Annotated in this window: 110 protein-coding genes and 1 tRNA gene (2 of these 111 running past the window's edge); 58 read left to right on the top strand and 53 right to left on the bottom strand. The window is 62.8% G+C overall.

Annotated features, from left to right (window positions below; all coding sequences use genetic code 11):
* Positions 1 to 489, bottom strand: the beginning of a protein-coding gene (locus LC298_RS03295) for an efflux RND transporter periplasmic adaptor subunit (protein WP_223385518.1). The gene continues 723 nt to the left of window position 1, outside the view; the window shows 489 of its 1212 coding nt (coding positions 1–489); the start codon lies at positions 487 to 489; its stop codon lies off the left edge, out of view.
* 3 nt (positions 490 to 492) lie between these two features.
* Positions 493 to 2874 (bottom strand): ABC transporter permease, encoded by a 2382-nt coding sequence (locus LC298_RS03300; RefSeq protein ID WP_317851169.1) that lies wholly within the window; start codon positions 2872 to 2874, stop codon positions 493 to 495.
* A gap of 179 nt (positions 2875 to 3053) precedes the next feature.
* Between LC298_RS03300 and LC298_RS03305 the strand changes: the two genes are divergently transcribed.
* The 4 genes from LC298_RS03305 to LC298_RS03320 all read left to right on the top strand — a co-directional run bounded on the left by LC298_RS03305 (position 3054) and on the right by LC298_RS03320 (position 9775).
* Positions 3054 to 4442 (top strand): cytochrome P450, encoded by a 1389-nt coding sequence (locus tag LC298_RS03305; protein ID WP_131564705.1) that lies wholly within the window; start codon positions 3054 to 3056, stop codon positions 4440 to 4442.
* Between the two features lie 98 nt (positions 4443 to 4540).
* A complete protein-coding gene (locus LC298_RS03310) occupies positions 4541 to 6544 on the top strand; it encodes a hydantoinase/oxoprolinase N-terminal domain-containing protein (protein ID WP_131564703.1) in 2004 nt (667 codons plus the stop codon).
* Between the two features lie 140 nt (positions 6545 to 6684).
* Positions 6685 to 8856 (top strand): malate synthase G, encoded by a 2172-nt coding sequence (locus tag LC298_RS03315; protein ID WP_131564701.1) that lies wholly within the window; start codon positions 6685 to 6687, stop codon positions 8854 to 8856.
* Positions 8857 to 9091: 235 nt separating this feature from the next.
* Positions 9092 to 9775, top strand: a complete 684-nt coding sequence (locus LC298_RS03320) for a DUF1236 domain-containing protein (protein ID WP_131564699.1) — start codon at positions 9092 to 9094, stop codon at positions 9773 to 9775.
* Between the two features lie 57 nt (positions 9776 to 9832).
* Here the strand turns inward: LC298_RS03320 and LC298_RS03325 are convergent, their stop codons facing one another.
* Entirely contained in the window at positions 9833 to 10267 is a 435-nt protein-coding gene (locus tag LC298_RS03325; RefSeq protein ID WP_131564697.1) for a DsrE family protein, read from the bottom strand.
* A gap of 228 nt (positions 10268 to 10495) precedes the next feature.
* On the opposite strand from LC298_RS03325, the gene LC298_RS03330 reads away from it, so the two are divergent.
* The 3 genes from LC298_RS03330 to LC298_RS03335 all read left to right on the top strand — a co-directional run bounded on the left by LC298_RS03330 (position 10496) and on the right by LC298_RS03335 (position 12650).
* Entirely contained in the window at positions 10496 to 11572 is a 1077-nt protein-coding gene (locus LC298_RS03330; RefSeq protein WP_131564695.1) for a TRAP transporter substrate-binding protein, read from the top strand.
* A gap of 298 nt (positions 11573 to 11870) precedes the next feature.
* Complete coding sequence (locus LC298_RS17975) at positions 11871 to 11999, top strand: hypothetical protein (protein ID WP_263289010.1); 129 nt, start codon at positions 11871 to 11873, stop codon at positions 11997 to 11999.
* A gap of 6 nt (positions 12000 to 12005) precedes the next feature.
* Positions 12006 to 12650: a DUF1684 domain-containing protein gene (locus LC298_RS03335; protein WP_131564693.1), complete on the top strand. Its 645-nt coding sequence runs from the start codon at positions 12006 to 12008 to the stop codon at positions 12648 to 12650.
* On the opposite strand, the gene LC298_RS03340 is transcribed toward LC298_RS03335, so the two are convergent.
* Positions 12647 to 13150, bottom strand: coding sequence for a tetratricopeptide repeat protein (locus LC298_RS03340; RefSeq protein ID WP_131564691.1), 504 nt, complete (start codon positions 13148 to 13150; stop codon positions 12647 to 12649). The genes LC298_RS03335 and LC298_RS03340 overlap by 4 nt on opposite strands.
* Positions 13151 to 13245: 95 nt before the next feature.
* Between LC298_RS03340 and LC298_RS03345 the strand changes: the two genes are divergently transcribed.
* The 7 genes from LC298_RS03345 to LC298_RS03375 all read left to right on the top strand — a co-directional run bounded on the left by LC298_RS03345 (position 13246) and on the right by LC298_RS03375 (position 20007).
* Positions 13246 to 14583: a cytochrome-c peroxidase gene (locus LC298_RS03345; protein WP_131564689.1), complete on the top strand. Its 1338-nt coding sequence runs from the start codon at positions 13246 to 13248 to the stop codon at positions 14581 to 14583.
* A gap of 113 nt (positions 14584 to 14696) precedes the next feature.
* Positions 14697 to 15803 (top strand): Gfo/Idh/MocA family protein, encoded by a 1107-nt coding sequence (locus LC298_RS03350; protein WP_131564687.1) that lies wholly within the window; start codon positions 14697 to 14699, stop codon positions 15801 to 15803.
* Between the two features lie 21 nt (positions 15804 to 15824).
* Positions 15825 to 16766, top strand: coding sequence for a carbohydrate kinase family protein (locus LC298_RS03355; protein ID WP_131564685.1), 942 nt, complete (start codon positions 15825 to 15827; stop codon positions 16764 to 16766).
* Between the two features lie 84 nt (positions 16767 to 16850).
* Complete coding sequence (locus tag LC298_RS03360; RefSeq protein ID WP_131564683.1) at positions 16851 to 17540, top strand: glutathione S-transferase family protein; 690 nt, start codon at positions 16851 to 16853, stop codon at positions 17538 to 17540.
* A 49-nt stretch (positions 17541 to 17589) separates the two neighbouring features.
* Positions 17590 to 18747: a tRNA epoxyqueuosine(34) reductase QueG gene (gene queG, locus LC298_RS03365; protein WP_131564681.1), complete on the top strand. Its 1158-nt coding sequence runs from the start codon at positions 17590 to 17592 to the stop codon at positions 18745 to 18747.
* Positions 18740 to 19630, top strand: coding sequence for an SDR family oxidoreductase (locus LC298_RS03370; RefSeq protein WP_131564679.1), 891 nt, complete (start codon positions 18740 to 18742; stop codon positions 19628 to 19630). The genes queG and LC298_RS03370 overlap by 8 nt, the downstream gene beginning before the upstream one ends.
* A 50-nt stretch (positions 19631 to 19680) precedes the next feature.
* On the top strand, positions 19681 to 20007 hold the full coding sequence (locus LC298_RS03375; RefSeq protein WP_223385545.1) for a septal ring lytic transglycosylase RlpA family protein: 327 nt from the start codon (positions 19681 to 19683) through the stop codon (positions 20005 to 20007).
* Positions 20008 to 20019: 12 nt separating this feature from the next.
* Here LC298_RS03375 and LC298_RS03380 read toward each other — a convergent pair whose 3' ends face one another.
* Positions 20020 to 21945 carry a L,D-transpeptidase family protein gene (locus tag LC298_RS03380; protein ID WP_131564677.1) on the bottom strand — a complete coding sequence of 642 codons (1926 nt, stop codon included), beginning with the start codon at positions 21943 to 21945 and terminating at the stop codon, positions 20020 to 20022.
* A gap of 182 nt (positions 21946 to 22127) precedes the next feature.
* Between LC298_RS03380 and polA the strand changes: the two genes are divergently transcribed.
* Positions 22128 to 25043, top strand: a complete 2916-nt coding sequence (gene polA, locus LC298_RS03385) for a DNA polymerase I (RefSeq protein WP_131564675.1) — start codon at positions 22128 to 22130, stop codon at positions 25041 to 25043.
* Positions 25044 to 25045: 2 nt separating this feature from the next.
* Here the strand turns inward: polA and LC298_RS03390 are convergent, their stop codons facing one another.
* Positions 25046 to 25978 (bottom strand): LysR family transcriptional regulator, encoded by a 933-nt coding sequence (locus tag LC298_RS03390; protein ID WP_131564673.1) that lies wholly within the window; start codon positions 25976 to 25978, stop codon positions 25046 to 25048.
* A gap of 130 nt (positions 25979 to 26108) precedes the next feature.
* Here LC298_RS03390 and LC298_RS03395 point away from each other — a divergent pair, with 130 nt between their 5' ends.
* Positions 26109 to 26402, top strand: coding sequence for a hypothetical protein (locus LC298_RS03395; protein ID WP_131564671.1), 294 nt, complete (start codon positions 26109 to 26111; stop codon positions 26400 to 26402).
* A gap of 72 nt (positions 26403 to 26474) precedes the next feature.
* On the opposite strand, the gene LC298_RS03400 is transcribed toward LC298_RS03395, so the two are convergent.
* From LC298_RS03400 to LC298_RS03415, 4 genes are all read right to left on the bottom strand, one after another.
* Positions 26475 to 27356: a carbon-nitrogen hydrolase family protein gene (locus tag LC298_RS03400; protein ID WP_131564669.1), complete on the bottom strand. Its 882-nt coding sequence runs from the start codon at positions 27354 to 27356 to the stop codon at positions 26475 to 26477.
* Positions 27357 to 27421: 65 nt separating this feature from the next.
* A complete protein-coding gene (locus tag LC298_RS03405; RefSeq protein WP_131564667.1) occupies positions 27422 to 28405 on the bottom strand; it encodes a BMP family lipoprotein in 984 nt (327 codons plus the stop codon).
* A 197-nt stretch (positions 28406 to 28602) separates the two neighbouring features.
* A complete protein-coding gene (msrA, locus tag LC298_RS03410) occupies positions 28603 to 29253 on the bottom strand; it encodes a peptide-methionine (S)-S-oxide reductase MsrA (protein ID WP_131564665.1) in 651 nt (216 codons plus the stop codon).
* A gap of 31 nt (positions 29254 to 29284) precedes the next feature.
* Positions 29285 to 29608 (bottom strand): hypothetical protein, encoded by a 324-nt coding sequence (locus LC298_RS03415; protein ID WP_131564663.1) that lies wholly within the window; start codon positions 29606 to 29608, stop codon positions 29285 to 29287.
* A gap of 257 nt (positions 29609 to 29865) precedes the next feature.
* On the opposite strand from LC298_RS03415, the gene LC298_RS03420 reads away from it, so the two are divergent.
* Positions 29866 to 29955 (top strand) — tRNA-Ser (locus LC298_RS03420).
* Between the two features lie 30 nt (positions 29956 to 29985).
* Here the strand turns inward: LC298_RS03420 and LC298_RS03425 are convergent.
* Both LC298_RS03425 and LC298_RS03430 read right to left on the bottom strand, forming a co-directional pair.
* Positions 29986 to 31779 (bottom strand): SLC13 family permease, encoded by a 1794-nt coding sequence (locus tag LC298_RS03425; protein ID WP_223385519.1) that lies wholly within the window; start codon positions 31777 to 31779, stop codon positions 29986 to 29988.
* A gap of 18 nt (positions 31780 to 31797) precedes the next feature.
* Positions 31798 to 32010, bottom strand: a complete 213-nt coding sequence (locus tag LC298_RS03430; RefSeq protein ID WP_131564661.1) for a SlyX family protein — start codon at positions 32008 to 32010, stop codon at positions 31798 to 31800.
* Between the two features lie 283 nt (positions 32011 to 32293).
* Between LC298_RS03430 and LC298_RS03435 the strand changes: the two genes are divergently transcribed.
* The 8 genes from LC298_RS03435 (at position 32294) to deoA (ending at position 41897) form a co-directional block, all read left to right on the top strand.
* Entirely contained in the window at positions 32294 to 33832 is a 1539-nt protein-coding gene (locus tag LC298_RS03435) for an ABC transporter ATP-binding protein (protein ID WP_131564658.1), read from the top strand.
* A gap of 2 nt (positions 33833 to 33834) precedes the next feature.
* Entirely contained in the window at positions 33835 to 34977 is a 1143-nt protein-coding gene (locus LC298_RS03440) for an ABC transporter permease (RefSeq protein WP_131564656.1), read from the top strand.
* Positions 34978 to 35952, top strand: a complete 975-nt coding sequence (locus tag LC298_RS03445) for an ABC transporter permease (protein ID WP_131564654.1) — start codon at positions 34978 to 34980, stop codon at positions 35950 to 35952.
* A gap of 1 nt (position 35953) precedes the next feature.
* Positions 35954 to 36355, top strand: a complete 402-nt coding sequence (gene cdd, locus LC298_RS03450) for a cytidine deaminase (RefSeq protein ID WP_131564652.1) — start codon at positions 35954 to 35956, stop codon at positions 36353 to 36355.
* Complete coding sequence (locus tag LC298_RS03455) at positions 36352 to 37149, top strand: purine-nucleoside phosphorylase (RefSeq protein WP_131564650.1); 798 nt, start codon at positions 36352 to 36354, stop codon at positions 37147 to 37149. Before cdd ends, LC298_RS03455 begins: the two co-directional genes overlap by 4 nt.
* A 110-nt stretch (positions 37150 to 37259) precedes the next feature.
* Complete coding sequence (gene deoC, locus LC298_RS03460) at positions 37260 to 38171, top strand: deoxyribose-phosphate aldolase (protein WP_223385546.1); 912 nt, start codon at positions 37260 to 37262, stop codon at positions 38169 to 38171.
* Positions 38172 to 38181: 10 nt separating this feature from the next.
* Positions 38182 to 40572 carry an aldehyde dehydrogenase family protein gene (locus LC298_RS03465; protein ID WP_131564646.1) on the top strand — a complete coding sequence of 797 codons (2391 nt, stop codon included), beginning with the start codon at positions 38182 to 38184 and terminating at the stop codon, positions 40570 to 40572.
* 8 nt (positions 40573 to 40580) lie between these two features.
* Positions 40581 to 41897 (top strand): thymidine phosphorylase, encoded by a 1317-nt coding sequence (gene deoA / locus LC298_RS03470; RefSeq protein ID WP_131564644.1) that lies wholly within the window; start codon positions 40581 to 40583, stop codon positions 41895 to 41897.
* 19 nt (positions 41898 to 41916) lie between these two features.
* Here the strand turns inward: deoA and LC298_RS03475 are convergent, their stop codons facing one another.
* Both LC298_RS03475 and LC298_RS03480 read right to left on the bottom strand, forming a co-directional pair.
* Entirely contained in the window at positions 41917 to 42471 is a 555-nt protein-coding gene (locus tag LC298_RS03475; protein ID WP_131564642.1) for a retropepsin-like aspartic protease family protein, read from the bottom strand.
* Between the two features lie 117 nt (positions 42472 to 42588).
* The gene (locus LC298_RS03480; protein WP_131564640.1) at positions 42589 to 42849 is read right to left on the bottom strand and encodes a hypothetical protein; all 261 of its coding nucleotides are present in this window, start codon (positions 42847 to 42849) and stop codon (positions 42589 to 42591) included.
* A 235-nt stretch (positions 42850 to 43084) separates the two neighbouring features.
* Here LC298_RS03480 and LC298_RS03485 point away from each other — a divergent pair, with 235 nt between their 5' ends.
* Positions 43085 to 43309, top strand: coding sequence for a ribbon-helix-helix domain-containing protein (locus tag LC298_RS03485; RefSeq protein ID WP_131564638.1), 225 nt, complete (start codon positions 43085 to 43087; stop codon positions 43307 to 43309).
* A gap of 17 nt (positions 43310 to 43326) precedes the next feature.
* On the opposite strand, the gene upp is transcribed toward LC298_RS03485, so the two are convergent.
* Complete coding sequence (gene upp / locus LC298_RS03490) at positions 43327 to 43956, bottom strand: uracil phosphoribosyltransferase (RefSeq protein ID WP_131564636.1); 630 nt, start codon at positions 43954 to 43956, stop codon at positions 43327 to 43329.
* A 75-nt stretch (positions 43957 to 44031) separates the two neighbouring features.
* Entirely contained in the window at positions 44032 to 45012 is a 981-nt protein-coding gene (locus tag LC298_RS03495; RefSeq protein WP_131564634.1) for an adenosine deaminase, read from the bottom strand.
* Positions 45013 to 45155: 143 nt separating this feature from the next.
* Here LC298_RS03495 and ubiE point away from each other — a divergent pair, with 143 nt between their 5' ends.
* The 3 genes from ubiE to coaBC all read left to right on the top strand — a co-directional run bounded on the left by ubiE (position 45156) and on the right by coaBC (position 48905).
* On the top strand, positions 45156 to 45932 hold the full coding sequence (gene ubiE, locus LC298_RS03500; protein WP_131564632.1) for a bifunctional demethylmenaquinone methyltransferase/2-methoxy-6-polyprenyl-1,4-benzoquinol methylase UbiE: 777 nt from the start codon (positions 45156 to 45158) through the stop codon (positions 45930 to 45932).
* An 8-nt stretch (positions 45933 to 45940) separates the two neighbouring features.
* Positions 45941 to 47518, top strand: a complete 1578-nt coding sequence (gene ubiB, locus LC298_RS03505) for a 2-polyprenylphenol 6-hydroxylase (protein WP_131564631.1) — start codon at positions 45941 to 45943, stop codon at positions 47516 to 47518.
* Between the two features lie 139 nt (positions 47519 to 47657).
* Positions 47658 to 48905 (top strand): bifunctional phosphopantothenoylcysteine decarboxylase/phosphopantothenate--cysteine ligase CoaBC, encoded by a 1248-nt coding sequence (gene coaBC / locus LC298_RS03510; RefSeq protein ID WP_131564629.1) that lies wholly within the window; start codon positions 47658 to 47660, stop codon positions 48903 to 48905.
* Positions 48906 to 48932: 27 nt separating this feature from the next.
* On the opposite strand, the gene LC298_RS03515 is transcribed toward coaBC, so the two are convergent.
* Entirely contained in the window at positions 48933 to 49196 is a 264-nt protein-coding gene (locus tag LC298_RS03515) for a hypothetical protein (RefSeq protein WP_131564627.1), read from the bottom strand.
* Positions 49197 to 49380: 184 nt separating this feature from the next.
* Between LC298_RS03515 and LC298_RS03520 the strand changes: the two genes are divergently transcribed.
* Positions 49381 to 50298, top strand: a complete 918-nt coding sequence (locus LC298_RS03520) for a pirin family protein (RefSeq protein WP_131564626.1) — start codon at positions 49381 to 49383, stop codon at positions 50296 to 50298.
* A gap of 144 nt (positions 50299 to 50442) precedes the next feature.
* Positions 50443 to 51063 (top strand): hypothetical protein, encoded by a 621-nt coding sequence (locus LC298_RS03525; protein ID WP_131564624.1) that lies wholly within the window; start codon positions 50443 to 50445, stop codon positions 51061 to 51063.
* Here LC298_RS03525 and LC298_RS03530 read toward each other — a convergent pair.
* Positions 51060 to 52244, bottom strand: coding sequence for a BaiN/RdsA family NAD(P)/FAD-dependent oxidoreductase (locus LC298_RS03530; RefSeq protein ID WP_131564622.1), 1185 nt, complete (start codon positions 52242 to 52244; stop codon positions 51060 to 51062). The two genes, LC298_RS03525 and LC298_RS03530, sit on opposite strands and share 4 nt — an antisense overlap.
* 94 nt (positions 52245 to 52338) lie before the next feature.
* Positions 52339 to 52998 (bottom strand): peroxiredoxin, encoded by a 660-nt coding sequence (locus LC298_RS03535; protein ID WP_131564620.1) that lies wholly within the window; start codon positions 52996 to 52998, stop codon positions 52339 to 52341.
* A gap of 347 nt (positions 52999 to 53345) precedes the next feature.
* On the opposite strand from LC298_RS03535, the gene LC298_RS03540 reads away from it, so the two are divergent.
* Positions 53346 to 53828 carry a MarR family winged helix-turn-helix transcriptional regulator gene (locus LC298_RS03540; RefSeq protein WP_223385520.1) on the top strand — a complete coding sequence of 161 codons (483 nt, stop codon included), beginning with the start codon at positions 53346 to 53348 and terminating at the stop codon, positions 53826 to 53828.
* On the opposite strand, the gene LC298_RS03545 is transcribed toward LC298_RS03540, so the two are convergent.
* The gene (locus tag LC298_RS03545; RefSeq protein WP_131564616.1) at positions 53801 to 54106 is read right to left on the bottom strand and encodes a ribbon-helix-helix domain-containing protein; all 306 of its coding nucleotides are present in this window, start codon (positions 54104 to 54106) and stop codon (positions 53801 to 53803) included. The two genes, LC298_RS03540 and LC298_RS03545, sit on opposite strands and share 28 nt — an antisense overlap.
* A gap of 229 nt (positions 54107 to 54335) precedes the next feature.
* Between LC298_RS03545 and LC298_RS03550 the strand changes: the two genes are divergently transcribed.
* The 4 genes from LC298_RS03550 (at position 54336) to LC298_RS03565 (ending at position 57463) form a co-directional block, all read left to right on the top strand.
* A complete protein-coding gene (locus tag LC298_RS03550; RefSeq protein ID WP_131564614.1) occupies positions 54336 to 54731 on the top strand; it encodes a VOC family protein in 396 nt (131 codons plus the stop codon).
* 59 nt (positions 54732 to 54790) lie between these two features.
* Positions 54791 to 55333: a twin-arginine translocation signal domain-containing protein gene (locus LC298_RS03555; RefSeq protein WP_131564612.1), complete on the top strand. Its 543-nt coding sequence runs from the start codon at positions 54791 to 54793 to the stop codon at positions 55331 to 55333.
* A gap of 33 nt (positions 55334 to 55366) precedes the next feature.
* Positions 55367 to 56938 carry a GMC family oxidoreductase gene (locus LC298_RS03560; RefSeq protein ID WP_131564610.1) on the top strand — a complete coding sequence of 524 codons (1572 nt, stop codon included), beginning with the start codon at positions 55367 to 55369 and terminating at the stop codon, positions 56936 to 56938.
* Between the two features lie 120 nt (positions 56939 to 57058).
* Positions 57059 to 57463, top strand: coding sequence for a GFA family protein (locus LC298_RS03565; protein WP_131564608.1), 405 nt, complete (start codon positions 57059 to 57061; stop codon positions 57461 to 57463).
* Between the two features lie 3 nt (positions 57464 to 57466).
* On the opposite strand, the gene LC298_RS03570 is transcribed toward LC298_RS03565, so the two are convergent.
* Positions 57467 to 59059: a peptide chain release factor 3 gene (locus tag LC298_RS03570; protein ID WP_131564606.1), complete on the bottom strand. Its 1593-nt coding sequence runs from the start codon at positions 59057 to 59059 to the stop codon at positions 57467 to 57469.
* A gap of 97 nt (positions 59060 to 59156) precedes the next feature.
* Between LC298_RS03570 and dut the strand changes: the two genes are divergently transcribed.
* Together dut and LC298_RS03580 are read left to right on the top strand one after the other, a co-directional pair.
* On the top strand, positions 59157 to 59615 hold the full coding sequence (gene dut / locus LC298_RS03575; protein WP_428977520.1) for a dUTP diphosphatase: 459 nt from the start codon (positions 59157 to 59159) through the stop codon (positions 59613 to 59615).
* A 2-nt stretch (positions 59616 to 59617) separates the two neighbouring features.
* Entirely contained in the window at positions 59618 to 60235 is a 618-nt protein-coding gene (locus LC298_RS03580; protein ID WP_131564604.1) for a LysE family translocator, read from the top strand.
* Between the two features lie 820 nt (positions 60236 to 61055).
* Here LC298_RS03580 and LC298_RS03585 read toward each other — a convergent pair.
* The 8 genes from LC298_RS03585 to rph form a co-directional block, all read right to left on the bottom strand.
* Positions 61056 to 62588 carry a YifB family Mg chelatase-like AAA ATPase gene (locus tag LC298_RS03585; protein ID WP_131564602.1) on the bottom strand — a complete coding sequence of 511 codons (1533 nt, stop codon included), beginning with the start codon at positions 62586 to 62588 and terminating at the stop codon, positions 61056 to 61058.
* A 128-nt stretch (positions 62589 to 62716) separates the two neighbouring features.
* Positions 62717 to 63655 carry a glutathione synthase gene (gshB, locus tag LC298_RS03590; RefSeq protein ID WP_131564599.1) on the bottom strand — a complete coding sequence of 313 codons (939 nt, stop codon included), beginning with the start codon at positions 63653 to 63655 and terminating at the stop codon, positions 62717 to 62719.
* A 57-nt stretch (positions 63656 to 63712) separates the two neighbouring features.
* Complete coding sequence (locus LC298_RS03595) at positions 63713 to 64081, bottom strand: YraN family protein (RefSeq protein ID WP_131564597.1); 369 nt, start codon at positions 64079 to 64081, stop codon at positions 63713 to 63715.
* Positions 64071 to 64967, bottom strand: a complete 897-nt coding sequence (gene rsmI, locus LC298_RS03600; protein WP_131564595.1) for a 16S rRNA (cytidine(1402)-2'-O)-methyltransferase — start codon at positions 64965 to 64967, stop codon at positions 64071 to 64073. The genes LC298_RS03595 and rsmI overlap by 11 nt, the downstream gene beginning before the upstream one ends.
* Positions 64964 to 66166: a radical SAM family heme chaperone HemW gene (gene hemW / locus LC298_RS03605; RefSeq protein ID WP_131564593.1), complete on the bottom strand. Its 1203-nt coding sequence runs from the start codon at positions 66164 to 66166 to the stop codon at positions 64964 to 64966. Before hemW ends, rsmI begins: the two co-directional genes overlap by 4 nt.
* Entirely contained in the window at positions 66144 to 66794 is a 651-nt protein-coding gene (locus tag LC298_RS03610) for a non-canonical purine NTP pyrophosphatase (protein WP_263289011.1), read from the bottom strand. Before LC298_RS03610 ends, hemW begins: the two co-directional genes overlap by 23 nt.
* Positions 66791 to 67207: a VOC family protein gene (locus tag LC298_RS03615; RefSeq protein WP_131564591.1), complete on the bottom strand. Its 417-nt coding sequence runs from the start codon at positions 67205 to 67207 to the stop codon at positions 66791 to 66793. The genes LC298_RS03610 and LC298_RS03615 overlap by 4 nt, the downstream gene beginning before the upstream one ends.
* A gap of 3 nt (positions 67208 to 67210) precedes the next feature.
* Entirely contained in the window at positions 67211 to 67933 is a 723-nt protein-coding gene (gene rph, locus LC298_RS03620) for a ribonuclease PH (protein ID WP_131564589.1), read from the bottom strand.
* A gap of 154 nt (positions 67934 to 68087) precedes the next feature.
* On the opposite strand from rph, the gene hrcA reads away from it, so the two are divergent.
* Entirely contained in the window at positions 68088 to 69158 is a 1071-nt protein-coding gene (gene hrcA / locus LC298_RS03625; RefSeq protein ID WP_131564588.1) for a heat-inducible transcriptional repressor HrcA, read from the top strand.
* 74 nt (positions 69159 to 69232) lie between these two features.
* Positions 69233 to 69967: a nucleotide exchange factor GrpE gene (gene grpE, locus LC298_RS03630; protein ID WP_131564586.1), complete on the top strand. Its 735-nt coding sequence runs from the start codon at positions 69233 to 69235 to the stop codon at positions 69965 to 69967.
* A gap of 14 nt (positions 69968 to 69981) precedes the next feature.
* On the opposite strand, the gene LC298_RS03635 is transcribed toward grpE, so the two are convergent.
* Positions 69982 to 70980 carry an adenosine kinase gene (locus LC298_RS03635; protein WP_131564584.1) on the bottom strand — a complete coding sequence of 333 codons (999 nt, stop codon included), beginning with the start codon at positions 70978 to 70980 and terminating at the stop codon, positions 69982 to 69984.
* A gap of 118 nt (positions 70981 to 71098) precedes the next feature.
* Here LC298_RS03635 and LC298_RS03640 point away from each other — a divergent pair, with 118 nt between their 5' ends.
* Entirely contained in the window at positions 71099 to 71842 is a 744-nt protein-coding gene (locus tag LC298_RS03640; RefSeq protein WP_131564582.1) for a sulfate transporter family protein, read from the top strand.
* A 28-nt stretch (positions 71843 to 71870) separates the two neighbouring features.
* Here the strand turns inward: LC298_RS03640 and LC298_RS03645 are convergent, their stop codons facing one another.
* On the bottom strand, positions 71871 to 72608 hold the full coding sequence (locus LC298_RS03645; protein ID WP_131564580.1) for a class I SAM-dependent methyltransferase: 738 nt from the start codon (positions 72606 to 72608) through the stop codon (positions 71871 to 71873).
* A 48-nt stretch (positions 72609 to 72656) separates the two neighbouring features.
* Positions 72657 to 73412 (bottom strand): endonuclease III, encoded by a 756-nt coding sequence (gene nth, locus LC298_RS03650; protein WP_131564578.1) that lies wholly within the window; start codon positions 73410 to 73412, stop codon positions 72657 to 72659.
* 22 nt (positions 73413 to 73434) lie between these two features.
* On the opposite strand from nth, the gene LC298_RS03655 reads away from it, so the two are divergent.
* Together LC298_RS03655 and LC298_RS03660 are read left to right on the top strand one after the other, a co-directional pair.
* On the top strand, positions 73435 to 73929 hold the full coding sequence (locus tag LC298_RS03655) for a DUF2244 domain-containing protein (protein ID WP_131564576.1): 495 nt from the start codon (positions 73435 to 73437) through the stop codon (positions 73927 to 73929).
* A 66-nt stretch (positions 73930 to 73995) separates the two neighbouring features.
* A complete protein-coding gene (locus LC298_RS03660; protein ID WP_131564575.1) occupies positions 73996 to 74883 on the top strand; it encodes a bifunctional transcriptional activator/DNA repair enzyme AdaA in 888 nt (295 codons plus the stop codon).
* An 86-nt stretch (positions 74884 to 74969) separates the two neighbouring features.
* Here the strand turns inward: LC298_RS03660 and LC298_RS03665 are convergent, their stop codons facing one another.
* The 8 genes from LC298_RS03665 to LC298_RS03700 form a co-directional block, all read right to left on the bottom strand.
* Complete coding sequence (locus tag LC298_RS03665; RefSeq protein WP_131564573.1) at positions 74970 to 75401, bottom strand: GNAT family N-acetyltransferase; 432 nt, start codon at positions 75399 to 75401, stop codon at positions 74970 to 74972.
* Between the two features lie 72 nt (positions 75402 to 75473).
* A complete protein-coding gene (locus LC298_RS03670) occupies positions 75474 to 76115 on the bottom strand; it encodes a 2,3-bisphosphoglycerate-dependent phosphoglycerate mutase (RefSeq protein ID WP_131564571.1) in 642 nt (213 codons plus the stop codon).
* Between the two features lie 24 nt (positions 76116 to 76139).
* Positions 76140 to 76961: a 4-hydroxy-tetrahydrodipicolinate reductase gene (gene dapB / locus LC298_RS03675; protein ID WP_131564569.1), complete on the bottom strand. Its 822-nt coding sequence runs from the start codon at positions 76959 to 76961 to the stop codon at positions 76140 to 76142.
* Positions 76962 to 76966: 5 nt separating this feature from the next.
* On the bottom strand, positions 76967 to 78796 hold the full coding sequence (locus LC298_RS03680) for an ABC transporter ATP-binding protein (RefSeq protein WP_223385521.1): 1830 nt from the start codon (positions 78794 to 78796) through the stop codon (positions 76967 to 76969).
* A 68-nt stretch (positions 78797 to 78864) separates the two neighbouring features.
* Positions 78865 to 79896, bottom strand: coding sequence for a glucokinase (locus LC298_RS03685; RefSeq protein ID WP_131564567.1), 1032 nt, complete (start codon positions 79894 to 79896; stop codon positions 78865 to 78867).
* Positions 79889 to 80293 carry a methylglyoxal synthase gene (locus LC298_RS03690; RefSeq protein WP_131564565.1) on the bottom strand — a complete coding sequence of 135 codons (405 nt, stop codon included), beginning with the start codon at positions 80291 to 80293 and terminating at the stop codon, positions 79889 to 79891. The genes LC298_RS03685 and LC298_RS03690 overlap by 8 nt, the downstream gene beginning before the upstream one ends.
* 90 nt (positions 80294 to 80383) lie before the next feature.
* Positions 80384 to 81433, bottom strand: coding sequence for a penicillin-insensitive murein endopeptidase (gene mepA, locus LC298_RS03695; RefSeq protein WP_131564563.1), 1050 nt, complete (start codon positions 81431 to 81433; stop codon positions 80384 to 80386).
* 76 nt (positions 81434 to 81509) lie between these two features.
* Positions 81510 to 83330: a GtrA family protein gene (locus tag LC298_RS03700; RefSeq protein WP_131564561.1), complete on the bottom strand. Its 1821-nt coding sequence runs from the start codon at positions 83328 to 83330 to the stop codon at positions 81510 to 81512.
* A gap of 86 nt (positions 83331 to 83416) precedes the next feature.
* On the opposite strand from LC298_RS03700, the gene LC298_RS03705 reads away from it, so the two are divergent.
* Positions 83417 to 84481: a glycosyltransferase gene (locus tag LC298_RS03705; protein ID WP_131564559.1), complete on the top strand. Its 1065-nt coding sequence runs from the start codon at positions 83417 to 83419 to the stop codon at positions 84479 to 84481.
* Between the two features lie 29 nt (positions 84482 to 84510).
* Positions 84511 to 84891, top strand: a complete 381-nt coding sequence (locus tag LC298_RS03710) for a GtrA family protein (protein WP_131565811.1) — start codon at positions 84511 to 84513, stop codon at positions 84889 to 84891.
* A gap of 6 nt (positions 84892 to 84897) precedes the next feature.
* On the opposite strand, the gene LC298_RS03715 is transcribed toward LC298_RS03710, so the two are convergent.
* Complete coding sequence (locus LC298_RS03715) at positions 84898 to 85881, bottom strand: Gfo/Idh/MocA family protein (RefSeq protein ID WP_131565810.1); 984 nt, start codon at positions 85879 to 85881, stop codon at positions 84898 to 84900.
* Positions 85882 to 86017: 136 nt separating this feature from the next.
* Between LC298_RS03715 and LC298_RS03720 the strand changes: the two genes are divergently transcribed.
* Positions 86018 to 86635 carry a cell wall hydrolase gene (locus LC298_RS03720; protein ID WP_158284657.1) on the top strand — a complete coding sequence of 206 codons (618 nt, stop codon included), beginning with the start codon at positions 86018 to 86020 and terminating at the stop codon, positions 86633 to 86635.
* Here LC298_RS03720 and pheT read toward each other — a convergent pair.
* From pheT to rpmI, 5 genes are all read right to left on the bottom strand, one after another.
* Positions 86632 to 89037, bottom strand: coding sequence for a phenylalanine--tRNA ligase subunit beta (gene pheT / locus LC298_RS03725; RefSeq protein ID WP_131564555.1), 2406 nt, complete (start codon positions 89035 to 89037; stop codon positions 86632 to 86634). The genes LC298_RS03720 and pheT overlap by 4 nt on opposite strands.
* A 149-nt stretch (positions 89038 to 89186) precedes the next feature.
* Positions 89187 to 89801, bottom strand: a complete 615-nt coding sequence (locus LC298_RS03730; RefSeq protein ID WP_199223161.1) for a histidine phosphatase family protein — start codon at positions 89799 to 89801, stop codon at positions 89187 to 89189.
* The gene (gene pheS / locus LC298_RS03735) at positions 89798 to 90886 is read right to left on the bottom strand and encodes a phenylalanine--tRNA ligase subunit alpha (protein WP_131564553.1); all 1089 of its coding nucleotides are present in this window, start codon (positions 90884 to 90886) and stop codon (positions 89798 to 89800) included. Before pheS ends, LC298_RS03730 begins: the two co-directional genes overlap by 4 nt.
* A 124-nt stretch (positions 90887 to 91010) precedes the next feature.
* Complete coding sequence (rplT, locus tag LC298_RS03740; protein ID WP_131564551.1) at positions 91011 to 91412, bottom strand: 50S ribosomal protein L20; 402 nt, start codon at positions 91410 to 91412, stop codon at positions 91011 to 91013.
* Between the two features lie 31 nt (positions 91413 to 91443).
* The gene (gene rpmI, locus LC298_RS03745) at positions 91444 to 91644 is read right to left on the bottom strand and encodes a 50S ribosomal protein L35 (protein WP_131564550.1); all 201 of its coding nucleotides are present in this window, start codon (positions 91642 to 91644) and stop codon (positions 91444 to 91446) included.
* 228 nt (positions 91645 to 91872) lie between these two features.
* Here rpmI and LC298_RS03750 point away from each other — a divergent pair, with 228 nt between their 5' ends.
* Positions 91873 to 92496, top strand: a complete 624-nt coding sequence (locus tag LC298_RS03750; RefSeq protein WP_158284656.1) for a class I SAM-dependent DNA methyltransferase — start codon at positions 91873 to 91875, stop codon at positions 92494 to 92496.
* A 103-nt stretch (positions 92497 to 92599) separates the two neighbouring features.
* Positions 92600 to 93697 carry an alkene reductase gene (locus LC298_RS03755; protein ID WP_131564546.1) on the top strand — a complete coding sequence of 366 codons (1098 nt, stop codon included), beginning with the start codon at positions 92600 to 92602 and terminating at the stop codon, positions 93695 to 93697.
* A 73-nt stretch (positions 93698 to 93770) separates the two neighbouring features.
* Here the strand turns inward: LC298_RS03755 and infC are convergent, their stop codons facing one another.
* A complete protein-coding gene (gene infC, locus LC298_RS03760) occupies positions 93771 to 94307 on the bottom strand; it encodes a translation initiation factor IF-3 (protein ID WP_131564544.1) in 537 nt (178 codons plus the stop codon).
* A 182-nt stretch (positions 94308 to 94489) separates the two neighbouring features.
* Between infC and LC298_RS03765 the strand changes: the two genes are divergently transcribed.
* The 10 genes from LC298_RS03765 (at position 94490) to LC298_RS03810 (ending at position 103336) form a co-directional block, all read left to right on the top strand.
* Positions 94490 to 95266: an alpha/beta hydrolase gene (locus LC298_RS03765; protein WP_131564542.1), complete on the top strand. Its 777-nt coding sequence runs from the start codon at positions 94490 to 94492 to the stop codon at positions 95264 to 95266.
* On the top strand, positions 95266 to 96417 hold the full coding sequence (locus LC298_RS03770; protein WP_131564540.1) for a benzoate/H(+) symporter BenE family transporter: 1152 nt from the start codon (positions 95266 to 95268) through the stop codon (positions 96415 to 96417). Before LC298_RS03765 ends, LC298_RS03770 begins: the two co-directional genes overlap by 1 nt.
* 115 nt (positions 96418 to 96532) lie before the next feature.
* Positions 96533 to 96967 (top strand): DUF2852 domain-containing protein, encoded by a 435-nt coding sequence (locus tag LC298_RS03775; protein ID WP_131564538.1) that lies wholly within the window; start codon positions 96533 to 96535, stop codon positions 96965 to 96967.
* A 118-nt stretch (positions 96968 to 97085) separates the two neighbouring features.
* Positions 97086 to 97844 carry a M48 family metallopeptidase gene (locus tag LC298_RS03780; protein WP_131564536.1) on the top strand — a complete coding sequence of 253 codons (759 nt, stop codon included), beginning with the start codon at positions 97086 to 97088 and terminating at the stop codon, positions 97842 to 97844.
* A 74-nt stretch (positions 97845 to 97918) separates the two neighbouring features.
* A complete protein-coding gene (locus tag LC298_RS03785) occupies positions 97919 to 98602 on the top strand; it encodes a phosphoribosylanthranilate isomerase (RefSeq protein WP_131564534.1) in 684 nt (227 codons plus the stop codon).
* The gene (trpB, locus tag LC298_RS03790; protein ID WP_131564532.1) at positions 98586 to 99806 is read left to right on the top strand and encodes a tryptophan synthase subunit beta; all 1221 of its coding nucleotides are present in this window, start codon (positions 98586 to 98588) and stop codon (positions 99804 to 99806) included. Before LC298_RS03785 ends, trpB begins: the two co-directional genes overlap by 17 nt.
* Positions 99803 to 100048 carry a hypothetical protein gene (locus LC298_RS03795; RefSeq protein ID WP_131564530.1) on the top strand — a complete coding sequence of 82 codons (246 nt, stop codon included), beginning with the start codon at positions 99803 to 99805 and terminating at the stop codon, positions 100046 to 100048. The genes trpB and LC298_RS03795 overlap by 4 nt, the downstream gene beginning before the upstream one ends.
* A gap of 28 nt (positions 100049 to 100076) precedes the next feature.
* A complete protein-coding gene (gene trpA / locus LC298_RS03800; RefSeq protein ID WP_131564528.1) occupies positions 100077 to 100916 on the top strand; it encodes a tryptophan synthase subunit alpha in 840 nt (279 codons plus the stop codon).
* A 40-nt stretch (positions 100917 to 100956) separates the two neighbouring features.
* Complete coding sequence (accD, locus tag LC298_RS03805; RefSeq protein ID WP_131564526.1) at positions 100957 to 101925, top strand: acetyl-CoA carboxylase, carboxyltransferase subunit beta; 969 nt, start codon at positions 100957 to 100959, stop codon at positions 101923 to 101925.
* Between the two features lie 115 nt (positions 101926 to 102040).
* Complete coding sequence (locus LC298_RS03810; protein ID WP_131565806.1) at positions 102041 to 103336, top strand: bifunctional folylpolyglutamate synthase/dihydrofolate synthase; 1296 nt, start codon at positions 102041 to 102043, stop codon at positions 103334 to 103336.
* Positions 103337 to 103405: 69 nt separating this feature from the next.
* On the opposite strand, the gene trxA is transcribed toward LC298_RS03810, so the two are convergent.
* The 6 genes from trxA to LC298_RS03840 all read right to left on the bottom strand — a co-directional run.
* Complete coding sequence (gene trxA / locus LC298_RS03815; protein ID WP_131564524.1) at positions 103406 to 103729, bottom strand: thioredoxin; 324 nt, start codon at positions 103727 to 103729, stop codon at positions 103406 to 103408.
* A gap of 84 nt (positions 103730 to 103813) precedes the next feature.
* Positions 103814 to 107344, bottom strand: a complete 3531-nt coding sequence (addA, locus tag LC298_RS03820) for a double-strand break repair helicase AddA (RefSeq protein ID WP_158284655.1) — start codon at positions 107342 to 107344, stop codon at positions 103814 to 103816.
* Positions 107337 to 110459 carry a double-strand break repair protein AddB gene (gene addB / locus LC298_RS03825; protein ID WP_131564520.1) on the bottom strand — a complete coding sequence of 1041 codons (3123 nt, stop codon included), beginning with the start codon at positions 110457 to 110459 and terminating at the stop codon, positions 107337 to 107339. Before addB ends, addA begins: the two co-directional genes overlap by 8 nt.
* 66 nt (positions 110460 to 110525) lie before the next feature.
* Positions 110526 to 111248 carry a nucleotidyltransferase family protein gene (locus tag LC298_RS03830; RefSeq protein WP_223385522.1) on the bottom strand — a complete coding sequence of 241 codons (723 nt, stop codon included), beginning with the start codon at positions 111246 to 111248 and terminating at the stop codon, positions 110526 to 110528.
* Positions 111249 to 111265: 17 nt separating this feature from the next.
* Entirely contained in the window at positions 111266 to 112801 is a 1536-nt protein-coding gene (gene tsaE / locus LC298_RS03835) for a tRNA (adenosine(37)-N6)-threonylcarbamoyltransferase complex ATPase subunit type 1 TsaE (RefSeq protein ID WP_223385523.1), read from the bottom strand.
* Between the two features lie 30 nt (positions 112802 to 112831).
* Positions 112832 to 114553 carry the 3' portion of a sensor histidine kinase gene (locus tag LC298_RS03840; protein ID WP_223385524.1) on the bottom strand. 693 nt of this gene lie beyond the right edge of the window, so the window shows 1722 of its 2415 coding nt (coding positions 694–2415); its start codon lies off the right edge, out of view; it ends in the stop codon at positions 112832 to 112834.

Below are 114553 nucleotides of genomic sequence, written 5' to 3' on the forward strand. Positions count from 1 at the left end.
CCGAACACCCGCCTCCGCCTTGTCCAGCGCCTCACCCGATACGACCTTCCTGCCGGCAAGAGCTTCGGTCCGCGCAAGTTCGCGCTCGGCAAGATCGCGTTCGACTTCCAGTCGACTGATTTCATGCGCTGCAAGTTGCATGGCAGCATCCGCAGCGGTGAGCGCCGCCCGAAGCTGGGCCCGCGACCGTTCATCCACAAAAGCCGGCATGGTCGGCTTGATCGCCGCCACCACCGTCTCACCTTTCACGACCTCATCCCCCACCTTGCGCAGCGTTCTGACGACCTTCCCTGCGAACGGAGCCGACACCGTGTAGATGTTGCGGACCCGGGTCCGGGCCTCCTCTTCGACGGTTTCCGACATCGAGCCTGTTTGCACGCCGCCAAGGTCGACCAGCACCGACCGCGGCCGTACAAAGCCAAAGACGGCGGCAAGCACGAGGGCGATCGCGATAACCCAGATTATCTGTCGGCGTCGCATCGTCGGCATCGCTTACTCCCGGGTTTTCATGACCGCGATAAGGTCAAGTTTGTAGATTCGCTGCAACAGGAGCAGCGCCGAGCATACCGACGCGCCCAGAACTACCCCGCTCGAGATCGCATAGGTCTCGGGGTTGATGGCCAAAGGCATGCGCATGAGATCCGCATCGAGATCTTGCTTCATGATCCAGGCGATTGCGTACCCCAAAGCCCAGCCGACCGGCTGGGAGAGAACCACGAGGATCGCCAGTTCGGCGACGAGGACCCAGTAGACCTCTGCCCGGACAAAGCCGAGAATGCGGAGGCTCGCCAGTTCCCGGGCCCGTTCCGACAGTGTGATCTGGGCGGTGTTGTAGACGACGCCGAAGGCGATCACTGCCGCGAGCCCGGTGTATATCGTGGCCATGGCGGTCACGATGACAACGATGGCTTCTCGGAAGTTTTCGAGCGAAACGAGTTGCAGGGCGATGCCACCAATCGCCGGAATGGTTTTGATCGAATCGTAGAGCGCGCCAAGCCGGCTCCGGTCGACTCTGAGTTCCGCTTGATTGATCCTTGCACCTTCGCGCATCAGGCGTGACAGTGCACCAAGATCAATGGTCGCCTGCATCCCGAAGTAGTCCTCCACCAGGACCGTGACCGGAAGTCGTACGGTGCGGCGGCGTCCCTCCAGCAGATCGATCTCGACCGCATCGCCGATATCTACATCGAGACTCCTCGCAAGCCACTCCGATATGGCAAGCCCGTTCGTTGGCGGCGCTACACGGCGAAGCTGCGTGTCGATAATCTGTCGAAGGTCTGCATCCGCCGCACGGCCATACAGGAGAATCCTGCGTTCGTTCATGCCGTTTCGAATTCGAACCGGAACCGTTCTGACGCCCTCGCCAGCGAGCACGCCGGGCAGGCGCGTGACATCGTCGATTGCAGACGCCGCCTGGGTGTGAACAAAATTGACGGTGGCATCCTGCCGCTCCGCCCTGAAATATTTCACCTCGATCAGACGCTCCATCGAATTGCCGATGTACAGCGAGGCTATGAGCAACGCGGTGCTGGTCGATATGCCCAGCACCGTCAGTCCCGCCCTGAAGCGGTGATGCAACAGGTTCCGCACGGTCATCCGCATCAACGGCGAAAGCATCGCTTCGGGCAGCAATGCCGGGGCCGAACCGCGCCGGAATTTCGGGGGTGCGGCCGCATGCATCGCAACCGCCGGGGGCAGAGAAGTGACGTTCAGGATGGAACGCATGGCACCGATCACGCCGGCCACGACTGGAAGCCCCGCGGCCAGAAGGTAAAGATCCGGGGATGGCGCAAAGATTAGAAGCGGGAATTTGAAATACCCGGCATAGAGCTCGGTCACGTAGCTGCCGAGGTAGTTTCCGACACCCCAGCCTATCAGGATTCCCGCCGCGCACACGATCGCGACGAATTTCATATAGTGGAACGCAACCGTCCGGTCACGATAGCCGAGCGCTTTCATTAGCCCGATCTGGCCGCGCTCCAGCAGCACCATCCGTCCCAGCGTCAGATTCACAAGAAAAACCGCGACACCCAGAAAGATCGGCGGCAAGGTCCGGCTCATGCTTCTGAGCATGTCCAGTCCGTGGTCGAGAAATGCATGCGAAAACTGATCGCGGCGTCCGTAGGCGGCCTGCCCCCCATAGGCCTTCAAAAGCGTATCCAGCCTTTGGATGATTGCCTCCTGCGACGCACCGCGGGTGGTCGTCAGGCTCACCGATGAAAACGCGCCCTGCAGGCCGTATATCGCAGCAAGCGCGCGCTCGTTCATCCAGATAACGCCGAAACGGCGGTTGTCGGGCATGACATCGCCTGGCCCGGCCGCATAAACGAATTCCGGCGACAAGGCCATGCCGACGATTGTCAAACGGCGCTTCTGGCCATTGAGTATCGCGTGGAACTCAGAACCAAGCAAAAAATCATGCGCTTTGGCGAACGGCTCGTTGACGACGACCTCGTCCGCAGCGCCGGGTGCGGGCATCCGGCCGCGCCGCAGATAGGGGCGATTGAGCGATGGCGCCTTGCCGTCGGGTACCGAGATGAAACGCCCGGTCGCTGGCTCGGGCATTCCTTCGATCTCGAGCAGCGCTGTCTTGACGATGCGCGCTTCGGCAGCCGCGACGTCGGGAATCCGCGAAATTTTGCGCATGAGCGAATTCGGGACGCGCTCGACATGGGCAAATATATGCGCGAAGCGCTGCCGCTCATAATAGGCGATCCGTGTCTCCTCGAGGGAGCGGTTGGAACCCACGGCGATCAGGATGCTGGCAACGCCGCCAGCCATTACGAGGGCGATCGCCAAGGCTTGCGCCCAGAGGCGCACCAGATCCCTCAGCAGCTTGCGGTCAAGGGCGAGCATGGCACGAATGCTTGGCACCGGCACTCAGATTTCGCCTTGACTTGGCTCAATCGGAGATCCCTGCACACGTCTACGCCAGACAGCACGTGCAGACTTACTGGTGAACTCGCCGCAGTGTTGCCTTATATGTTACCGGTGGACGCGCGCGTGGCCTCGATCCATACTCTCTCAGGTTGCATACAGTGCAAGTTACAATCATGGATACACAGCCGCAGTCATTCGTTCCGCCTCATCCGACGCCGCGCACCCACATTCCGACACGTCTGGAAGTCATCCGCACGGTCATGCGCAACCCGCTCGAACTGTGGGGCGAGCCATCCTACACGCTGCCCTACATCACCGCGAAGTTTCTCAACGAGACGACGCTGATCTGCAACCATCCGGAGCTGATCCGCCACGTCCTGGTCGACAACAACAGGAATTACCGGATGGCGCGGGTGCGCCAGCTTATCCTGCGGCCGATCCTGCAGGACGGGTTGCTGACGGCGGAAGGCGATACGTGGAAGCGGTCGCGCAAGGCGATGGCGCCGGTGTTCACGCCGCGCCACATCCAGGGCTTCGCCGACATGATGAAAGCGCGGGTCGCGACGTTCCTGGAGCGTTACCGCGAGGGAGCGGGCCAGATTCACGATGTCGGCCACGACATGACCGAACTGACCTACGAGGTGCTGGCCACCACGCTGTTTTCCGACGAGATCGCCAGCGACGGGCACGATTTCGCCGACGACGTGGACAAGCTCCTGTCGACGATGGGCAAGGTGAGCCCGCTCGATCTCCTCAAGGCGCCGGAATGGCTGCCGCGATTCCAGCGAATCCGCGGCCGCACGGTTCTCCGGAAATTCCGGAAAGTGGTGCGCGATACGATGTCCGCACGGCGCGAGCGCATGGATACCGATCCGGACTCGGTGCCCAACGACTTCCTGAAACTGCTGCTCGATGCCGAGGGACCGGATGGGCTGACCGCCGACGAGGTCGAGGACAATCTCATAACCTTCATCGGTGCGGGCCACGAAACGACCGCCCGCGCGCTCGGCTGGACGCTCTATCTGCTCGCCAATGCGCCGCACGAACGGGCGCTGGTGGAAGACGAGATCGAGGCGGTGCTGGCCGACGATCCGCCTGCGGTCGAATGGCTCGACAAGATGCCCAAGACGCGCGCCGCATTCGAGGAGGCGATGCGGCTTTACCCGCCCGCGCCGTCCATCAACCGCGAGGCGATCGAGGACGAGACGTTCACCTTCAAGGATGGCTCGAAGGCGGAGATACGGAAAGGCACGACCGTGCTGGTGATGCCTTGGGTGCTGCATCGGCACCGGCTCTATTGGGAAAATCCGAATGCTTTCCAGCCGTCGCGCTTCTGGCCCGAGCACCGCGGCGAAATCGACCGGTTTCAATATCTGCCGTTCGGCGCCGGACCCCGCATCTGCATCGGCGCGACATTCGCGCTGCAGGAAGCGGTCATCGCACTGGCGCTTTTGCTGAAGCAATTCCGTTTCGAGCCGACTCCGGGCCTTGCGCCGTGGCCGGTGCAGAAACTTACCGTGCAGGCCCAGAACGGTCTGCCGATGCGGGTGATGAAGCGGTGATGCGCAACCATCCGAAACAAGAAACTAGCGTTTGCCGTACGGTTTCCATTCGGGCATGAGCAGGTCCAGGTAACCGTATTCGGGCAAACAGACACGTCATGACGCTTTCACTGGGGATCGATACCGGCGGTACCTACACCGACGCGGTTCTTCACGACGAGAACCGCGGTGTCGTCGCCAAGGCCAAGGCGCTAACGACGCGCCACGATCTGGCGATCGGCATCGGGGCCGCGATGGACGAGGTGCTCGCGCAAGGGGGCCTCGATGCGGGCGCGATCGGCCTCGTTTCGATCTCGACAACGCTTGCCACGAACGCGCTCGTCGAGGGTCAGGGCGGACGGATCGCATTGGTGATGATCGGATTCGGCGAATCCGACCTCGACAAGGCGGGCCTTCGCGCGGCGCTCGGCGGCGATCCCGTGATCTTCCTTCCCGGCGGTCACGACGCTCATGGGCGGGCGGCGGCGCTCAATCTGTCGGCCCTCGAAGCAAGGCTCGACGGACTTGCAAATGACGTCTCCGCCTTCGCCATTGCGGGCTATTTCGCCGTGCGCAACCCCGAACACGAGGTCGCCGTGCGCGACCTTATTCGCGCGCGGGCCGGATTGCCGGTCACTGCCAGCCATGAACTGTCGGCCAAGCTGGACGGCCCGCGCCGGGCGCTGACGACGGTTCTCAATGCGCGCCTGATATCGATGATCGACCGGCTGATCGACGCCGCAGAGAACCGGATGAGCGGTATGGGGATCGCCGCGCCGCTGATGGTGGTGCGCGGCGACGGATCGCTGGTCTCGGCGTCGTTCGCGCGGCTCCGGCCGATCGAGACTATCCTGTCGGGACCGGCAGCAAGCATCGTCGGCGCGAGGCATCTGGCCGGGGAGAACAACGCGATCGTCGCCGATATCGGCGGTACGACCACCGACATCGCGATCCTCGAGGGCGGCCTGCCGCGCATCGACCCGCAGGGGGCGACCGTCGGTGGATACCGAACCATGGTGGACGCGGTGGCGATGCGCACCTTCGGGCTCGGCGGCGACAGCGAAGTGTCGCTGCAGCCGGGCGTGCTCATCCCCGAGATCAAGCTCGGTCCGCGTCGGGTCGTGCCGCTATCCCTCATGGCAGACCTCGACGTATCCGTAATCGCTGAACTGCAGCGGCAGAGCCGGGTTTCAATCCCGGCGCGCAACGAGGGGCGATTCGCCATGCGCGCCGGAATCCCCGATCGGCTGGCAGCCGGCCTGTCGCGTTCGGAGGCCGATCTGTTTTCCCGCATCGACGAACGTGCGAGGCCGCTCGACACAGTGCTGACGTCGAACGCGGAACTGGCCACACTCGACCGCCTCGCCGCACGCGGGCTCGTGCTTCTCGCCGGTATCACGCCTTCCGACGCCCAGCATGTCACGGGCCGGTTCACGCACTGGAACCGCGAAGCGGCCGTGCTCGGGGCGACCTTGTTCGCACGCCGCAGAGACGGATATGGCAACTCGATCGCAACGGATCCGGAAGCGATCAGCAGGCGGGTGATCGACAGGCTCGTCCGGCTCTCAGCCGAGCGGGTGCTGGAAACGGCACTGAGCGAAGACGGACTGGATGGCGCCGCGTTGTCACTTTCGCCGCTCGCGCGCCGCGCCATCGACAGGCCGGACGGGATTGCGCAACTGATGCTTTCGTTCGACCGGCCGCTGATCGGACTCGGCGCGGGAGCAAGCGCGTACTATCCCCCCGCCGGCGACCTGCTCAACGCGACGACCGTGATCCCCGACCATGCCGATGTCGCCAACGCGATCGGCGCGGTCGTCGGACAGGTGCGGATCTCCGTCACGGCCGACGTTGCGGAACGAGAGGAGGGCGTGTTCGAAATCACCGGGGCAATGCTGGACGGACGTGCCGGGAAGATATTTCCCTCCGCGGATCAGGCGATGACGGCAGCGGGAGAGGCATGCCGCGCTGCCGCGACCGAGCAGGCCGCGCTGGCGGGCGCAGGCGAAGTGCAGGTGACGCTCAAGCGCGACATCCGGAGTGCGACCATAGAGGACCGGTCGCGCTTCATTTCGGCGACAGTGACCGCGACCGCCTCGGGACGTCCCGCTACAGCACCCTGACCTCCGGTCGGAGGGTGATCCGAACGCGGGCACCGGCGATCGTTTCCCGTCCGGAGAAGAACCTAATCGTTCTTGCCGCGTTGACAGGCAAAGAGGGTCCATGCTTTGCGCTCGGGCAAAACAAACGCGGAGACTGATGCATGGCCAATACCGTAGCGATTGACGGTCTGACGATCGACAAGGGCCTTCACGACTTCATTACGGACACCGCGATGCCGGGCACCGGTGTCGACGCCGAGGCATTCTGGAAAGACTTCGCGGCAATCGTGCACGATCTTGCGCCGAAGAACCGCGCGCTTCTTGCCAGGCGGGCCGAGCTGCAAGAGAAGATCGACGCCTGGTATCGGGAGAAGCGCGACGCCCATTATTCGATGAACGAATACAAGTCTTTCCTGACCGAGATCGGATATCTGGTGCCGGAAGGCGGTGACTTTTCCGTGTCGACTCAAGATGTCGATCCCGAAATCGCCAAGGTGGCGGGACCACAGCTGGTCGTGCCGATCATGAACGCCCGCTTCGCGCTCAACGCGGCAAATGCCCGGTGGGGCTCGCTCTATGACGCGCTTTACGGCACCGATGCGCTCGGCGATCTGCCCGAGGGCAAGGATTTCGACACGGCGCGTGGGGAACGGGTCATCGCGTGGGCGCGCAATTTCCTGAATGAAAGCGCGCCGCTGGCCGGCGCCGACTGGCGCGATGCGGCCGGCTTTTCCGTCGAAGGCGGAATCCTCGCCGTCGCGCTATCCAGCGGCCAGACGGTGGGCCTGGCCGATCCGTCGCAATTTGCCGGATACAAGGGTGAGATCTTTGCACCCAGAGCCGTCCTGCTGGAGAAAAACGGCCTGCATCTCGGCATCACCGTCGATCGCCAGCACCAGATCGGCAAGTCCGATCCCGCCGGTATCGCCGACATTGTGCTGGAGTCGGCGCTGACAACCATCATGGATTGCGAGGATTCGGTCGCCGCTGTCGATGCCGAAGACAAGACGCTGGTCTACCGCAACTGGCTCGGCCTGATGAAGGGCGATCTGGAGGAGAGCTTCCGGAAGGGCGGCGAGACCGTCACGCGCAAACTCAATTCCGACTGGACCTATAACGCGCCCGACGGATCGGAAGCGACCCTCAAGGGGCGCTCGCTGATGCTCATCCGCAACGTGGGGCACCTGATGACCAACCCCGCCGCGCACGACAGGGACGGAAACGAGGTTCCGGAAGGCATCATGGATGCGATGATGACCGCGCTGATCGCCCTGCATGACATCGGTCCGGAGGGTCGCCGCGCCAATTCGCAGGCCGGTTCGATGTATATCGTCAAGCCGAAAATGCACGGCCCCGAGGAAGTGGCATTCGCCGTCGAACTGTTCTGCCGCGTCGAGGATGCGCTGGGCATGGCGCGAAACACCATCAAGATGGGGATCATGGACGAGGAGCGGCGCACCACCGCCAATCTCAAGGAGTGCATTCGCGCCGCAAAGGAACGCGTCGTGTTCATCAATACCGGTTTCCTCGACCGCACCGGCGACGAAATCCACACGTCAATGGAAGCCGGCCCGATGATCCGCAAGGGCGACATGAAGGCCGCGGCATGGATCCAGGCGTATGAGAACTGGAATGTCGATATCGGACTGGAATGCGGCCTCGCCGGCCACGCGCAGATCGGCAAGGGAATGTGGGCGATGCCCGACATGATGGAAGCAATGCTGGAGCAGAAGATCGGCCATCCGAAGGCCGGGGCCAACACAGCCTGGGTGCCGTCCCCCACGGCGGCAACGCTGCACGCTACGCACTACCACAAGGTGAACGTGCACGCCGTTCAAAACGAGCTCAAGTCACGCGAGAGGGCAAAACTCGATGACATTCTCTCGGTGCCGGTTGCGCCGCGTCCGAACTGGACGCCTGACGACATCCAGCGCGAGCTCGACAACAATGCGCAGGGCATTCTCGGCTACGTGGTGCGCTGGGTCGGCCAGGGCGTCGGATGCTCCAAGGTTCCGGACATCAACGATGTCGGTCTGATGGAAGACCGCGCGACATTGCGTATTTCCTCGCAGCACATGGCCAACTGGCTGCACCACGGCGTGGTGAGCGAGGCGCAGATTGTGGAAACGATGAAACGGATGGCGAAGATCGTCGACCGGCAAAACGAGGGCGATCCGGCATACGAGCCGATGGCTGTCGATTTCGACGGCTCGATTCCCTTCCAGGCCGCCCTCGATCTGGTTCTCAAGGGCCGCGAACAGCCATCCGGCTATACCGAACCGGTGCTCCACAGGCGACGGCTCGAACTAAAGGCAAAAGACCGGTCGGCCTGAGCCCTCACCCGCCAGCCCTGCGAATGGTCCGGGGATAAGTCCGCGGACCTACTGATCGTGGATTTCAAGCGGCGAACGATGCCGGGCGGCCGAAGTGAGGGCGTGCAATTCAAGCCAACGAGTGTCACACACAACAAGTACATATTTCACAGAGTGTGATGATCCTTCTCGGGAACGTCTCTAGGCGCGCCTTCGTTTAGCGGGCCGAGGGACAAACACCAAAAGGAGACCTCTGATGAAAAAGCTTTTGATAGCAACGACTTCGACACTCGCTTTGTCGATGGCGGCTATGTCCGCCCATGCCCAGACCACCGCCTTGGACGCAAATGCAAAGGCTGAGGCAGAGACAAACTGCACAGTCGCATCGCCTTGTGAAAATGACGGTGAGAAGCTGGTTGGCGGAACCGCCGGAGCCGGCGTCGGAGCGGTCGCTGGTGCCGCGATCGGCGGGCCGGTTGGTGCCGTGATCGGCGGGTTCGCTGGCGCCATTATCGGGGCCGAAGCCGCCGTGCCGGACACGGTCGTGGAATATGTCGTCGCCAATCCCGTCGAGCCGGTCGTCCTCGATGCAGAGGTGCGCGAGGGCGTGATCATTCCGGAAACGGTGCAGATCCAGCAGGTGCCCGATAACCCGGAATACGGCTATGTCTACGTGGACGGCCGTCCGGTCATCGTGAAATACGATGCCCGTAAAGTGGTCTACTCCCCGGGATATGTCGTTCCGGACACAGTAGTGACCTATGTTCAGAAAAATCCGATCGATGCGGTGAACGTCGACGTGACGCTGGGCGCGACGCTCCCGACCGACATTGAGATCATTCCGGTGCCGGACACGCCCGCCTATGGCTATGTCTACACGGACGGCGGTCCGGTTTTGGTCCAGTCCAAGACGCGCACGGTTGTCTGGGTTGCCGGGTAATCCCGACCATTTTCATGCCAAGGCCGCCCGAAACGGGCGGCCTTTTTTCCAAATCAACTACGGCCTTACATAGCTCCAACCCTGCTCCTGAAGCTCCATCAGGCGTACCACTCCCGACTGAACCATGACGGTCTCCGGCAACAAGGGGACCTCCTTGCCGGCCTTCTTGCTCATCGCCGCATGGGTGTTTCCGCAGGCGGAGAATTGCATGTTCTCCATCTCGAGAGACATGGCCGAGATGCGGTCCTTCACCGGACTGTCCTCGGTGTACATCTTGAGGCCGGGCCCGTAGGCGACGATCTCGATCATCACCTCCTCGCCCTTCGCATCGTAATAAGCTTTGACGTTCTGGGCGTTGTTCAGGGCCAGATTCATCACCGCCGGATCATTCTGGTCAACATGGAGCGCAAGTTTGTGCGGTTCGGCCGCGAGCGCGCCGGACATAGTCATAAGCACCGCCGCAACGGCGGCCAATAAAACCCGAATTCTCATCTGGACTTCCTCCCTTTTGAACTCACGAGTCGTCGCATGCATACATGCGCTTTCGTCTATGTAAAGCGGCTTCGACGCTCGCGCACCTTACTGCAGACATTGTTTCCATATCTCTGAGCAGCCTGATACGGTCGAACGGCGAGCGTCGCGGAAACGTGAAGATTGGGCTAGGCGACGCACAGGATCTCGGCTATTCATACACTATTCATCTACTACGGGAGGAACGGGATGATCGGTTCAAACCTACTGAGAACGGCTTCGGCCGCAGCGCTTGGGTTCGCCATTCTTGCAGGTGGCGTCACCGCGGCATTCAGCGCCGAGATCACGCTGCGCGCCACGGCGAACTCGAACGAGAACGATGAGGACTATGACGGTCTCATCGTGTTCAAGGATTATGTCGAGAAGGCTTCAAACGGCGCGGTCGAGGTCGAACTGTTCATCGGCACGCAGCTTTGCTCGAAGGGGGACGAGTGCCTGCAGGGCATCGCCGATGGTTCGATCGACATCTATATCTCCACGTCCGGCGGCGCGGCGGGCGCGTTTCCCTATGTGCAGGTGCTGGACCTTCCCTATCTTCTTTCCGACGACCGCATTGCAGAGGAAGTGCTTTCGGAAGGTAGTTTCACGCGCGCTCTGCGCGAAAGGATCCTGGCGGATTCGGGCGGCAAGATCCGCCTTATGACGATCGGCAATACCGGCGGGTGGCGCAACTTCGCCAATACCCAGAAGCGCGTTCAGAAACCCGAGGATCTGGCCGGCCTCAAGATCCGCACGGTCGTTGCCGATCTGCCGCAGGAACTCGTCAAGGCGCTTGGCGCGTCGCCCACGCCCATCCCCTGGCCGGAACTCTTCACCTCGTTTCAGACTGGCGTAGTTGAAGGCTCCAAGAACGGCATCACCGACATCATGGGGATGAAGTTCACCGATGCCGGGCTGAAGTATCTGACGCTGGACGGCCACGCCTATATGGGCGCGCTCTGGTACATGAACAACGACCGCTTCATGGAGATGGACGAGAACATGCGCCGCGTCATCGTCGACGGTTTCGCGGCTCTTCAGCAGGCGACATTCGCCTCGCCGAAACGCAAGTCGATCCAGGCGTTCCAGGACTTTGCCGCCGCCGGCGGCGACCTTTACGTGCCGACGCCGGAGGAAAAGGAGGCCTTTAAGGAGGCTGCCGCGCCGGTCTATGACTGGTTCAAGGCCAACATCCGGGACGGCGAGGCGGTCTACGACGCCCTCGTCGAAGCTGCCGCAGCCGCTGACGAAAAGATCAGCGGCAGCGCAGCGCTGGACATCAAGTAGTCGTCAGTCGAGCGCAAGCGAACAGGCCGCCTCCGGGCGGCCTTTTTCGTTGCGCGAGCGGCTCCGTCTCTCCTCCCGCGTCGATTGAATTCGAAATCACGGCAAGTTTACGAACAATTGCGCGATCTTTTCCACTCCTGCCGCTAACATTCGGCCCGGGGCGCACATAGATGGGTCGGAACGACGAGCCCAGCGAGGACCGATGATGATGTTTTGCCCGGAACCGTGCGTAGCACACCACCCTCTCGCGCCTCGCGACGCAGGCGTCAAACCCGGACATCGCCCGCGGCTGTATGTGGTGCCAGAGAGGCTCAACCCGGACTTCCTTTTGCTTCAGGAGCGGGCCTCGGCCATCGCCGAGGCACTGGAGAGGGGCCGTCTCGACCTGGTCGACCAGATCGTCGCCAACACAGCGACCAACCGCTAGACCGGCATGGACAGCTTCGACACGGATCTTCCCGCATCCTACGCGCTTGCCGACTGGCGCCGGAGAATCGGCGATCTCTACCGCGATATCCGCGCGATAGATGACGCTGAGGCGGCTTGGCGGTTCTGGCGGCTGACGCGCATGGAGATGTTCCGGAGCCATCCGATGTCGCCAGTCTCCCCGGAGACTCGAGCCAAATTCGCGGCGATCCCGGTCTATGCCTACGATCCGGATCTGCGTTTTACAGTCGGGCTTCGCGACGCCGAGGGCGACGCGCTGGATTTCGACCTTGGCGCGGATGGCGAAATGCGCGCCACGCCCCTGGCCCTGACGGACGGGCTGAAGCCCGTGCTTGGTAGCGAATTGACTCTCTACTGGATCGGCGGATATGGCGGCGGGTTGTTCCTGCCGTTCAAAGATGCGACGGCGGGTACGGAGACCTATGGTGGCGGCCGCTATCTGCTCGACGCGATCAAGGGCGCCGATCTCGGCCCGGCCCGGGACGGAGGAGGCATCGTGCTCGACTTCAACTTCGCCTACAATCCGTCCTGTGCAGTCAATCCGGCCTATGTCTGCCCGTTGTCACCACCGGAGAACACGCTGCCAGAGGCAGTGCGCGGCGGCGAAAAGGATCCGGATTTTGCCAGTTAGCGGAACGGATAGAGCCAGACCTTGTAATCGTTGACCAGTGCGATCGCCGCGTCGACCTGTTCGGGGCTCATCTTCTTAACCACTTCCTCCTGGCTTACCGCCGCATCGGGATCGCCGCCGATCGCCGACAAGGTATACCAGAGATAGGCGCGGACAAGATCAGGCGCCGGAAGCCCGCGGCCGACCTCGTAGTACCAGCCGAGGCCCGACTGTGCGCCAGGATGGCCCTTCATCGAAGACCGCAGATACCATTCGAAGGCGCGGCGGTCGTCACGCTCGACGCCGAGCCCCATTGCATACATCACTCCGATCAGTTCCTCGGCGTCGGCATTGCCTGACCGTGCCAGCGGCTCCAGAGCCATGCGGGCTTCGGCAAAGCGGCTGGCCTCCATCATGTCGCGCGCCCGTTCCAGCGCAGAATTAGCGAAGGCCGGTGGCGTCAGCGCCAGAACCGCGGTCACAACAGGGGCAGCGAGCGAAAGCTTGAACGATCTTGTCATCGGGGCGACCGGTTGTCAGATTGGATCGTGCGGAAGACTGACAAGCCCGGCGTTCAAGTCAAGCTTCGCCGGCGCCCAAGGGATACACGGAGATCATGCAGCGCGCCCTCACGCCATTCGTCACGGCCGTCCTGCTCGCTCTCACGCCGATGGCGGCGGCGGAAACGACGGTGGCGTTGCCCGAGCCACTCGACCCGGGCGGGTTCCAGGCCTTCGACGAGAAACGCGCCGAACTGGGACGGCTGCTCTTCTATGACAAGGTGCTCTCCGGCAACCGCAATATTTCCTGCGGGACATGCCACAACCACGATCACGGATCGAGCGACGGCCTGTCGCTGGGCGTGGGCGAGGGCGGCATAGGCCTTGGTCCGGACCGACGGATACCGAAAGGTCGTGATCATCCGCTCAAGCGAGTGCCGCGCAACGCGAACGCCCTCTTTAATCTCGGCCATGAGGATTTCCGCGTGCTGTTTCATGATGGACGAGCGTCGCTGGAGGATGCCTATGGTAACGGCTTCAACACCCCTGCCGAGGAATGGCTGCCAAACGGGCTTACCTCGATAACCGCCGCGCAGGCGATGTTTCCGCTAACATCGACGGTGGAAATGGCCGGCAATGCCGACGAAAACGACATCGGCGCGGCGCGGCGCGAACGGATCGACCATGTTTGGCCCAAGATCGCACAACGGGTCGCGGCCATTCCCGAATACGTCGCGCGGTTCCGAAGAGCCTATGACAACATTGAAACCCCCGGCGACATTGAGATGATTCACATCGCCAATGCGATCGGTGATTTCATCATCGGAGAGTGGCGGAGTGACGACAGCCCGTTCGATCGCCATCTTCGCGGTGCGCAAAATGCGCTGACCGAGGTGCAGCTGGCAGGACTTGTGCTCTTTTACGGCAAAGCCGGCTGCGCGCGGTGCCATTCCGGACCGCTGCTGACGGATCAGAAATTTCATGCGCTGGCGCTCCCTCCCCTCGGCCCCGGTCGCACCCGCTCATTCGACCCGTTTCCCCGCGATGTCGGACGGATGGCGGAGACCGACCGTCTCGAGGATGCCTACCGTTTCCGCACGCCAAGCCTGCGCAACGTGGCCGAAACCGGACCGTATGGTCACAACGGGGCCTACGCCGATCTCGAAGGGATCGTGCGTCACCACCTCGATCCGCTGACGGCGCTCAACACATGGGACAGGAGCCAGACCGTGCTGCCGGCATCCGACCGGTTCGCGGCAACGGATTTCGTGATCTGGGAGGACACGCGCGAGATGGCCCGCCTGCGGGCGCGCGTCGACATCGAACCGATCGAGCTGACCGACCGCGAAGTCAACGCGCTCGTGGCCTTCCTCAAAGGACTCAGCGATCCGGCCGCGCTAAGGGGGCGTCTCGGAAAGCCCGAGGTGGTGCCTAGCGGCCTGCCTATCGACTAGCGGGAGCCGTGGGGACCACCCGATTCATTCATAATTGATATATCTCTACTTGCACGACGAACCGCACAGGGATAATGCGCTTGATCGAACAGGTCCGGGGGGACGAAGCGAGCATGTCATTGCGTTATGCTGTCATAGGCACCGGCATGATGGGGCAGGAGCACATCCGCAACATCGCTCTCTTGCCGGATACCGAGATCGTTGCGATTGCCGATCCGCACGAAGAAATGCGCTCGTCCGGAGCTCTGCTGGCGGCTCAAAGCGGTTTTTCCGGTGTTCATGTGTTCAGCGATCATCGCGAAATCCTTTCCTCGGGAATTGCCGACGCGATCGTCGTAGCCAGCCCGAACGACACCCACCGGGAGATGATGGACGGCCTGCTCGCGACACGGCTGCCGATCCTACTGGAAAAGCCGTCCTGCACGACAGCGGAGGATGCCTGGGCGATCGCCAGGAAGGCCAACGGTCGCGAAGCGCCCGTATGGGTGGCGATGGAGTACCGGTACATGCCGCCGGTCGCCCGGCTGGCGGAGGAGGTTCGGAAGGGCACGGCGGGCATCTTGAAAATGCTCTCAATCGTCGAGCACCGGTATCCCTTTCTGAGGAAGATCGACAACTGGAACCGGTTCTCGGCCCGCTCCGGGGGGACCATGATCGAGAAGTGCTGCCATTTCTTCGATCTCATGCGACTGATCACGGAAAGCGAGCCGGTCAGGGTTTTCGGATCGGGCGCACAGGATGTGAACCACCTCGACGAATCGCACCATGACGGCACGGCGGACGTGCTCGACAATGCCTTCGTGATCGTCGATTTCGCCAACGGCATGCGGGCATCGCTAGATCTCTGCATGTTCGCCGAGGGCTCGTACTTCCAGGAGCGGGTGTCGGTGGTCGGCGATGCCGGAAAAATCGAAACCGTCGTTCCGGGACCGGCTCGCTTCTGGCCGGGCGGGGCCGAACGCGCGTCCGAAATCATCATCTCACCGCGCGCCGACAAGACGCCGAAGCGGGAGGCGGTGCATGTCGACGAGCATCTGCTACGGGCGGGCGATCACCACGGAGGCACCTATTTCCAGCATCTCAAGTTCAACGCCATCGTCCGCGAGGGCGGCATGCCGGAGGTAAGCTTGCATGACGGCGCGATGGCGGTAGAAATGGGCGCGGCTGCCGAGCGGTCCATCCGCGAAGGCATAGTCGTCCACCTTGAGGACCGGGCTTGAGGAACTCCAGAAAGTTAGCGAATGTATTTATGCTGCGGCGATAGTCTTTTCGATCTCTTCTCCGGCCCATCGACCGATCCCCACGGAATAACCCTCGACGGACATGTCGGCGGCTCGCCGCTGAACGTCGCGCTCGGCCTTTCGCGCATGGGCAATCACTCGCGGTTCCTCACCCGCGTCTCCACCGACATGTTCGGGCGACGCATCGCCGCCTTCATGAAGGAGAACGGCATCGATGATAGTCCCTGCGTCGAGACATCCCAGAACACGACGCTGGCGGTGATCGGTCTGAAAGACGACAACAGCGCCGATTACGTTTTCTACACGAGCGATACCGCCGACTGTTCAGTGACGGTCGACGATCTGCCGACGACGCTCGATCCGGACATCCGCGTGGTTCATTTCGGCTCCTATTCCACCGTAATCGAGCCCACGGCAACCGCTCTTGCCACTTTGGCGGTACAGGCCGCTGCGGACCGGTTCGTTTCCTACGATCCGAATTTGCGTATCATGGTGGAACCCGACGTCGACCTGTGGCGCGAACGGGTAACCGCGCTCTCCAAGGTTGCCGCATTCGTGAAGGCAAGCGACGAGGACGTGCTGCTGCTCCATCCCGGAAAGAAGCCCGACATTTTCGCCTCCGAGGCGATCTCGAATGGCGCTGACCTTGTCTGCATCACTTTGGGCAGCGGCGGAGCGCTTGCCTTCTCAGCCGACGGGCGCGAGATCCGGGTGCCGGGCGTCTCGGTAGACGTGGCCGATACGGTCGGCGCGGGCGATACGTTTCAAGCGGCGTGTCTGCACTGGCTCGGTGCCGAGGGTCTGGCCCACAAGGGTGAAGCACGCCGCGCAGATCTCGAGGCCATGGCGCGTTTCGCGGTCAACGCCGCCGCACTAACTTGCAGCCGGCGCGGCGCCGACCTGCCGACGCTCGCCGATATCCAAGCCTTCGCCACCTCGTGATGTCGAATTGCGCTGCCGCAGCGGTTCCATCCAGCCATGAAGCACACTAAGAACGATCCATAACAGGTTTCGGTTCTGATTCTCATGCTGCTGTTCCATCATCCGATGTCGGCGTCGTCCCGGTTCGTCCGCCTAGTCCTGAGCGAATATGGCGAGACGCCGGAATTGCAGCTGGAACAACCTTGGGACCGGCGTCCCGAATTCATGCAGATGAACCCTGCCGGCACTCTTCCCGTCATGACCGGCGAGGCAAATTCGGCAATCGTCGGGGCGTTCGCGATCTCCGAATATCTCGACGAAACGCGCGGACCGATAATGCGCGGGCGGAGGCTGATGCCCGACACGCCGCCGGGGCGGGCCGAGGTTCGCCGATTGATCGACTGGTTCCTAGTAAAGACCGAAGCCGACGTCACACGGGCTCTCGTGCGCGAACGGGTCTTCAAAGTACAGATGTCCCCCGCGCAAGGCGGCGGCGCCCCGGATTCCGCCGTGCTGCGCGCGGCCCGAGCCAATATACGGCAGCACATGCGCTATCTCGGCTGGCTCGCCCAAAGCCGCGACTGGCTCGCCGGAGACGGGCAGACATATGCCGATCTCGCAGCCGCCGCGACCGTCAGCGTGCTCGATTATCTCGGGGAGATCGACTGGAATGCGGAGCCTGCGGCGCGCGACTGGTATCAGCGAATGAAGTCCAGACCGTCCTTCCGCGACATACTTTCCGACCGCGTGCGCGGCCTGCCGCCTGTGTCGCATTACAGCGATCTGGACTTCTAGACGTTCGTGGCTGTTGCCCGAAGCCATCTCCCGTGTGCATGCTGACGAAATGAATGGGACCAAGGCAAAGGAGGCCCTGCTTGCCGATCTCCGCAGCGAGGGCTTTTCCGGCGCGAGCGTAACGGCACCGGGCGCCATTCCCCAAGTCCCGGCCCGGCTGCGTGCCTTCCTCGACGCGGGGCGGCACGGGACGATGGACTGGATGCCCGAGACCGAGGCGCGGCGCGGAGATCCAAGGATGCTTTGGCCGGAAGCGAGATCGGTCGTGATGGCCGCCTTCAACTATGCGCCGGAGCCCGGCAACGATCCGCTTGCGGCGGTCGGGCACAAGGACCGTGCGACGATTTCCGTCTATGCGCAAAACCGCGATTACCACGAGATCGTCAAGGGCAAGCTGAAACAGGCCGCGGGGCGTTTCGCGGCCAGGACGGGCGCACAGGTCAAGGTTTTCGTCGACACCGCCCCGTTGATGGAGAAGCCGCTTGCGGAAGCCGCGGGGCTCGGCTGGCAGGGCAAGCACACGAATCTCGTCAGCCGGAGGCTCGGGTCATGGTTCTTCCTCGGGTCCATCTTCACCGATCTCGAACTGCCCGCCGACGCGCCGGAAAGGGACCATTGCGGTTCCTGCAGGGCCTGTCTCGACACCTGCCCGACAGACGCTTTCCCGGCGCCATACCAGCTCGATGCACGGCGATGTATCTCGTACCTGACGATAGAGCACAAAGGCTCGATTCCGCACGAATTCCGAACGGCGATGGGTAACCGGATCTATGGCTGCGACGACTGTCTCGCTGTGTGTCCGTGGAACAAGTTCGCTCACGAGGCGCGGGAAGCCAAGCTGCGCGCCCGCGACGACCTGAAAAGCCCTAGCCTCGAGTCGCTGCTGCAACTCGATGATGCTTCTTTCCGGACGTATTTTTCCGGATCCCCGATCAAGCGGATCGGCCGCAACCGATTCCTCCGCAACGTGCTGATCGCCGCCGGCAACAGCGGCGACACGGCGCTCGTGGCCGAGGTCCGGCGGCTCCTGAGCGATGCCGATCCGATTGTGCGGGGCGCAGCGGTCTGGGCATATGGACGCTTGGCAGGGCCGGAAAGCTTGCAGGCGGCGCGTGACCGGCATCTGCAAAACGAATGCGACGAGGGCGTACGCGCGGAATGGCATGGAACCGGAACCGGCAAGGAAAGCGAAGTGACGCATGTCTGACATTCCTTTCCAGGCCTTCATTTTCGGTGCCGGGTTTTCCGGTCGAGCTTACGGCCGGCTGGTGGCGGAGAAAGATCTTCCCGTGGACGGCACGACGAGATCGGAAGAGAAAGCCGGAGCGCTATTGGAGGACGGAATCACGCCGCATGTCTTCGACGGCCAACTGACCCCCGAGATCGATACCGTGCTCATGGCGACCACGCATCTGGTCATCTCGATTGCACCGGAGGAGGGTGGCGACCCGGTATTGTCAGCGCTGGGCAGGCATCTTTCCGTCCTCCCCCGCCTCGAATGGATAGCCTATCTTTCTACTGTCGGCGTCTACGGCAACCATGACGGGGGCTGGGTCGACGAGGAAGCCGAATGTCGCCCCGTCTCCAAGCGCTCGATCCAGCGGATTGAGGCTGAAAATGCCTGGCGCGAGGCCGCCAGAATTGCAGAAAAACCGCTTGCCATTCTTCGGCTTTCCGGCATCTACGGGCCTGGGCGCAACGCCCTGACGAACCTGGCGGAGGGGCGGGCGCGCAGGCTGATCAAGCCCGGGCAGGTGTTCAACCGCATCCATGTGGACGACATCGCGCGGGCGCTGGTTTTCCTTGGCGACAGCCGAAAAGGCGGCGTTTTCAACATTACCGACGACGAACCGGCGCCGCCGCAGGATGTTGTCGAATACGCAGCTTCTTTAATGAAAGTTGATCCCCCGCCGGAACTCGACTTCGAGACCGCCACACTTTCGCCCATGGCGCGCTCCTTTTACGGGGAAAACAAGCGTGTCTCTAACGCGCGGGTGAAACAGGCCGGTTTCACCTTCACCCACAGCGATTTCCGGAGGGGTCTGGACAGGATGTGGGCGGACGGAAGCTGGCGCAAACTTTCGGGGTAAGACCATTGAAATCGATATTCTTCGGCACGGCCATCCCGGCCGCGACGGCAATTGCGTTCGCTATTTCCATCACTCAACCGGTCGGCGCACATGAAGTCGACCAATGCGGGAAGGCTTCGTGGTACGCGCTTCATTCGCAAACCGCCTCCGGCGAAATGATGAATCCGGCGGCTATGACCGCCGCGCACCGCAGCCTCCCGTTCGGAACGAAGGTGAAAGTCACGAACGAGCGGACCGGAAAATCCGTCGTCGTGCGGATCAATGACCGCGGTCCCTTCATCAAGGGCCGGATCATTGATCTGTCGAAAGCCGCCGCCGGCCATATCGGGATGGTGAAGTCGGGCCACGCGCCGGTGTGTATCGCCGGAGTCGCCTAAGTCCGCCAGTTCCTAGACATCCGTCTCGTCACGAACGCCGTTCACGGCGTCGAGAGCGCGCTCCAGATACATGTCGCGGTCATAGATATCCGGGAAATACTCCATCGTTCCGTCGGGGGTCGGCCAGGCGGTGAAGTAGGCGACAAAGACCGGAATCTTCTGCTCGAGGTTCTCGACCGACTCCGATCCGCCGATCCGGGACGAAATGTAGGCGGTGTCCTTGCCGAGCACGGCTGCCGCCATCTCGCGGGGCTGCTGCAATCTCACACAGCCGTGGCTGAGTGCACGCTCGTCGCGCTCGAACAGGTTCCGTGACGGGGTGTCGTGCATGTAAATCGCGTGTTTGTTGGGAAACAAGATCTTCAGATTGCCCAACGCGTTGTCGGGGCCCGGCTTTTGCCGGACGTTGTAGGGCACCGGTCCCGCATATTTCCACCAATCGATGTTGGCGGAGGCAATGCGCTTCCCGGACCTCGATGTGACGACATATCCATTGCGGTCGAGATAGGACGGGTCGCGGTGCAGTTTCGGCAGCATCTCGTTGACAATAATCGACTGCGGCACACCCCAGTAGGGATTGTAGACGACCATTTCGATCTCGTCGTGGAAGAAGCTGGTCTGGTTCGACTTCTTGCCGACGATGGTGCGCATCGACAGCGTATCCTGAAAGTTCTCGGAATAGGTCGCGCGGTAGGCCGGCTGGTTGATGAAGACGTGACGCGATCCGAATTTTTCCGGATGCCAGCGCAGCCGCTCAAGTGCCAATTCCACGCGCCGAATCTTTTGCGATTGGCTGACGTCGGATAGATAGCGCAGTGTGTTCTTGCCGATAATGCCGTCCGGTACGAGACCATTGTCGCGCTGGAAATCCTTAACGAGGGCCACGATGTTCTCGTCGAAGGCCAAACCGCCGAGATATTCGGCGAACGTGGCCGCATGTTTTGCACGGGTCTCGGGCGCCGCCTTGCGGTCAAGCGCTTTCATGATCGTGGGCAATTCTTCTTCAGTCTGGCCCGGCTTCACGAACGTACCCTCGGGGATGACGATTTCCTCGATGTCCATCGAGCGAAGTTTCGCCAGTTCGCCCTGCAGCATGCGGTAGGCAGGATGCTGCGGCTCAAGCGTCTTGAGATAGAGGACCGGATCGTCGGCCTTGGCCAACCGGCGTAGCGCCTCTTCCGGAGTCAGGCGTTTGCGCGGAAAGTCGTGATAGCCGCTCAGCTTGTTGGGATTGACCACGCCATCGCGCAGATCAAGGGCGTAGCGCACGGCGCGTGCCGTCAACTCGATTTCGAACTCCAGAAGCTCAGCGGCGCGGGCGGCCGGAGCATTCATCGAAAAGCCGTCGGGCGGAACGGCAATCCCGTATTGGGAAGCATCAAGTCCGTGGGCGTCCGCGTCGTCCAGGACGGCAGCGAGAGCCCGAGCCCCGGACGTCGCCGCCGTGCCGCGAGACCACAGGAACTTCGGATTTTCGGCGTAATGAGCCTTCAGCGCTGCAGCGATCTCCTTCTCGATCGACAACCGGGTTTCCGGCATGAGACGAAGCGCCTCCGCGAACCGGCGCATCTCAAATTCAAGGTTGGGCTCCAGTGCACCCGATGCGTCGGTCTCGGGCAAAAGCGATGCCATGGTGACAATGGAAAGCGGGGCTGCCTTATAAGAATAGTATTTCGGCCCCGAGATCTGCTGGATCTTGCGGGGTGCGGGCGCCTTTCGAGGCGTCGAAGGCACCCGGACCACGCGTTGAGACGGGAGCTGCCGCTTGCGGTAGCGGGGCCTCTCCGCCTGCTTATAGCGGGGCCGCTCCGCCCGATTCTTGTTGAACAGCAATTCGATCAGGGTTCCTTGAGCCAGAACCGGCGACGAAACCATGGGGGCGGACGTGAACGCGATGGCGGAAGCCAGCGCGAAACTCATAACGCGTGTAATTCTCACTATATGCTCCGCATTGCTCTGATATCGCCCCTGGCTGAACCATAACTGAGCGGGGATGGTTTATAAAGCGTTCCACGGCGCTGAAAAGTGAACACAGAGGCCGGCGGAAGGTTCCCGCCAGGGAAGATCGAGGCGCCTCCCGGCAATTGCCGCATCGAGCCAACTGCTCTAATCCATTCACCATGAAAAAAGGCGATCATCTGTTTCTGGTCGACGGCTCGGCCTACATCTTCCGCGCATTCCATGCCCTGCCGCCTCTGACTCGGAAGTCGGACGGACTTCCGGTCGGCGCGGTCGCCGGCTTCTGCAACATGCTCTGGAAGCTGCTACGCGAGGCCCGTGACACGGATGTCGGCGTAACACCGACGCATTTCGCGGTAATTTTTGACTACTCGTCCAAGACGTTCCGAAACGAACTCTTTTCCGAATACAAGGCAAACCGCAGCGAGCCGCCCGAGGACCTGATTCCGCAGTTCGGTCTGATACGCGATGCGACGCGGGCCTTCAATCTGCCGTGCATCGAATCCGAGGGTTACGAGGCCGACGACATCATGGCGACTTATGCGCGAATGGCAGAAGTGGCCGGTGCCGATACAACGATCATCTCTTCCGACAAGGACCTCATGCAACTCGTCACCGATCATGTGTCGATGTACGATTCGATGAAGGACCGGCAGATCGGCATTCCTGAAGTGGTCGAGAAATTCGGTGTCGCCCCCGAGAAGATGATCGATCTTCAGGCGCTGACCGGCGATTCCACCGACAATATTCCGGGTGTACCCGGCATCGGACCGAAGACCGCCGCGCAGTTGCTGCAGGATTTTGGCGATCTCGACACGCTTCTGGAGCGCGCCGCGGAGATCAAGCAGAACAAGCGACGTGAGAACCTCATCGAATTCGCTGACCAGGCGCGGCTTTCCCGCCAGCTCGTCACGTTGAAGACCGACACGCCGATCGAGATCGACCTCGACGGCCTGAGACTGGAGCCGCAGGACGGGCCCAAGCTGATCGCCTTCCTGAAGGCCATGGAATTCAATTCGCTGACGCGAAGAGTGGCCGAAGCGACAGGCACCGAAGCCGGAGAGGTCGATGCCGCGGCCGTTGAGATCAAGGCGGGAAGCGCTGCGCGGGGTCCCGATCTCGACAAGGGCCAGGCCAGCGACCCGGTACGTGTCGAGGCCAGTTCCGTTGCTGCGCTGACGCCAAAGGCCCTTGCCGCAAAGCGCGCGGAAGCGGCAGCCGGGGCGAACTTTGATTCAGATGCCTACGTATCCGTTCGCGACGTCGAAACCCTGGATCAATGGATCGCCGACGCTCGCGCGGCGGGTGTCCTCGCCTTCAGCTCCCAGACCAACTCACTCGACCCGAATCAGGCGGAGCTGACCGGGTTCTCGCTTTGCTCGACCGCTGGCAAGGCCGCCTATGTGCCGCTCGACCACAAATCGGGAAGCAGCGATCTGCTCGGCGGCGGGCTGGTGGAAGGACAGATTCCGCAGGGTGAGGCGCTCGGGCGCCTCAAGGCCCTTCTGGAGGATGATTCGATTCTCGTGATCGGTCAGGATGTCAAATATGACTGGCTTGTGATGCGGCGACACGGCGTCACCATATCGCGGCTCGACGACACCATGCTGATGTCCTACGTCCTCGACGCCGGAACCGGCGCGCAGGTCAGGGAGTCGCTTTGCGACCGGTGGCTGGGCCACGCACCGATCGCCTACAAGGATCTTGCCGGAACCGGCAAGAAGGCGCTGACCTTTGACATGATCGATATCGCCGCAGCGACCCGCTACGCCGCGGAAGACGCGGATATCACGCTCCGCCTCTGGCAGGTGCTGAAACCGCGGCTTGTCGCGAAGGGTCTGATTGCGGTCTACGAGCGGCTTGAGCGCCCCCTCGTTTCCGTCCTGGCGCGCATGGAGGCGCGGGGGATCTCCGTGGACCGGCAGATCCTCAGCCGCCTGTCGGGGGAGTTCGCCCAGAAGGCCGCGGCGATCGAGTCGGAAATATTTGATCTTGCCGGAGGAAGTTTTAACATCGGTTCGCCGAAGCAACTCGGAGAAATCCTGTTCGGAAGGATGGGCCTGCCGGGCGGCTCAAAGACAAAATCGGGGCAATGGTCGACTTCCGCCCAAGTTCTCGAGGATCTGGCCGCCGAAGGCCATGAGTTGCCGCGCAGGATTGTCGACTGGCGCCAGTTGACCAAGCTGAAATCAACTTACACCGACGCACTCCCGGGCTACATCAACCCGCAGACCAACCGTGTCCACACGTCTTATTCGCTCGCGGCAACGACAACCGGCCGGCTATCCTCCTCCGAGCCGAACCTGCAGAACATTCCGATCCGAACGGCCGAGGGCCGGCGCATCCGCACCGCCTTCATCGCCGGGAAGGGGAACAAACTGGTCTCGGCCGACTACAGCCAGATCGAATTGCGGGTTCTGGCGCATGTGGCCGACATTCCGCAGTTGCGGCAGGCCTTTGCCGACGGGATAGATATTCATGCAATGACCGCCTCGGAAATGTTCGGGGTTCCGGTCGACGGCATGCCAGCCGACGTCAGGCGGCGCGCAAAGGCGATCAATTTCGGGATCATTTACGGGATTTCGGCATTCGGTCTTGCCAACCAGCTTGCCATCTCCCGGTCGGAAGCCGGAGAATACATCAAGACCTATTTCGAGCGCTTTCCCGGCATCAGAGACTACATGGACGAGACCAAGGCCTATGCGCGCGAAAAGGGCTATGTCGAAACGATCTTCGGACGGCGCGCCCACTACCCGGACATACGGTCGTCCAACCCGCAGGTACGCGCCTTCAACGAGCGCGCCGCGATCAATGCGCCGATCCAGGGCTCGGCCGCCGATATCATTCGCCGCGCTATGATCCGAATCGAGAACAGGCTCGATGCATCAGGCCTAGCCGCCCAGATGCTGTTGCAGGTGCATGACGAACTGATCTTCGAGGCACCGGAGAGCGAGGTCGGCAGGACCATCGCGGTGGTTCGGGAGGCCATGGAAAATGCCGCCATGCCAGCCATCTCAATGAAAGTGCCACTGCATGTGGACGCGGCTGCCGCCGACAACTGGGACGAGGCGCATTAAATTCAGGCCGCTACGCTGCTGCAGTCGAGATCGCCGGCCTTCCAAGCCTCAAAGCACGACCGGACGTGGGCGACGACGGCCCGCACAACGCAGTCATCGGCCGTTCTCGTCATCATCCGTATCTGCGTCGTCCTGAGTTCGGGGAGACCCTGCGCATGGCCAAGCCGCACCAGCGGCGCCTCCACCAGCAGCGCGGGAACGGGAGCAATGGCCAAGTCGGCCTCGATGGCGGAAATCTGCACGTTGAAATTGCCACTCATATAGGCCACGCGATAGGCGATACCCGCCTGATCGAGGGCATCGGCCGCGCTGGCACGCCAGGCGCAACCGTGTTCCCACATCGCGAGCGGCAAGGGCTGGCGCGTATGGGCGGAGCCGCCGCGCACCCCGGCCCAGACCAGCGGTTCCTCAAGAACGATCTCCGTGTCACCGTCAAGCGGATTTTCCGGTAAGGCATTGATGACCGCCACGTCCAATGTTTCCGCCTGGAACCTTTCCTTCAGGCGCGCCGACGAATCGATTACGACATCCACCGTGACATTGGGGTGGCTGGCGGCGAACTTCTTCAAAATCTGCGGAATCAGCCGGTTGCCGTAATCGTCCGGGGCGCCGAAGCGGACCGTTCCGGCCATGTCGGGCGCGACGAAACGCGCCATCATTTCCTGGTTCAGGTTGAGAATGCGGCGCGCATAGGAAAGCAGAACCTCACCGTTCGCGGTCAGGGTCACGGAGCGTGAATCGCGGTCGAAGATGCTCGTCCCCAGCAGATCCTCCATTTTCTTGACCTGCATCGAGACCGCCGAAGGCGTGCGGAACACCCGTTGAGCGGCCTTGGAGAAGCTTCCCGTCTCGACGATGGCAACGAAGGTTCTCAGCAAATCGCTGTCGACAAGGAGGGAACCGGGCGCGGTTTCAATTTTTTGCGGCGCATTCATGGAGTGGCTCCATCATCAGTTTTGCTGACAGATAATATCAAATCTATTCGTTTGATTGAACCACTGAACGAGATCATTGTCCATCCCGAAGCCGAGGAAAACCACCACGGCACCGAGAAGGAGAACCGACATGACTTCGCTCGAATTTCACTCCAGTCAACGCCGTGCGCGAAGCCTGCTAACGGCTGCGCTGGCCGAAGCAGCAGTGGGCTGGGCACACCGTGCAATCCATGCAGTTGTCGAATGGCGGCGCCAGCGGCGGGATCGAGCGGCCTTCCAGCAACTTATCGGCAAGGAAGACTGGGTCTACCGGGACATGGGCATACATCGCGGGGATGTCGAATGGGCCTCGCACCTGCCGCTGCATATCAATGCCGCCCAAGAACTCGAAAAGCTGCGCGCCCGCTACAACATGGGCCGTTGATCGTCTCCCCCACACGAACTTCCAACGGCTCCAGCCGGCCGCCCCGTCCTCGATGCGGATTTGCGGCCGGCCTCATGCTCTCCAACTGACCTCGTAGAGTTCCGGCCGTCGATCATGCAGATTGCGGACAGAGCCGCGTGCGCGCGCCGCATCCAGCGCAGTCATGTCGAGATCGGCGACAACCATCATTTCGGCGTTTTCGGTCGCCTCGACGGCGATGCCATCGCGGGCGAAACCGAAGTCCGACGGAGTCAGAATGGCCGACTGGGCGTAGGCCATGTCGAGATTGGCTACATTGGCAACATTGCCGACGAGACCGGACGTCACCACGTAGCACTGGTTTTCCACGGTGCGCGCGTGGCAGCAGTAACGCACCCGCAAGTGGCCGTGCCGCGTATCCGTACAGTACGGAACGAAAAACAGCCTCGCGCCGCGATCGGTCAGCGCGCGGGCCATCTCCGGAAACTCGCTGTCATAGCAGATCATGACGCCGATCGGCCCGTACTCGGTCTCGATCGGTTCAGCGCTATCGCCACCGCCGATCTCCCAGACGGATTTCTCGTCCGGCGTGGGATGCAGCTTGTGACGTTCATGCACCGTTCCATCCCGCAGTGCGACCATCGAGATGTTGCGGATTGCTCCGCCCTCCATGGCCGTGGCGTGCGAGCCTCCGACGATGTTTATCGAATGGCCCCTCGCGAGGCTTGCCAGATGATCTCTCAGAGGCACACGGTATCCGGACAGCTTGGCGATCGCATGGGCTGGGGAGAGCATGACCTCCGTTCCGGAGAGAAGCTGCAGTGTGAAGTGCTCGGGAAAGCATACGAAATGGGCGCCGTAATCGGCGGCCGCCCGGACGAAATGGGCGACGCGATCGAAGAAATGCTGGGGTTCCGGCGTATGGCGAAGTGCGAACTGCACGGACGCGACGCGGATCTTGGTGTGCGCGATCATGTTGCCTCCAGAAAAAACCGCCGGCGTTTCCACCGGCGGCTTCAATATCACGATCCGTCAGAAGATCAGTAGGGACAGCTGTTGTCGCTCATGAAATCGTGCACTTCGATTTCGCCGTTGATGATCTTCGCCTTGGCGTCCTCCACCTTGGCTTTCATCTCGTCGCTGACGAGATCGGCATTGTGCTCGTCCATGGCGTAGTCGACGCCCCCCTCGGCAAGGCCGAGCACCTGGATGCCGGGTTCGAACGCGCCGTCCGCGCCCGCCTTGAAGGCGTTGTAGACGGCAACGTCGACGCGCTTCATCATCGAGGTCAGAACCTTGCCGGGCTGCAGGCCGTTTTGGTTGGAGTCGACCCCGATGCCGAGCTTGCCGGCATCCGCCGCCGCCTGAAGCACACCAACGCCGGTACCGCCGGCGGCGTGATAGACAACGTCGGCGCCCTGCGCAATCTGGGCCTTGGTGATCTCACCGCCCTTGACCGGGTCGTTCCAGGCTGCCGGCGTGTCACCGGTGAAGTTTTCGATGACGGTGGCGTCGGGATTGGCCGCCTTCACGCCGCCCACATAGCCGCACGCAAAGCGCGAGATCAGCGGGATCGACATGCCGCCGACGAAACCCACAGTGCCTGTCTCGGAGGCTTCCGCAGCCATGATGCCGACGAGGTAAGAACCTTCCTGTTCCTTGAAGACCACCGACTGGACATTCGGTGCATCGACGACCATGTCGATGATGGCGAACTGCGTGTCAGGGAACTCGGCCGCCACCTTCTCGATCGCCGGAGCGAACGAAAAGCCGGTGACGACAATCGGGGTGTCCCCGTCCTGCGCGAATTTGCGGAGCGCCTGCTCACGCTGCGCATCATTCTGGATCTCGAATTCGCGATAGGCGGTGCCGGTTTCCTCCTTGAATTTCTCGGCACCGTTATATGCCGCCTCGTTGAACGACTTGTCGAACTTTCCTCCCAGATCGTAGATGATGGCCGGATCCGCATATGCGGAAAAGGACATCGCAGTCGCGGCCATGAGGCCCAGAACAATACGTTTCATGCTCACCCACCCTGTAAGATGTTTCGGTTTCAACTCCCTCCGGTCCGACGGAAAAACTCCAGTCGAACCGGCCATTTAACGGCAGTCATCCCGCCGTTCCGGCGATACTCTTGCATGGCTCCACGGGAAAATCACGCCAAAAGTGCCCGGTCCGGACTGCATCGCAGAACAGGGTTACCCGGCGGCGGGCGGCGCTCTCAACCGCCCGGACAGGCAATGCCCGTGCCTTGAAGACCGCAATAACCGCCGGGATTTTTCGCCAGATATTGCTGATGATATTCCTCGGCGTAGTAGAAATCCGGCGCGAGCTCGACTTCAGTCGTTATTGCCGCCGAGCGGCCAGACGATCTCAGCGCCGCCTGATAAGCTTCGCGGCTGGCCCTTGCCGCTTCCAGTTGCGCGTCGGTCGTGGCGTAGATCGTAGAGCGATAGGTTGTGCCGATATCATTGCCCTGACGCATACCCTGTGTCGGATCATGCTCTTCCCAGAAGGTCTTCAACAGATCAGGGAGCCCAACTTTCGCAGGATCGAAAACCACCTTCACGACCTCGGCATGACCGGTCTGACCGGTGCAAGTCTCCTCATAAGTCGGATTCGGGGTAAAGCCGCCCGCATAGCCGACCGCCGTGACGTGAACTCCGTCCAACTGCCAAAAAAGCCTTTCGGCGCCCCAGAAACAGCCCATTCCGAAAAGGATCGTTTCCATCCCATCGGGATAAGGGCCCTTCAATTTCTCGCCATTGACGAAATGATGGGTCGCCGTGGGCAAGGGCTCGTCGCGGCCGCGCGACGCGCTGGCCGGATCCGGCATCTTCGTCTTGTCACTGAACAATCCCGCCAAGAACATCTTCGGCCTCCTTAACCGGAAGAGCGGAGCCTCAGCCCACCGCGCGGCGGAAACGCCTTCGCTCCGGCCGGCGTCCGATCGCGTAGAGCAGCACGGACAACACGGCGAATACTGCAAATGTGGGGATTTGCAGAATGCTTGCAAGAACACGATCGCTCACAAACGGGGGTACGTTCTGGGTGAGGAAGTTTCGCAAATTCTCCAGAGCCTGGGGGGCGGCCAATTCGAAGCTTTCGAGAAAGGTGGTGAAAACAAATGCCGAAACGCCGATCGAGCGGGTAGCGTCGATTACCGCGAACATGATCGCGATCGCGAATGCGAGGAAGGCGAGAATGCGAAAGAGAAAACGGATCATACTGGAATCCCGAAAATCGTTCTCAAGCGAGATGGGCCGCGCCGCTCTAGCGCTCGGGTCGTGATAACGTAATCACGAACACAATCTCAACGCTGGTCAAGCTCGGACGTTCCCTTGATCATCCGGGCAGATGAAATCGAACGCTTTTGAGTTGACGCAAAGCGGGACTGGCGATAGTCCGCGCACTGCAGTCGCGCAGCCAGTGTAATCGTCGTAGCGCTGGAGCCCGGTCCCGACCGCCGGGTGCGAACTGGAATGGTGAGGTGGCCGAGTGGTTGAAGGCGCACGCCTGGAACGCGTGTAGGCGGGAAACCGTCTCCAGGGTTCGAATCCCTGTCTCACCGCCATTCTCTGCGAAAGCGCGTGTCGGAGCGACCCTAGACCAGAGGCCAGAAGATCGGGATGACGACCATCGCCGATGCGAACGACGTCATGTCGAGCACGAGACCGAGGCGCAGAAAGTCCGCGAAACGATAACCGCCGGCATTGTAGACGAGTGTGTTGGTCTGGTAACCGATCGGGGTCATGAAGCTCGCGCTTGCCGCAATCATGACCGCGATCACAAACGGTCGGGGATCGAGACCCAGCGACTGGGCCAGACCGATCGCAACCGGGGTGACGATCACGGCGACTGCGTTGTTGGTAACGATTTCGGTCAAGATCGTGGAAAGAAGGTAAACGGCGGCGAGTGCAATCAATGGTGAGAGATCCGTCATCCAGGGTGAAACCCATCCGACGAGAACTCCAACCAGATCCGTCTTCTCCATGGCTACCCCGATTGCGAGCATGGCGAAAATGAGCCCGAGGATCCGCCAGTCGACCGCTTGCACCGCTTCGTCGACCTCGACACAGCGCAACACCAGCACAAGCACAGCCGCAATCAGCGCCAGTGATGCGATCGGCATGAAATTGAGCGCCGCGCCGACCACCACCGACGCGGTGATGAGAAGAGTCACCGGCGCCTTGGACCGGCGAAAACCACGCTCGGTCGGCTCGGCGACATTCACGAGGCTATTTTCCTCGGCGAAGCGCGCAATGTCCTCGGGGGCGCCCTCTACAAGCAGGGTGTCCCCGACACCGAGAGGCGTCGTCTCGAAACGGTCCGCCATATTCATTCCACCTCGGTGGAGCGCCATCGGATAAACGCCGTATCTGCGCCACAGGCGCAAGTGCCTAAGCGTTCGGTTGAGGATGCGAGCACCCGGCCCTATCAGCACCTCCACGACTTCCGAGGAGCGCGCAGCGGTTTGCTGAATGCGGTTGGCCGCGCCGAGCGTAAGTTCGCCCTCCTCCTTCATCGACAGGATCTCGGCGACGGGGGTACGTAAAACCACGATGTCGCCCGCCTTCAATACCGTCGTAGCCAGTTCCCGCCGAAGCGACATGTCGCCGCGAATGACGTCGACCAAGCGGCGGTCGGGGCGATTGAAGGCAGCGATACTGCGAACCGCAGTACCGACATGCGGGGAATTGTGGTCAATCACCGCCTGGACGATGAACTTTCGGTCCGACTGGACGTTGGAGATGCTGCTCGCAGTCTCGCGGTTGGGAAGCAAGCGGCGCCCCAGCAGAATGCCGACGATACCGGCCAAGGTCGCGACAATGCCGACAGGCGCGATTTCGAGGATATGGAACGGGGCGAGGCCGATTTCACGTGCGACACCGTCAACCAGAAGGTTCGTCGACGTGCCTATGAGCGTGCACGTGCCGCCCAAGATCGCCGCGTAGGACAGCGGGATCAGAACGCGCGAGGGCGCCTCTCCCATTTCGCGGGCCATGCTGGTAGCGACCGGGATCATCAGCATGACAAGCGGCGTATTGTTCATGAAGGCCGACGCGATCGCCACCGCCAAGAGAAACGCCGTGTATGTCACCATCGGCGAAGTGCGCGCGTGGCGGGTGACCTCGCGGGCGAAGCGCTCGATCGCGCCAGTGCGGATGAGAGCGGCCGACAGGACGAACATCGCCGCAATCGTTGCGGGCGCACTCGAGGACAGTACGCCCAACACCTCGGAAATGTCCAAAATTCCGGTAAGCAGGAGAATGGACACGCCCACTCCAGCCGTGATTTCCGGAGACCGCCACTCCATGACGAATGCGGCCAGCATGACGATTATGACTAGCGCCACGACAGCGGGCGCAATCATGGCGGTGTCAGGGAGAAAAGGCACGGCTTAGGCTTCTCCCGCTTACCAGTGGGGCGGCTTGGAGAGAGGAGCGCCGGCCCGGACATTGTCCTCGACTCTCTGGAACCGCTCGGCAAGCGCCTCAGCGATTCGTTCGAGGCGATTGATGTCCTTTCCCTGACGGATCACTATCTCGTTCAATTCCTCCAGGAGACGCGCCTGATGGGCCGCCAGAATCTCCAGTTCGTCCAGGCGATCCATCCCGTCCTTGTCCATTCCCTTCTCCCCAACAGAGACTGACGTACTCTAGCCGCCGCGCGGCCCGGCGGAAAGAGACATAAGGCGTGGCCGTAAGCAGTAGAAGGCATAGTTGTCGTCGTCCCGCCCGACAGCGGGAAACGTCATCCCATAGACGAGGCCTCGAAGAGCAAGATCTCGCGCGGCCGGGACCGTTATCCATAAGGCCCGTCGAAGCGCTAACGGAACCGCTTCCATTTGGCGATGAAGGGCTCTAGTTTCACCGGATTGTCCAGAACGCGCATGCAGATAATGGGTTGGCATGGCCGAGTACGCAATTGAACTCGAAGGCATAAACAAGAGCTTCGGTCCCGTTCGCGCCAACCGCGATATTGAGCTACGCGTCGAACGCGGCACGATCCACGGCATTATCGGGGAGAACGGCGCCGGAAAATCGACACTGATGTCGATCCTCTACGGCTTCTATCAGGCCGACAGCGGTAAGATCAAAGTCAACGGCGAGACCGTCACCATCAATACCCCCAACCATGCCATCGATCTCGGCATCGGTATGGTGCACCAGCACTTCATGCTGGTTGAGAACTTCACCGTCCTCGAAAACGTGATGCTGGGCGCGGAAGGTGCCCAACTCCTGCGGGGAGGAATCAGCCATGCGCGCGGTGAGCTTGAACGCCTCGAGCACGAATATTCGCTGGACGTCGATCCCGACGGGATTATTCAGGAACTACCGGTGGGACTGCAGCAGCGAGTCGAGATCCTCAAGGCGCTCTACCGCGGCGCGGAGATTCTCATTCTGGATGAACCTACAGGAGTGCTCACCCCGGCCGAGGCCGACCACCTGTTCCGCATCCTCAAGCAACTCAAGGAGCAGGGTAAGACGATCGTTCTGATCACCCACAAGCTGCGAGAAATCATGGCCGTGACCGACAACGTGTCGGTCATGCGCCAGGGAACGATGGTCGCGACGCGTCGGACGGCCGATACCTCCGTGGAGGAACTCGCTGAACTCATGGTCGGTCGGCGCGTGCTCCTGCGGGTCGAGAAAGGCGAGCCGACTGTCGGGGAGACAAAGCTTCGGGTCGAGAGCCTGACGGTCAAGGATTCGCGCGGCGTGACGATGGTGGACAACGTGTCGCTGGACGTGCGCGCAGGCGAAATCGTTGGCATCGCGGGAGTGGCGGGAAACGGACAAAGCCATCTGATCGAGGCCATCACCGGCATCCGCCGGGCCCAAACCGGTCGCGTGCTGCTCGACGGCGAACCTATCGGGGTGACCGGCGAAGCGGACCCCAACCTGCTTCGACACCGCGGGCTGGCCCATGTGCCTGAAGACCGTCACCACATGGGGCTGGTTCTTGCGTTCGAGGAAAACGAAAACGCGATCCTCGGTTATCACGACGACGACAAATATCTCTCCGGACCGATGCTGAACATCGCCGCGATACGTGCCGATGCAGAGAAAAAGATCACGAAGTACGACATCCGGCCGCCGAACCCCCGGCTGAAGACCGCCAATTTCTCGGGAGGTAATCAGCAAAAAATCGTTCTGGCGCGCGAAATGGAGCGTGACCCCATCGTGCTGATCGTCGGACAGCCGACGCGGGGTGTCGATGTGGGAGCAATCGAATTCATTCACAAGCGCATTATCGAGATGCGCGACCAGGGAAAGGCGGTTCTCCTGGTGTCGGTCGAACTGGACGAAATCCGATCGCTCTCTGACCGCATCCTCGTCATGTTCGCGGGGCGAATCGTCGGAGAACGCACTCCCGATGCGACCGAGGGAGAGCTGGGTCTCCTGATGGCGGGGGTCGAAGGGGACAAGGCGGAGGCCGCGGAGTAAAGATGGCGAAACCCTATGCGAAGCTTCCCGGCTGGGTGGACTACGGACTGATCCCGCTGGTCAATCTCGCGGTCGCGTTCGCGGTATCCGGTCTGGTCGTCCTGCTGGTCGGGGAAAACCCGCTCAGGGCGGCGGTGCTGATGGTCGAGGGAGCGTTTTCGACCGGAGACGGCATCGGCTACACGCTGTTCTACGCAACGAACTTCATCTTCACAGGCCTGTGCGTCGCCGTTGCATTCCATTGCGGCCTCTTCAATATCGGCGGCGAGGGCCAGGCCTATGTCGGCGGCCTCGGGGTCGCTATTGGGGCGCTCACCTTCGGGGCGGCGCTGCCATGGTGGATAAATCTGCCGATCGCAACGCTGCTTGCCGCGGCGATGGGGGCGTTATGGGCGCTGATTCCGGCCTACCTGCAGGCCAAGCGCGGCAGTCACATCGTGATAACCACGATCATGTTTAATTTCATCGCGGCGAGCCTGATGGTCTGGCTGCTTGTCGGAATGCTGAAGCCTGCCGGGCTGATGGCGCCAGAGACACGCCGGTTCGCCGACGGCGCGGTGCTGCCGCGACTCGACTGGCTGATCGAGATGTTCGGCTTCACCATCCGCTCGGCGCCGTTTAACATCACGTTCCTGCTGGCTCTCGCTTCCGCCTATGGTGTGTGGGTACTGATCTGGCGGACCCGTCTTGGCTACGAAATCAGAACGATGGGATTCAGTCCGACCGCAGCAAAATATGCCGGCATCAACCAGACGCGCATCATCGTCATTACCATGATGATCTCCGGGGCGCTGGCCGGCATGATGGCGCTCAACCCGGTCATGGGCGCGCAGAACCGCCTGCAGCTCGACTTCGTCACCGGTGCCGGTTTTGTCGGCATTGCCGTGGCGCTGATGGGCCGCTCGCACCCGGCCGGCATCATTCCGGCAGCGATCCTGTTCGGCATGCTCTATCAGGGAGGCGCGGAGATCGCGTTCGAAATGCCAGCGATCTCTCGCGACATGATTGTCATCATCCAGGGGCTTGTCATCCTGTTCGCCGGCGCGCTCGAGCACATGTTCCGACCGGCGATTTCCGCCTTTTTCGGCAGGATTGCCACGTCGGAGATGAAGGCCGCGCCCGCCACGACCGGAGAGACGCACTAAATGGATTATTTTTCGACGATTATTCTTGTTCTCGATTCGACCGTGCGGCTTTCGGTCCCGCTTCTGTTTGCGAGCCTCGCGGGGCTCTACTCGGAACGGTCGGGCGTTTTCGACATTGGACTGGAGGGAAAGATGCTCGCAGGGGCGTTCGCCGGCGGGGCAGCGGCAGCCGTCGTCGGTTCCGCATGGATCGGGCTCGCCGCTGCGGTGGCGATCTCAATCTTTTTTGCTCTCGTTCACGGCTTTGCATCCATCACCCACCGCGGCAACCAGATCGTCTCGGGAGTGGCGATCAACTTCATTGCAGCCGGATCCACCATCATTCTCGGACAGGCATGGTTCCGGCAGGGCGGGCGCACGCCGGCGCTTCCCAGCGACGGTAGCCGCTTCACCGAGATCAAGCTGCCGTTCGCCGACACCGTTCGCGACGTGCCGGTTTTCGGGCCGATCTATTCGGAGCTGATTTCCGGCCATTCCATCCTTGTCTACCTGGCCTTCCTGACAGTGCCCTTTACATGGTGGGTGCTTTTCCGCACCCGGTTTGGGCTGCGTCTCAGAGCGGTCGGCGAAAATCCGGCCGCAGTCGATACCGCTGGGATATCGGTCACATGGCTGCGCTACCGTGCGGTCATCCTCGCCGGCGTTCTGTGTGGCTTTGCCGGCGCATATCTGTCGGTTGCACAAAACGCCGGTTTCGTGAAGGACATGACCGCCGGCAAAGGTTTTATAGCGCTGGCCGCGTTGATCTTCGCAAAGTGGCGGCCGGTCAATGTGATGCTCGCCTGTTTGCTGTTCGGTTTTCTCGACGCGGTTGCGATCCGGTTTTCAGGCATACGCATTCCTGCCGTCGGCGAAGTGCCGCCACAGTTCATGCAGGCCCTGCCATATATTCTGACGGTCGTTCTTCTCGCCGGTTTCATCGGCAAGGCGATTCCGCCAAAGGCCGGCGGACAACCCTATGTGAAGGAACGGTGAATTGGCGGACCTCGATGCTCTCTATGCCGCGGCGCGCGCCGCGATGGCGAAATCTCACTCGCCCTATTCAGAGTTTCCGGTAGGCGCAGCCATCCTGACCGCCGACGGAACGATCTACAGCGGCGCCAATATCGAGGTGATCAGCTATCCCGAAGGCTGGTGCGCCGAAACGACGGCGCTGGCGCATTTTGTGATGGGCGGCGGCGGCGTCATTACCGATATCTGCGTCACCGCCGAGAGGAAAGCGTTGTGCACGCCGTGCGGCGGATGCCGGCAAAGGCTTGCCGAGTTCGCGCCGCCCGAGGCGCGGATCCACTTGACCGACGCCAACGGAATCGCCGAGACGGTCACCGTCCGCGAACTCTTTCCGCGCGGCTTCGAAGCAGAGGCACTCTCCACATGAAGCCGGCAAGCGATACGATCGTCGAGGCACTGAACGGCCTTGCGCCGCGGATCGCGCTGGTGCTGGGATCGGGACTGGGCGGACTGGTGGACGCGGTCGAAGACCCAGTCCGCATTCCCTATGGCGAGCTTGATGGTTTTCCGCCGAGCGGCGTCAGCGGGCATGCTGGCGAGGTGGTCGCCGGCAGGATCGGCGGCAAGCCGGTGCTTCTTCTGTCGGGCCGTGTGCATTACTATGAAAAGGGCAACGCGGCGGCGATGCGCCCCGTGCTGGAGGTACTGAAGGGTATCGGGATCGAGACGCTGATCCTCACCAATGCGGCGGGGTCGCTCAGGGAAGATCTGGAGCCCGGGTCAGTGATGTTAATCGAGGACCACATCAATTTTTCCGGCACCAACCCGCTGATCGGCGAGGAAAGGGACGCGCGCTTCGTCGGCATGACATCGGCCTATAACGCGGCCCTGCGCACCGCGATCGAGGTAGCAGCAGCCAAAGAGGAGATCGGCATCGACAAGGGCGTCTACATGTGGTTTTCCGGACCGTCCTTCGAGACGCCGGCGGAAATTCGCATGGCGCGGACGATGGGCGCGGACGCGGTCGGGATGTCGACCGTGCCGGAGGTCATCATCGGACGGTTCCTGGGGCTGAGATGTGCTGCCTGTTCCGTGATCACGAATTACGGTGCAGGCATGACCGGCGGGGAATTGTCGCATACAGAAACCAAGGACATGGCGCCGGTCGGCGGCAAGAAGTTGCAAGCGATCCTGACGCGCGCCATCGGAGATATGGCATGAGCAGGAATATTGCCGAAGCAGCGGCAACGCATCGCGAGGTCACGGGATCGCAACTCGTATCGCTGGCCTCCGCACACAAGAGAAACACCGGCACCGACTTCCTTCCCGCGATGTTCGAGAACATGTCGGTCAATCTCTCCGCGACGGAGAGACGCACGGCGACCCTGGCGACGCGGCGCACGGTCAAGAAGGACTGGCAGGCCGCGTGGCTGGTCAGGGCCATCGAATGCATCGACCTCACCACTCTTGCCGGCGACGACACGCCCGGCAAGGTCGAAAGACTCTGCGCCAAGGCGCGCAACCCCTTGCGCCCGGATCTGCTGAAGGCTCTCGGACTGGAAGACTACGGGCTGACGACCGGTGCCGTTTGCGTCTATCCGATGATGGTCGCCACGGCAGTCAAGGCGCTTGAGGGCTCCGGTGTTCCCGTGGCGTCGGTGGCGACGGGCTTTCCTGCCGGACTGACGCCGATGAAGGACCGACTGGCGGAGATCGCCTATGCCGTAGGTGAAGGCGCCGACGAGATCGATATCGTGATCTCACGCCGGCATGTTCTGACGGGCAACTGGGCCGCCCTTTATGAAGAGGTACGGGCGATGCGCGAGGCGTGCGGCGATGCGCATATGAAAGCGATTCTCTCGACCGGCGAACTGAAGACGCTGTCGAATGTCTACAAGGCCTCCATGGTCTCGATGATGGCAGGCTCGGATTTCGTGAAAACCTCGACCGGCATGGAGGCGGTGAACGCCACACTTCCCGTCAGCCTGACGATGGTGCGCTCGATCCGCGACTATCTCAGATTCACCGGCAATGTCTGCGGATTCAAGCCGGCCGGTGGCATCCGCACAGCAAAAGACGCGATTTCCTGGCTGATCCTGATGAAGGAAGAGCTCGGCGACGACTGGGTCAAACCGGACCTGTTCCGCTTCGGCGCAAGTTCGCTTCTCGGCGACATCGAGCGGCAAATCGAACACAACGTCACGGGCCGGTATTCGTCGGCGGACCGCCACGGAATGGCCTGAGGAGCGCTCCATGAACGAGATCAGAAACATTCTGAAAACGATGGAATACGGGCCCGCGCCGGAGGACGACAAGGACGTTCGAGCTTGGCTCGCAAACCATGAGCAGGGGTTCGGCCACTTCATCGGCGGCGCATTCACGCCGGCGAAGGGCAAAACCTTCACGGTCCACAACCCGGCGAACGGTGAAAAACTGGCGGAGGTTGCAATCGCCGACCCGGGCGATGTCGACAAGGCGGTCGGCGAAGCGACCAAGGCGCTCAAGAAATGGCAGGCGCTTTCCGGCAATCAGCGCGCGCGACACATCTACGCGCTGGCCCGCCACGTGCAGAAGCACTCGCGCTTTCTCGCCGTGCTGGAGACGTTGGACAACGGCAAGACGATCCGCGAGACGCGCGACATCGACATTCCGCTCGTCGCCCGACATTTCTATCATCATGCCGGATGGGCTGAACTTCGCGACACCATGTTTCCCGGCTACGAGCCGGCCGGCGTCTGCGGGCAGATCATACCATGGAACTTCCCGCTGTTGATGCTCTCCTGGAAGGTGGCGCCGGCGCTCGCGGCCGGCTGTACCGTGGTCCTGAAATCGGCCGAGCACACGCCGCTCACAGCCATCGCATTCGCCGAGATCTGCGCAGAGGCGGGTCTCCCGGCGGGCGTCTTCAATCTTGTCAACGGAGCCGGCGAAACCGGGGCCGCGCTCGCGGGTCACGACGGCATCGCCAAGCTGGCTTTTACCGGCTCCACGGAAGTCGGGCGCGTCCTTCGCCGCCAAACGGCGGGTTCAGGCAAGAAACTGTCGCTCGAACTCGGCGGAAAATCGCCCTTCATCGTATTCGACAACGCCGATATCGACGCCGCCGTCGAGGGGGTTGTCGACGCGATCTGGTTCAACCAGGGAGAAGTCTGCTGCGCCGGATCACGCGCGATCGTACAGGAAGGGATAGCCGACCTCTTCCACGAGAAACTGCGCGCACGCATGGAGAAACTTCGTCTCGGCAACCCGCTCGACAAGGCGATGGACATGGGCGCGGTGGTCGCGCCCGTACAAATCGAGCAGATCATCGCGAAAGTCGAAGCGGGCGTGGCCGAAGGTGCCCGGATGTGGCAGCCGAGTTGGGCGCAGACGGTGGCGGCCGGCGAGGGCTGTTTCTTTCCACCGACACTGTTCACTGATGTTTCGCCATCGTCCACGTTGGCCCAGGAGGAGATATTCGGGCCAGTGCTTGCGTCGATGACGTTCCGCACACCCGGGGAGGCGGTGCAACTCGCGAACAATTCGCGCTACGGACTTGCTGCCTCTATCTGGTCGCAGAATCTCGACGAGGCGTTCGACGCAGCGCGCACGGTGAAGTCGGGCGTGGTCTGGATCAACTCCACAAACCTGTTTGACGCCTCCGCCGGTTTCGGCGGTTACAAGGAAAGCGGCTTCGGGCGCGAGGGCGGCCGCGAAGGCATGATCGAGTATCTCGTCCCGGTCTGGCAGAAAAAAGCGAAACTATTGCCGCAAAGCGAGCCGATGCCTGCCCCAACACCTGCTCCGGGCGGCGATGGGACCGGTCTCGACCGCACGGTGAAAATGTATATCGGCGGCAAGCAGGCGCGACCTGATTCCGGGTACTCGTACCCGGTCACCGGCAAGAACGGAAAACATCTGGCGGAAGCCGGCCTCGGCAACCGCAAGGACATCCGCAACGCGGTGGAAGCGGCGCACAAGGCATCGGGATGGAGCGGCATGACCGGCCATGGGCGGGCGCAAGTGCTCTATTTCCTGGCGGAGAACCTTGAATTGCGCGCGAACGGGTTCGCCGCGCGACTGGTCGAAGCAGGCGCATCCGCGTCGTCGGCGAAGCGCGAGGTCGAGGCATCGGTGGCGCGGGCCATGCGTTACGCTGCATGGGCCGACAAATACGACGGAGCCGTCCGTGCGCCGGACAAGCGCCTGCTGACGCTCGCCCTCAACGAACCGTGGGACGTGATGGGCATCTCGTGCCCTGACGAGGCGCCCCTTCTCGGCTTTGTGTCACTGGTGATGCCGGCGATCGCGATGGGCAACCGGGTGGTGGTGACCCCTTCCCCGCGCCAGCCGCTTGCGGCCTGCGATCTTTACCAGGTGCTGGACACCTCGGACGTTCCGCCCGGCACCGTCAACATCATTACCGGCGACCGGAACATGCTCGCCGACACGATGGCCAAACACGATGACATTGCCGCCCTCTGGTATTTTGGCGATAGTGAGGGAACCGAACTGGTCGAACGTGAATCGGCCGGAAACCTGAAAGCGGTCTGGGCCAACGACGGCAAGGAGCGCGACTGGTCCGATCCCGCCCAGGGACAGGGCGAAGAGTTCCTTTTCCGCGCCGTACGGATCAAGACCATTTGGACACCGTTCGGCGTTTAGGAAATTTCATGCTGCCACAGGAAACCGTGCGCCGGAAGCGCGACGGAGAGACGTTATCGGCGGAGGCCATCGCTGAGTTCGTGGACGGTATCACTGATGGCTCGATCACCGACGCGCAAATCGCGGCATTCGGCATGGCGGTCTATTTCAGCGGTCTGTCGCGGGAGGAAACCATCGCGCTGACACTGGCGATGCGCGATTCGGGCGATGTGCTTTCGTGGCAGGGGATCGAACACCCGGTCGCGGACAAGCATTCTACGGGTGGTGTCGGGGACAATGTTTCGCTCATGCTGGCGCCCATCGCGGCGGCTTGCGGTCTGGCTGTGCCGATGATCTCCGGCCGCGGCCTCGGCCACACCGGCGGAACGCTCGACAAGATGGAAGCAATTCCAGGCTACACGACCCAACCGGACAATGCGCTGTTTCGAAGGGTTGTCGATGAGGTGGGCTGCGCCATCATCGGTCAGACCGCCAATCTTGCGCCAGCGGACAAGCGTTTCTATGGCGTGCGCGACGTCACGGCGACGGTGGAAAGCATCCCGCTCATCACCGCCTCGATCCTGTCGAAGAAGCTCGCCGCCGGATTGGGTTCGCTGGTGCTCGACGTCAAGTTCGGCGATGGCGCGTTCATGACCACATATGAAAAAGCGAAGGCGCTGGCGGAGACACTTGTGGATGTGGCGGATGGAGCGGGGACGCGGACAACCGCCTTGCTAACGGACATGAACCAGCCATTGGCATCGGCAGCAGGCAACGCCGTGGAAGTGCGCAATGCGGTGCAGTTTCTCACCGGAGCAAGCCGCGATTCCAGGCTCGAGACGGTTACGCTGGCGCTTGCCGCCGACATGCTCATGGTGTCCGGCCATGAAACGGACCACGGCGCGGCGCACGCGACAGTGAAGGCCGCGCTTGACAATGGACGGGCCGCCGACCTTTTCGCTCGAATGGTTCATGAGCTGGGCGGTCCGGCTGATTTCATCGAACGACACGATTCCCTGTTGCCGCAGGCTCCGCTGAACACACCCGTGGCGGCGGCTTCCAGCGGTTACGTCAGCGCTATCGAAGCACGCGATATCGGAATCGCAGTCGTGGAGATGGGAGGAGGAAGGCGAACCCGCGAGGACGAGATCGACCACAGTGTCGGGCTGTCAGCGCTTGTCCCGGTCGGAACCAGTGTCGGCAAGGGCGATCCGATCGCGATGATACACGCCCGCGACGAAACCTCATCGCAGGCCGCGCGAAATGCGGTTCTTCGCGCCTACACCATCTCTTCGGAAAAACCGGAAACGAGACATCCGGTGGCCGGCAGGATAGGGGAGGGATAACCGTGCGCGGAGCGATACATCACAGCTTCATTTCAAGCGTGCCATTGGCGAATTCGAAGTTGCGCAAGCGCCTCAAAAAACTCATTCCGATCAGCACAATATCAAGTGAATCGTCCTCAAGGATCATCGCCTCGACATTGCGGACCCGGATTGAGCCGAGCCGCACCTCGTCGAGCACGGCCATCGCCGCCCTCGCAGTGCCGTTGGCGGTGTTCACCTGGTAGACGAAATCGTTCGATGTGACATGAACGCCTGCCCGCCGGGCCGCCGAGCGGTTCAAGGCGATCGCCGTCGCCCCGGTATCGATCACACCGGTGACCCGGCTGGAGTTGAGGAGAAACTCACCGATATAGTGGCCGCGCCCATCGGCACGCAATCGTTCAGTGCCTGAAAGAAGCGGGCGCTCTCTCAAATTTTCTTGCACACGATCAGCACGATTGTCCTGGGGCACTTCGGGCTGGCTCGCGGCAACATTGGCCGCATTTTCCGCTACATCCGGGTTGTCGTGCAGAAACCGGACCGCCCCGAGCGCGGAGAGCGACACCGTAAAGACCAGGAAGAGATAGCGAAGCATGAAGATATGCTATCGACCTTCTCTAACCGCGCGCTTAAAGCACCGAGCCATCGACACGTTCAGTTAACAGTCGATGAACTATTTGATGAGTAATGTTTCACCGTGGAACGGACTAACCTAAAAACGATCGCCTCCAGCCGCCGATCCTTGGTGGCGCTCGACAAACAGTTGCTCCGCCGTCTCGCGCAATTTTTCCGCTGACATGTCTTCCTGAACGAGGTTTATCATGATCCTCGCTAGGCCGGCACGCATCTGCGCCTCATCGCCATTAGCTGTGCTGGCGCGACCCTTCAGGCTGCTCCAGACTTCTTCGAAGTCGGCCTTGATCCTCGTCATCTCGTCAGGCTCGACCACAAAGCCATGAAATTCGTTTCGCATGTCGAGTAACCTTTTCCCGGACAGGGGGCCCGTCCGAACATTCTTCGTCCCTACTGCCAAAAGTTAAGCAGGAATGAAGAATTTTAAATCCCGCAACCCCTCACATGGCAGCATTGGCGCCAATAGCTCATCAGCCTCCTATTGAGTCGGATGAGTAAAGGACATGGTTGACGTAAAGATAGCCCATCCGTACATACCAGCGTGACGCTCCCACGGTTATCGTGAAAGTTCTGCCATGAATGGTCTATCGCGCGAGACTCGTCTCCAGATCATGCTTGACGAGTCAGAGTTGTCTGCAATCGACGATTGGCGGTTCGCGCACCGGATGCCGAGCCGGGCCGCAGCAATCCGGCAGCTGTTGCGGCTCGGTCTCAACGCCGCACAGGGTCCTACCGACCCGAACATGCGGTCGCAGGACTTCGGACTGCTGGATAAGGCTCCCGGCCCGAAAGAGGAATAAATCGCGGAACGCCGGAACTACTTGGTGCCGTACATCCGGTCACCGGCATCGCCCAGACCGGGTACGATGTAGCCCTTTTCATTAAGTTTCTCGTCAATCGCTGCGGTGACGATGGGTATGTCCGGGTGGGCCTTCGTGAACTTCGCCACGCCTTCCGGCGCCGCCAGCAAACAGACAAACCGGATGTCCCTTGCACCACGTTCCTTCAACTTCTGGACGGCCGCTATCGCCGAGTTCGCCGTTGCCAGCATGGGGTCGACCACAACCGTCAGGCGGTCTGAAAGATCCTCCGGGGCCTTGAAATAATACTCGACCGGCTCGAGCGTCGCATGATCACGATAAAGTCCGATATGCGCGACACGTGCCGACGGCACGAGGTCGAGCATCCCTTCCAGCAGACCATTGCCGGCGCGCAGGACGGAGGCGAAGACCAGCTTCTTGCCTTCAAGTACAGGAGAATCCATCTCGGCCAAGGGCGTCTCAACGTGCTCCATGGTCAGCGGTAACTCGCGCGTGACCTCGTAGCAAAGCAGTAGCGAGATCTCCCGGAGAAGTCGGCGGAAACCGGCGGTCGATGTCTCCCTCTTACGCATGAAAGTGAGCTTGTGTTGCACAAGCGGATGATCAACGACGGTAACGCTGTCCATAGTGTCCTCTTTGAATGATGGCGCACCTTAACTGCGCGTCAGGCAGTAGAAAAGTCGCCTCCGGTGGAGGCGGATCTATCCCACGGGCATTTTGACACGCAGCCGCGCAAGCAGAGCCTCGCGCGTCGCCTCATCAACATAGGCTGCCTCGATCGAGGCGCGGGTGACGTTCAGGAGCGCGTCTTCACCCATACGGAAGTGTTCACCCGCAATCTCGTATTCACGGGCCAGGCTGGTGTAAAAAAAAGGCGGATCATCCGCGCTGAGCGTCACAGTCACTCCAGCGTCGCGCAATCGCGGAAACGGATGGGCGGCAAAGGACGGGAAAACGCCAAGCGCAATGTTCGAGCCCGGACAGACTTCGAGAATGATTTCTTCATCCGCCAACCGCTTGACGAGATCGGGGTCCTCAATTGCGCGGACACCGTGACCGATGCGTGTTGGACGCAGATGGTCGAGCGCGTCGCGAACGCTTTCGGCGCCGACCAATTCCCCCGCATGAACCGTGATACCAAGCCCGGCATCGCGGGCAATGTCGAAAGCACGAACAAAGTCGCTCGGGTGGTGCATTCGCTCGTCCCCGGCCATGCCGAACCCGGTGACAAGCGGATGGGGATTGTCGACGATATAACGCGCCGCCTCTTCAACCGCCTCCGGCCCCTTGTGGCGCAGGCCCGTCGCGATCATCCGCGATTCGATTCCGAGCGCGTTACGCGCCCGCTCCATGCCTTCGGCCAGACCGTAGATATAATCGGCGGGGTCGAGTCCCGCGGTCTCGGCGTGGTCGGTGGAGATGAAGAATTCCGAATAGATGGCGTCCTGCGCGGCGAGTTCGCGGAGATATGTCTCGGCGAGTAGCGCATAGTCATCGGCATCACGAAACAGCATCGAGGCGACGTCAAAGGCGCGCAGGAAGCTAGTGAAATCCGACCAAACGTAGCTTCCGTCGCGTATGATCGCGGAAACATCCTCCCCATATTTCCGGGCCTGTCCTTCTACCAGAGCCGGACTTGCCGCCCCCTCGATGTGACAATGGATTTCCGCCTTCAAGACCATCTGCGCCATTTTCCTTGCATGTTGGACTGCCTGCCCCAGATGCTCCGTGACACGATGGCACGGGTTGCGCAATGGCGCGCTTGTCCGGCATAGGCTAATACCGTCCGGCCCGAACCCCGGATGATGACAAACGGATAAGACAGATGTCGCAGTCGAGAACTACCGCCGGTAGCGCCATGAAGACGTCCTTCGGCTTCGAAAATGTAGGCGACGGCGAAAAGCAGCGTCGGGTCGACGACGTGTTTCACAAGGTCGCGGTACGCTACGACGTGATGAACGACCTGATGTCGGCGGGAATGCACCGGGTGTGGAAGGACGCCCTCGTCACAGCGCTCAATCCGTCGCGCAGCCGGCGCTGGCGCTCGCTGGACGTGGCCGGCGGTACCGGTGATGTCGCGTTCCGGATCGTCGAAGCGTCGCGCGGCAATGCCGAAGTGACCGTGCTCGACATCAACGGCTCGATGCTCGAGGTGGGCCGCAAGCGAGCGGAACAGAACGGTATCGGAAGAAATCTTGCCTTCGTCGAAGCCAACGCGGAGGCCCTGCCTTTCGACGACGGCACGTTCGACGCCTACACAATCGCGTTCGGCATCCGCAATGTTCCGGACATTCCCAAGGCGCTGGCGGAGGCGTATCGCGTGCTGAAGCGCGGTGGCCGATTTCTGTGTCTCGAATTCTCGGAAGTCGACATTCCACCGCTCGAGGCGTTCTACGAGGCGTGGTCCTTTAACGCGATCCCCCGCATCGGAGAGATGGTGACAGGCGACGGTGAGCCGTACCGGTACTTGGTCGAGTCTATCCGCAAGTTTCCCAATCAGGACAATTTTGCGGCCATGATTCGGGAGGCGGGTTTCGGTCGCGTCAGCTACAAGAACTACACCGGCGGAATCGCCGCGTTGCATTCGGGCTGGAAACTCTAGGCGCATCTATGGGGGTCGTTGTCGCGACATTCCGGTTGATCCGGGCCGGGTGGGTGCTCGCCCGCGAAGGTGTGATCGCTGCCATCCCGGCGGAGGGTCTCGTCGGTCCCGCGGCAGCCGCGCATCGGCTGGCGGGCGGTCTTGCCAGGCGCCGCAGCAAGAATCTCGATAGCGCGGAGCGAATGACGAAAGCGATCGCGAGGCTCGGGCCGTCCTATGCCAAGCTCGGCCAGTTCCTGGCGACCCGCCCGGACGTGATCGGGCTCGATCTCGCCCTCGATCTCGCGCACCTCCAGGACAGCATGGAGAGCTTTCCGACCGAGCAGGCCATGACCCGCATCGAAGATTCGCTCGGAAAGCCGCTGTCCGAACTGTTCGTTTCGATTGACGAGCCGGTTGCCGCGGCCTCGATTGCACAGGTGCACCCCGCGATCGTGCGGGATCCAGACGGAGCGGAGCGCAGGGTCGCTGTGAAGGTGATCCGGCCCGGTGTGCGGCGGCGTTTCATGCGCGATCTCGAAACCTTCTTTCTGTTCGCCCAGATGCAGGAACAGCGTTTTCCGGCGACCCGCCGGCTCCGTCCTGTTGCGATTGCCGAAACGCTGAAACAGACGACGCAGATCGAGATGGATTTGCGCCTTGAAGCCGCCGCGCTTGCCGAACTGGCGGAGAACGTTGCCGAGGACCCGGGCTTCCGGGTGCCTAAGGTCGACTGGGAGCGCACCGGCCGCAACGTGCTCACCATGGAATGGGTCGATGGCATCAGGATGTCCCACGTGGACGAATTGCGCGCCGCCGGACACAACCTCGAAAAGCTCGCCGATACGGTGGTGCAGAGCTTCCTGCGGCATGCCATGCGCGACGGGTTCTTTCATGCAGACATGCACCCAGGAAATCTCTTCGTAGACAGCAGGGGCGATATCGTCGCTGTCGATCTCGGCATTTCCGGGCGAATTGGGCTAAAGGAACGGCGGTTCCTTGCGGAGATTCTCTTCGGTTTCATACGCCGCGATTTCCGACGAGTCGCGCGCGTTCATTTCGAGGCCGGCTACGTGCCGGCCCATCACGACGTCGAGGCGTTCGCGCAGGCGATCAGGGCAATCGGGGAACCGATCCACGGGCAGCCTGCCGAAACCATTTCCATGGCGAACCTGCTGACGCTGCTGTTCGAGGTCACCGACATATTCGATATGCAGACGCGGCCGGAGCTGCTGCTGTTGCAGAAGACGATGGTCGTCGTCGAGGGCAATGCACGTGCGCTCAACCCCCGCTTCAACATGTGGAAGGCTGCCGAACCGGTGGTCGGCGACTGGATCGCCCGCAATCTCGGCCCCGGCGCGGTCATCACGGACGCAAAAACCGGCGTCGAGTCGCTCTACCGGCTTGCCAAGACGCTGCCCGACCTCGCCCAGAGAACGGAGCGGCTATCGCACGAGGTCGGTGAGATGGCGGAACACGGGCTCAAGCTCGAGCCCGAAACGGTAAGAGCGATTGGCAAAGCAGAAGCGAAGGAATCCCGTTCCGGGCGGGTCGCGCTCTGGATACTGGCAATCGCCGCGGTCTGGATCGCCTGGCAGCTCACCTGACCAGGTCGGCGGCAGGACCGCACATTCGGGTGAGGCGGTGCCGCTGATCGTACGGGACGATCGCATCGGGCTGCATGCTTTTCAAGGGCCGTGATTTCGGTCATACCGGCACCGGCCCGGCAATGGCGGATAGTTAAAGATGGATATTGCGCAAAGTTTATCCGGCAAACGGATCCTCCTGATTATCGGCGGCGGGATCGCGGCGTACAAAAGCCTCGACCTGATCCGTCGCCTGCGCGAGCGTGGCGCATCGGTTCGCCCGGTGATGACCAGGGCGGCGGCGGAGTTCATCACACCGCTTTCCGTGGGGGCGCTGGCCGCTGACAAGGTGTTTACCGATCTCTTCGACCGCGAGGACGAACAAGATGTCGGCCATATCCGGCTTTCCCGCGAGGCGGACCTCCTCCTGGTCGCGCCGGCAACCGCGGACCTAATGGCGAAGATGGCCAACGGACTGGCAAACGATCTCGCTTCAACCATCCTGATGGCTACGGACAAGCCTGTACTTGTCGCTCCGGCCATGAACCCCCGGATGTGGTTGCACCCGGCCACCGTGCGGAACCGCGAAACGCTTGATGGCGACGGGGTCCGTTTCGTCGGCCCCGGCAGCGGCGAAATGGCTGAAAGCAACGAGGCCGGTGAAGGACGGATGTCCGAGCCGATGGAAATCGTGAGGTCGATCGAGAGTATCCTTGCAAACGGAGCGCTTCCGCTAGCCGGAAAAAGGGTCATCGTGACCTCAGGGCCGACCCATGAACCCATTGATCCGGTCCGCTACATTGCCAACCGGTCATCAGGAAAGCAGGGGCACGCGATTGCGGGGGCACTTGCATCGCTCGGCGCCGACGTGCAACTGGTCAGTGGACCGGTTGCCATCAACGATCCGATCGGCGTAACCACCACGCATGTCGAAACGGCGCAGCAGATGCGCGATGCGGTCGAAGCGCTGCTACCGGCGGACGCGGCAATATTCGCCGCCGCTGTTGCTGACTGGCGCTCCGAGAAATCGTCCTGCGAGAAGATGAAGAAGGACGGTTCCTCCGGACCGCTGCAACTGGCACTGGTTGAAAACCCGGACATTCTTGCAGGTATCGGCCATCACTCCACCAAGCGACCACCGCTGGTGATCGGGTTTGCGGCCGAGACCGAAAAGGTGCTGGAGAATGCGCGGACAAAGCTCACAGGCAAGGGCGCCGACGCGATCGTCGCCAACGATGTCTCCACCGACAGCGGCATCGGCGGCAGCGGCGTCATGGGAGGTGACCGAAATCGCATCACGCTGATTACCGCCTCGGGCGCTGATACTTGGCCCGAGATGTCGAAAGCCGAGGTTGCAAGAAAGCTGGCCGCCTGGGTCGCCGACCAAACGGGCGAGCGGCCCAGATAAGCCGCCCTCGGCGGGAGGCCCACGCCGTCAGGCGCTCGACGCGCGACCCATGACGACACCACCATCGTCAGCATCGCCCGAGTTCTTCACCTGCGAAATTGCGGTGTTGATCGCGGCCATGCGCTTCTCTACCTGCGCCAACGAAGCAGAGCCATCATCGGCCTTCTCGCCGAGTTTAGTCTTCATGGCATTCAGGCGATCAAGTTTCTCCTGCTTCGAGAAGAACGTGTTCGCAGCTATCCCCTCGGGGGTCATGTCCTGTTCGGTGGCGAGGTCCGGTTTCTCGGTCATGTTTCACTCCTTGCGTGGGTAGGAGATTCAACGGCGGAAGCTCAACGCGGTTCCCTGATGGCGGCTGACACGCTTTTCGACGGCGGAGACTGATAGGTATTCGCTGAACAATGCGTCACCGGAGGCTGAATTGTGCAATCGGGCGGGGACGCACTATCTATCAGCCAACAAAGGAGCGAGCGTCATGTCCATTCGTCCCGTGAGACATCTTTCCGGCACCCAGACGACCATGGAGGGAGCCGGAGTAAAACTCGAGCGCGTCTTCGGTTTCGGCGATCCGTCCATGGCCGATCCATTTCTCCTGATGGACGATTTCCGCAACGATCGGCCCGAAGACTACATCAAGGGCTTTCCGTGGCACCCGCATCGGGGGATAGAGACCATCACCTATGTGCTGGAAGGCTCGGTCGATCATGCCGACAGTCTCGGCAATCAGGGCACTCTCGGGGCAGGGAGCGTGCAATGGATGACCGCGGGTTCCGGAATCATGCACCAGGAAATGCCCAAGGGCGATCCGTCGGGCCGAATGCACGGCTTCCAGCTCTGGGCCAATCTTCCTTCCAGCCTGAAGATGACCACACCGCGTTATCAGGACATCGGGTCGGGAGATATCCCCGAGGTGGTTGACGATGACGGCACCCGCGTTCGCGTGGTTGTCGGCGAGTTCTGGGGCAAGAAAGGTCCCGTGGACGGGGTCGCCGCCGACCCGCAATATCTGGACATCTCCGTGCCACCTGGCGTTCGGAAAGTGTTCAAGGTCGACACCTACCGCTCAGCCTTCGCCTACATCTTCCAGGGATCCGCCACATTCCGTGACGCATCACGGCCATTCGGAGTGCTGGTTGAAAAGGAGGTAAACGGCGAGGAACTTCATGTGCGCGACATGTCCGGCGACCGGACGCTGGTGGTCTTCGGCACTGGCGACGAGATCGTCGTCCAGGCGGGCGAGGAGGGGGTGCGGTTTCTGCTGGTCTCCGGCGCGCCGATCCGCGAGCCTGTAGCGTGGCACGGCCCGATCGTGATGAACACGCGCGAGGAACTCATCCAGGCGGTCAATGATTTGCGCAGCGGTAACTTCATCCGCGAGAATGCGGCCTCTTGAGGATAACTACCGGGGCCGGCTGACAGCCGGCGCCGGTCGCCCTGCGTCGACAACCAGAGTACCGCTGGATAGTCTTCCTGCGATCGGGACAGCGTGACGGCAAGGGCATTTCGCGGCCGCGCTTCGCCGGAAAGAGGCACGACAATGGAACTATCCCCTCTCCAAGATCTGCAAACCCGCTATTTTTCAATGCGAAAGGAGATAGAAGCCGAGCTGGAAGCCCAGCTCGCCGTTCAGCGAGAGCGTTTCCAGTACAGACTGCACCGCGGAAAGGTCCGGTTCGAGAGAGACATTCGCGAACTGCAGCGCCGATACCGCATCGGGGTGGTGAAATATATCGTCGGAGCCCGACTCGGCTTCATATTAACGGCACCCCTGATCTATGGGCTGATCGTGCCGTTGGTCATCCTCGATTGCTCCGTGACAATCTACCAGCACATTTGCTTCAGGATCTATCGAATCCCACTCTCGCGGCGCAGCGATCACCTCATCTTCGACCGGCATCATCTCGCTTATCTCAACGGAATAGAGAAGCTGAACTGCTTGTATTGCAGTTACGCGAACGGCCTGATCGCACATGTCCGAGAGGTCGCCGCGCGAACCGAGCAATTCTGGTGTCCCATCAAGCACTCTCGGCGTAGTGCCGACCCTCATGACCGCACCGAGGCATTCTTCGATTATGGAGATGCAGAGGCTTATCGAACGGGCCTGCAGAGTCTGCGCGACCGTTTGAGAGGTGGGCCGGGCGACGCCCCGGTGAGCTAGACCGCCTGCCCCGCGGCCCAGCCGGACGACCACGCCCACTGGAAGTTGTAACCGCCGAGCCAGCCGGTCACGTCGAGAGCCTCGCCGATGAAATGAAGGCCAGGGACGGATTTGGCTGCCATCGTCTTCTGATCGAGTCCGTCCGTATCGATCCCGCCGAGCGTGACCTCCGCAGTGCGGTATCCTTCCGAACCGGACGGCTTGACCTGCCAGCGATGCAAGGCCGCGGCCAAGTGCTGCAGTCCTGTATCGCCCTGGCCAGCGAGCGGCCCGGCGGCACCGGCATTGGCTGTCACGAACTGCGCCAGCACCTTCGGCATAGAACGGCCGATGACCGTCTGTGCTTCCTGTTTGCCGTTCGATTGGCGCGCCTCGCGCAACTCTGCAAACATGTCGGCGCCCGGAACGAGATCGATGCCGATCGCATCGCCTTCGCGCCAGAAATTCGAAACTTGCAGGATCGCCGGTCCGGAGAGGCCCCGGTGCGTGAACAGCAAGGCCTCGTCGAACGCAGTCTGGCCGTGACTCACCCGCGCTTGGGTGCTGACGCCGGTGAGCGGCTTGATCCGCTCCAGCAGGTGCGGCTCGAATGTCAACGGGACGAGCCCGGGCCGGGTTTCGGTGACCCGAAGCCCGAACTGCTCTGCGATCCGGTAGGCGAACCCGGATGCGCCGATTTTCGGAATCGATTTGCCGCCGGTCGCGATGACCAGCGACGAACACGTCACAGGGCCGGATGAAAGGCGGACAAAAAATCCGGCATCAGACCGGGTGATTTCCTCCGCAACGGTCGACAATTCCAGAACACCGCCGACCGCGGCAAGATCATCGGTGAGCATCATCACGATCTGGGTCGCCGAACCATCGCAAAATAATTGTCCGAGCGTCTTTTCGTGCCAGGCAATGCCGCGCGCCTCCACCCGTGACAGGAAGTCGGCGGCGGTAAACCGTTTCAGGGCCGAAATGCAAAAGTGCGGGTTTTCCGACAGGAAGTTTTTTGGCGATGCATGAATGTTGGTGAAGTTGCAGCGGCCGCCGCCGGAAATGCGGATCTTTTCTCCGGGCGCCCTGGCATGATCGACGACCAGCACCGACCGGCCACGCCGACCAGCTTCGCCAGCACAGAATAGTCCCGCGGCGCCGGCACCCAGGATCACAACATCGAATGAACGAGGAGTCATCCGTTCTCTCTAGACCGATTTTTCCGCATCGCCAGACCGAGCATAAAAAAACCGGCGGATTGCCCGCCGGTTCACTGTTCCACCGATGCCCCGCTCAGGCGGCCGGCTGCCTTGTCTTGCGCAGATAGGGCAACACCCGCTCGAAGCTGCCAAAGCGTTTCTCGGCCTCCTCGTCGGAAACCGCCGCAGTGACGATGACGTCCTCCCCCTGCTTCCAGTCGGCCGGCGTGGCAACCTGATGCTTTGCAGTCAGCTGCAACGAATCGATGGACCGCAGAATTTCAAAGAAGTTTCGGCCTGTGGTCATCGGGTAGGTGAGCACGAGCTTGATTTTCTTGTCCGGTCCAATGACATAGACCGACCGGACGGTTTGATTGTCGGCAGGTGTGCGGCCCTCGGACGTATCACCCGCCTCAGCCGGCAGCATGTCGTAGAGTTTCGCGACCTTGAGGTCCTTGTCGCCGATCATCGGATAATCGACCGCATGCCCTGTTGCTGCCTTGATGTCGTCCTTCCACTTTTCATGGCTCTCGACCGGATCGACAGAGATGCCGATGATCTTGACATTGCGTTTCTCGAACTCCGGGGCGATGCCGGCCATCGCGCCCAGTTCCGTCGTGCAGACGGGCGTGAAGTCCTTCGGATGGGAGAACATGACTGCCCAGCTGTCTCCGATCCAGTCGTGAAAATTGATCGGGCCTGCCGTCGTCTCGGCGGTGAAATCAGGCGCGGTGTCGTTGATGCGCAGACTCATGGGGACATTCCTTTCGCTCTCGAGGAGACCGCAGGGTTCTATCACAGCACTTGGGCAAAACCACGAAAACGCATTCCTGCGAATCGGTATCTGGCAGGTTGTCATGCCTAGATTTCGGCCCTTCGGAACAACCGCATTTCAGCGGGGACTTTCGCCGGAACAGGACGCTTGGCGGAACAACCGCCGCTTCTCGCCCGCCGAGTGAGGCTTTACAGCAATACCCTGAAATGAAACAACAGTTCGGCGCTTGCGGTCGCAGGCGAGACCGTCCAGGCGTGAAGCCGGCCAGGATCCGGCGGAACGATCGGGTAGGTCGCTGGAGACACGTATCATCGGAGCATCAAGTCGTGACCAGCCGCACCGACGACCCGGCTCTGCCGTTTGATTTCTTCAACGAAATCGGGATCATCTCGCAGCTATCTTCCACGATGTTCAAGAAGTGTCTGCCGTCCGGGGTTCACGTGGCGCACTTCGCGATTCTCAACCACATGGTCCGGCTGGGAGACGGGCGAACGCCCCACCAACTGGCGGCGGCGCTTCAGGTTACCAAGGCGACGATGACCCATTCGCTCGGTGTCCTTTCCGCGCGCGGCTTCGTGCGGATTGTTCCCCATCCTACCGACGGGCGCTCGAAACGTGTTTACCTGACAGCCAACGGCCGGGCCTTTCGCGAAGAAGCGATCGCTGCCGTAGTCAATGTGTTTGCCCATATTCTGCACACCGAGGATCTGCGAACGATAGATACCGTCCTGCCGGGCCTTCGTTCCATCCGGAAACTGCTGGACGCGAATCGCGAGCTTGCTCAGGCTGCCGCATCCGACAGCGCCTGAAGCTCCTCATCGGCCGGGCGGGCGCCTTGAAGATAGAGCGCGCAGGTTGTCCGCAGCATCGAGGCGAAATTCGGTACCGTCCCGTTGATCTCGATCGCCTCGTCATAGAGTTTTGAAATGAACTTCGGCGTCGACAGATTCTGGGATGCCGCTATTTCGTCCAGAAGGTTCCAAAACGCGAGCTCAAGCTGGATACTGGTGCTGTGTCCTGCAATACGGATCGAGCGGTTGAGGATTCGGTAGCCTTCTGGATCCTGGGCGGCGAATACGTTGCACATGTGGACCTCCCGTCATTGGTGACTTTCATGCCGTACAGATCGGCTTGTCGCCTTTGCGCGCCAATTATTCCCGAGAGAGGAAGGTCAGACAACACAGATTTTCGAATAGGTGCGGTAGCCCTTTTTCGAAAAGTGGTAGCGGACTGCCACCCCCTCGGCACGGAGCGAGTGCAGGATATCATTAACTGGGTCACAGCGATCATGACGCAAGCGCGTCAGGGAGGGGCACTTGGCGAAAGCCATTCACTCGATGATACGCGTGCTGGACGAGGATCGGTCAGTAGCGTTCTACACGGAAGCCTTCGGCCTCGCCGTCGCGACGCGCTTCGATTTCGACAGTTTCACGCTTGTTTACCTGCGCAATCCGGAAAACGATTTCGAGATCGAATTGACGATTAATAAGGGGCGCGAGGAGCCCTATGATCTTGGCGACGGCTATGGCCACATCGCGTTTTGCGTGGACGATCTCGACACAGAGCATGCGCGGTTTCAGGCGGCCGGATTCGAGCCGCGGAAGATCGTCGAGTTCGAGCGCGACGGCGCGCTTCTCGCGCGCTTCTTCTTCGTCGCCGATCCCGACGGATACCAAATCGAGATGCTGCAACGGCACGGCCGCTATACCTGAACTTTAATTGCCCCGGCCGCGCTCACGCGCCGGGGTTTTTCGTAGGGAGGAAAATCGAGATGGTGACTGTCTATCAAAATTCGCCGGGCATTTCGCGCCGCGATCTTCTCAGGCGGGCTGGAGGCGCCGGCGCAGCGGCGATGCTTGTGGTGAGCGGCGGGGCGGTGCTGAGCGTCAACCAGGCCTGGGGTCTGGAAGTGACGGCACTCAAGCCGGAAACCATGGCGACGCTCATCCAGATGGCGCGCGATATCTATCCGCACGATCACGTGCCCGACAAATACTACGCCATCGCGATGAAGAGCTATGATGCAGAGATGGCAGCCAAGGAGACTAGCAAGAAGGACATGATCGAGGCCGCAATCGCCGATCTCGATGCCAGAGCCGGGGACGGCGGCTATCTGGGGCTAGGCTGGGAGGACGATCGCGTGGCCGTGCTGAAGCAGATCGAGAGCACGGATTTCTTCAAGATGGTGCGCGGCGGTCTCGTCACCGGCCTCTATAACCAGAAAGAGGTTTGGCCGCTGTTCGGTTACGAGGGCGAGTCTTACTCCGAGGGCGGATACATCGACCGCGGTTTTGATGACATCGAGTGGCTGTGAAGCCCCGGACACAAGGGATTTTGGGAGGATATCATGGCAGCCCCTTATGATTTAAGCGACGAGAATGTAGTCGTCATTATCGGTTCCGGCGCAGGAGGCGGCACACTCGGCAACGAATTGGCGCAAAAGGGCGTCGACGTCGTCATTCTCGAAGCCGGCAAGCGCATCGAGTATGACGAGTTCATCAACGACGAATGGGAGTCATTTGGCCAGCTCGCTTGGCTGGACAATCGCACGACGTCCGGCGATTGGCGCGTGTCACGGGACTTTCCCAATCTGCCGGCTTGGATCGTGAAGGCAGTTGGCGGCACCACGACCCACTGGGCCGGCGCATCGCTCCGGTTCCAAGAGCACGAATTCAAGGCATTAACGAATTACGGCTCGGTGGAAGGGGCCAATCTGCTCGACTGGCCGCTCACCCTCGCCGATCTCGAGCCTTATTACGCCAAGGCGGAAGACAAGTTGGGCGTGACCCGAACCAACGGCATCCCAGGACTGCCCGGAAGCAATAATTTCAAGGTATTCGAGGCCGGGGCCAAGGCGCTGGGTTACGAGAAGGTGCACACGGGCCGTATGGCGATCAACTCTGAATACCGAGACGACCGCGATGCCTGCCAGCAGACCGGTTTCTGCTTCCAAGGCTGCAAATGGGGCGCCAAATGGTCTACGCTTTACACAGAAATCCCGAAAGGCGAAGCGACCGGAAGGCTGGAGGTGCGGCCGGAATCACACGTGCTAAAGATCGAGCACGGTGACGACGGGAAAGTAACGGGCGTGGTCTACGCCGACACGCAGGGCAATCTGCAGACCCAGAAGGCGCGCGTCGTCTGCGTTGCCGGCAACTCGATCGAGAGTCCGCGATTGCTGCTCAACTCGGCGTCGAACATGTTCCCCGACGGTTTGGCGAATTCTTCGGGTCAGGTCGGCAAGAACTACATGCGTCACACCACCGGGTCGGTCTATGCCGTGTTCGACAAGCCCGTGAATTTCTATCGCGGCACGACCATGGCCGGAATCATCCAGGACGAGGCAGGGCATGATCCGTCGCGCGGCTTCGTCGGCGGGTATGAACTGGAAACGCTGGCGCTCGGCCTTCCCTTCATGGCTGCGTTCCTGGATCCCGGGGGATGGGGCCGCGGGTTTACCACGGCGCTCGATGCCTATGACCGAATGGCCGGCATGTGGATCGTCGGCGAAGACATGCCGCAGGAAAAGAACCGGATCAGCCTCCATGGCGAGTTGAAAGACCAATACGGCATGCCCATCCCGGATGTCTATTTCGACGACCACCCCAATGATATCGCCATGCGCAATCATGCCTACAGGCAAGGCATGGCAATCTACGACGCTGTCGGCGCTACGCGGACGTTCCCGACGCCGCCTTATCCATCCACGCACAATCTTGGCACCAATCGGATGAGCGAAAAAGCGTCAGACGGCGTCGTGAACATGTGGGGTCAGAGCCACGACATCGACAACCTGTTCGTGTCAGACGGCAGCCAGTTCACCACCGGCGCCGCGGAAAATCCGACACTGACGATCGTCACGCTGGCGATCCGGCAGGCCGATTATCTCGCCGAGCAGCTTTCCCAAGGCAATCTGTAGAGCCGGCTGGGTTCTGTAACCCCAAAGGCGCGCTCCGGCGCGCTTTGTTCTTGCGCTCCACACCCCCATCGCAAAGCCTCTGCCCGACCTGCCATTTTTTAGTCCGCGGAGAGGAAAGTCGTGAAGATTACCGGACGCTGCCACTGCGAAAAGATTACCTATGAAGCGGATGTGGATCCGACCCTGGTCGGTATCTGTCATTGCACGGACTGCCAGAAACTGAGCGGATCGCCCTATCGGGTGACCGCGCCCACGAAGGCTTCGAACGTGCGCATTCTCAGCGGGGAACCCACGATCTATGTGAAGACCGCCCAAAGCGGCCGCGAGCGCCTGCAGGCATTTTGCGGCCGATGCGGTTCACAGCTCTACACGACGGGAGTCGGCGAAGCGGCGAAAATCGTCGGACTGCGCTGGGGGAGCATCGACCAGCGCGCGGAGCTGACCCCCAAACGGCAGGTCTGGCGCCGATCCGCGGCACCGTGGTGCCAGGACCTGAGCGCAGTGCCTGTACGGGACGACGACTGATCTTCAGGCCGCCTTGGCGCGGATCTGGTAATCCTTGATCTCATCGAACGTCATGCCCGGCGCGCGGTCGGCCTCGTAATTCAAAGAGAAGGCGTTTTCAGCGAGGAACACCGGGTCGCCGTCGAGGTCGCGAGCAATGGCCTGGCGGTGCTTCTGCATGAACGCCTCGAGCTGACCCCGCTCCTCGTGCGAAATCCAGCGGCATACGTTGAAGCGCGCGGCCTCGAAGTCGACGGGCAGACCGTATTCCTGCTTCAGGCGCTCCTTCAGAACGTCGAGCTGCAATGCGCCGACGACGCCGACGATTGCCGGCGATCCGTCTTCCGGAATGAACAGCTGGACAACGCCTTCCTCGGCCATCTGCTGCAGCGCTTCCCTCAGCTTCTTGGCCTTCATCGCATCGCCAAGACGAACGCGCCGGAGGATCTCCGGCGCGAAATTCGGCACCCCGCGAAACAGCAGGTCCTCGCCCTCCGTGAGCGTGTCGCCGATGCGCAGCGTCCCGTGGTTGGGAATACCGACCACGTCGCCGGCAACCGCGTTGTCGGCCAGCTGCCGCTGGTGCGCAAAGAAGAATTGCGGCGCCGAAAGGGTCATCGACTTTCCGGTGCGCACAAGCTTGGCCTTCATGCCGCGGTTGAGGCTGCCGGAACAGACACGGACAAAGGCGATGCGGTCGCGGTGATTGGGATCCATGTTGGCCTGGATCTTGAAGACGAAGGCCGTCAGCGCGGGTTCCGTCGCCTCGATCAGGCGCTTGTCGGATTCCTGCGCGCGCGGGCTCGGGGCAAAGTCGCCGAGCGCCTCGATCAGGTCGCGCACGCCGTAATTCTTCAGCGCCGACCCGAAATAGACCGGAGTCAGATGGCCTTCCAGAAACGCCTGACGGTCGAACGGCCGGCACGCCTCCTGGGCGAGCGTGGCTTCCTCGATGAAGGTCTCGCGCTCGTTCTCCGGCAGCAGGCCCGAGACGCCATCGGATTCCGGTCCGTTCACCGGAACCGGATCGATCTGCGAATCCTCGCGGCGAACCGTACCGGCGGCCATGTTCCATGTCCCGGCGAAGGTCTTGGCGCGTCCGATCGGCCAGGTGACCGGCGCGGTGTCGAGCGCCAGCTTCTGTTCGATCTCGTCGAGAATCTCGAACGGGTCGCGGCTCTCCCGGTCCATCTTGTTGACGAAGGTGACGATCGGAATGTCGCGCAGGCGGCAGACTTCGAACAGCTTGAGTGTGCGCGGCTCGATGCCCTTGGCGGCGTCGATCACCATGACGGCGGCGTCGACCGCCGTCAGCGTGCGGTAGGTGTCGTCGGAGAAATCCTCGTGGCCGGGCGTATCGAGCAGATTGAAGACGTTGCCGCCGTACTCGAAGGTCATCACCGAGGTGACGACGGAGATGCCGCGCTCGCGCTCGATCTTCATCCAGTCGGAGCGCGACTGGACGCGGTTGCGCTTGGCCTTGACCTCGCCGGCAAGCTGGATCGCGCCGCCGAACAGCAACAGTTTCTCGGTCAGCGTCGTCTTGCCCGCGTCCGGGTGTGAGATGATCGCAAATGTTCGGCGGCGCGCGACGTCGCCGGCTAACTGAGAGGCCATGAAGTGGGTTCCTGCGGAAGCGTTTGCGCCCGTATCTAGTCGGTGCGGACGGTTTTCGCAATTGACGTCCGGCGGATCGCCATTGCAAATGCGCTCCATGTCGCGTCTGTCCATTACACTCGTCCGCCTGCCCCATGGCAGCGGTATCGAACCGCCCGCCTACGCGTCTGAAGAAGCCGCGGGCATGGATTTGCGCGCCGCCGTGCCGGAAGACGCGCCGCTGGTGCTGGCACCCGGTGAGAGGACGCTGGCGCCGACCGGCTTCATCTTTGAAATTCCGTCCGGCTTCGAGGGTCAGGTCCGGCCGCGTTCCGGGCTCGCCTTCAAGCACGGCGTCACCTGCCTGAACACCCCGGGCACGATCGACGCGGACTATCGCGGCGAGGTTCAGGTGCTGCTGATCAATCACGGCGACGCGCCGTTCGAGATCACGCGCGGCATGCGGATCGCGCAGATGGTGATCGCGCCAGTGACGCAAATGGCCGTGCGGGAGGGCGATCTCGCATCCGAAACCACGCGCGGCAGCGGCGGTTTCGGGTCGACGGGAACGCACTGACCATGACGACCGCCGGGTTTCTCACCTATGCACTGGCACTCGCCGTGGCGGCGGCGATCCCCGGTCCCGGCGTGATCGCACTGGTGGCGCGGGCGCTGGGTTCCGGCTTCCGGCCGACGTTCCCGATGCTGCTTGGACTCGCGCTCGGCGACGTGATCTACCTCACCGCCGCGGTCCTCGGGCTTGCCTATATCGCCTCGGCCTTCGGAATGGTGTTCGTCGCGATAAAATATCTCGGCGCCGCCTATCTCGTCTGGCTGGCCGTGTCCTTCTGGCGGACAGGCGTCACGGCGGAAACGGTCGGTGCGCGGAAGGCCACGGGAGGTCTGGCGAGCTTCTCGGCCGGACTTCTGGTCACCCTCAGCAACCCGAAGACCATGGTTTTCTATCTTGCCTTGCTGCCAACACTGCTCGACCTGTCTGCGGTCACGGTTGGCGACATGGCTCTTCTCGTCGCACTGACATTCCTCGTGCTGCTTGCCGTTCTCGCCCCTTATGTCGCGATGGCGGGACGGGCGCGCCGGCTGCTGCAATCGCCCCGATCGCTTCGCGCGCTGAACAGGTTCGCGGCCACCTGCCTCGCCGGCGCGGCCGCTGTGATCGTGGCCCGCAGCGGCTGAGACGTAGTCGTATATCCCGCCCGTAAGCTCCTCATTGTTTGCCCTGCCCTTAAGCAGCCTCCGCTGCGCGTCGTTGCTGGCAGGGGCCCGAACCCCCGCTGGCGGGCCGAGTCGTCTGTCCCATCCTTAAGCTCCTGCCCCTTTTCTTTCGTAAGCGGCAAGCCGCTATCCGGTCCTCGCTGGCGGCCCGTTATCTGTCCCGCCCTTAAGCGTCGCTCCGCTTGCTGGCGGGGCCCTTGGGGCGTGCCTCTCCGTTGCCACGCCCTGTCTCCAGTCTGGCCATTGATACTTTCCTGCTGGCCATGACTCGCTGTCCCGGATCGGCTTCGCCAACCGGGGCGTCATGGCGGGATGGGAAGCGGGCGGTCGTCGTCACGCTTCTATGAATATGTTTGGTGCGATCGGATCGACCGCCCGCCGGCTGCTCACCCGCCTCCCGGCCACGGCTCGCGGTCCCGTGGGACCGGCCGAAAAGCTGAAGGCTAGGGCCCGGCCGTAAGCTCTTGCCAGGCGTGAACCGCACGCCCCAGCCGGCACCGCATCCCTCCGCCTGGCCATCCGGTCCATGAACCCGGCTTCCCGTGGAGGAACGTGCCACAAGTATGCGCCAAGCACGGAAGATGTTGATGGAAACCGGGCGGAAAAAATAAAATATCGAGACGGGACAACAGGTTAGAGAAAACCGGACAAAAACCTTATCAACGTGCCGCCGGACGGGAGATCGGATTTACGGCTTACCCGCTCTCCGGCCCTTCGGGCCTCCTCTCCCCCATATTGATGGGGGCGAGGAAAGACGAGAGATGGGCGCCGGCAAATGCGATCAGGCCGCGGCCGCCAGCCTTTCGCCGGCCATGCGGTAGGAGATCGCCTCGGCGATATGGATGCGGCCGGTCCGGTCCGCGCCGTCGAGATCGGCGAGCGTGCGGGCAACCTTCATGATTCGGTGATAGCCGCGCGCGGAAAACTTCATCGAATCGGCGGCGTCGCCCAGCAATTGCAGTCCGCCTGCATCGACATCGGCGATCTCCTCGATCAGGGCGGTCGGACAATGGGCGTTGGTGGTGACGCCGGGGACGCCGAGGGCGGCATAGCGGTCCGTCTGCCTCTTGCGGGCGGCGGCGACGCGGACGGCGACGCTCTCGCTCGATTCGCCGGGGCGCGAGCGGATGAGTTCCGACGGCATCACGGCGGGCACCTCGACGCGCAGATCGATCCGGTCCATCAGCGGGCCGGAAATGCGGGCCTGATAATCCGCCTGGCAGCGCGGCCCGCGGGCGCAAGTGTGGCCCGGCTCACCCGCCATGCCGCACCGGCACGGGTTCATCGCCGCGACAAGCTGGATGCGCGCCGGATAGGAAACGCGGTGGTTGGCCCGCGCGATGACGCATTCGCCTGTCTCGATCGGCTGGCGCAAGGAATCCAGCACTTGCGGCGTGAACTCGGGAAATTCGTCGAGAAACAGAACCCCGTTATGGGCGAGCGAAACCTCGCCCGGGCGGGCGCGGAACCCGCCGCCGACCATCGCCGCCATGGAGGCCGAATGGTGCGGCGCGCGAAACGGCCTGCGGTCGGACAGCTTTCCGCCCGCCAGTTCCCCGGCGATCGAGGCGACCATCGAGACGTCGAGCAGTTCGGCAGGCGACAGCGGCGGCAGGATCGAGGGCAGGCGCTGCGCCAGCATCGACTTGCCGGAGCCGGGCGGGCCGACCATCAGCAGATTGTGCCCACCGGCGGCGGCGACTTCCAGCGCGCGCTTGGCCGTCTCCTGGCCCTTGATGTCGGCGAGGTCGGGCAGCTTCGACGTCAATTCGCGGCGCACCGGCTGCGGGCGCGACAGCACCTGCGTCCCGCGGAAATGGTTGGCGAGCGAGATCAGGCTGGCGGGCGCGATGATGTCGACGTCCTCGCCCGCCCAGGCGGCTTCCGAACCGCATTCCTTCGGACAGATCAGGCCCTTTCCGGCGGCATTCGCCGCGATGGCTGCGGGCAATACGCCGGCGACCGGTGCGATGGTGCCGTCGAGCGAGAGTTCGCCGAGCACGACGTAGCCGGTTAGGGCGTCCGCCGGGACCGCGCCGAGCGCCGCCATCAGACCGAGCGCGATGGGGAGGTCGAAGTGGGAACCTTCCTTCGGCAGGTCGGCGGGCGCGAGATTGACGGTGACCTTCTTCGGCGGCATCGACAGGCCCGAGGCGTGCAGCGCCGACTGGACCCGCTCGCGGCTCTCGGCGACCGCCTTGTCGGGGAGCCCGACGATATGCATGTTGACCTTGCCCGGCGCGACCATGACCTGGACGTCGACCGGCACGGCCTCGATGCCCTGAAACGAAACCGTCGAAATCCGCGACACCATGAGCGAAGTCCCCGCTGACCGGCGGCGACAACCTGAGCGTTAGCCCGCCCGCCGGTTTCGCGTATTAAGACTCACACAGCGGAACATTGCAAGAACATTATCGCGAGCTGTGGATGGTATGTGGAGGCTTACCGCTTCCCTTCCACCGCATCCCAGAACAGCGCGGCGATGTCGGCGCCGCCGAATTTCTTCACCTCGCGAAGGCCGGTCGGCGAGGTGACGTTGATCTCGGTCATGTAGTCCCCGATGACGTCGATGCCGACGAGGATGAATCCGCGCTCGCGCAGAGACGGGCCGATCCGCTCGCAGATCTCCCGTTCGCGCTTCGTCAGTTCGGTCTTCACCGCCTTGCCGCCGACATGCATGTTGGAGCGGGTGTCGCTCTCGTCGGGGACGCGGTTGATCGCGCCGACCGCCTCGCCTTCGATCAGGATGATGCGCTTGTCGCCGGCGCGCACGTCGGAGAGATAGCGCTGCACGATCAGCGGCTCGCGGGTCATCTGCTCGAACATTTCGAGCAGGGAGGTCAGGTTGCGGTCGCCGTCGCGCAGGTGGAAGACGCCCGCGCCGCCATTGCCGTAGATCGGCTTGACGATGATGTCGCCAAATTCCTTCCGGAAATGGCGAATCTCGGCGATATCCTTGGTGATCATCGTCTCCGGCATCAGGTCGGCGAATTCGGTGACGAAGATCTTCTCCGGCGAATTGCGCACCCAGGCGGGATCGTTGACGACCAGCGTCTGCGGGTGAATGCGATCGAGGATATGGGTCGTCGTGATGTAGTTCATGTCGAAGGGCGGGTCCTGCCGCAGCAAGACGACATCCATCTCCGACAGATCGGTGCGCACCGCCTCACCGAGCGTGTAGTGATCGCCCTTGACGTCGCGGACCTGCATCGGCTCGACGCGGGCAGTCACCAGACCGTCGCGCTGGGTCAGCCGGTCGGGCGTGTAGTGGAACAGCTCGTGGCCGCGCGCTTGCGCCTCCAGGCACATGGCGAAGGTCGAATCGCCGGCAATCTGCACGGTTGAGATGTGGTCCATCTGGACGGCGACCTTGAGCGGCATGAACGTATTCCCGTTGGCTGGCGTGCGATAAGTGGCTGGTTCGGGGCGGAAAATCAATCAGGGGTGGATTGCCGGCACATGGACCGGCCAGCGCCGCGGCAGGATCGCCACCATGTCGAAGCGCAGCGACAGGCGGGCGTGATCCGGCTGGCGGCCGTGCCAGATGTCGGCGGCGGCCTCGATGCGGCGAAGCGCGGTCGGCGTGATCGCATCCATTGCCTCGATCAGCGTGCGCCGGGCCTTGACCTCGACGATGGCGACGAGATCGCCGCGCCGCGCGATCAGGTCGATCTCGCCGGCGGGCGTGCGGAACCGCGTCGCGATAATGCGAAAGCCCTTCAGGCGGAGCGCCCAGGCGGCAAGCGCCTCGCTGCGGTGGCCGAGCGCGTAAGCCGCGCGGCGCTTCCTGTCCGGCTTACGATCCATCGCCGTCCTTCAGTTCCAGAAGGCGGCGGTAGAGCTCGTTCTTCGGCAGACCGGTGGTCTCGGCGGCTTCGCGGGCGGCCTTCGACACCGGCATGGTCTCCAGCAGATCGGCGAGCAGGTTATCGAGCTTCTCCGGCGTCCATTCGGTCTCGCCGGAAGGCGCGGGCGCGACCAGGATGACGATCTCGCCCTTCACCGGGCCGGCCGCGAACTCGGCGCCGATGTCCTTCACAGCTCCCGTCCGGACGGTCTCGAAACGCTTGGTCAATTCGCGGGCGACGGTGACCGGGCGCTCCCCGCCCATCGTTTCGGCGATGGCGGCAAGGGTCGGGTTCAGCCGGACGGGCGCCTCGAAGAGGATAAGTGTGGAGGGAAGGCTTGCGAGTTCCGAAAGACGGGCGCGGCGCGCGGCGTCCTTCGCCGGCAAAAAGCCGATGAAGCGAAAATCATCGGAGGGCATTCCCGAGGCAGCCAGCGCGGCGAGAGGGGCGGATGCGCCCGGCAGCGGGATCACGCGATGGCCCGCCTCGCGCGCGGCCGTCACAAGGCGGAAGCCCGGATCGGATACGAGCGGCGTTCCGGCGTCCGACGCCAGCGCCACGGATTTTCCGGCGGCGAGCGCCTCCAGCAGACGCGCGCCGGCGACGTCGGCATTGTGCTCGTGATAGGCGACGGGCCTGCGGCGGATGTCGTAGCGCTCGAGCAGGCGGCGGGTGATGCGCGTGTCCTCGCAGGCCAGGATGTCGGCGGCGGCGAGGGTTTCGAGCGCGCGGATAGTGATGTCGCCGAGATTGCCGATCGGCGTAGCGACCACATACAGCGCCGGTTCGAGCGGCGGCGCGGTCAGCAGGTGACCGCCGACGAGGAAGGTCCGCTCGCCGCTCATGCCGCAAGCTCGGCGATCAGGGCGTTGAGGACCAGACGGCCGGACAGGGTCGCGCGGATGCGGCTGTTGGCGACCGGCTCGAGCAGCCCCTGTTCCTGAAGTTGGGCTATGCGGGAGGTATCGAGGGCGCGGCCGGTAAGCATTTCATGACGGGCCAGATCGACGCCCTCGACAAGCCGGAGACCCATCAGCAGCAACTCGTCTCCCTGCGCTCCGGCGCCGAGGGCCTCCTCCTCGACCACGCCGTGGCCGTGTTCGATGACCCGGGCCGCCCAGCTTTCCGGATGGCGTTCGGTTATGGTGACGCGCTTGCCGCCGTCGCCGACGAAGCGGCCATGGGCGCCCGGACCGATGCCGGCGTAATCGCCATAGCGCCAGTAGGTGAGGTTGTGGCGGGACTCGGAGCCGGGCACCGCGTGGTTGGAGACCTCGTAGGCCGGAAGCCCGATTTCGGCCGTCACCGCGTCGGTGAGTTCGAACAGGTCGGCGGCGCGGTCGGGGTCCGGCACCTCGAACTTGCCGGCGTCGTAAAGCGCCTTGAACGGCGTGCCGTCCTCGATGGTGAGCTGGTAGAGCGACATATGGTCGGCGGCATGTCGCGCAGCCTGACGCAACTCGGCTTCCCATTGCTCCGGCGTCTGGCCGGGGCGGGCGTAGATCAGGTCGAAGGACAGGCGCGGGAAGGTCTCGCGGGCAAGCGCGATGGCTTTCAGCGCTTCATCGGTGTCGTGCAGCCGCCCCAACCATTTCAGATCGGCGTCGTTGAGCGCCTGCACGCCGAGCGACAGGCGGTTGACGCCGGCGGCGCGGTATCCCCGGAATCGGCCGGCGTCAACCGAGGACGGATTGGCTTCCATGGTAATCTCGATACCATCAGGCAGGCCCCACAACCGGTCGACGGCCTCCAGCAGCGCCCCGACGGTCCCGGCTTGCATCAGCGAGGGCGTGCCGCCGCCGATGAAGACGCTGGTCACCTCGCGCGGACCGGTCCAGCCGCGCATCGTCTCCATCTCGCGCAGGAATGCCTCGACGAAACGGGACTGGTCGACCGGACGATGACGGACATGGGAGTTGAAGTCGCAGTAGGGGCACTTCGCCGCGCAGAACGGCCAGTGGATGTAAATGCCGAAACCCGGCGAGCCGTCGTCGCCGTTGAGCGGGCGCGGCGGGGCGCTGTCAATCGACGCCAAGGCACTCATGGGCAAATCTCTTGAAGGCGCGGGCGCGGTGCGACAGCGCCTCGGCGTCCCCGGGCTTCCACCCGTGTTTCTCCTCCGCCGTCATCTCGCCGAAGGTGATGTCGTAACCGTCGGGCCTGAAAACCGGGTCGTAGCCGAAGCCGAGCTTTCCGCGCGGGGGCCAGACCAATGTGCCTGCAACTTCGCCCCGAAAGAATTCGACGTGCTCGTCGGGCCATGCCATGCACAGAACCGAAACGAAACGCGCGCCGCGCTGTTCCGGCGTCGCGGCGCCCTTCCCGGCAAGCTTTTCCTCGACATTGCGCATCGCCATGGCGAAGTCCCGGCTGCCATCGGGCAGTTCCGCCCAGTCGGCGGTGTGCACACCCGGCGCGCCATCGAGCGCGTCGACGCAGATGCCGCTGTCGTCGGAGAGGGCAGGGAGACCGGTCGCCCGCGCCGCGGCGAGCGCCTTTGTCCTGGCATTTTCCTCGAAGGTCGTTCCCTCTTCCGCCGGCTCGGCAAGACCGAGTTCACCGGCCGATGTCACCTCGAAGCCGAACGGCCCGATGAGGTCGCGAATCTCGCGCAGTTTGCTGCCATTGTGGGTGGCGAGAACAAGCTTGCCCGGTTGAAGTTTGCGAATCATTCGAGGTCCCACAGTTTCGGTTCGGCGATCTCCAGGCTGTTGCCCGCCGGATCGCGGAAATAGATCGACCGGGCGCCGTTCGGCCAGCGGAAGTCGGCCTCTATGCCCACCCCCTCTTCCTCCAGATGCTGCCGCCAGGGCTCCATCTTGTCGGACTCAACCCGGAAACATGCATGGCCCGCCCCGCGCATTCCGTGCGCCGGGACCGGCAGGGCCGGATTGGATGGCGGGCGAACCGTCTCCGATGCGATGAACAGCAGCAAAATCCCGTCACCGCACCGGAAGAAAACGTGCCGCCCCTCCACCCGGACGATTTTCTCGAGTCCCAGCGTTCCGCCGTAGAAGCGTTCGGCGCTGTCGAGATCGCGCACATAGAGCGCGGTCTCCAGGATGCCGTCCGGGACAAGGGCCATCCGTCAGGCTCCGATCGCCTGCTTCTGCAGGTCGACGAGTTGCGCGATGGTATTGCGCGCATGTTCGAACAGCGCGTCGAACTGCTCGCGGCTGAACGGGGCGCCCTCGGCGGTTCCCTGAATCTCGACGATGCCGCCCTGGCCGGTCATGACGAAGTTGGCATCGGTCTCGGCGGCGGAATCCTCCGCGTAATCCAGATCGGTGACGGGGTTCCCGTCGAAGATGCCGCAGGACACCGCGGCGATGTGATCCTTCAGAATCCGCGTCTTCGACGCCATCTGGCGCTGGTGCATCCAGTCGAGGCAATCGTGCAGGGCGACCCAGCCGCCGGTGATTGCGGCCGTCCGGGTGCCGCCATCGGCCTGGATGACGTCGCAATCGATGGTGATCTGGCGCTCGCCGAGCGCTTCGAGATCGACGACCGCGCGCATCGAGCGGCCAATCAGGCGCTGGATTTCCAGCGTCCGGCCGCCCTGCTTGCCCGACGAGGCCTCGCGGCGCATCCGGTCGCCGGTCGAACGCGGCAGCATGCCGTACTCGGCTGTCACCCAGCCGCGCCCGCTGTTGCGCATCCATGGCGGCACGCGCTCTTCCAGACTGGCGGTGCACAGGACGTGCGTGTCGCCGAATTTGACCAGGCAGGAGCCTTCGGCGTGTTTGGAAACGCCGCGGTCGAAGCTGACGGTGCGCATCTGATCGGGCATTCGTCCTGAAGGACGTGGCATGGGAAACCTCTTGTCGCTTGAATGTCGCGCCCTTCTAGAGGAACGTCCCGGATATGCCTAGGGGACTCCGCCTCACTGATCAGGCTCGGATCCGATATTTGTTTGCGGCGAGCGCAATAATATATGAGTGGCATACCGGAGAACGACCGTGAACATGGCCAAGCCGACAGACCTCAATGCATCGCTGGACGAACGGTCGCGCGACATCTTCCGCCTGATCGTCGAGGGCTATCTCGACGAGGGCGAACCTCTCGGATCACGCACCTTGTCGAAGATGCTGCCCGTCTCGCTGTCGCCGGCCTCGGTGCGCAACGTCATGAGCGATCTCGAGGCGCTCGGCCTGATCTATTCGCCGCACGTGTCCGCAGGCCGGCTGCCGACCGAGCAGGGGCTGCGGTTCTTCGTCGACGCGTTCATGGATACGGGTGAAGTCGACGAGAACGAACGCAAACTGATCGAATCGCAGGTCAAGCGCGACAACGACTCACCGTCGCTCGACAAGCTTCTGACCGACGCCAGCCAGATGCTCTCCGGCCTTTCGCGCGGCGCGGGTCTGGTTCTGACCTCGAAGCGGGAAGGGGTGCTGAAACACATCGAGTTCATCCGGCTGGAAGAAGGCAAGGCGCTCGCCGTGCTCGTCTGGGGCAATGGCGATGTCGAAAACCGGGTCGTCGACATACCCGCCGGGACGACGACGGCGCAATTGTCGGAGGCGGCCAACTATCTCAATCATCACGCGCGCGACAAATCCCTCGGCGATGCGAAGCGCGTGATCGAGGAGCGCCGAGAGGCGCTGAAGACCGAGGTCGATACCGTGAGCGCCGACCTGATCGAACGCGGCCTGGCGTTCTGGTCGGGCAGTGAAGCCGGCCAGCCGGCCCAACTGATCGTACGCGGCCGGTCGAACCTGATCGAACGCGCGCAGGATCAGGAGCAGATCGACCGCCTGAAGCTTCTTTTCGACGAACTGGAGCGCAAGGACGAGATCATCCGCATGCTCGACCTGACGGAATCGGGATCGGGGGTGCGCATCTTCATCGGTTCGGAGAACCGGTTGTTTTCGCTTTCCGGATCGTCGCTTGTGGTCGCGCCCTATCGCGACGCCAACCGGCATGTCGTCGGGGCGATCGGCATCATCGGACCGACACGGCTTAACTATGCGCGCATCGTTCCGGTGGTCGACTATACCGCCCAACTGATCGGCAAGCTGATAGAGAAGAGCTAGGGCACCCTTGATTTTTGGAGCTCAAACCTCGATATCGCGGCAACAAAACTCCCGATCGAAACGGAAGACCCGAGATGGCTGACGACAAGAACGCGCCGGAAGAAAATGCGCGACCCAAGATCAATCCGAACGACCGCGAAGGTCTCAAGCGGGCCGCGGACGAACTCCTGAAGCAGGACCGCAAGGCCGGCCGGAAGTCGGCGTGGAGCGCCGAGACACCCGACGAGAGCGCCTACGAATATGACGATGTGGAGGGCGACGACGCCGAGACCATCGCCAACGAGATCACCGAGCTCCAGGCCGAAAACAACGACATGAAGGATCGCCTGCTGCGGCTCGCGGCCGACATGGAAAATCTTCGCCGGCGCACCGAGCGCGAGGTCAAGGACGCGCGCGCGTTCGCGATCTCGGGCTTTGCCCGTGACATGCTGGCGGTCGCCGACAATCTGCGCCGCGCGATCGAGGCGGTCACCGCCGAGCAGCGTGAAACCGCCGACGATACGCTGAAAAACCTGATCGAGGGTGTCGAACTCACCGAAAAATCCATGCATTCGGCGATGGAGCGGCACGGCGTTAAAAAGCTGGAGCCGGAGAACCAGAAGTTCGACCCGAACTTCCATCAGGCGATGTTCGAGGTGCCGAACCCGGAAGTTCCCAACAACACCGTGGTCCAGGTGGTGCAGGCAGGTTACCGGATCGGCGACCGGGTGCTGCGCCCGGCCATGGTCGGGGTCGCCAAGGGCGGGCCCAAGCAGAACGCCGAGACCGAACCTGGCGCGCCCAATCCGCAGGCTGAGAAGGACGCCTGACGGACGCTGTGTCCTCAGCCCCTGATCAGGCCGCCATCAATGGCGGCCTGGCGCAATGACACCTGCGGGCGCGGCCCGATCTGCTGGATGATGATCGCGGCGGCAAGCGAGCCGAGATTGGCGCAGTCCTCAAGGGAGCGCCCTGCGGTGTAGCCGTGCAGGAACCCTGCGGCGTAGAGATCGCCCGCGCCGGTCGTATCGACCAGGTCGTCGATCTCGTGTGCCGCGACACTCGCCGTCTCGCCCTTGCGCACGGCGATCGACCCCAGCTCCGAGCGTGTCACCACGCCGAGCGCGCAGTCCTCGCGGATCGCGGCGAGCGCTGTGTCGAAATCCGCCGTCTGATAAAGCGACTTCAGCTCGTCCTGATTGGCGAAGACGATATCGACGGTTCCCGAACGCATGAGGTCGAGAAACTCGTCGCGATAGCGATCCACACAGAACGGATCGGACAGCGTCATCGCCACTTCGCGGCCATGCGAGTGAGCGATTTCGGCGGACGCGCGAATCGCCTCCTTGGCGCGCGGCGGATCCCAGAGATAGCCCTCGAAATAGGTGACCTTCGAGGCGGCCACCTTGGCTTCCTCGACATCATCCGGGCCAAGCTCCACACACGCGCCGAGATAGGTGTTCATCGAACGCTCACCGTCCGGCGTGACGAAGATCATCGAGCGCGCGGTGGGCGGGTGACCGTTCAGCGGGCCGGTATCGAAGGCCACGCCCTGGGCGCGGATGTCGTGGCGGTAAATGCCTCCGAGATGATCCTGGCATACCTTGCCGAAGAACGCGGCGCTTCCGCCAAGGCTGGCGATGCCCGCGGCGGTGTTTCCGGCGCTGCCGCCGGAGGTTTCGATCGCCGGGCCCATGCGCTCGTAAAGAAGCTCGGCACGCTCGGCGTCGATCAGGTTCATCGCGCCCTTGATGATGCCGTTCTCGTGCAGAAAATCGTCTTCGGCGCGCGCGATGATGTCGACAATCGCGTTGCCGATACAAAGAACGTCAAATTCGGACATGAAACCCCCCGGGGATGCTGCTTCCGGGGGCGTTTAGCGGCTTGCACCGGGAATGAGAAGAGGCCGGCGCGATTTGCGGCATCTTGCCAACCGGCCTTTGCGTCGCCATGTGACGGGGATGATCTTCTCTTCTGCTTCCAAGGCCCTTCGCGCACTCGCCGATCCCGCCATGCGGGGCGTCCTGTGGAAAACCCTCGGGCTGACCATCCTGGCGCTGATCGCGCTGTGGTTCGCAATTGCCTCGGGCGTCACCGAGCTTGCGCTGCCATGGGTCAGCGACATGGTGGCCTTCAACTATTCGCTGCCCGAATGGACCGGATGGATCTCGCTTTTCACGGCGATTGCCGCCGGAATCGCTCTGGCTGCGGGCCTCGCCTTCCTCATCGGGCCGGCAAGCGCGCTGATCGCCGGCCTGTTTCTCGACGACGCAGCCGAACATCTGGAGAAGGCGGAGTACCCGTCGGATCCGCCGGGCAAGGCGCTGCCGATCGTCGAAGGCGTTTGGCTTTCGGTCAAATTCGCCGGCGTGGTCGTTCTCGGCAACCTGCTTGCGCTTGCCCTGCTGCTGGTGCCGGGGATCAACCTGATCGCCTTCTTCGTGGTCAACGGCTACCTGCTCGGCCGCGAATATTTCGAATTCGCCGCCAGACGGTTCGGGAGCGAGGAGACCGTTCGTGCGCTGCGCTCGAAATACTCGGGCACAATCTTCGGCGCCGGCCTTGTTCTGGCCGCCTTCCTGGCTGTTCCCGTCGTCAACCTGCTGACGCCGCTGTTCGGCGCGGCGATGATGGTGCATCTGCACAAAGCGATCGCCGCCAAAGAAGCGGCGCGCACACGACGGTCCGAGAGGGTCGCGGCCTGACCGAGTCGGCCATGACCTGCAACATCATTTAAACGAGGCCGCCTAAAGGAATAATCTCTCTGGCCCCCGGTTTAAAAGGGTTGCCATTCCAGTCGCCCATCCATCTGTCTGCATGCAGACCGGCGGCGGAGATGGCGGCTGCCACATCCTCCTTCGGTGAAAACCGGATTTGCGACGATGCCCGCCATGATCGGCCGGACCGGACCGCCGTATACAACGTCAGATATGTCACGATCTGATTATCGGGATTGAATGCAGCGTCAATCAACCGTTCGACCGGTCCCAGCACCGGATGGTCGATCACAGTGCGCGTTTGTTCCGGCGTCCAGTTGCGCCACTCCTCAAATTCCGGGTTCCGACTGTCGAAGACGAATGTACCTTCGGGCTCCAGATGAGCCGCAATCGTTTTGCACACTGACGCCTGATCCTCCGGCTCCAGGAGGCACTGAAATGCATGCCCCGTCATGACAATCAGATCGAACCGCTCCGCGAGTCGCACGCTGCGCGCATCCGCCTCGATCCACTGCACCCGATCGCTCCCTTGGCGACCTCTGGCCACATCAAGCATAGCCGCCGCCGGATCCACGCCGGTTGCCCGTCTGGTTCTGGAAAGCACGGTGGCAAGTTCGCCGGTCCCACACCCCAGATCGAGCACGGATGATGCGGTGCCCGCCAGTTTCAAGCAGAAGTCTTTATCCGAGTCCCAGCGATTGTCCTGGTCATAGAACTGAGCGAGTTCCGGGTCGCTGAAGAGCTTATCGGACATACCCAATCCCGGTCTTATTCAAATTCTGCACGCGCGAGGCAGGGCACATCACCCGATCATCTGCGCCGGCAATTCGACCAGCGGCGCGGGAATGTCGGTGGTCTTTTCCTTCGACTTGCAGATATCCGCGATCACGCACCGCTCGCATTCGGGCTTGCGCGCCTTGCAGACATAGCGGCCGTGCAGGATCAGCCAGTGATGGGCATGGTAGAGATATTCGCCGGGCACCACCCGCATCAGGATATCCTCGACCTCGTCCGGGGTTTTGCCCGGCGCCAGACCGATGCGGTTGCCGATCCTGAAGATATGGGTGTCGACAGCCATGGTCGGCACGCCGAAGGCCATGGACATGACGACATTGGCGGTCTTGCGGCCGACGCCCGGCAATGTCACCAGTTCCTCGCGGGTGCGCGGCACCTCGCCGCGAAAATCATCCACCAGCTTTTGCGACAGGGCGATCACGTTCTTGGCCTTGTTGCGCCACAGGCCGATCGTACGGATGTACTCCCCGACCTTCTCCTCGCCGAGCGCCAGCATCTTCTCCGGCGTGTCGGCGATCTCGAACAGCGCCTTCGTCGCCCTGTTGACCCCGGCATCGGTCGCCTGGGCCGACAGCGCCACGGCGACGACCAGCGTGAACGGGTTCACATGGGCGAGCTCGCCCCTCGGCTCAGGCCGCTGGATCGAAAAACGCCGGAAGATCTCGTGGATCTCGGCGCGGCTGTAACGGGTGCGCGGAAGCGACTTGCGGCGGGATTTCGATTTCGGGGGAGTGGCTGCGCTTTCGGACTTTGGCTTTTGCATCCCTCCCCTATATTCTGTGCCCATGAGCGAAACAACGCAAACGGCACGGGGTGAAGAGCGCCCTGTCTTCTCGGCGCTGCTAACGCCGCATCGCTCGCTTTCCAGGAACGGCTTCGTCCTCCTGATGATCTTGAGCTGCGGCGTTCTCTTCGTTCAGGGATTTTTCTTTTTCATCACCGGCGCATGGCCCGTGGCGACGTTTCTGGGACTCGATCTGGTTGCGCTCTTTCTCGCCTTCCAACTGAACTACCGCGCCGCCCGGGCCCGCGAGGAGGTGCGGGTTTCTCGCACCGAGCTGCTGATTCGCAAGGTGACGCCCGGCGGACGGGCAACCGACCATCTCTACAATCCGTTCTGGGCGCGGTTCCAGGTGGACCGGCACCGGGAAATCGGGATCACGGGGATGCAGGTGACCGGTGAGGGCAGATCGACCAGCGTCGGGCATTTCCTCAATCCAGACGATCGCGAAAGTTTCGCGACGGCGTTTTCGCACGCGCTGGCGACGGCGCGGCGCTAGACCAGCAAGATTCGGGTGGCGCGCGCCACCCGACCATGGTCAATTCTCCTTTCAGAGGACACCGTCATGACCATCGCAACGCAGCCGCACACCATCCTTCTCGATGAAGCCAAGCCCGGCCATGAATATGACGTCGTGCGCCGGGTGATCGAGGACATCAGCGAGAACTACCGCGATCAGCCGTCGCTCGAGGAACTTGCGGCCAATGCCGGCATGTCGCCGACCGCGCTGCAAAAACTGTTCACGCGCTGGGCCGGGCTGTCGCCGAAGGGATTCTTGCAGGCGGTGACGCTCGATCACGCGCGGCGGCTGCTCGCCAGCGACCTGCCGCTGCTCGAGACGGCCTACGAGGTCGGGTATTCCGGTCCCGGGCGGCTGCACGATCTGTTCGTCACGCACGAGGCGATGTCGCCCGGCGAGTTCAAGGCGCGCGGCGGCGGCCTTTCCATGCGATACGGGTTCCATATCTGCCCGTTCGGGCTGGCGCTTGTGATGGTCACCGATCGCGGGCTGGCGGGTCTGGCGTTCTGCGACCCCGGCTCGGAGCGCGAGGCGCTGGCCGACATGCAAGGCCGCTGGCCGAACGCGCATCATTTCGAGGACATGGGCGCGACGGCGCCATACGCGGCGCGGATCTTCGACCCCGCGAACTGGCGCTCCGACCAGCCGCTTCGCGTCGTGCTGATCGGAACCGATTTCCAGGTCAGCGTCTGGAACGCGCTTCTGAAGATTCCGATGGGGAAGGCCGTTGCCTATTCCGACATCGCATCGGACATCGGCAGGCCGAAGGCCTCGCGCGCCGTTGGCGCGGCGGTCGGCGCCAACCCGGTCTCCTTCGTGGTGCCGTGCCACCGGGCGGTGGGAAAATCCGGCGCACTGACCGGCTATCACTGGGGCCTGACGCGCAAGCGCGCCATTCTCGGCTGGGAAGCCGGGCAGCTGGCGACGCGCTGATACTCCGCTACCTCGCACATCATGAGCACTTCGAACGCAAGCGCGAAGCCGCCAGGCTGATCGGCTCCAATGCGACATCCGCCCAATCAGCGATCTCCATCAGCGGGGTGCCGCGAACCAGAACCCAGCCTGAAGTGGAAGAGCGGCAGCACCCTTCCGCTTGTCCCTGATCGTTCCTTTCCCACCTGTACCGCCCCCATGCGCTCGTAAAAGCGGCCGGCATTCGGATCGGCGAGAATGGTCAGTCGTTTTCCGCCACGTGTCCGCGCAAGTTCGGCCAGCGCCTGAAACAGCAGCCGGCCGACGCCCTTGCCCATGAAGGGCGGATCGACGAAAAAGACCGAAACGTCGAATTCGCCGCCACCTTCGTCGGTGATCCCCGCGACCCCGGCCAGCAGCCGTTCGCTCTCGGCGACAAGGATCAGCCCGGCTTCGATCCATTCGGGCCGGACGGTCAAATCCGGCATTGCTCTTGCGATGAAATCCGCATCATAGCCCCAATGGACCTTCGAACGCACGCAGAGCGCCGTCAGCGCATCACCTTCGTCCCGTCGGGCCGGACGGATAATCACCTCAGCCAGAACAAACCTTCAGTGCGCGCCGGACATGTCGCCGAGGACTTCCTTGGATGCGACGGTGGAGTCCGGGTTGAGCTTGTAGACCATCGGCACGCCGGTCGCGAGGTTGAGGCCGGTCACCTCCTGCGTGCTCAGCCGGTCCAGGATCATGACCATGGCGCGCAGCGAATTGCCGTGCGCGGCGACGAGAACCTTCTGGCCGCGAAGAACGCGCGGCAGGATGTCGGTCATGTAATAGGGCCAGACCCGGGCGCCGGTGTCCTTCAGGCTCTCGCCATCGTCGCCGGGCGGCGGCACATCGTAGGAGCGGCGCCAGATGTGGACCTGCTCCTCGCCCCATTTGGCGCGGGCGTCATCCTTGTTGAGGCCGGCCAGATCGCCATAGTTGCGCTCGTTCAGCGCCTGGTCGTGTATGGTCTCGAGATCGGACTGGCCGATGCCGTCGAGAATGATCTGGCAGGTCTTCTCGGCGCGCACCAGCACCGAGGTAAACGCGATATCGAATTTGATGCCGTAGTCCTTCAGCGCTTTCGCGCCGGTTTCGGCCTCCTCAATGCCGAGCTCGGTAAGATCCGGATCCTTCCAGCCGGTGAACAGGTTCTTCTTGTTCCATTCGCTTTGTCCGTGGCGGACCAGAACCATGGTTCCTGACATGAAAAGCTCCCTGCGTTGTTGGGTCTATGGCGTGGTTTCGAGACCAAGCACGTGGCGCATCGAATAGAGGCCGGGTTGGCGGCCATGCGCCCACAGCGCGGCTTTCACCGCACCCCGGGCGAAGATCATCCGATCCTCGGCGTGGTGCGCCAGAGTGACCCGCTCGCCCGGTCCCGCCATGATGACGGAGTGGTCGCCCACGACCGATCCGCCCCGCAACGTGGCGAATCCGATCGCCGAGGGATCGCGCGGGCCGGTATGGCCGTCGCGCACACGCACCGATTTTTCCTCGAGCGGGACCGACCGCCCCCTGGCAGCGGCCTCGCCCAGAAGCAGGGCCGTGCCGGATGGCGCGTCGACCTTGTGGCGGTGGTGCATTTCAAGCACCTCGATGTCCCAGTCGGCGGCATCGAGCGCGCGGGCCGCCTGTTCGACGAGTTCGGCGAGCAAGATGACGCCCATGCTCATGTTGCCGGATTTGACGATCGCGGTCTTCTGCGCGGCCTCGCCGATCGCCGCCTCGTCGTCGGCCGACAGACCGGTCGTGCCGATCACATGCACAATCCCGTTCGCAGCCGTGTATTCGGCGACCGCCAGCGTTGCGGACGGCGCGGTAAAGTCGAGCACGGCTTCGGCATTCGCGAAGGCCGCATCCATGGCGTCGGTCACCTTGACGCCGCTTTCCTCCAGACCAGCGAGAATGCCGCAATCGGCTCCGATCTGCGGCGAGCCTTCGCGTTCAAGCGCTCCCGACAACTCCGCATCGGCGCTTTCGCCGATCGCCCGGATGAGATTTCTGCCCATCCGGCCGCCCGCGCCCATGACGGCGATCCGTGTTCTTGCCATCGTCTCTACCCCACTTCCCTAATCGCCGCCTTCGCGTCGTCCGGCCCGTCCAGCAGATCGGGAGCCGTTTGGCCTTGCAGCGCATAGAAACGGGCATAGATTCCGTCCGGCCTGGAGACAAGCTCGCGATGAGTTCCCTCCTCGACCACGCGGCCCGCATCCATGACGATAATCTTGTCGGCGCTGACGACCGTCGACAGGCGGTGGGCGATGACGATCGTCGTGCGGTCCCGCATGATCTTGTCGAGGGCATCCTGGACGAGCTTTTCGGAATCGTTGTCAAGCGCCGATGTCGCCTCGTCCAACAGCAGGATCGGCGCGTTGCGCACGATGGCGCGGGCGATCGACAATCGCTGGCGCTGACCGCCGGAAAGGGTCACGCCGTTCTCGCCAACCGGCGTGTCATATCCCAGCGCCTGCTCGCGGATGAAACCGTCGGCATTGGCAAGCGCCGCCGCCTCCTCGATCTCGGCATCCGTCGCATCGGGGCGTCCGTAGCGGATGTTGTCGCGGATCGTCCCCTCGAAGAGGTAGGGCTGCTGCGATACATAGGCGATCGAGCCGCGCAGCGATGCCTTGGTGACTCCTCGAATGTCCTGGCCATCGATGGCGATGACGCCGCTGTCCGGATCGTAGAAGCGCTGGACCAGCCCGATGACGGTCGACTTTCCGGCGCCGGATACGCCGACGATGGCCGTTGTCTTGCCGGCCTCGGCGACGAGCGACAGGCGTGTGAGCACGGGCGCTCCGTCATCGTAGGAAAAATCGACCTTGTCGAAGACGATCTGCCCGCGATCGACGTGCAGATCAGAGGCGTCCGGCGCGTCGCGCTGTCTTGGCTCCAGATCGAGCAGCTCGTAGATCATGCGCGCATTGACCATGGCGCGTTCGAGATTGACCTGCAGCCGGGCGAGCCGCTTGGCCGGCTCGTAGGCGAGCATCAGAGCGGTGATGAAGGCAAACATCGCGCCCGGGGGCTGGTCGGCGGTGATCGCGCGGAACCCGCCATATCCGATGACCGAGGCGATCGCCAGACCGGCGAGGATTTCCGAAAGCGGCGTCACCCTTTCCGAAACACTGGCCAGTTTGTCGGCGCGTTCGCGGGCCCGCTCGATCATGTCGCCAATGCGCGCCCTGAGCTGGTCTTCCATTGTGAACGCCTTGACGACGGTGATGCCCTGCGACACCTCCTGCATCGTCCCGATCACGCTGGCGTTCAGAGTGACCGTTTCGCGCACCACGCCCCGCACGCGGCGCGACACATAGGTGACCGCCAGAATCAGCGGAGGCGCGACAAGGAAGGCGATCAGCGACAGGAACCAGTCCTGGGTGACCATCACGAACAGAAGTCCGACGAGGGCGACGAAATCTCGCGCGATCGACGTCATTGTAATCGACAACACGTCGCGCACGCCGGTCACGTTCTGATTGATGCGCGCGGCAAGCTGCCCGGAACGCTCGTCGGCGAAGAAGTTCACGCCCAGCGACAGAAGCTTGTTGAAGACCCTCTTCTGGTATCTCGCGACGATGTCGTTGCCGATCCGGGCCAGCATGATCGCCTGCAGGTAGCTGGCAATGCCGCGGATGAGAAAGGCCATGAATACGGCAATACAGATCAGGACGATTAGGTCGGAGCGCTGACGGTAGAATATCTCGTCTATCACGTCGCGCATGATCCATGCGGCAAACGCCGTCGTCACCGCGACGAGAACGAGGCAGACGATCGCGATCGCATAGGTGCCAAGATACTCGCGGCCGTTCTCGGATACGATCCTCTTCAGCACCGCGTAAACGGAGCTGGCCGTCAGCGTGGGTTTTCCTCGAATTCCGTCCAACGGTCTTTCCGCAACAGGTCCGCTTCGCAAGGGCTATTACCGGTCGTCGAACAGACGGGCAAGCGGGGTCAATCGGCGCGCCACCAGCGTCCTTCCACATCGACGCCAAACCGCGAGGGCGTGCGTGCATAGGCCGCGAGCCCCTCGAGGGGCGCCTGATCGTGCAGGATCACATAGACCGGAACCTGCTCCAGGAGATTGCGATGCGGCTCCTTGTTGTCAAAGGCTGCGCGAAAGCGCTTCTCGTCGAGCATGGGCAGGATCTTGTGGGTGATGCCGCCGGTCAGGTAGATGCCGCCGCGCGCCATGAAGATCAGGGCGAGATCACCCGATATCCGCGCCAGATATTCGAGGAAGAGATCTGCGGTCTCGACGGCAACCGGGTCGCTTCCGTCGAGTGCGGCGGCGGTGATCTCCTCGGGTTTCGAAAGGGCCGGCGATTTCGCGTCCGCCTTCGCGACCGCGCGATAGAGATTGACCAGTCCGCGTCCGCAAAGAATCTGCTCGCCGGAGACCCGGCCGCCGATCGTCTCGAGATGCGGGAAGACCTGGTAATCGCGCTCGGTGCGGGGACCGATATCGACATGGCCACCCTCCCCCGGAACGGGTATCCAGGTATTGGCGCCGTGCACGATACCGGCGACCCCAAGCCCTGTTCCGGGCCCGATCACCACCCGGTTCGAGCTTTCTATTTTCTCACCGCCGCCAACCGGCTTGAGAAACTCCCCGTCTAGCGCCACGACCGCCAGAGCCTGTGCCTCGTAATCGTTGAGCACGATCACATCTCCAAAACCCTGAGTCTCAATGAGCTGTTTCGGCCGCACGATCCAGTCGCAATTCGTCAGGTCTATCTCGTCGCCGTCGGTCGGCCCGGCCACCGCCAGAACGGCGGTCCTCGGCTGGATCGAGGTCTTGTCGAGGACGACCGACTGGATGGCTTCATCGAGCGTCGGGTAGTCCGCCGTCTTGATGGAGGGGAACCGCTTGGCCTCGGCATAGGAATCCGTGACGATCGCAAAGCGGGCATTGGTTCCGCCAATATCGGCGATCAGGATCGGAAAATGGAGGACTTTTGCCGTCCCTGAAGATACGTTAGCCATCGGCCGTTCCTTTTTCCCTGTCTCGCAAGAACGCCAGCAGCGCTTCAGCCGACTTGCGGTTTAACGCGAGTGCGATGTCGTACACAATGGCGAGACGCATGAGCGCCTTTACGTCGACGTCGTGCGGCATCGGCGTAAGCGGATCCACGAAAAATACGACCGCTTCGATGTCGCCCTCGGCAATCATTGCGCCTATCTGCTGGTCCCCGCCCAGAGGCCCGCTCTTGAGGCGCCGCAGCGTCAGTTGCGGACACGCTTCAACCAGCCGGCCCCCCGTTGTGCCTGTTGCGACCAGCTCATACCTGCCGAGTTCGGCGGCATGCCGGCGCACGAAGTCAACGAGATTATCCTTCTTCTGGTCATGGGCGACCAGCGCGATGCGCCGTTTTCCGCTCATTCCGACATTGCCCCGCATCGATGTAATTAAATCGTTTGAACCGCATAAGGCAAATGGTGCGCGGATAAAAGTCCGAATCGGGAATGCAGTTCAGTCCGGGCGAGGGGACGGCACCGGAATGATTACCGGCAAGCGCGAATCTGTCGCCGGGACAGCCGCAACAGGTATGGCCGATGCCCGCGCCAGGTCCGGCTTGTAGCCGGTATCGTAGGTGACGAGAGATTCGTCGGCAGGAGCCGCACCGCGCAGTACGGCCGAGCAGGCCTTCGGCAACTGAGCGAGCGTAATCTCGCGTTTCTTGGGCGGCTTTGCTCCCGGCTCCGGCTTTTTCGGAGCCCAGGGTTCCGAAGTGAACCACCAGTCGAGCGAGCCATCGCAGCCATTGCCGGGCGGCGTAGTATTCTGCGGGCGGCAATTCGCCGAATCGGAGGGACAACGGATGCGCACGTGAAAGTGATAGTGGTGCCCGTAATAGGGTCGTATCTTTCGCATCCAGGAATCATTGGCGCGGGATGCGCCGTACCGGTCGCACATCGCTTTCTTGATGCCGGGGTGGACGAAGATGCGCTCCACCTCGTCATAGGAGGCGGCGCGGGCGATCAGCCGGCCATGCGCCGGACTCCATATCTCCGGGTCGACGTGGAGGGAGTTGGCCTTGAGCATCGATACGGCGCTGACATTGGCGCGTTCGCTGACCGTCAGGCGGCGATCCGGCATCTTTGTCAGCCAGATGTCTGCATCGAGCCCGACCTGGTGCGAGGCGTGGCCCGACAACATCGGCCCGCCTCGCGGCTGCGAGATATCGCCGACCAGCAGACCCGGCCACCCGTCCTGAACGGCTTCGCGGGAGAGTTTCTGAAGCAGCGCGATCATATCCGGATGGCCCCAGCGGCGGTTGCGCTCCAAACGCATGGCCTGCCAGGTCGGCCCGTCAACGGGCATGGCGACCGCGCCCGCCACGCATCCCTTGGAGTAGAAGCCGTGGGCCGCGGGTGCGCTCACGGTCGGCAGGGGCGTGCGGCCGAACAGCTCCTTCGCCGCCGTCTGGGCCCGGGCTCCATGGGCCGAGACCGCAACGAGCGCGGCCCCCAGGACAAACATGCGGAGCCGCTTGTGGCCGGCCGACGGTCTGAAAGTCATTCTCATGCTCATCAAAGGGCCTCAGGTCATGTCCGTCAGAGCGTAAACCGGTTCGCCGCCCACTCAAAGAGGCCGGTTACCGGCGGACGCGGTAAACGGGCATCGGTGTGTTCCAGGTGCCGGGAACAGGTTCGAGCCAGGCGAGGTTCCGTTCATCCCGCAATCGCGCCTGAAAGCCGTCAGGAGAGGCATTGATGAACTCGAACCCGTCGGCAGCGTTCAAACAATCGGCGACATGGGTGACGCCGTGCCGCTCAAGGAGGGTCCGTGCTTCCTCCGGCGGCGCCAGCATCACTTGGATCAGCAGGAGATTTCCGCCGGTGTTGCGATGATAGGGCCCGGCAATAGCGCGATGGGGCGTGTAAAGGAGCAGGCTTGCACCGATGTCCGTCGCGCCGAGGACCACCCCGGCCGGCTCCTCCTGGAGTGTTTCATAGAGATCGGCGGTGTAGCAATAATCACGTGGAGACACGCTGGCGGCCTGCTGCTGCAGCGGGGGAGTGCCGGAAAACAGGGCCGCAGCATATGCTGCGCCCATCCACCAAACCAGATTGACGGATAGCAACCAGGCGCCGGCCAACGCCAGCGTTTGGGTCCTGGACCGTCTCGCCGGCATGCCGCTCCGGATATCCGCGATCCAGAAGCCAAGCGGTAGAATTGCGAAGGCCGTGGCGAAAACGAAGCCGCGCTGCTGCCATGCCGTCACGGCTATCCCCATCGCCAGGAAGGCGAGAAATACCGCCAGCGGACGGCGATCGCGCCCGGCTTTCCGGAGCGAAAAAAGCGTCACGACAACCGCGCAGACGGCGAGAGCGAAAAGCCCGGGAAGCGCGAACGGATCGGTCATCCAGAGTTTGCCGATTGAGCGCGTTTCAACAACGCCCTCCAGCCAGAACTCGTGCAGGCGCGGATCAAGCGAAGCGAGTGGATTTTCGAGACATTGGGGGAATGCGGCGGTGACGACCGCAAGCATCACCGCGCCGACGGCCAGAACGGCAAGTCCGCGCCAGAGCCCACCGCGCCGGATATATGTGGCGGCCGCCAACCCGGCACCGCCCAGCGTCGCTGCAACGAGATGAAACGCCGAAAAGGCGTCGCAGGTGTCATTTCGCCAGTTCCCGGGGCCAACGGTGGCCAGAAACACGGCGACGGTTGTCACCGCCAGCGACAGGCCGAATGCCCGCGCCTCGTCCTTGCCGGTGGAGCCGATGGTAAATCCTGTCGCCGCCAAGGCCCCGGCCAGCGCGACATAGGGCAAGGCCTCCATGCCTATCGCCAGCATCAGGACCGCCGTGGCCCCGGCGGCGGCGTTCGCCGCGACGGGCCGGCTGCCGGGCAACAGCAGCGCCAGCAACCATAGTGCGAGGGCGATCTGAATGTTGTGATGGTCCAACGCGCCGGACGCGAAGGCGCCCGTGGTCCACAGCGCGAACGCGCCGACGACAGCGACCGGAAGGAGTGCCGCGCGCCGGCCGGTCCGGACGCAGGCCGTTACAAGCGCAAGCATGGCGAGAAAAAAGGTCAGCGCCGGCCAGAGGATACGCGCCACCGCTTCCGCCTTTTCCAACGAGCCCGTGACCGCGGCTGCAGCTCGGACAATACCCGCTATCGGCGCATCGACGAGGCGCGACCAATGCATCGCCGTCCCCTCGGCAAGTCCCAGACGATACTGGGTCAGGTCGTACCAGGGCTGACCGCCGAGCAGATCGCGCACCTGCACGAGCCGCATCAGATCGTCGGAATTCGGGATACCGACATCAGCGGCGCGCAGGCCGACCGCAACGACAAAGAGCGTACCGCATGAGGCCAGCAGCGCCGGCTCGAACCAGCCTGCGCGGTCTCCTTCGCCGGCGCGCGACGGCGCGTGGGAAGACCGATCATCGGAAATCAGCGTCATCAGATACGATCCGCACCGAGAAAACGCGTTATACGTAAACTTAACCGGATCAAGAAAAGGTAAAGCAAACCGCTCGGGGACAATCCATGCCGGAATACGCGCCTTTCGAAACCCTCGATATCGCAGTCATTCTGCCGTGCTACAACGAGGCGCCCACGATCGGCGACGTGGTTCGGGGTTTCGGCGACGCGCTGCCCTCCGCGCGCATATACGTGTTCGACAACAACTCGTCCGACCACACGGCCATCGAGGCGCGCCGGGCAGGCGCGACCGTCGTGCAGGAACGCCGCCAGGGCAAGGGCCATGTCGTCCGCCGGATGTTCTCCGACATCGAGGCCGATCTTTACATCATGGCCGATGGCGACGGCACCTATTCCCCCGAGGACGCGCCGCAGCTCGTCGCGACGCTGCTGAGCGAGCGCGTCGACATGGTGGTCGGCGTACGCTCCGGAGTGCGCGAAGACGCAGGGCGCAGCGGCCACGCGTTCGGGAACCGCGCGTTCAACCGCCTTTACCGGTACATGTTCGGTACCGATTTCTCCGACATCCTGTCCGGCTACCGCGTGTTCACGCGGCGCTTCGTCAAGAGCTTCCCGGCAATCTCGTCCGGGTTCGAAATCGAGACGGAGATGTCGGTCCATGCCAGCCAGATGAAGCTTCCGGTGGCAGAGGTCGCGCTCGACTATGGGCGCCGCCCCGCGGGGTCGTCGTCGAAGCTGTCGACGGTGCGCGACGGCGTGCGCATCCTGTTCATGTTCGTGCGGATGATGAAGGAGACGCAGCCACTGCGCTTTTTCTCGTTGATCGCCGGGCTCCTGTTTGCGGCCAGCGTCTTCTTCATGATCCCGCCCGTCCTGGAGTATTTGACGACGGGTATTGTCAGCCGCGTGCCGACATGGATCGGCGCCGTCGGACTTCTGCTCCTCGCGACGCTGATGATGGTGACCGGCCTCATCCTCGATTCGGTCGCCGCCGGGCGCGTGGAACAAATGCGCATGGCTTATCTCAACCAGCCGGCACGCCGCGGCGAGATGCGAGCCGGCTCCCGTGAAAGGACACGGCGGACGGACAGGCCAGCGGCCACCCGCAAGGACGCGGAGGACAAAGCAAGTCGCGTCAAGGGAAGACGCGTCAAGGCCGGCGGTTCGTGAAGATGGCATTTGTCTTGCCGAAGCGCCTCATGCGGCGATTTTTCGGGTTTGCCGTCGCGGGCGGGACCGGTTTCGTGGTCGACGCGTCGGTGCTGACCGGCCTGATGGCGTTCACGCCGCTCGGCCCTTTCAGCGCGCGGATATTCGCCATCGGCGCGGCCATGTTCGCGACATGGATGATCAACCGCACGATGACGTTCGGCAAGAGCGACCGCCACGTCGTCAGGGAAGGCGCGCGCTACGGCGCCGTTGCGATCACGGGAGCCGTGCTGAATTATGCGATCTATTCCGGGCTGTTGCTGGCCGCACCGAACCTGTTCACGCCGCTTGGCGCGCTGGTTATCGCCGTCGCTTTCGTGACCGTCTTTTCCTATGTCGGCTATTCACGCTTCGTGTTTTCGCGCGGCTAGGACCGTTCAGATGCTCTCCCACCCGCCGCTCTTGCCGGCGCGATAGATCGCATCGATAACCCTCTGGTTCTTCACCGAGGATTCAAGCGTCATCACCTCGCCCTCGCCGCTGGCGGCGCGGACGAACGCCTCGACCTGCAGCCGGTACTGCCTGACGCCGGTGAAGCGGAAGATTTCGGTCCTGCCGTGCGGAGCATCGTGCAGGCGCACCTCGTCACCCTCATAGAGGTTCGAATTCCAGGGGGTCGACATTTCGATGAAACCCTTGTCGCCGTGAAAGGCGATGGTCTGCCGGTTGGCGAGCTGGGTGGAGATGTAGAACGTCAATTCGAACCCGCCGAAATCGGCGCGAACGCTGGCGTAACGGTCAATCCCGAAATCCGGATCGTAATCGACGGTTGCCTGAAGGCGGACCGGCTCCATGCCGGTCGCGAAGCGGGTCGTCACGGTCGGATAGACGCCAATGTCGGGAATAACCCCGCCGCCGAGCTCCGGCCTGTTGCGCATGTTCGCGGGGTCGACGTTGAAATAGGTGAATGCGCCGTCGACCTGGCGCAGCGTTCCAATGGCGCCATCGGCGATCAGGTCGCGCACCTTGTGGAGTTGCGGGTGATAGATGACCATGAAGGCCTCTGACACGGTGACGCCGTTGCGGTCGCGTGCTGCGATGACGTCATCGATCTGCCCCGCGTCCAGCGCGAGAGGCTTTTCAACGAGCACATGTTTTCCCGCGTCGGCTGACTTGATCGCCCACTCGACGTGAAGATCGGTGGTCAGCGGTATGTAGACGCCGTCCACCGTATCGGAGGCGAGCATCGCCTCGTAGGACCCGAATGCGTGCGGCGCGCCGAAGCGGCTGGCAACCTCATCCGCGCGGCTCCCATCGCGGCTGGCGACGGCGGAGAGTACGCCATTGGCGCTCTCGCAGATCGCCGGAATGACCTGCTCGCGGCCGATCTTCGCCGTCGAAAGAACTCCCCACCTGAACATATCCATTCCTTTCCGGTTGGTTGACGGATTGCCTTAACCGCCGGTGACCAGGCGCGTTCAAATGCGAACGCGCATCCCAAATCTATCTCAAAACCTCTGCCGCACACTTCTGTCACCTGTTGAGGGGCAGGCGGACATGAAGACATTTGCAACGATCTTCCTGACGATGAATACGCTTTTGGGGGCGTTTTCAACAGCGGCGCAGGCCGGGGATGCAAGACAAATCGCCCTGCACGTCAACTACATTGCGGCGCGGGCCTTCAGCGGATCCCTGGCGGTTCCGCCGGTCCCCAGGATCGGCGATAACCCGATCGAGCGGATCTGCATGACCGCCGCGCTCTATCACGAAGCGCGCGGGGAACCGCTGACCGGGCAACTGGCCGTGGCGCGGGTGATCCTGAACAGGGCGCGCAGCAGCGCCTATCCCGACAGCGTCTGCGGCGTGGTCTATCAGAACGCCCACTGGAAGAACCGCTGCCAGTTCTCGTTTGCCTGCGACGGACGCTCGGATTATCCCCGCAACGCGCGGTCCTTCAGAGCGCTGGACGCACTCTCGTCCGCAATCTTCGACAGCCGGCTCACCGACCGGCTGGTCGCATCCGATCCGCGCGAGATCAAGGCCGGCAATTTCGACCAGATCACGCATTACCACACGACCGCCGTCAGCCCGTCATGGGGCCGGAAAATCGGGCGGATCGGCCAGATCGGGGCGCATATCTTCTACCGCAGCGAACGCGTGGCGCGGAGCCTCTAACCCCGGAGCACGCCGCCCGCGGATTTGGCGACATTCTCGACGATTTTCGCCGACAATGCTTCGAGGTCCTCGTCCGTCAGCGTCCGCTCGACCGGCTGGATCGAAACTTCCAGGGCGATAGACTTCTTGCCTTCGCCCAGTGACGCGCCCTCGAACCGGTCGAAGATGTTGACGTTCGTGATCAGTTTCTTGTCGGCGCCGCTGACGGCGCGCAGGAGCGTTGCCGCCGGGACATCCCTGTCGACGACGAAGGCGTAATCGCGGCGCACCATCTGATAGGGCGAAATCTCGAGGCGCGGCCTGGTGCGCGTCGCCTTCCTCTTCGGCTCCGGTATGGCGTCCAGATAGACCTCGAAACCGGACAGCGCGCCCGACACGTCGAGTTTTTCGAGCGTTCGGGGATGGAACTCCCCGAACGTGCCGAGCACGACTTTCGGGCCCAGCTTGATCACGCCCGAGCGGCCGGGATGATACCAGCCGGGCGCGCTCGCCTCGATCTGCAGGTTCGCGACCGGCGCACCGCAGGCCTCCAGCACGGCGAGGGCGTCGGCCTTGGCGTCGAACACGCCGACCGCCTCAGCATTGCCGCTCCAGTGGCGGCCGGTTCCGCTCATCCGCGCCGTGCCCCGCCTGACGCCCGCCGCCACGCGGCGCTGACCCTCCGGCGTGTCATTCTCGTAGACCGCGGCAACCTCGAACAGGGCGACATCGCCGATGCCGCGGTCGGCATTGCGCTGTGCCGCCACCAGAAGGCCGGGCAGGGCGGAGGGCCGCATGTCGCTCATGTCGGCGGCGATCGGATTGGCCACCTTCAATGCCGGCGACCCGCCGCCGAACAGTTCGGCGTGCCCGGCCGGGATGAACGACCAGGAGACCGATTCCATCATGGCGCGCACGGCCAGCGCGCGCTTGGCGGCGCGGGTGCGGATCTGCAGCGTCGTCAGGATCTTGCCGTTGACGGCATTGTGGCTGGCGAGCGGCTGCGGATCGATATTGTCCTCGCCGTGAATGCGCATGACCTCCTCGACGAGATCGGCCTTGCCCTCGATGTCCGGTCGCCATGACGGAACCGCGACATCGGCGCGCTCGCCCTTCGCCGAAACCTCAAATCCGAGCCGGGTCAGGATGCCGGCCGACTCGTCCTTGTCGATGTCGACACTGGTCAGGCGCTTTACTTCGGAGAACGGGAAATCGACGATTTTCGGGACGTAGCCGTCAAAACCCACGATTTCCGGCTCGCTTGGGCTCCCGCCGCAGATGTCGAGAACCAGTTGCGTGGCCAGTTCCATCCCGCCGACCATGAATTCCGGATCAACACCGCGCTCGAAGCGGTAGCGCGCATCGGTGATGATGCCGAGGTCGCGGCCGGTCCGGGCGATGTTCATCGGGTTCCACAACGCCGATTCGATCAGCACGTCGGTTGTGTTTTCGTCGCAGCCCGAATGTTCGCCGCCCATGATCCCGGCAATCGACTCGACGCCGTTATTGTCGGCGATCACGCACATCTCCGGCGTCAGAGTGTATTCGCGCTCGTCCAGCGCCAGCACCGTCTCGCCTTCTCTTGCCCGGCGAACGACCAGATTGCCGGCGACCTTGGCGGCGTCGAAGACGTGCAGGGGACGGCCACGGTCGAACGTGACGTAATTGGTGATGTCGACCAGTGCGTTGATTGGCCGGAGTCCGATGGCGATCAGGCGCTGCTGCATCCATTTCGGCGACGAAGCATTGTTTACGCCGCTCACCAGACGCAGCGCAAACCCCGGACAGAGTTCCGGCGCCTCGATGGTCACCTTCACCGGGCATTCGCCGTTTCCGTTAGCCGGAGTCACATCCGGCGTCTTCAGCCTGCCGAGACCCGCCGCGGCGAGATCGCGCGCGATGCCCGAGACGCCGGTGCAATCCGGACGGTTCGGGGTGAGGTTGATCTCGATGACCGGATCGTCAAGACCGGCATAACTCGCGAAGGACGAACCCACGGGGGCGTCTTCCGGCAAATCGATGATGCCGGTGTGGGCGTCGGACATCTGCAATTCGCGTTCGGAACACATCATGCCGTGCGATTCGACGCCGCGGATCTTGCCGACCGAAAGGGTGACATCGATGCCCGGCACGTAGTCTCCCGGAGCGGCGAATGCGCCGACGAGCCCGGCGCGGGCGTTCGGCGCGCCGCAGACAACCTGCACCGGCTTCCCGTCGCCTCTGTCGACCGACAGGACCTTCAGCTTGTCGGCGTCGGGATGTTTTTCGGCGGCCAGGACCCTGGCGATGACGAACGGCCTGAACTGGGCCTTGTCGTCTACGTTTTCGACCTCGAGCCCGATATTCGTCAGCCGCTCGACAATGTCGTCAAGCGAGGCGTCGGTTTCCAGATGGTCTTTCAACCAGGAGAGCGTAAATTTCATCGGTCAAATGTCCATATCGTCCGTTTAGTACGGCCTTGTCAGCAAGGTTTTTTCAAACCTCACCAGATCGTCGTTCCCGTTCGGTTTTTCGCTGGGAAGGTAGGTGCTTTGGGCGGAGAGAGAATGTCGACCGCCACGGAGCCAATACGTCATGGCGCCACCCCATCGGCCGTTTCGCCCACCAATGGGAGCGGTTGCCATCCCTGCAGCAACGCGAAACTCTCGCGATCGAAGCGGAAGCTGTTCCCCTGCGCCTGTTGGTCAAGGTCCCTTGAAATCGGTTGGCCGGTCAACGCCGCAAGCGCCAGCGCGCCCACCCCGCCATGAGCGACGACAACGGCCCTGCCCCGAGGCGCGTGCTCGGCTACATTGCGGAGTGCTCCCATAATCCGAGCCTGCGCGTCGACCGCGCGCTCCCATCCCTCGATACTCAGTTCCGGGTGGGCAAAGAAGGCCTCAACCAGTTCCCAGAATCGCGGCGGAGCGACAAATCCGGTGGCAGAGCGATCATTTTCGCCAAGCGTTGCGTCCTCATGAACCGCCAGTTCGAGTCGGGCGCCGACGATTTCCGCACCTTCTCGGGCCTTGCGCTCCGCCGAACACCAGACCGAGGTTGCAGTCGAGACAATGTCCGTCTCCGCAAAAGCCCGCATGCGCGCGCGTCCGGCGGCTGACAACGGCCAGTCCGGTACCGGAATAGCTAGATCGATCAGCACCTCCGGGTGGCTCACATAGAGGATGTCGCCCAACGGCAGCTTCGTCACCCGCTCAGTCCTCCGAACAGCGTCGGCATGTCGAGTGGACGGAAGCCGTAATGGGTGAGCCAGCGCACATCGGCGTCGAAGAAGGCGCGCAGATCCGGCATGCCGTATTTCAGCATGGCAAGGCGGTCGATGCCGATGCCCCAGGCAAATCCCTGGAATTCGTCGGGGTCGAGCCCGCCGGAGCGCAGCACGTTCGGATGCACCATGCCGCAGCCGAGGATCTCCATCCAGTCCGATCCCTCGCCGAAGCGGATTTCGCCGGGCTTCGACCGGTCGCACTGGATGTCGACCTCCATCGACGGCTCGGTGAAGGGGAAGAAAGACGGCCGGAAGCGCATCTTCACGTCCTCGACCTCGAAGAATGCCTTGCAGAATTCCTGCAGCACCCACTTCATGTTGGCGACATTGGCGGTGCGGTCGATCACCAGACCCTCAAGCTGATGGAACATCGGCGTGTGGGTGGCGTCGGAATCGCTGCGATAGGTCTTGCCCGGAATGACGATGCGAATCGGCGGCTTTTGCGCCTCCATGGTGCGTATCTGCACCGGCGAAGTGTGGGTGCGCAGCACCTTGCGCTCGCCATTCCCGTCCGGCGCGAGGAAAAAGGTGTCATGCATCTCGCGCGCCGGATGGCCGTCCGGGAAGTTGAGCGCCGTGAAATTGTAATAATCGGTCTCGATGTCCGGCCCTTCGGCGATCGAGAATCCCATGTCCGCGAAGATCGCGGTGATCTCGTCAACAACCTGGGTCAGCGGATGAATGCGGCCGGTCTCGGCCGGCGACGGGCGCACCGGAAGGGTCACATCGACGGTCTCGGTGACCAGCCGTGCCTCGATCGCGGCGTCGCGCAGCTCTGCCTTGCGGGCGGCGATCGCCTCGGCGACCCGGTCGCGCAGGCCGTTGATCGCCGGTCCCATGACCTGGCGCTCCTCCGGCGTCATCCGGCCCAGCGTCTTGAGACGCTCGGAAACCGTGCCCTTCTTGCCGATCGCGCCGACCCGCACGGCCTCGATCGCCGCTTCGTCGGAAGCCGACGCAATGTCGGCCATCAGGTTTTCTTCCAGATGTTCCAGTTCCTGCAGCATGATCCGTTTCCGGTTGGCGCGATCCGGCGTGTACCTAGCCGCGCAAATTCAAAGGTTCAAAGAAAAACCCGCGTCTGGGCCGGCCAGCGCGGGTTTCTCATTTTTCCATCGAGAAGGCGCTGACTTAGCGGACAGCGCTCTCAAAAGCGTTCGGCGTGGTCTCTTTCAGATAGGCCAGCTGTTTCTTGGCCTGGGCGACCAGAGCACCGAATGCCTCGGGCTCGTGGATCGCCATGTCGGACATCACCTTGCGGTCGAGCTCAATGCCGGCCTTGGTCAGGCCGTCGATCAGGCGGCCATAGGTAAGGCCGTGCTCGCGGGCGGCGGCGTTGATGCGCTGGATCCACAACGAGCGGAAATTCCGCTTGCGCACCTTGCGGTCGCGATAGGCGTATTGTTTCGCCTTGTCGACGGCCTGCATCGCGGTGCGGATGGTGTTCTTGCGGCGGCCGTAATAACCCTCCGCCTGCTTCAGGACTTTCTTGTGCTTTGCGTGAGACGTCACGCCGCGTTTTACACGTGCCATGGGTTTTCTCCTTGGTTCCGGTCGTGACGGCCTAGCTGCCGTATGGCATCATTTTCTTGACGATCCTGGCATCCGGCTCGGCCAGCACCATGGTGCCGCGCGCGTCGCGGATGAACTTATTGGACCGCTTGATCATGCCGTGCTGCTTGCCGGCGGCGGCGACCTTCACCTTGCCCGTGGCGGTGATCTTGAAGCGCTTCTTGCAGGAAGACTTCGTCTTCATCTTGGGCATTTTGCTCTCCGTTTTCTTTTGCGCTCTATCGCCGCTTCAATGAGGAGACAGGGGACCGGCGCATGCACGCGGACCCGCGCGGTCTAGGTCATGTTCCTCAAGCGATGTGAGCTTTTTGGCATTCAGAACGGACACGGCATGCCCTGCCGGACCGTTCGAGACGCGGCTCTATAGACTCGCGGCGACCCAAATGCAAGCATTGCCGGGCACATGCGGGAGAGGGAACCCATGGGCAAGGACAAGAGATTCCTGGACAAGGCCTATTCGGTCAAGACGGACGCACAAACACGCTCGTTCTACGATCAATGGGCGGAAGTCTATGACGAGGAAGTGGCGGAGAACGCCTATCAGCAGCCAAGGCGCTGCGCGCAGGCGCTGGCGGGCCTGACTGCGCCTTCCGAGACGACGATTCTGGACGTCGGATGCGGATCGGGCCTATCCGGCATAGCGCTCGACGTCGCCGGGTTCCAGACCATCGATGGCTGCGATTTCTCGCCCGGCATGCTGGCAAAGGCCGGCAAGACCAATGTCTACCGGCGGCTGTTCGAGACCAATCTCAACGAGCCTCCGATGGACGCTCCGGACGGCCGTTATGACGCGGCGGCCTGCGTGGGCGTGTTCTCCTTCGGCCATGTGAAGGCCGAGGCGCTCGACGACATCCTGCGTGTGCTGAAGCCCGCCGGCGCGCTCGTGATCGGCCTCAACGACCACTTCTACGAGGAGGGCTCGCTGACGACACGGCTCGAATTGCTCGAGAGCGAGGGCCTCATGGAAATCCTAGACCGGGAACATGGCGAGCATATGCCCGGCACAGGCCTCAAGGGCTGGGTGATCACCGCGCGCAAACACTGAGCAGATCGAGCGTTGAGCAGATCGGAACGGTCCGTTCACCGCGAACATGGAACCACGCGGAAGGGCGTCCGTTGACGGGCGACTCCCAACAATCGAGGTTCACATGGCAAAGACCGACATCCTGCTCAAGCCCTCCAAGCTCGGCGACATTTCCGTTCCCAATCGCGTTTTCATGGCGCCGCTGACGCGCAACCGCGCGCATGACGACGGCACGCCCTGGGAAGAGGCCGCGACCTATTACGCGCAGCGCGCCAATGCGGGCCTGATCATCACCGAAGCGACCCAGATGCACCCGCTCGGCAAGGGCTACATCCAGACCCCGGGCATTCACGAGCCCAAACATGTCGAGGCCTGGAAGGAGATCACGCGCGCGGTTCACGCCGCCGGCGGGCGAATCTTCGTGCAATTATGGCATGTCGGCCGGATCCGGCACTCCTCGATCGAGCCCGAAGGCGAGGCGCCGGTCGCGCCGACCGCCGAGGCTGCCGAGGCGCAGACATTCACCAAGAAGGGCTTCGAGCCGACCTCCAAGCCGCGGGAACTGACCGTCGGCGAGATCGAGGCGCTCGTCGCCGACTACGCCAAGGCCGCCCGCAACGCCATGGAAGCCGGGTTCGACGGGGTCGAGGTGCATTGCGCCAATGGCTATCTGCTCAACCAGTTCCTTCATTCCGGCTCCAACAAGCGGGATGACGAGTACGGCGGATCGATCGAAAACCGCTGCCGGTTCCCGCTCGAGGCGGTCGACGCCGTCATCGCCGAGATCGGAGCCGGCCGGGTTGGCGTGCGCACCTCGCCGCTCGGCGAGGCGAACGACGTGCCGGAGGACGATCCGCGCGCGCTCTACACCTATTTCCACGGCGAACTGGCAAAGCGCGGTCTCGCCTATCTCCACGTGATGGAAAGCTTCCCCGGCAGCGACCGCTCGGAAGAGAAGCGCGCCGTCATCGAGGATGTGCGCAAGGCGTGGAACGGGTTCTATATCACCAATGGCGGATACGACGCCGAGCGGGCCGCGGAAGCGCTGGAGACCGGCCACGCCGATGCGGTGGCCTTCGGCCGGCCCTATATCTCCAACCCGGATCTCGCGGTCCGCATCGCGATGAATGTCGAGTGGGCGGAACCCAATCAGGAAACCTTCTACGGCGGCGGCGAGAAGGGCTATACCGACTACTCCGACGCCACGCTGAAGGCCGCCTGACAGCGGTCGCACAACAAAAAAGCCGGCGTCTGATCCGGACGCCGGCTCCTTCGCCTCGATCTCGACTATTCGCCTAGCGCGGCGCGAGGACCATCATCATCTGCCGGCCTTCGAGTTTCGGCTCGGCCTCGACCTTGGCGATCTCCTCGGTATCGCCCTTCACCTTCTGCAGCAGTTCATAGCCCAATTCCTGGTGGGCCATCTCGCGGCCGCGGAAGCGCAGCGTGACCTTGACCTTGTCGCCCTCTTCGAAGAACCGGTGAATCGCCCGCATCTTCACGTCGTAATCATGCGTGTCGATGTTCGGACGCATCTTGATTTCCTTGATCTCGACGGTCTTCTGACGCTTGCGGGCCGCTGCGGCCTTCTTCTGCTGCTCGTATTTGAGCTTGCCGAGGTCGACGATCTTGGCGACCGGCGGATTCGCGTTCGGAACGATGAGGACCAAGTCGAGACCCGCCTCTTCGGCAATCTGCAGCGCTTCTTCGGTGTCGGTGGGGCCGCGATTTTCCCCGTCGGCGTCAATCAGCTGAATACGGGGTTCGCGAATGTCGCGGTTGGCGGTTGGGCCAGTCTTCTGGACGGGTGGTGCTCGGAATGGACGGCGAATGGTCGTTGTCTCCTGGTCTGTTTCGGGCTCTGGTTCAGAGGGAACGCGCTATGTCGGCATTCCAACGGCGCTGTCAATAGCACGGCGTTGCGGAAAAATCACCACTGCCGCGCGACAAGGCTTCACAGAACGGGGCAAGCCGCGCAATACCCGTTGGAGCAATGCGCAAACGGGACGGAAAGATGGATCAACCCGAGAAAATAACGGTTTCTGGCGTGGAGATCGCCTACCGGAGGCGGCAGGGGGGCGAACCCGGCCTGATGTGGCTCGGCGGGTTCCGGTCCGACATGCTCGGCACCAAGGCCGAGACGCTTGACGAATTCGCCGCCGAGCGGGGATTTGCCTATGTGCGGCACGATTACTCCGGTCACGGGGAATCGGGCGGAGAGTTTGCCGAGGGCACGATCTCGCGCTGGCTTGCGGAAAGCATTGCGGTGTTTGAGCGCTGCACCTCCGGGAGGCAGATCCTGGTCGGATCGTCGATGGGCGGCTGGATCGCGCTGCGCATGGTACAGGAGCTGAACAGGGGAACGCCCGACGACCGGATTGCCGGACTGGTGCTGCTTGCCCCCGCGCCCGATTTCACCAGCGAATTGCACGAGCCGAAGCTGACCGACGCGCAGCGGGGCGACCTCGAAGCGAAGGGCTTCTATGAAGAGGAAAACGACTATTCCGACGAGCCTTACCTCTTCACCCGGGCGCTTTTCGAGGACGGGCTGAAGAACCGCGTCATGACGGAGACGCTCGACACGCATTGCCCGGTCCACATCCTGCAGGGGATGGCGGATCCCGACGTGCCGTTCGCCCATGCGCAGAAGCTGGTCGAGTTCCTGCCGAAGGACGACGTGACGCTGACGCTGATCAAGGATGGCGACCACCGGCTGTCGCGGCCGCAGGATCTGGCGCTCCTGAAACGAACCGTCGGCGCGATGGCATCGCGCGTCACAAACGAACGCTAGTGCGGTTCTCGGCCTTCTCCGCCGGGTTTGTCGCCAGTGTCGTCGGTTTCGGGGGCACGCTGGCGCTCATTCTCGCGGCGGCAGAGGCGGTCGGGGCGACGACGGTCCAGACCGCAAGCTGGGTGACGGCGATCAGTCTCGCCATCGCCATCGAGACGCTGTGGCTGTCGTGGCGCTTCCGCATGCCGATCGTCGCAGCATGGTCGGCGGCCGGGCTCGCGCTCGTGGGGGCAAGTCAGGGCTTCACGATCAACGACGCGGCCGGCGCCTTCCTGCTGGCGGGGCTGATGCTGCTCGCCACGGGCCTGTTCAAACCGCTCACCCGCCTTGTGGAGCATATCCCGCAAGCCGTTTCGGCGGGCATGCTGGGCGGAATCCTGTTGCCCTTCGTGCTGGCCGCCGTGAAGGCTTCCGGCCTTGAGCCGGCCTTCGTGCTGCCGCTCGTGCTGCTGTTCTTTGTCGTTCGGGTGTTCAGCCCCTCGGCGGCGGTGATCGTGGTTCTTGCGGCGGGCGTCCTGATCGCGACGCTGACCGGGCAGACGACGGGAACCCTGTCGTTGCGAATTTCGACCCTGACACTGGTGCGGCCGGACTTCTCGATGACGGGATTCTTCGGCCTGTCGCTGCCGCTTTATCTCGTCACCATGGCCTCGCAGAACCTTCCGGGTCTCGCCGTGCTGCGGGCCAGTGGCTACGCGCCGCCCGCCGGATATCCGGTTGCGGTGACGGGCGGGATCTCGGCGCTGACCTCGATTTTCGGGGCGAGCACCACCAATCTCTCCGCCATCACCGCCGCCATCTGCACCGGAGAGGATGCGCATCCCGATCCGGGCCGTCGCTGGCACACCGGGCTCTGGTATGCGGGCTGCTATTTCGTCTTCGCCCTGTTCGGCGCGTCCCTTGTCGCCATCGTCGCGGCGATGCCGGCCTCATTGATCATGCTGGTGACCGGTCTTGCTCTTCTTGCGCCGCTTGCCAATGCGACGACAATCGCGATGCGCGACGACCAGCACCGTGTTGCGGCGATCGCCACCTTCGCGGTAACGGCCTCGGGCATCGCCTTTTTCGGGGTCGGGGCGGCGTTCTGGGGTCTTCTGAGCGGCCTCGTGATAATTTTTTTGCCCCGTCTCGACTGGAGAAAACTCCAGTGAGTCGCGTTTCGGAGCCCGGAAGTCCGGGCTTTCCGACTTGCAAAGCGAAATCGCGATCCCCAACTCGATAGCAGACGGCGATCACCTTCGCCGGCACTTCGAGAAAGGGTAACGAATGACACAGACCGCTCTTATCCGCCCGGCGTGGACGCCAGCGACGATCGCACTGATGGTGCTCGGCTTCATGATCTTCTGGCCGCTCGGCCTGGCGATGCTGGCCTACATCATCTGGGGCGACAGGCTCGACGGCTTCAAGCGCGAGGCCAACGACGTGACAGACAGGATGTTCCGCGGCTGCCGCCGCGCCGCCCGCCACAGCCATCACGCCCCCACCGGCAACGTGGCCTTTGACGACTGGCGCGAGGGCGAACTGGAGCGCCTTACCAAGGAACGCCGGAAGCTGGACGAAATGCGCGCCGAATTCGACGATTACATGCGCGAACTGCGCCGCGCCAAGGACCAGGAAGAGTTCGACCGGTTCATGCGAAACCGAAAGACCGGCGGAAACAATCCGAACGGCGATGTGACCGACGTCACGGACCAAAGCTGAGTTCGAGCCTTAAACATGGTCTGACCTCCCACGGACCTCCAAGGCTCCGCCCGCGGCTCCCCCGGCCGCGGGCTCTTTTTTGTTCCCGCATTTCGCGAGAATCGGATAGATCGTCCTGATGGCTTTCCGCTTCGCCCGCAACCTCATGGCAGATCCTCCCGCCCCCGCCGTGCAGCGCCTTACGCACGATGTTGCCGGGCGGACATTGCCGCTGCGGATCGCCGAGAATCCGCGCGCACGCCGGCTGACATTGCGCATCAAGCCGGGCGCCAAGGGGCTAAGTGTGACAACGCCGGTCGGCATCTCGATGCTCGAGGTCGAGCGGTTCCTGCACCGCAATCGCGGCTGGCTTGAGGAGAAGCTCCGGGACGTGCCCGAGAAGCCGGTTGTCAGGCCGGGCATCAGGATTCCGGTTCGCGGGGTCAATCACGAGATTGTCCACGAACCGGGCCGCGGTGTCACCCGCACCGTCCGCGGCGAGGCCGGCGCGCAGCTCATCGTTCGCGGAGATCGCATTCATCTGCCGCGCCGAATCGCCGACTTCCTGAAGAAGGAGGCGCGCTCCGATATCGGGGCTCTGGTCGAGAAGCACTCGGCGGCGGTCGGCCGGAAAGCGAAGTCGATCCGGTTCAAGGATACCGTTTCGCGCTGGGGCTCGTGTTCCTCGGAAGGCAATCTGTCGTTTTCCTGGCGCATCATGATGGCGCCCAGGCCGGTCATCGACTACCTCGTCGCCCATGAGGTCGCCCATCTGGTACACATGAACCATTCGAAGGAATTCTGGGCGCTGTGCGAGGAACTTTGCCCGGACACCAAGCGCTGCAAGGCCTGGCTCAAGAAGAACGGCGGGGCGCTGCAGGCGATCGCGTTTTCCTGAATCCTGCATCGCGGTGGCGGATTGGGAGCGATAGCGCCCTCGACTCTTGGACGCCGCCGCGCTAACTCCGCCCCATGACACTCGACATCAAAATTTGCGGGCTGAAGACGGAGGAAGCGCTCGACGCGGCGCTCTCCGGCGGCGCGACGCATGTCGGCTTCATTTTCTTCGAAAAGAGTCCGCGCAATGTCGATGCGGACACAGCCGCGGCGCTTGCCGCAAAGGCGCGTCAGAAACTCGCGGTTCCCGTTGTGGTTACGGTCGATGCGGACGACGCGGCGCTTGCCGAGATCATCGCCACGGTCCAGCCGGGCATGCTGCAACTGCATGGCGACGAGCCTCCCGAGCGGGTAGCGGACGTGCGGGCGAAATTCGGTCTGCCGGTGATGAAGGCGCTGGCCATCCGCGATGCGGCAGATCTCGAGAAGATCGTGCCCTACCGGGGCATCGCGGACAGGTTCCTGTTCGACGCGAAGGCGCCGGCAGGATCGGAGCTTCCGGGCGGTAACGGCATCTCCTTCGACTGGCGGCTGCTGGACGCGGTTGACCGCGATGTGGATTACATGCTTTCCGGCGGGCTCGATCCGGAAAATGTCGCGGAAGCGGTTGTGATTTCGGGGGCGCGGGCGCTCGATGTGTCGTCGGGGGTGGAAAGCGCGCCGGGCGTCAAGGATAAAGGCAGGATTACCGCATTCCTGCGCGCGGCGCGGGCCGCAGACCCCCAGAACCGGGAGATTGAGCATGAACAAGCCGGTTGAACCGAATTCCTTCCGCACCGGCCCCGACGAACAGGGCATGTTCGGAATCTTCGGCGGACGCTTCGTCGCCGAAACGCTGATGCCGCTTATCCTCGACCTTCAGGAAAAGTGGGAAGAGGCGAAGAACGACCCCTCGTTCCGGGCCGAACTCGACTCGCTCAATGCCCATTACACCGGCCGCCCGTCGCCGCTCTACTTCGCCGAGCGCCTGACGGAGCATCTCGGCGGCGCGAAGATCTACTTCAAGCGCGACGAGCTCAATCACACCGGATCGCACAAGATCAACAACTGCCTCGGACAGATCCTTCTGGCGCGCCGGATGGGCAAGACGCGGATCATCGCCGAGACCGGCGCCGGCCAGCACGGCGTCGCTTCGGCCACCGTCGCTGCGCGTTTTGGCTATCCGTGCCATGTCTATATGGGCGCTACCGATGTCGAGCGGCAGGCGCCGAACGTGTTCCGCATGAAACTCCTCGGGGCCGAGGTGACGCCGGTCATGTCAGGCCATGGAACTCTGAAGGACGCCATGAACGAGGCGCTGCGCGACTGGGTGACCAACGTGGAGTCCACCTATTACCTGATCGGCACAGCCGCCGGGCCGCACCCCTATCCGGAAATGGTGCGCGACTTCCAGTCGGTGATCGGCAACGAGACGAAAGAGCAACTCATGGCAGCCGAAGGCCGTCTGCCGGACATGCTGGTTGCCGCGGTCGGCGGGGGATCGAACGCGATCGGCCTTTTCTATCCGTTCCTCGACGACAAGGATGTGCAGATCGTCGGAGTAGAAGCAGGCGGCAAGGGCCTCGAAGGCGAGGAGCATTGCGCGTCGCTGACCGCGGGCGCGCCGGGCGTGCTGCACGGCAACCGGACCTATCTGCTGCAGGATGGCGACGGCCAGATCAAGGAAGGCCACTCGATATCGGCCGGGCTGGACTATCCCGGCATCGGGCCGGAACATAGCTGGCTAAAGGAAACCGGCCGCGTCGAATACGTGCCGATCATGGACACCGAAGCGCTGGAGGCGTTCCAGCTGCTGTGCAGGGTCGAGGGCATCATACCGGCGCTCGAGCCATCCCACGCGCTGGCGGAAGTCGTCAAACGCGCGCCGAAAATGGGCAAGGATCAGACCATCGTCATGAATTTGTGCGGGCGCGGCGACAAGGACGTCTTCACCGTCGGCAAACATCTGGGTTTCGAGCTATGACCGTTTTCGAGATCTTCCGTTCGAAGCAGAATCCCCTGCATTACGTCGCCATCGTCGAGGGCGACAAACAGGAAAACGCGGTGGGCGTGCGCACGAGCCAGAATCTCGAATTTCTGACCCGCGTTCCGGACGATGGCGAGCCGCGGATCGCATTCGATCCGCGCGAGGCGAAGTCGCGAATCGCGAGGAACGGCTTTCACGCCTTCGCGGTCACGATCGAGTTTCGGGAACACGCGGATTGAGAGCCAATTTCATGCCGGGGAACCGACAATGACAGAGCGTATGGACAGACAGTTTGCGAGGCTGAGGGACGAAGGACGACCTGCGCTCGTTACCTTCGTGATGGGGGGCGATCCCGACTACGAGACCTCGCTTGCGATCCTCAAGCGGCTGCCCGCGGCGGGAGCGGACGTGATCGAGGTCGGCATGCCGTTTTCCGACCCGATGGCGGACGGCCCGGCTATCCAGGCGGCGGGGCTGCGGGCGCTGCGCGCCGGACAGTCGCTGGCAAAGACCATCGCGATGGTTGATGAATTCCGCAAGCACGATTCGGACACGCCGATCGTGATGATGGGCTATTACAATCCGATCTATGTCTATGGCGTCGAAAGGTTCCTTTCGGATGCGAAACAAGCCGGTGTGGATGGGCTGATCATCGTCGATCTGCCGCCGGAGATGGACGAGGAACTATGCGTTCCGGCGCTGAAGGCCGACCTCAATTTCGTCCGCCTTGCCACACCGACGACCGATGATGCAAGGCTTCCCGCCGTGCTCGCCAACACGTCGGGCTTTGTCTACTACGTCTCGATGACCGGGATCACCGGCGCCAGCATCGCCAATACGACCGCGGTCGGCGAAGCGGTCACCCGGATCAAGCGTCATACACAACTGCCGGTCTGCGTCGGCTTCGGCGTGAAGACGGCCGAGCAGGCGAGGGTGATCGGACGCGACGCGGACGGTGTTGTCGTCGGCACCGCAATCGTGCAGGCGATCGCCAATACGCTCGACGGCGACAACAAGGCGACGTCCGACACGGTCGAGGCCGTCGCCACGCTTGTCGGCGGACTCGCCGCAGGCGTTCGCGCCTCGCGCCTTGAAGCCGCCGAATAGACGGGCCACATTAGCCTTCACGACTTAACGGGACGCTCCCATGAACTGGATCACCAGCTACGTTCGCCCGCGACTGAACTCGATGCTCGGCCGCCGTGAGATGCCGGAAAACCTCTGGATCAAGTGTCCCGAGACCGGCGAGATGGTGTTCCACCGGGAACTGGAGGAAAACCAGTGGGTCATCCCGGCATCGGGATACCACATGAAGATTTCGGCCAAGGACCGACTGAAGCATTTCTTCGACGACGGCGAATTCGAGATCGTCACCAACCCCGCCGTCGCCGTCGATCCGCTCCGGTTCCGGGACCAGAAGAAATACGCCGACCGACTGCGCGAGAACAAGCAGAAGACCGGCCTCGATGATTCCATCGTCAATGCGCTGGGTTCGCTCGAGGGTCTTCCGATCGTCACCTGCCTGCATGATTTCAGCTTCATGGGCGGCTCGCTCGGCATCGCCGCCGGCGAGGCAATCATCAAGGGCTTCGAGACAGCAGTGGAGAAAAAGCGCCCGATGGTGCTGTTCGCCGCGTCCGGAGGCGCGCGCATGCAGGAGGGTATCCTGTCGCTGATGCAGTTGCCGCGCACCACGGTCGCGGTCGAGATGCTGAAGGAGGCAGGGCTTCCCTATATCGTCGTGCTGACCAACCCGACCACCGGCGGCGTGTCCGCCTCCTACGCCATGCTCGGCGACATCCATATCGCCGAACCCGGTGCGGTGATCGGCTTCGCCGGCGCCCGCGTGATCGAGCAGACGATCCGCGAGAAGCTTCCGGAAGGGTTCCAGCGGTCGGAATACCTGCTCGATCACGGCATGGTCGACATGGTCGTGCACCGCCACGAGCTGCGGCCGACGATCGGGCGGTTGCTGCGGATGATGATGAAGCAGCCCGCCCTGGCGGACACGGGCGCCGACGTCAAACCCGCGAACACATTGCCCGCCCCGTCAACCGGGGCCGATCCGGTCACCGGCGAGACCACCCCCGAAACCGCGACCGAACCGGCGCAATAATCATCGCTTCGGCATTCCGACAGGATCCATCGTGACCTCCCCGGCAGAACGCCAGACACCGCCCTTGCCGTCGGCCGAATCCGACAGCGCAGCGGCGCGCGAAATCGACCGGCTGATGGATCTGCATCCGAAGGGTTTCGACCTTTCGCTCGATCGCATCACCCGCCTTCTCGCCCGGCTGGACAATCCGCAGAAGCGGATGCCGCCCGTCATTCACATCGCCGGGACGAACGGCAAGGGATCGTGCGCGGCGCTGTGCCGCGCGCTGCTGGAGGCGTCGGGCCGCTCGGTTCACGTCCACACCTCGCCGCATCTCGTCCGCTGGCACGAGCGCTACCGGATCGGGCGCGCGCACGGGCCGGGCGAATTCGTCGATGACGCCGTTTTCGCCGACGCCATCCGGCGTGTGGCCGACGCCAATGGCGGCGAACAGATCACCGTCTTCGAAATCCTCACCGCCGTGATGTTCGTGCTGTTTTCGGAGCACTCGGCGGATGCGGCGATCGTCGAGGTCGGTCTTGGCGGCCGCTTCGACGCGACCAATGTCATCGACGATCCGGCCGTCAGCGTGATCATGCCGATCGGTCTCGATCACGAAGCCTATCTCGGCGACAGGATCGAGCTGATCGCCATGGAAAAGGCCGGAATCATGAAGCCCGGCCGGCCGGTGGTGATCGGCTTTCAGGACAATGACATCGCCCGCGAGGTGCTGGCCGACGCGGCCGGCCGCCTCGGTTGCCCCGCCGCCGTGTACGGACAGGATTTCTACGCCTACGAGGAACACGGGCGCATGGCGTTCCAGAGCGACATCGGCCTGATGGACCTGCCGATGCCCCGGCTGGCGGGCCGTCACCAGATATCCAACGCGGCGGCCGCCCTGGCGGCCGTATCGGCGGCGGGGTTCGACATTGCGCACGATGCCGCCGAGCAGGCGATGGAGAACGTGCAATGGCCGGCGCGCATGCAGCGCCTGACCGACGGCAACCTAGTCGCCCTGCTGCCGGAGGGGTCGGAGTTGTGGCTTGATGGCGGGCACAACCCGCATGCCGCACAAATGATTGCCGAGGCGCTGGCAAACATGCAGGACAGGGCGGAAAGACCGGTCTTCCTGGTGACGGGCATGATCGACACCAAGGACGCCCGCGGCTATTTCCGCGCCTTCGAAGGCATGGTGCGGCATGTCTTTACCGTTCCTGTCCCCGAGAGCGATGCGGGGATCGATCCAAAGACCCTTGCCGAGGATGCGCTGGAAGCCGGCCTTTCCGCCCAGCCTATGGAGAATGTCGCCGAAGTGCTGCGCCTGCTGGGAGAAGGCTGGAACCGGCTCGAGCCGGCGCCTCGCGTGCTGATCGGCGGATCGCTCTACCTCGCCGGCGGCGTGCTTCGCGACAACGGCACACCGCCTGTCTGATTTCCGCTCGCATCAACGAAAAAGCCCGGCGTTCGGGCCGGGCTCGTTTCACGGACAATCCGGAGCGGATCAGTTGGTCGCGTTCTTGATCCAGTCCATGAGCTTCGCTTTCGGGGCCGCTCCGACCATCTGGTCGGCGATTTCGCCGTTCTTGAACATCAGCAGCATGGGAATCGACCGGACGCCATACTGGACCGCAAGGTCCTGATTCTCGTCAACATTGACCTTGGCGATCTTCACGGCGCCGTTCATCTCGGTCGAAATCTCCTCGAGCGCGGGCGAGATCATCTTGCACGGACCGCACCATTCCGCCCAGAAATCCACGACCACCGGTGTATCGGAGCCGAGAACGTCTTCCTGGAAGTTGCTGCCGTCGATCTTTACGGTCGCCATGATGGGCACTCCTGTCTGTTTGTTCGCCTTAATCTGGGTATCACCGCGACTGTTTCAAGGCCAACATTCCCACCCGCGGCGTTCTCAGAGACTGTTGAAAACGGCGAGCGATTCGTCAAGCAACGCGCGCGGCAAGGCGATCATGCGGGGCGCGGCCGTATAGAGCAGAAAGGTCTCTACGGTCTTTTCGGGATAGAGCGGGGCGACCAGCCCCCGATAGAGTGCCATCTGGCGCAAATAGGTGTCCGGGACGTGTTCGGCGGCGGTGGGGGGCGCGGCATTGGTCTTGTAGTCGACGATGAGGACCCGGTCGCCATCGACGGCGATCCTGTCGATCACACCCGATACCGCACGCCGTTCGCCGCCAAGCGTCAGCGTTCCCATTACCGGCGCCTCAGCGGCCGAGTTTTTGCCGAATAACGCGGCGTGCGCGGGATCGTCGATAACCGAGAGCGCCTGGGAGACGACGTCTTCTATCTCGTCCCCCGACCAGCGGGTTTCGAGTCGGCGGCAATACTCGACCGCGCGGACGGGCCGTTCCTCCGGTTCGACGGAGGGTAGCATTTGCAGGAGGCGGTGTATGGCGAGGCCCCGCTTTATGGCGAAGGACGGCGAACCATCGACCGAATCAACGGTGAGCAGCGACGGCGTCTCTTCGGCTTGCGCGGTATCGCGCTCCTGCTCGACCGCAATGCCGGAGGCGCCGGAAGGCGACAAGGGGCGCGGCAGGGGCGGCTCGCGCTCGACCCGGTCCGAAAACCAGTCCGGAAGTGAAACGGTCTGTGACGTACCGGCCTTTTCGCTCGCTTCGGACATGACCGCAGGCGCCTTCGTCACCTGAAAGCGCAAGGCCTCGAAGTCCGAATAGGCGACCGTGCGTGAAAACGGAGCGAGTGCACGCTCAACCACCCCATGCCAGGTGTCGCCCTTGCCTCCGCGCTTGCCGGCATAGCCGGCCATGATGAGCCTGTCGGCGGCCCGCGTCATTCCCACATAGAGAAGACGGCGATACTCCTCCCCGGCTTTGCGGGCGACTTCCGCGCGCGCGGCTTCGGTCACGTCCGATTTCGGACCGCCGGAACAGTTCCAGAGGATGATCTCTTTGCCCTCATTCGCCTTCGCCTCGAGGAACCGGCTCTCGTTGCCGGCGCTGTGCGGTGGCGCGCCACGGTCGACAAGAAAGACGACCGGAGCCTCGAGCCCCTTCGCCCCGTGCACCGTCATAATGCGCACCTGTGCCTGCGCCGGGTCCATTTCGCGTTTGATCTCCGGACTCGCCGTTTCCAGCACCGAGACGAAGTTCTGCAGCGACGGCAGGCCGGCGCGTTCCTGCGCCAGAGCGAAGCGCATGAATTCATCGAGCATGTCGGGCGTTTCCGGGCCGAGGCGGCCGGTCAGTTTCTCGCGGCCGTTCTCCCCGGCAAGTATCGAGGCATAGAACTCGTATACCGGCAATGTTCGGCCACGCTCGCGCCATGCGTCGAGAACAGCGCATACCGCCCGCAATCTGCTGGAACCCTCTGCCTTGCGGCGCAGCGCCACGAACAGCGGCTCGCGGCCCCGATCGTAAGCAACCGCGAACAATGTTTCCTCATCGAGATCGAAAAGGGGGCTGCGCAGCACCGCCGCCAGCGACAGATCGTCCGCCGGCTGGAGAACGAATTTAGCGAGCGCCAGCAGATCGAGCACCGCGATGTGATCGGTCATCCGCAGACGATCCGCGCCGGCGACCGGAACCCCGTGGTTCTTCAGCGCGCGCGACAAGGTGCCTACAAAAGCATCGCGCGAACGGACGAGAACGAGGATGTCGCCGGCTGAAATCTTCTCTCCGGTTCCTTCGAGCCGTTCTCCGCTTGCGAGCCAGTCCGCAATCGTGGCCGCCACCCGTCCCGCGACGACGACCGAAGGAAGAGGGGGCGCGTCGACCGGCGCCGTCCAGTCCGTCGGCTCGTCGTCATCGCTGGCGCGTTCCATCGGCCAGATTTCGACCCGGCCGGGCTGGTCCGTGCGCAGCGATACGTGCCGCGTCGGACGCTCGTCCCGGGAGACGCCAGCACGATTGGTCTCATGCTCGAACACCGTGTCGACAGCAGTCAGCACATCCTGCGTGGAACGGAACGAGGTCTGCAGGGGCATGTTCTCGAACCCCTCAGGACCGAACACATGGCGCGCCTTCCGATAGACGGCTTCCCCCGCTTCGCCGAAGCTCGCCGGATCGGCGCCTTGAAACGAGTAGATCGACTGCTTCTCGTCCCCCACAGCAAACAGCGTCCGGCGCACGTCCCGCGCGGCCTGTCCGTCGAAGAACTCGTCGGTCAGCGAGCGGATCACCGCCCATTGGACCGGGCTGGTATCCTGCGCCTCGTCGACAAGGACATGGTCGATCCCCTGGTCCAGCTTGTAGCGAACCCAAGCGCCGACATCGGGGCGGAGCAGCAATGTCGCCGTCCGCTCGATCAGATCGTCGAAATCGAGATAGCCGCGCGCCCGTTTCAACCGCTCGTAGCCCTCCAGCAGGCGATCGACCACCGCCAATGCGGCGAGCGTGTTGTCGATCTGGGAAAGCAGAGCGATCCGGTCACGCGCTCTGCCGGCCGTTTCCAGGGCGGATTCATAAGCCAGCTCAAAATCAGGAACCGTCAGCACCGCCTTGTCATTGAAGAGCGTCCCTGTCGCTCGCTGCTTGCCCGCGGCGGTAAAAAAAAGCGCCAGGCATTGCGCGTATGCGCCGGGCGGATCGGTTTCGACGGCATCCAGGGCGGCAAGAAACCCCTCGGCGAAGTTCCGTCCCGTCTTGGCGCTGACCCCCGCCGATGCTTCCAGCACCTGGCGAACCACCGGCCGGCAGGCCGTCAGCGAAGAAAGAGCCCCTGCGATGATCCGCTCCGCGGTGTCATCGTCGTTGAACCCGAACGCATCCAAGTAATGTTCCCGCCGCGTCTCGGCCGGCCCGATCTCCCGCAACAGCGCGGTCAGTTTCGACCGGCTTTGAATGGCCTCGTCCAGCAATCCGTCGAGTCCGCTCTCTCCGGACAGCTCGATAACCGTGCGGAATGCCGCGGCGAGATCGCCCCCGGTATCGCCGTCGATATGCGCGAGCATCTCGGCGCGGGCCTGGCCCAGAAGCGCGTCGACCATCTCCGTATCGGGCTGCTCGAAATGGCCGGGAACATTGGCCTCCAGCGGGAAACGATGGAGGAGCGCGTCGCAGAAGGCGTGAATGGTCTGGATCTTCAGCCCGCCGGGCGTTTCCAGCGCGCGCGCAAAAAGGTTCCGCGCGAACGCGATGCGGTCGCTGTCCGGCGTCCGGTTTTCCAGTTCTTCGAGGGTTTTGCGCAGTTGCGCCTCGGGCATGGACACCCACTCGCCGAGCCGCCTGAACACCCGGTCCTTCATCTCGGCAGCGGCGGTCTTGGTGTAGGTGAGGCAGAGAATGCGGGACGGATCGGTTCCGGCGAGCAAGAGGCGGATCACGCGAGTCGCCAGAACGTATGTCTTGCCGGAGCCGGCGTTGGCGGACACCCACACAGACTTCACAGGATCGGCGGCCACCGCCTGGCGCGCGAGCGTGTCCCGGTCCGGGAGCGCTCGCGGCCGGCTCCTTGCGTCACTCATCGCCATCACCATCGCCCGCAGACCATTCGTGAAACCGCGCGAGATGGTCGTAGTCGCCCGCGCGCCCGCGCATCTTTTGCGGCATGCGGCGCGAAAGATATCCGTTGGCCGGCTTGCCGTAATAGGCGAGCATCCGGGTCAGTTTCTCCCAGGCTTCCTCGCTCAGCGCTTCGGGGTCGGCGTCTCCTGCTTCCTTGCTGCCCTTCAGCACGTCCTTCGCTTCGACGTCGCCCTTGGAGCCGACCTTGACGTATAGCATTCCGGAAATGCCGATGGCGCCGGCCTCTGCGAAGGCACTGCGGCGGAGCAACGCGCCTTCGAGCGGCAATTGCGGTGAAAGAAGCGCCTGGACCGCCTTTGCGGAAGGCTGGCTGCCGGTCTTGAAATCGATAATGTCGACCGTGCCGCCGTCCAGTATATCGAGCCGGTCAGCCCGGCCGCGCAGGCGAACCCCGGTCGTCGCAACTTCGGTCGGGCGTGCATCGGCCTCCGCCAGCCGCGTGCGAACGCCGGCCGCGCGCCCCGCCTCCCATGCGGCAATGCCTTTGACGCCCGCCTCGATCCGCGGCCACCAGACCGCCTGAATGTCAGCCGGATAATCTTCTTCGGCAAACAGTGTTTTTGCGACATCAACCATGCGGGCAGGAGCGTCGGGCGCGAGCGGGTCGATTCTCTCCCGCACCAGCGCCTCGAAGATGGCGTGGAACAGCGAGCCCCGCTCGGCGGCGGCCGGATCGCGCACGAGATCCTCCAGCGGCTCCAGCTTCAACACGCGCTTTGCGTAGACGGCATAGGGGTCGCGGATCAGTGTCTCGACCTCCGTTACCGAGATAGAGTCGGGCCGGGCCGTGAGTGGCGGTGCCGGACAGGGGCGCGGCGCAAAGTCGGTGGGGCGGCCCTCCTCCAGCAATCGCGCGATCTGCACATAACGGTGTCCTTCCGCCTGCATGCGGCGGGTCGCCTCTTCACCGGCATAGGTCGTCATCCGCTGCAGCCAGCGCGATGCGATCGAGGGTGCGCCTTCGGCCCGTTCGGAGCGCGACAGGATCACGCGACGCTGACCCATCGCCATCTGGAAATCATGCGCCGATAGCCCGATCCGTCGCTCCGGAGGTTCAAGGCCCAGTCCGGCCTTCATGCCACGGGTCAGGAACTGGTCGTTGCGGGTCTGGCCGGGCCACGTGCCCTCGTTCAGTCCGCCCATCACGATCAGGTCCACGGTCTGCAGGCGGGCTTCCAACGCTCCCCAGATCGAGATTCGGGGATGGCCGCCCGGCGCCGGCTTTACCGCGACATCGGCAGCCAGGGCGCTTACCGCCTGCGGCCAGTCGCCCGCGCTCATGGAAAGCGATACGTCAGTTGCCATCAGGCCGGAGAGGAACGCTCTCAGCACAGCGCCGTTTTCATCGTCATAAATGTCCCGGTGAAGCCTGTTTTCATCCCGGCAAACCGTTTCCAGCACCTCGACTGTCGCGCCGACCAGAGCCGGAAATGGAACCTGTCCGCTGCGGCGTCGAAGGGAGCACAGGGGTTCGAGCGCAGCCTCGATGCGGCGCGAAAACGCGATCAGGCCTTCGACCTCGTCGACGGAGAGAGCATTCAAACGCCGCGTCAGGCGTGGATTGCGGCGCTCGTCCTCCACCAGCCGCGCGGCGGCGAAATCGGCAAGGTTGCCCGGATCGATGCGCCCGGTTCCGCCGCGCAGGATCGCCACCTCGAAGAGATCGACCCAGTGACGGTGCTCATTGGCCAGCGCCGACATCCGCACGAACGGATGCTTCAGCAGGGCGAGCAACGTCGCCGGATCACCGGCGCCGAAAACGACGTCGAGTACGAGTGTCAGCAGCTTGCCCTGCAAGGTCGAGGCGAGCGGTGTGCCGCCAGTGTCCGTCGCCGCGATCCCGTATCGGGCGAGTTCGGCGACCACGCGGCGCGCCAGATCGCGGTCGGGTGTGACGAGAGCCGCGGTCGCCTTCGGCTCGTGGATGGCCTCGCGCAGCGCGGCGGCAATGGCGGCGGCCTCCAGATGTTCGTTCGGTGCCTGCAGCAGCGCGACGCCCTCGAAGGCGGTGTCGGCCAACGCCTCGCGCGTTTTGGACCAGAGATGGGTTGTCCCGGAAGGACGGAGCGCCTCGGCCACCCATAGGCGGCGCGCCTCCAGGCCTGCGTCCGCGACTGATCTGAGCGGCACTATCGCGTCGTGGGAAATGCCGATTCGCCCGACAAGCTGATGCAACCCGTATTGCGGATGACCGACCACCGAGGCGATATCGTCACGCGAAGCAAGCATCTCCCGCGACGCGTCGTCCATATCCCGGTCGAATCCGGGCAAGACCACCGCGCCCATCGGAAGACGGGCGATGGCGGCGATCAGTTCCGCGGTTGCCGGAATGGTGCCGGTGGAGCCGGCAACGACGACCGGCCCGGGCGGGGGATTGCGCTTCAGGCGTTCCGCTTCCGCCAAGAGCCTCCGGTTCCGGTGCTCGCCCGCGTCGATGGCGTTGCGTGAGGCAAGGATGTCCGGCCACTCGCGGCGCATGATCTCCAGAAACGCCAGCGTCACCTTCCACCACTCCGACAGTTCGGAGGTGTCGAGCGCCGAGAGGTCGGAGACCGCCACCCGGCCGGTCGAGAACTGGTCCATCAGATCGGCGAGGTCGCGCGCGAGCCAGAACGCATCCGCCGTCGAAACGGGCGTGCGGATGTCCTCGTCTCCGTAGAGCGAACCGACGTCGATCGTGAGGTGCCGGGTCCACTGGCCAATCAGCGCGCCGAGCAGCAGCAGGCGCTCGCCGCGGTCGATCGCCGGCGGAATCGTGATCGCCGCCGCGCCATCGCCCTCGAATAAATCGGCATTATCGTCAAATTCACCAAGCGGTTTGACGCGCGGCAACATCACCGTCTCGCCGCCGAGATGGTCGAGGAATGCCGATCTCAGTTCGCGCGCCGCGCGCCGGGTCGGAACATAGATCGTCACCGCTGAAAGCTGCAGCGGATCGCCCGTGAAACGGAACCCCTCGACCAGCCGGCCTTCGCACAATGCGCTCGCGACTCCCGGCAGAAAAGGTACGCCGGGCGCAATCGTGAAGACGCGCGGTTGAACGTATTCGGCCAAACGATTTCGCCTTTCAGGATCGCATGTCTGATTCCGTCCGCAATCTCGGCTGCACGCCCCTTCGGGTCAATCGCGAGACGTCGCCCCCAACTCGGCGAGCTTGCGTTCCGCCAATGGCAAGGCATCTGGCGTTCCGACGGTAAACCAGTGGGCATCACTCATGAGATGACCAAAAAGCCGGCCGTCGGCGATGGCGCGGTCGTAATACACATTGAGCGAATGCGGTTCGGCGGACGCCCCATGAAAAATTGTCGGATTGTAGATCGTCGCACCGGCATAAAGGAGCCCGTCAGGATGCGACTTGTCGGTTGCGCGCCGCAGCCTTCCATCTGAATCCATGAAAAAATCGGTGCCTCCAGGATGCCCGGTCGTATCGGCCAGCGGGCACAGCATCAGGAGAATGTCCATGCGTTTCGGATCGAACCGTTCGATCATCGCCGGCAGATTAGGACGCCCCCATTCGTACCAGAAAGTGTCGGCGTTGAGCAATGCAAACGGCTCGGGGCCGAGCATCGGCAACGCCTTCACGACACCGCCGCCGGTCTCCAGAATTTTGTCGCTTTCGTCGCTAATCATGACATCCGGATGCCCGCGCCGCTCGCAATGCGCGACGACCTGATCGCCGAGATAATGAATATTGACCACCGCTCGGCGGATTCCAGCTTCCTCGACAATGTCGAGCGAGCGGTCGAGCATGGTGCGGCCTGCCACCGGTACCAGAGGCTTGGGCACCGAATCGGTGATTGGACGGAGACGCTTACCGAGGCCGGCTGCAAGGAGCATAGCCATTTTTACCGCAACGCCCATCAGGACCCCACCCCGATCTGCGCCGTCAGCACTCCGTGTGACTGGTACCAGACGGCCAACTCTTGCAGCGCCGGGTGGCGAAGGTTCCTCTCAAGGTAAGACTGCAGCCGGGGGATATGCTGCAGGTAGCCGGGTTTACCGTCACGTTCATCGAGCCTAACGAAGATGCCAAGTATCTTGGTGGTGCGCTGGGCGCCAAGAACCGCAAACGCCTCCCGAAACGCTATCTCGTCGAACCCGCTTTCGCCGGCCCGTATCTGGCAATAGTGATCCAGCAATCCGTCCTGCAGTTCTTCCGAGACATCGACGCGGGCATCCTGGACCAAGGAAACTACGTCGTAGGCCACCGGGCCAATCAGCGCGTCCTGGAAATCTATCAGGCCAACCCGGCCCGCGCCGCGGGTGCTTTCGTCGAAAATGATGTTGGGCGAATGAAAGTCACGCAAGAGCAGACCCATCTCCGCCGATTGCAGCGATCGGTGGCGCTCCGTCCATAATCGGCGGAAAGCAGCGCGATCAGCATTCGACAAACGATGGCCCTCGGCACGGGGGACGAACCAGTCAATCAAGAGTTCGGTCTCGATAAGGAAGGCATCGCGATCAAGTTCGGGAATCACGTGCACCCGGTCACCGACGGTTATCTCGCGGGGCCACTTCGTGGCGTGGATCGCGGCGAGACATTCGACCGCGGCCCGATAGCGGCTAGGGTCAGGCGATCCTTTTAGGTCTAGGATCCCCTCTGCTCCCAGATCTTCAAGAAGAACAAACCCTTGATCGAGATCGAACGCGTATATCTCCGGCGCGCGAAAACCCTTCCGACGCAGGACTTGACCGATGGCGACGAAGGCCGTCACGTCTTCTGCAAGATGGGCGATGGCTGAATAGGATTTGCCGTGGCGCACCGGCGGGCCATCGGGTTGCCGTGGCGCGTTCATGAGGATTTCGTTCGCGGCACCTGCCGTGATCGTCTCATAGGTCCGGGTCGATGCATCGCCGAGGAGGAATGACCTATCGGCGTTCTCGCGGCCGTGCCTTTCAAGAAAGGCGCGGATCGAGCGGCTTCGGTGCAACCGCCGCATGAAGTCCTTTCGCGCCGAGATTCGCAGAACGCGCCCTTCCGGATCGTCCGGCCACTCCGCCAAGGAAAGCGTGACGGCGCCGGTCGGCAGGTTGCCGTCTGCCTTCTCCGGCCATTCGATGATCGCCACCCCTATGTTAACGGCCTCCTGCAGACCCAATTCGTCAATCTCGGCGGGGTTTGCTATCCGGTATAAGTCGACATGTGCGATCGGAAAGCGCAGTTCGTAATTCTGGACGAGCGTGAATGTCGGACTGGGCACTTCCAGCGAACTGTCCCCCGCCAGTGCGCGAATAAGCGCGCGGGCGAAGGTCGTCTTTCCCGCGCCGAGATCGCCCTTCAAAAGGAGGCAGTCACCGATCCTCAGCGCCATGGCGACGTCTGCTGCGAATCCGCGCAACTGCTCTTCCGTGGCGAAAAAGATCCTCTCGCCGGTGATGTCGGGCTTCTCGTTCAAGCGTGTCTTTCCGGATGCGGTGCGTCCACCCTACTCGGCCGCGACGCGCACTCCTGGCGGAACCTGCGGAAACCGGAGAACAACCTCGGTGCCACGACCCGCCGACGAGTTGATATCGATCTCGCCGTCATGAAGCGACACAAAACTTTTAGCAAGCGAAAGGCCGAGACCGGCACCTCGGCGGCGTCCGATCTTTCCCGTCTGGAAGGGATTGAAAATATCGTCCAGCGCCTCGACGGGAATGCCGGGACCGCCATCGCGTACCTTGAAGACAATTCCGTCCTCGCCACGCTCGCAGTCAAGAGTGACGGTCGAACGCTCAGGCGCGAAATCCGCGGCGTTGCTGAGCACGTTGAATATCACTTGCCGGAGCCGCGCGGCATCCGCGAAGATGGAACCGGTATCCGGCGCAACCCTGACCACGAGATCGATCCCGTGCTCGGCAAAGCGCGGCTGCATGGCCTCCGTGACGTCGCGGATGACCGGCTCGACCTCCACTTCAATGAAATCGAGTTCCATGATGCCGGCATCAATTGTCGCCAGATCGAGAATGTCGTCGACAATCACCATCAGCGCCTCCGAGGAAGAGGCGATGTGGTCGACGTAATCGCGCTGCTTGGCGTTCAGGGATCCCGGGACGTCGCTCTGCAGAAGAGCAGTGAACCCGGAGATGTTGGTCAGCGGTGTGCGCAGTTCATAGGACACGTGATGCACAAATCGGCTGCGCAGCTGCGCGGTGCGCTCCAACGCCTCGTTTCTCTCACGCAGCGCACGTTCAACCTGATCGGATGCGGTGACGTCGACGAATGTTATCATGGTCTGACCATTCGGCAGCGGAACAACCATCCAGGAGAGTGTCACGTCACCGACCGGCGTTCGGCCCGTCTCTTCGCCGCGATCATCGGCGAAGCTGGTAACAACGGCGGCGAAATGGTCCCACGGCTCTTCATCACCGGAGCGGTCGCGGCAAGTTTTTGCTATCTCTGAAATATGCACACCCTCGCGCTGCGTCAGTTCTTCGAGTCCCCAGAAACGCGCGAATGCGGGATTAGAAAGCTGCAGCTTACCGTCCGATCCGAACACAGCCACTCCTTCAGCCAGATGATCGAGCGATTCGCCTTGAACTCGCACGAGCGTCTTGTACCGGCTCTCGAGATCAATGCGCTCCGTTAGATTTTCGAACACCCAGGTCAGCCCGCCCTTGGGATGTGGATTGGCGATCACGCGCACGGTCTGTCCGTCGGGCAGGTGCCACCAGTGCTCTTGGGGTTCGATTGCCTGATAGGCGGATAGGACGGTGTTCTTCCAGCGCCGCCACTCCGGCTGCTCCGGTAACTTGCCCTCGGCCCGCAGCGTGTCGAGAAGCATTCCAGTATCAGGCTTCGACTCCAGAAACCGGGATTCGAGACCCCAAAGTTTCTGGAAGGCCTGGTTAAAAAACCGCAGCCTTGCATTTTCATCGAACATCGCAACGGCGGTGGTCAGTTCGTCCAGCGTTTCTTCATGGCTGCGGATCGTGTTGCCTAGCTCCCTCCGTATGGCATCAAATTCGGTCTTGTCGACTGCAAGTCCTGCAGAACCCCACGGGCCGCGTGCATCGACCACGTCGAACACCAGCCGGTCCCCATCGACGACCGTCGATATTGCAGCTTTGAATGCCCCGCCGCGTTCCCGCCCGTCCGATATTTTCTGCAAGGCCTGGCTACCAAACAGTTCTGAGGTTTCCGCGACGACCTCCGCCGAGGTTTCATG

The sequence above is a fragment of the Oricola cellulosilytica genome (assembly GCF_019966575.1).
GTDB lineage: Bacteria > Pseudomonadota > Alphaproteobacteria > Rhizobiales > Rhizobiaceae > Oricola > Oricola cellulosilytica.

Excerpts from the sequence above, each read along its gene's own strand:
- LC298_RS03440 (WP_131564656.1), top strand. The coding sequence starts at position 33,835 with ATGGCGAAACCCTATGCGAAGCTTCCCGGCTGGGTGGACTACGGACTG.
- LC298_RS03515 (WP_131564627.1), bottom strand. The coding sequence starts at position 49,196 with ATGACCGAGAAACCGGACCTCGCCACCGAACAGGACATGACCCCCGAG.
- LC298_RS03780 (WP_131564536.1), top strand. The coding sequence starts at position 97,086 with ATGGCTTTCCGCTTCGCCCGCAACCTCATGGCAGATCCTCCCGCCCCC.
- LC298_RS03360 (WP_131564683.1), top strand. The coding sequence starts at position 16,851 with ATGCTGCTGTTCCATCATCCGATGTCGGCGTCGTCCCGGTTCGTCCGC.
- dapB (WP_131564569.1), bottom strand. The coding sequence starts at position 76,961 with ATGGCAAGAACACGGATCGCCGTCATGGGCGCGGGCGGCCGGATGGGC.
- nth (WP_131564578.1), bottom strand. The coding sequence starts at position 73,412 with ATGCAAAAGCCAAAGTCCGAAAGCGCAGCCACTCCCCCGAAATCGAAA.
- LC298_RS03325 (WP_131564697.1), bottom strand. The coding sequence starts at position 10,267 with ATGAGAATTCGGGTTTTATTGGCCGCCGTTGCGGCGGTGCTTATGACT.
- LC298_RS03690 (WP_131564565.1), bottom strand. The coding sequence starts at position 80,293 with ATGAGCGGAAAACGGCGCATCGCGCTGGTCGCCCATGACCAGAAGAAG.
- LC298_RS03350 (WP_131564687.1), top strand. The coding sequence starts at position 14,697 with ATGTCATTGCGTTATGCTGTCATAGGCACCGGCATGATGGGGCAGGAG.
- LC298_RS03480 (WP_131564640.1), bottom strand. The coding sequence starts at position 42,849 with ATGCGAAACGAATTTCATGGCTTTGTGGTCGAGCCTGACGAGATGACG.
- LC298_RS03750 (WP_158284656.1), top strand. The coding sequence starts at position 91,873 with ATGGGCAAGGACAAGAGATTCCTGGACAAGGCCTATTCGGTCAAGACG.
- LC298_RS03615 (WP_131564591.1), bottom strand. The coding sequence starts at position 67,207 with ATGGCCCTTGTCCCGGACGGCATCCTGGAGACCGCGCTCTATGTGCGC.
- pheS (WP_131564553.1), bottom strand. The coding sequence starts at position 90,886 with ATGCTGCAGGAACTGGAACATCTGGAAGAAAACCTGATGGCCGACATT.
- rsmI (WP_131564595.1), bottom strand. The coding sequence starts at position 64,967 with ATGAGCGGCGAGCGGACCTTCCTCGTCGGCGGTCACCTGCTGACCGCG.
- LC298_RS03530 (WP_131564622.1), bottom strand. The coding sequence starts at position 52,244 with ATGACTCCTCGTTCATTCGATGTTGTGATCCTGGGTGCCGGCGCCGCG.
- LC298_RS03775 (WP_131564538.1), top strand. The coding sequence starts at position 96,533 with ATGACACAGACCGCTCTTATCCGCCCGGCGTGGACGCCAGCGACGATC.
- gshB (WP_131564599.1), bottom strand. The coding sequence starts at position 63,655 with ATGCCGCTCAAGGTCGCCGTCCAGATGGACCACATCTCAACCGTGCAG.
- grpE (WP_131564586.1), top strand. The coding sequence starts at position 69,233 with ATGGCTGACGACAAGAACGCGCCGGAAGAAAATGCGCGACCCAAGATC.
- LC298_RS03710 (WP_131565811.1), top strand. The coding sequence starts at position 84,511 with ATGCGGCGATTTTTCGGGTTTGCCGTCGCGGGCGGGACCGGTTTCGTG.
- LC298_RS03335 (WP_131564693.1), top strand. The coding sequence starts at position 12,006 with ATGGACAGCTTCGACACGGATCTTCCCGCATCCTACGCGCTTGCCGAC.
- coaBC (WP_131564629.1), top strand. The coding sequence starts at position 47,658 with ATGGATATTGCGCAAAGTTTATCCGGCAAACGGATCCTCCTGATTATC.
- LC298_RS03670 (WP_131564571.1), bottom strand. The coding sequence starts at position 76,115 with ATGTCAGGAACCATGGTTCTGGTCCGCCACGGACAAAGCGAATGGAAC.
- rpmI (WP_131564550.1), bottom strand. The coding sequence starts at position 91,644 with ATGCCCAAGATGAAGACGAAGTCTTCCTGCAAGAAGCGCTTCAAGATC.
- deoC (WP_223385546.1), top strand. The coding sequence starts at position 37,260 with ATGTTCGAGAACATGTCGGTCAATCTCTCCGCGACGGAGAGACGCACG.
- LC298_RS03495 (WP_131564634.1), bottom strand. The coding sequence starts at position 45,012 with ATGGTCTTGAAGGCGGAAATCCATTGTCACATCGAGGGGGCGGCAAGT.
- LC298_RS03655 (WP_131564576.1), top strand. The coding sequence starts at position 73,435 with ATGAGCGAAACAACGCAAACGGCACGGGGTGAAGAGCGCCCTGTCTTC.
- LC298_RS03715 (WP_131565810.1), bottom strand. The coding sequence starts at position 85,881 with ATGTTCAGGTGGGGAGTTCTTTCGACGGCGAAGATCGGCCGCGAGCAG.
- rph (WP_131564589.1), bottom strand. The coding sequence starts at position 67,933 with ATGCCACGTCCTTCAGGACGAATGCCCGATCAGATGCGCACCGTCAGC.
- hemW (WP_131564593.1), bottom strand. The coding sequence starts at position 66,166 with ATGAGTGCCTTGGCGTCGATTGACAGCGCCCCGCCGCGCCCGCTCAAC.
- upp (WP_131564636.1), bottom strand. The coding sequence starts at position 43,956 with ATGGACAGCGTTACCGTCGTTGATCATCCGCTTGTGCAACACAAGCTC.
- LC298_RS03445 (WP_131564654.1), top strand. The coding sequence starts at position 34,978 with ATGGATTATTTTTCGACGATTATTCTTGTTCTCGATTCGACCGTGCGG.
- LC298_RS03395 (WP_131564671.1), top strand. The coding sequence starts at position 26,109 with ATGACTTCGCTCGAATTTCACTCCAGTCAACGCCGTGCGCGAAGCCTG.
- LC298_RS03610 (WP_263289011.1), bottom strand. The coding sequence starts at position 66,794 with ATGATTCGCAAACTTCAACCGGGCAAGCTTGTTCTCGCCACCCACAAT.
- trxA (WP_131564524.1), bottom strand. The coding sequence starts at position 103,729 with ATGGCGACCGTAAAGATCGACGGCAGCAACTTCCAGGAAGACGTTCTC.
- dut (WP_428977520.1), top strand. The coding sequence starts at position 59,157 with ATGTCGCGTCTGTCCATTACACTCGTCCGCCTGCCCCATGGCAGCGGT.
- LC298_RS03475 (WP_131564642.1), bottom strand. The coding sequence starts at position 42,471 with ATGCTTCGCTATCTCTTCCTGGTCTTTACGGTGTCGCTCTCCGCGCTC.
- LC298_RS03660 (WP_131564575.1), top strand. The coding sequence starts at position 73,996 with ATGACCATCGCAACGCAGCCGCACACCATCCTTCTCGATGAAGCCAAG.
- LC298_RS03415 (WP_131564663.1), bottom strand. The coding sequence starts at position 29,608 with ATGATCCGTTTTCTCTTTCGCATTCTCGCCTTCCTCGCATTCGCGATC.
- queG (WP_131564681.1), top strand. The coding sequence starts at position 17,590 with ATGAATGGGACCAAGGCAAAGGAGGCCCTGCTTGCCGATCTCCGCAGC.
- ubiB (WP_131564631.1), top strand. The coding sequence starts at position 45,941 with ATGGGGGTCGTTGTCGCGACATTCCGGTTGATCCGGGCCGGGTGGGTG.
- LC298_RS03645 (WP_131564580.1), bottom strand. The coding sequence starts at position 72,608 with ATGTCCGATAAGCTCTTCAGCGACCCGGAACTCGCTCAGTTCTATGAC.
- LC298_RS03320 (WP_131564699.1), top strand. The coding sequence starts at position 9,092 with ATGAAAAAGCTTTTGATAGCAACGACTTCGACACTCGCTTTGTCGATG.
- LC298_RS03555 (WP_131564612.1), top strand. The coding sequence starts at position 54,791 with ATGGTGACTGTCTATCAAAATTCGCCGGGCATTTCGCGCCGCGATCTT.
- LC298_RS03525 (WP_131564624.1), top strand. The coding sequence starts at position 50,443 with ATGGAACTATCCCCTCTCCAAGATCTGCAAACCCGCTATTTTTCAATG.
- LC298_RS03455 (WP_131564650.1), top strand. The coding sequence starts at position 36,352 with ATGAAGCCGGCAAGCGATACGATCGTCGAGGCACTGAACGGCCTTGCG.
- LC298_RS03795 (WP_131564530.1), top strand. The coding sequence starts at position 99,803 with ATGACCGTTTTCGAGATCTTCCGTTCGAAGCAGAATCCCCTGCATTAC.
- LC298_RS03435 (WP_131564658.1), top strand. The coding sequence starts at position 32,294 with ATGGCCGAGTACGCAATTGAACTCGAAGGCATAAACAAGAGCTTCGGT.
- LC298_RS03595 (WP_131564597.1), bottom strand. The coding sequence starts at position 64,081 with ATGGATCGTAAGCCGGACAGGAAGCGCCGCGCGGCTTACGCGCTCGGC.
- LC298_RS03830 (WP_223385522.1), bottom strand. The coding sequence starts at position 111,248 with ATGGCTATGCTCCTTGCAGCCGGCCTCGGTAAGCGTCTCCGTCCAATC.
- msrA (WP_131564665.1), bottom strand. The coding sequence starts at position 29,253 with ATGTTCTTGGCGGGATTGTTCAGTGACAAGACGAAGATGCCGGATCCG.
- LC298_RS03345 (WP_131564689.1), top strand. The coding sequence starts at position 13,246 with ATGCAGCGCGCCCTCACGCCATTCGTCACGGCCGTCCTGCTCGCTCTC.
- rplT (WP_131564551.1), bottom strand. The coding sequence starts at position 91,412 with ATGGCACGTGTAAAACGCGGCGTGACGTCTCACGCAAAGCACAAGAAA.
- LC298_RS03755 (WP_131564546.1), top strand. The coding sequence starts at position 92,600 with ATGGCAAAGACCGACATCCTGCTCAAGCCCTCCAAGCTCGGCGACATT.
- LC298_RS03785 (WP_131564534.1), top strand. The coding sequence starts at position 97,919 with ATGACACTCGACATCAAAATTTGCGGGCTGAAGACGGAGGAAGCGCTC.
- LC298_RS03640 (WP_131564582.1), top strand. The coding sequence starts at position 71,099 with ATGATCTTCTCTTCTGCTTCCAAGGCCCTTCGCGCACTCGCCGATCCC.
- LC298_RS03355 (WP_131564685.1), top strand. The coding sequence starts at position 15,825 with ATGTATTTATGCTGCGGCGATAGTCTTTTCGATCTCTTCTCCGGCCCA.
- LC298_RS03570 (WP_131564606.1), bottom strand. The coding sequence starts at position 59,059 with ATGGCCTCTCAGTTAGCCGGCGACGTCGCGCGCCGCCGAACATTTGCG.
- LC298_RS03485 (WP_131564638.1), top strand. The coding sequence starts at position 43,085 with ATGAATGGTCTATCGCGCGAGACTCGTCTCCAGATCATGCTTGACGAG.
- LC298_RS03465 (WP_131564646.1), top strand. The coding sequence starts at position 38,182 with ATGAACGAGATCAGAAACATTCTGAAAACGATGGAATACGGGCCCGCG.
- hrcA (WP_131564588.1), top strand. The coding sequence starts at position 68,088 with ATGGCCAAGCCGACAGACCTCAATGCATCGCTGGACGAACGGTCGCGC.
- accD (WP_131564526.1), top strand. The coding sequence starts at position 100,957 with ATGAACTGGATCACCAGCTACGTTCGCCCGCGACTGAACTCGATGCTC.
- LC298_RS03810 (WP_131565806.1), top strand. The coding sequence starts at position 102,041 with ATGGATCTGCATCCGAAGGGTTTCGACCTTTCGCTCGATCGCATCACC.
- LC298_RS03700 (WP_131564561.1), bottom strand. The coding sequence starts at position 83,330 with ATGACGCTGATTTCCGATGATCGGTCTTCCCACGCGCCGTCGCGCGCC.
- polA (WP_131564675.1), top strand. The coding sequence starts at position 22,128 with ATGAAAAAAGGCGATCATCTGTTTCTGGTCGACGGCTCGGCCTACATC.
- ubiE (WP_131564632.1), top strand. The coding sequence starts at position 45,156 with ATGTCGCAGTCGAGAACTACCGCCGGTAGCGCCATGAAGACGTCCTTC.
- LC298_RS03390 (WP_131564673.1), bottom strand. The coding sequence starts at position 25,978 with ATGAATGCGCCGCAAAAAATTGAAACCGCGCCCGGTTCCCTCCTTGTC.
- LC298_RS03305 (WP_131564705.1), top strand. The coding sequence starts at position 3,054 with ATGGATACACAGCCGCAGTCATTCGTTCCGCCTCATCCGACGCCGCGC.
- LC298_RS03430 (WP_131564661.1), bottom strand. The coding sequence starts at position 32,010 with ATGGACAAGGACGGGATGGATCGCCTGGACGAACTGGAGATTCTGGCG.
- pheT (WP_131564555.1), bottom strand. The coding sequence starts at position 89,037 with ATGAAATTTACGCTCTCCTGGTTGAAAGACCATCTGGAAACCGACGCC.
- LC298_RS03370 (WP_131564679.1), top strand. The coding sequence starts at position 18,740 with ATGTCTGACATTCCTTTCCAGGCCTTCATTTTCGGTGCCGGGTTTTCC.
- LC298_RS03400 (WP_131564669.1), bottom strand. The coding sequence starts at position 27,356 with ATGATCGCGCACACCAAGATCCGCGTCGCGTCCGTGCAGTTCGCACTT.
- LC298_RS03340 (WP_131564691.1), bottom strand. The coding sequence starts at position 13,150 with ATGACAAGATCGTTCAAGCTTTCGCTCGCTGCCCCTGTTGTGACCGCG.
- LC298_RS03720 (WP_158284657.1), top strand. The coding sequence starts at position 86,018 with ATGAAGACATTTGCAACGATCTTCCTGACGATGAATACGCTTTTGGGG.
- LC298_RS03330 (WP_131564695.1), top strand. The coding sequence starts at position 10,496 with ATGATCGGTTCAAACCTACTGAGAACGGCTTCGGCCGCAGCGCTTGGG.
- LC298_RS03310 (WP_131564703.1), top strand. The coding sequence starts at position 4,541 with ATGACGCTTTCACTGGGGATCGATACCGGCGGTACCTACACCGACGCG.
- trpB (WP_131564532.1), top strand. The coding sequence starts at position 98,586 with ATGAACAAGCCGGTTGAACCGAATTCCTTCCGCACCGGCCCCGACGAA.
- LC298_RS03705 (WP_131564559.1), top strand. The coding sequence starts at position 83,417 with ATGCCGGAATACGCGCCTTTCGAAACCCTCGATATCGCAGTCATTCTG.
- LC298_RS03580 (WP_131564604.1), top strand. The coding sequence starts at position 59,618 with ATGACGACCGCCGGGTTTCTCACCTATGCACTGGCACTCGCCGTGGCG.
- LC298_RS03585 (WP_131564602.1), bottom strand. The coding sequence starts at position 62,588 with ATGGTGTCGCGGATTTCGACGGTTTCGTTTCAGGGCATCGAGGCCGTG.
- LC298_RS03315 (WP_131564701.1), top strand. The coding sequence starts at position 6,685 with ATGGCCAATACCGTAGCGATTGACGGTCTGACGATCGACAAGGGCCTT.
- LC298_RS03560 (WP_131564610.1), top strand. The coding sequence starts at position 55,367 with ATGGCAGCCCCTTATGATTTAAGCGACGAGAATGTAGTCGTCATTATC.
- LC298_RS03545 (WP_131564616.1), bottom strand. The coding sequence starts at position 54,106 with ATGTGCAACGTATTCGCCGCCCAGGATCCAGAAGGCTACCGAATCCTC.
- mepA (WP_131564563.1), bottom strand. The coding sequence starts at position 81,433 with ATGACTTTCAGACCGTCGGCCGGCCACAAGCGGCTCCGCATGTTTGTC.
- LC298_RS03405 (WP_131564667.1), bottom strand. The coding sequence starts at position 28,405 with ATGAAACGTATTGTTCTGGGCCTCATGGCCGCGACTGCGATGTCCTTT.
- LC298_RS03535 (WP_131564620.1), bottom strand. The coding sequence starts at position 52,998 with ATGAGTCTGCGCATCAACGACACCGCGCCTGATTTCACCGCCGAGACG.
- deoA (WP_131564644.1), top strand. The coding sequence starts at position 40,581 with ATGCTGCCACAGGAAACCGTGCGCCGGAAGCGCGACGGAGAGACGTTA.
- trpA (WP_131564528.1), top strand. The coding sequence starts at position 100,077 with ATGACAGAGCGTATGGACAGACAGTTTGCGAGGCTGAGGGACGAAGGA.
- LC298_RS03635 (WP_131564584.1), bottom strand. The coding sequence starts at position 70,980 with ATGTCCGAATTTGACGTTCTTTGTATCGGCAACGCGATTGTCGACATC.
- addA (WP_158284655.1), bottom strand. The coding sequence starts at position 107,344 with ATGAGTGACGCAAGGAGCCGGCCGCGAGCGCTCCCGGACCGGGACACG.
- LC298_RS03520 (WP_131564626.1), top strand. The coding sequence starts at position 49,381 with ATGTCCATTCGTCCCGTGAGACATCTTTCCGGCACCCAGACGACCATG.
- LC298_RS03685 (WP_131564567.1), bottom strand. The coding sequence starts at position 79,896 with ATGGCTAACGTATCTTCAGGGACGGCAAAAGTCCTCCATTTTCCGATC.
- LC298_RS03765 (WP_131564542.1), top strand. The coding sequence starts at position 94,490 with ATGGATCAACCCGAGAAAATAACGGTTTCTGGCGTGGAGATCGCCTAC.